This is a genomic window from Celeribacter litoreus, from assembly GCF_020165855.1.
In the GTDB taxonomy this organism is placed as follows: Bacteria; Pseudomonadota; Alphaproteobacteria; order Rhodobacterales; family Rhodobacteraceae; genus Celeribacter; species Celeribacter litoreus.
The window spans coordinates 282,433-391,763 of the sequence record NZ_JAIUFY010000008.1; the positions used below are offsets into that span (position 1 = coordinate 282,433).

Consider the following 109,331-nt stretch of genomic DNA (forward strand, 5'->3'; position numbering starts at 1 on the left):
AGCCACGTCTGAGGCCCCTGGTCCGTATCCAACGGCTCAGGGGGATTTCCGCGCGGACGTCTGTGTCGTTGGGGGCGGATACGCGGGGCTTTCGTCCGCTCTGCATCTGGCGCGTCAGGGCCTCGATGTTGTGCTGCTTGAGGCCTCTCGCATTGGATCGGGTGCGTCGGGCCGAAATGGCGGTCAGGTCTCGACTGGACAACGGCTCGAACAAGCCGAGCTTGAACTGCTTGTTGGCAAGGACAAGGCGCGGCTCCTCTGGGATATGGGGTGCGAGGCGGTCGACCTCGTCAAAGCCCTCATTGCAGAGAGCGGCGATCCCTGCGACTGGACGGATGGCGTCATTCACGCGGACCATCGCACGCGGTTCTCCAAACATACGCAGGCACATGTGGAGCATATGCATATCCACTACTGCTATGACAAAATCCGCTACCTCGACCGCAAGGAAATCCGCGAAGAAGTCGGCTCTGAGGATTATGTCTCCGGCTCTCTCGATATGGGGTCAGGTCACCTGCATCCTCTGCGCTATGCCTTTGCATTGGCACGTCTGGCTGAGGCCGCTGGTGTCCGGATTTTCGAAACGTCCCGCGCAGAGACGATCAGCTTTGGCGATGCGAAGACGAAGCCGGTTGCGACGACGGACAGCGCCAAGATCACGGCCGATCATCTCGTCCTCGCGATGAACGGCTATCACAATAACATCGACCAAAAGATCGCGCGGCATGTCATGCCGATCAATAACTTCATCGCGGTGACGGAGCCCCTGCCCCAAGACCTCGCGGATCGCCTGATCCGGAACCGCTACGCCGTGGCCGACAGCCGATTTGTGATCAATTACTTCCGTCTTTCCTCTGACAACCGGATGATTTTCGGCGGCGGAGAAAGCTACGGTTACAAATTCCCCGCCGATCTGGAGGCCAAGGTTCGCGGTCCGATGGCGGGTGTGTTTCCGGAGCTGAAGAACACCCAAATAGACTACGCGTGGGGCGGAACCCTCGGGATCACCATGTCCCGCCTGCCCCATTTCACGCGGCTCAGCCCGACGGCGCTCTCAGTCTCCGGTTTCTCCGGCCAAGGCGTCGCGCTGGCCACCATGGCCGGTCAGATCGCGGCGGAGACGATTGCAGGTCAGGCCGGGTGGTTTGATCTGATGGCAGACATTCCCGCGCAATCCTTCCCAGGCGGCACGGCCCTGCGCACCCCGCTCCTTGCGGCGGCCATGACTTGGTACGCGCTGCGCGACAAATTTTAAAGATAATGAGGCAAAGATGACCGAGCTGAAGACAGATCGCTTTTACATTGATGGCGCTTGGTTGCCGTCCAAAGGCGGAACCTTTGCCGACGTAATCAACCCTGCGACTGAAGAGGTGTTTGCAGAGGTCGCGATGGGAACCGCTGCGGACGTGGATGCCGCGGTCGCCGCGGCGAAAGCGGCTTTTCCGGCCTTCTCCCGCACGACGAAGGCTGAACGTCTCGAATTGTTGGCCTCCATTCGTGAGGTTTATCAACGCCGCTACGACGAAATGTCGGCGCTGATCACAGAGGAAATGGGCGCTCCGATTTCGCTCTCTGATCGCGCGCAGGCGGCCGTCGGCATCGGGCATCTGGACGGTGTGGTCAAAGCGCTCGAAGAGTTCGAGTTCGAGCACCGTAATACCCCGGGTGATCTCATCGTCCACGAGGCGATTGGCGTCTGTGGCTTTATCACACCGTGGAACTGGCCGATCAACCAGATCGCGCTCAAGGTGATCCCAGCACTCGCCGCAGGATGCACGATGGTGCTGAAACCCTCCGAACTCACACCGATGAGCGCCCTCCTCTACGCTGAAATCCTCGAAGAAGCCGGCGTTCCGAAAGGTGTGTTTAACCTCGTAAATGGCGACGGTCCGACCGTCGGTGCCGCAATTTCCGCGCATCCGGACGTCGCGATGGTGTCTTTCACCGGCTCGACCCGTGCAGGTGTCGAAATCTCGAAAGCCGCCGCGCCGACCGTCAAGCGTGTGACGCTCGAACTCGGGGGCAAATCCCCGAACATTCTTCTCGATGATTGCGACTTTGAGGAAGCCGTCAAACGCGGCGTGCGTCATTGCTTCCAGAACACGGGTCAGAGCTGCAACGCGCCGACCCGTATGCTCATTCCCGAAAGCCGTTATGAGACCGCGATGGATATCGCTCGCGAAGTCGCGGAAGAGACAAAGGTTGGTCTCCCGTCCCAATCGGGAAACCATATCGGGCCGCTCGTCTCCCAAATGCAATATGACCGTGTTCAGTCGCACATTCAGGCAGGGATTGAAGACGGCGCGCATGTCGTGGCGGGTGGTCTCGGACGTCCGGAAGGGTTCAACCGTGGCTACTTCTGCCGCCCGACTGTGTTCGGCGATGTGACGAATGACATGCGGATCGCGCAGGAAGAGGTCTTTGGCCCCGTTCTCGTGATGATTTCGTATGAGGACGATGAGCACGCGGTCGAGATCGCGAATGACACGCCCTACGGTCTTGCGGCCTACATTCAGACCGCGGACGAGGAACGCGGGCTCAAAATTGCGCGTGAAATTCGTGCGGGTATGGTTCACCTGAATGGCTCAGACATTTCCTACGGCTCCCCGTTCGGCGGCTATAAGCTCTCTGGAAACGGGCGCGAAGGTGGCGTCTACGGGATCGAAGATTTCTGCGAAATCAAAGCGATATCTGTCTAAGTTCTACAGATCGACCGCACCTTCGGCGACGATGGTGCGGATGTTCTCCATCCCCTGCATGATGTCCCGACGCATCGCATCGGCGACGGCCTGTGCATCGCCCTCTTTCAACGCATCGATGGCAACGCGGTGTTCGTCTGGCAGGTTCTGGGCACCAAACCGCGTGCACATCACGCGCAGCGCAGGACCGGTGCGGAGCCAGAGCGTGTCGACGATCGGGCCGAGCACTTCGGACCGTGCGGGCGCATAAATGGCCATGTGAAAGCGGTGGTTATGGATCATGTAGCCGCGCGGGTCGCGGCGCTCCATTGCGAGGTCGATCTGGTTGTCGATTTCCTCAAGCTCCGGAATGGCCTCCACTGGCGTCTTCTCCGCGCCCTTGCGCGCAAGTTCGGGTTCGAGCGCGAGCCGCGCAAACAAGAGTTCATCCACTTCCTCAAGTGTCAAACGCGGAACCGTCACACGGCGGTTGCCGTGAAAAATAAGTGCACCTTCCGACGTCAAACGGCGAATGGCTTCCCGCACCGGCGTCATCCCCGCCCCGAGACGTTCCGTAAGCCCCTGAATTGTCACAGGTTCCCCTGGCAACAGATCTCCGGAGAGGATCAAGTCCCGAATGCCGAGATAGGTCTGAAGGTGGGCCGGAACTTTTGCGGGTTCCTTTGTCAGGACGGTCATGTGCGTGCTCTTGTCGTAATTTGCTCAAATTAATTGAGCACACCGCCGAACAGCGAGCAAGCGGAAGCCGTCGCATATGACACTTTCATAAAAAAGAATCGGCGCCTCGCGGGCGCCGATCTGTGTCTCATCATGTGGCGAGGTCAGCCGAGTGCGTAGCCTGCGCCACGCACCGTCCGGACTGGATCATTTCCGCCAAACTGGCAAAGCGCCTTGCGCAGACGACCGATGTGCACGTCCACAGTGCGGGTGTCGACATAGATATCACGGCCCCAGACGCGGTCCAAAAGCTGTTCACGGGACCAGACACGGCCTGGCTTTTCCATGAACGTGGACAGGAGGCGGAATTCAGTCGGCCCGAGCTTCAGAGACGCATCTGCACGCGTCACACGGTGGGTCTCGGAGTCGAGACGGATATCCTCGTACTCAAGCACCTGCCCAGTTGCCGCCGGACGGACGCGGCGCAGCTGGGTGCGGACGCGCGCCATCAGTTCGATCACGGAATACGGTTTGACGACATAGTCATCGGCACCGGTCTCCAGACCACGCACGCGATCCACCTCTTCCGAACGGGCGGAGAGCATGATGATCGGGATTTCGCGGGTATCAGGACGCGTTTTCAGGCGACGGCAGATCTCGATACCCGAAACGCCCGGAAGCATCCAGTCGAGCACAATGATATCGGGCTGGTCTTCATCCACGAACAGCAATGCATCGTCACCGTTCTCGGCTTTGCTGACAGCAAATCCCTCGGCTTCGAGGTTATAGGCCAGCACTTCGCGTTGTGCGGGTTCGTCCTCGACCACGAGGACACGAGGTTGTGCAGCCGACATTAGAGGATCTCCGCACCAAGATCATTTTGCGAGGTCATGTCACCCTTCGGGCGGGCGTCCTCGGGCATTTGACCGGTCGTCAGGTAGATCACCTGTTCCGCAATAGAGGTCGCATGGTCGCCCATACGCTCAATGTTCTTCGCGATGAAATGCAGGTGCATACAGGTCGTGATGTTGCGCGGGTCTTCCATCATATAGGTCAGGAATTCGCGGAACAGCGCGTTATACATTTGGTCGACATCAAGGTCGCGATGACGGACTTCGTTCGCCATATCAACGTCACGCTGGATATAGGCGTCGAGTGCGAGTTTCAGCATTTCCTCGACTTCGCGGGCCATGCGACGGATGGAGGCAGAGGTGCCTTCAATCTGATGCAGGTTCACGAGAACGCCGGTACGCTTCGCGAGGTTCTTCGCGTAGTCGCCGCAGCGCTCGAGGTTGCTCGAAATTTTCATCACGGTGAGCACGGTGCGCAAATCAGATGCGGCCGGAGCGCGCAGCGCGATGAGACGCGCGGCTTCCTCGTTCACTTCTTCTTCGAGCTTGTCGATGACCTTGTCCGCTGCGCGGACCTTTTCGGCGAGTTCGACGTCACGCTCTTCGAGCGCCATGGCTGCGTCGGTGATGTTGGCTTCGACGAGACCGCCCATCTTCATAATGAGCGCCTGAATGGCCTCAAGATCGCGGTCAAATGCGGAAGCGATATGTTTGTGATCTGTCGTCATAATTCTTGTCCCTTAGCCGATCCGACCGGTGATGTAGCTCTCGGTGCGCTCGTCTTTCGGATTGGTGAAAATCTGCTCGGTGTCACCATATTCAACGAGGTTCCCGAGGTGGAAAAATGCGGTTTTCTGGCTCACACGTGCGGCCTGCTGCATGGAGTGAGTGACGATGACGACGGAGAAGTTCTCGCGCAGTTCATCAATCAGCTCCTCGACTTGCAGTGTCGCAATCGGGTCGAGTGCCGAACACGGTTCATCCATCAGGAGGACTTCCGGCTCGGTCGCAATGGCGCGGGCGATGCACAGACGCTGTTGCTGACCACCGGAAAGGCCCGTTCCAGGCGAATGAAGGCGATCTTTCACCTCATTCCAGATTGCGCCGCGGCGGAGGGATTTCTCAACGATATCATCGAGATCGGCTTTGTTCTTTGCAAGACCGTGGATGCGCGGGCCGTAGGCGATGTTGTCGTAGATCGACTTCGGGAACGGGTTCGGCTTCTGGAACACCATGCCCACCTTGGCGCGCAGTTGAACGGGGTCGACGCGCTTGTCGTAAATGTCTTCGCCGTCGAGCGCGATTTCACCCGTCACGCGGCAGATGTCGATTGTGTCGTTCATCCGGTTCAGACAGCGGAGGAACGTGGATTTACCACAACCGGACGGACCGATGAAGGCGGTCACGGTTTTATCACGGATGTCGACATTCACGTCTTTGATCGCATGGGTGTCGCCGTAGTGGACCTGAACGCCCTTTGCCGAGATTTTGATGTCGTTCATGTCAACGTCTCTTCTAGTAAGTCGCATATCATTCATGGGGAAACCTCGTTACCAGCGGCGCTCAAAGCGGCGGCGCAGGATGACGGCAATAATGTTCATGGTCAAAAGGAAGACCAAAAGGATGATGATCCCGCCCCAGGCACGTTCATAGTAGGCCGGATCGGCGCGCTTTGCCCACTCATAAATCTGTGCAGGCATGGCGGAGTTCGGGTCGAGGAAGCCGCCGAAGAAGCCATCAGGCATGTCGGTGGCGATATAGCCCACCATCCCGATCAGCAGCAGCGGTGCGGTTTCACCGAGTGCCTGCGCCAGACCGATGATGGTCCCGGTCAGAATGCCGGGCATGGCGAGCGGCAGCACGTGGTGGAAGACCGATTGCATCTTGGACGCGCCAATCCCGAGGGCGGCGTCGCGGATGGACGGCGGAACGGCCTTGAGCGACGCGCGGGTCGAGATGATGATGGTCGGCAGGGTCATCAGCGTGAGCACTAGGCCACCCACAATCGGTGCGGATTGCGGCAGGTGGGCGAACTGGATGAACACGGCGAGGCCGAGAATACCGAAGACGATGGACGGCACAGCGGCGAGGTTCGAGATGTTCACCTCGATGAGGTCGGTCCATTTGTTCTGCGGCGCGAATTCTTCGAGATAGATCGACGCGGCCACACCGATGGGAAGCGCGAGGAACAACACGACGAGCATCATGAAGAAGGAGCCCACCATGGAGACGCCCATGCCAGCCTGTTCCGGACGGCTCTCGGAGGCGTCGGCACCGGTGATGAAGGCCCAGTTGAAGCTCTTCTTGATAACACCTGCGTCACGAAGTTCGTCTACGAGATCGAGGTGCGCTGCATCCGTGTTCTTATCGCGGGCAACACTTTCACGGGTCACGCGGCCTTTGAGGTAGCCGTCCACATCAGCAGAGGCGAGGATGCGGAAGGTCACGGTCTGACCGATCAGATCAGGGTTCGCGATCACATCGTCACGCAGTTGCGCCGCGGCGGAGGCAGACAGAAGCGCCTTCATGTCTTTCGCTTTGGCAAGCGGCGTCTCGATCCCCTGCTCCGTCACGCTATCGAAAATCGCCTGCTGGATCAGCGGGTTGTATCCGAATGTGGAGACCTTCTTAATATCTTCGATGTCGCGGTTCCCGTTTTTGTCGAGCTTCGCTTCGTCGAGATAGACCGGCACGTTGATAAACGTCTGTTGGAACGCGCCAAGGCCGCTCGACAGGATCGAGGTCAGCAGGATGACAAGAAACAGCAGGCCTGTTGCGATGGCGGCGAGGCCAAACATGCGAAAGCGTTTCTCGGCAGCGTTGCGTTTCTTCGTGCGCTCGTCTTGAGCGAACAGAGAGCCGGACGGGGTGTTCATGCTTGTCTCGGTCATTAGTCGTACTGCTCCCGATATTTACGCACGATGAAGAGGGCAAAGATGTTGATCGCGAGGGTGATGACGAAGAGCGACATGCCGAGTGCGAATGCTACGAGGGCTTCCGGAGAGGCAAAGTCACTGTCGCCGGTCAACTGGCTCACGATCTTGGCCGTAACCGTTGTCATGGCCTCGAACGGGTTGAGGGAAAGTTTGGCCGCGGCCCCTGCCCCCATCACCACGATCATCGTTTCACCGATGGCGCGCGAGGCGGCGAGAAGGACAGCGCCGACGATCCCCGGCAATGCGGCGGGCAGGACGACCTGTTTGATCGTTTCCGACTTGGTCGCGCCGAGGCCGTAAGAGCCGTCACGAAGCGCCTGCGGCACCGCGTTGATGATGTCGTCAGACAGCGAGGACACGAACGGAATGAGCATGATACCCATAGCGATACCGGCGGTGAGAACCGCGCGTTGCCCTTGCATCCAGCCGAGACCGGAGTCGTCGCCGAAGACGCTCAAAAGGAGCGGACCAACGGTCAACAGAGCGAAGAGACCGTAAACGATGGTCGGAATACCGGCAAGCACCTCAAGAAGCGGCTTCGCAAAGGCGCGTGTCTTCGGGCCTGCGTATTCCGAGAGGTAGATTGCGGCAAAGAGACCGACCGGCACCGCCACGAGGAGCGCGACGAGCGAGATGTAGAGCGTGCCCCAAAGGAGCGGCAGGATCCCGAGGCTCGAAGAGCCACCACGACCGGAGAAGCTCGGGGCCCATTCCAGCAGAGTGAAGAAGTCGAGCGCGGGATAGAGCCGGAAGAATTCAATCGTGTTGAAGATCAGCGAAAGGATGATCCCGATGGTCGTCAGAACAGCGACAGACGCCCCCGCGATGAGGATTGCGAGCACACCCTTTTCAACAGAGTTACGCGCGCGGAATTCGGTGTGGCTCTCTTTCATCGCCCAAAAGAAGCCCGCAAGTGCAATCAAAATCACGGCCCCTGCACGGAGCCAGTTTCCTGCGCCATTCATAACACGGTAGCGCTGTGCGGCTTCCAGAACGGGTTGAGTGATATCATTGGTGACAATCTGCCCGGCGTCTTTAAGAATCTGGGTCACGTCCGCAGAGCCGGTGGTCAATACGCGCGCAGCCTCTTTGTCCATGACACCGGCCGCAACGGCATTGTCGAGACCGTCTGCGGTCCGACGCACTTCGGCCATCACGAGGCCACGGCTCGATCCCTCGCCGATTTCGCTCTCGGGGATCATGCCGGAGACGCTTTTGTTGATGATGGTCGGTTGAATGATCAAAATCAGAACGAGAAGCAGAAATGCTGGCGCAAGGACCTTCAGCACGACGTTGTAACCATAATAGCTTGGCAACGAGTGCAGGAGACGTGCGTCTCCGTTTGCTGTCTTAAGTGCGGACGCGCGCCCAGCCACATAGCCGAACGCTGCCAATCCGAGCACGATCAAGACCAACCAAAGTAAAGGCATGATGCCCCCGATTTCATGAGACTGATGGAAAAGGTTCTAAAAGAAAGCGGGGCGGCGGAATATGCCGCCCCGTGAATTGTCACGTCGCGATGGACTTACTGCATGGTTTCTTCAGCAGCAACAGCAGCTTGGGTCGCAGCCAGTTCCGGATCGGAAACGAGGCCGTACTCAGCAAGCGGGCCGTCCGGACCAGCAATCTCGTCGGCGATGAAGAACTCAGCGTATTCTTTGAGACCCGGGATCACGCCGATGTGGGCTTTCTTCACGTAGAAGAACAGCGGGCGGGACACAGGGTATTCACCGGTGGAGATGGTCTCGGTGGACGGTTCAACGCCGGACATGGTCGCAACTTTGAGTTTGTCGGTGTTGTTCTCGTAGAATGCGAGGCCGAACACGCCGATGCCGTTTGCGTTGGCGTCGATGGATGCGAGGGTCTCGGTGTAGTCACCGTCGATGTCCACTGCGCGACCGTCGGTGGCCACTGCGAGACATGCGTCTTCAGCGTCGTCTTCGGACATGCCAGCAGCCATCATGGCTTCGAAAGCGCCGGTTGCTTCACAGCCAGCAGCGATCACTTTTTCTTCGAAAACTTCACGGGTGCCGTGTTTGGTGCCCGGGATGAAAGCGAGGATGTCTTCAGCCGGCAGGTCAGCGTTGAAGTCAGCCCACTGGGTGTACGGGTTGTCAACGAGAGCGCCGTCTACAACAACTTTCGGTGCGAGAGCGTTGAACAGGTCGGACGGGGTGAAGGCGTTGTATGCCGGGCCGTCGAGCTGGGATGCGAACACGATCCCATCGTAGCCGATGCGGACTTCGATGATGTCGGTCACGCCGTTTTCGGCACAAGCAGCGATCTCTTTGTCGCGGATTTTGCGGGATGCGTTTGCAACGTCGGTGTGCTCTTCGCCAACACCTTGGCAGAAACGCTTCAGACCAGCAGAGGAACCGCCGGATTCAACAACCGGGGTCGGGAAATCAAAGTTTTCACCGAATGCTTCAGCAACGATGGAGGCGTAGGGCAGAACAGTGGAAGAACCGGCAACCTGAACTTGGTCACGGGCAGCGGCAGCAGTAGCCGACACAGCGGCAATCGCGATCGCGGATGCGGTCAGTTTCACAAAGGACATCAATTTAGCTCCTGGTAGTCTCTCGTTTAGTTGAGGGTTGTTAGCACCCTTCGAGCGGCGGTTTAGAAGTCTGTGACGATGCTTTTGTGTAAGATTTGTAACAGGTTTATGACAGTGGGGGAATTTAAAATTAAGCCATTGTTTTTATGATGTATATTTTGCCTATCTTTTCGAAAAATTGCCTGAAAAACATTTCAGGACATAATTCGGGAGCCCGAAATATTAACAATTGTAACAACGATTCCCGAAGGGGGCCGAGTCAGGCCTTACTCGTAAGGCAAAATAACAGAGAAACAGCTCCCCTGCCCCGGATGGCTTTCAATCCGCAGACGACCGCGGTGGCGGTTCAGGATATGCTTCACAATCGCGAGGCCCAGACCAGTTCCGCCCATTTCGCGCGAGCGGTGGTTGTCGACGCGGTAGAAACGCTCTGTCAGGCGCGGAATGTGGCGGGTTGGAATGCCCTCGCCTTGATCCGAGATATCGACACGGACGGCCTCGGACCGCATTGTCGGCTCATCCGTGTGGCTGGTCAGGCAAATGTGAACCTCTTTGTCACGACCGCCGTATTTGATGGCGTTCTCGATCAGGTTTGTGAAAACCTGCGTCAGCTGGTCCTGACTGCCCGGAACGATCTCGCTTTCAGAGAGACCTTCCAGAATCAGTGTGACGTTCTGCTTTTCAGCAAATGCCTGAAGGCTTGCAGTTACGGAACGAAGCAACGCGCAGATATCGACCTTCTCAGTCGGTCGAACACGCCTCTCGGCCTCGACACGGCTCAGGGACAAAAGATCGCCAACAATGCGATTCATCCGCTTGGCCTCTTTGTCCATGATCTCTAGGAACCGCTTGCGCGCCACAGGATCGGCGGCGGCCGGTCCGAGCAGAGTCTCGATAAAACCGAGCACTGCCGTCAACGGTGTGCGCAGTTCGTGGCTCACGTTCGCCACGAAATCGCGGCGCATCTGGCCGGCGTCGTGGAGATCGGTCTTGTCTTCAAAAGCAACGGTCACGCAGGCATAGTCACCGACGATCACAGGATTGAGGGCGACTTCATACACCTGATCCCGCTGATTTTGCGTAATCCGATAGACGGCTTTCGCAGGTTCAGAAAGACGCAGAACGTTTTCGATTGCATCCAAGAGCATCGGCTGACGCAGCACGGTGATATAGTGTCGGCCGACCATCGTCTGATTGAACAACTCGCGCGCGCCGATGTTCCCAGCGACGATACGTTCATCGCGCCCGATGATGACCACCGGGAAGGGCATCGCCTCCGCCATCGCAGCGACCATCGCGTCGCCGGGGACCGTTTGTTCAAGAAGTCGGACCATAAATCACTCGTTAGTGGACCCTATAGACCCGATGTAACCGCCGTGTGACAAGGGAATTGTAACTGCACCCCAAGGTTGAATTACCTACCGCCGCCACAATCAAGGCAGCTAACGACAGATTCTTTTCCAAAAAAGTTAAAATTCTGTGTTCGTATCGCTAGCGTAAACATTGAGTTTCCGAAAAATTCGTTGAGTTGTGAATCGTTATTAATTTTCAATGTTTCTCAACCATTTGAGGGAAATCGGACTGAAGAGGCTCAGAATGAGTGGCGCGAGAAGCAATACGTTTCGAGAAATGATGGCGCATCTTTCCGAAGTTGCCCCGGGCAAAACGCATACCGTTTTGATGGTCGGAAAATCTCCGCAAATGCATGATCTTGAACGTCATCTCGGCATGTGCGCGGGCGTCTTGTCGATCCGCTACGGAGATTTTTCGCGAGATTTGATTGAACGGCTCAAACCGGACAGCATTCTCTGTCCCGCCATCGGTGAAGACTTCGACTGTATCGAGATTGCGGATTTTCTTGCATCCACCTGTTTTCAGGGAACCCTTCGGGTGTTTTGCGGAACAGAGTTGCACCACGGGGTGATCCGCAGAGACCTCTGCAGCCGCTATCCGAACCACGACTTCGACATCCTGACTTTCGCAACGAAACCGCGGGCCCTGACCAGATTGCACTGACGCGGTGCATTTCAGCCGATTTTTTTCAACCCGTCGCGGAACCGCTGCGCGTTCTGTTGGTAATGCAGCGCTGAGGACTTGAGCCCTGCGATCTGCTCTTCGGTGAGTGTCCGTACCACTTTACCGGGCGCGCCCATGACGAGAGATCCGTCGGGGATCTCCTTGTTCTCTGTAATCAGCGCATTCGCGCCGATCAGACAGTTTTTACCGATCTTTGCGCCGTTCAGCACGGTCGCGCCCATGCCGATCAGGGAATTGTCACCAATCGTGCAACCGTGAAGCATGGCCTTGTGCCCGATGGTGCACCCCTTCCCGATGGTGAGCGGATAGCCCATATCCGTATGGAGGACGGAGTTTTCCTGAATATTCGTGCCTTCGCCGACGAAAATGACCTCGTTGTCGCCGCGCAGTGTGGCGCCAAACCAGATGTTCGTATGTTCTTCGAGCACGACTTTGCCGATTACATTCGCGTCCGGCGCGACCCAATAGTCTCCGTTCAGCGGGAGCACAGGCGCATGAGAGTCCAAGCTGTAAAGTGTCATCCTTCCTCCTCCTCGAATTCCGTCTGAAGTCCGCGCACAAACGGCATGAGGCCCGGTTGTTGCGCGCGACGCAGACGTTCCGCTTCGATGATAGTTTGCAGATGCGCAAACGTCTGGTCCAGATCATCATTAACAAGCACGTAATCATAGCCACCCCAGTGGCTGATTTCGTCCCAGCTTTGCTGCATCCGCTTCGCGATGACCTCCGGCTGATCCTGACCGCGTTCGACCAAACGGCGACGCAGTTCGCGGATCGACGGCGGCAGAATGAAGATCGAGAGAACGTGGTCGCTCAGGACGGAATTCGAAATCTGCTGCGCACCCTGCCAGTCCACGTCGAAGAGAACGTCCCGCCCGCTCTCGATGGCCTCACGCACCGGACCAGCGGGCGAACCATAATAATTGCCAAACACCTGCGCATGTTCGAGCATCTCGCCCTCGTCCACCATCTCGCGGAACGCGGGCGTATCGACGAAGTGATACTCGACCCCGTTCGTTTCCCCGGGACGCGGATCGCGGGTCGTAGCGGAGACAGAAAAACGCAAAGTTTCGTCCCATGCCATAAGCTTGCGCGCCAAGGTCGATTTCCCCGCTCCGGACGGCGACGACAAGATGATGAGCAGGCCGCGACGGGAAGTGGACTGGCTTTTTGCCTGTGACATTATGGGCTCCTTCTCGATCACGTTGGCCGTCGCAATCTATATCCGCCTCCCCGCACGTTGGAAAGCGCTGCGTGCTTGCCGTTGCCACCAACATCAAAGCGCAAAATATCAGAGGGATATAAAGACCGCTGCGCCCACTCCGTAAATGTCATGAAAAACAGAATTTCGGCGCTTTAATTGCTCAGTTTTCCCACGATTTGGCCAGATTTCTGGTTAATAAATCCTTAAGAGTTCCCGAACAAATCTTCAGAAGTTCCCGCGTCACGTTAACCATTTGTTAGGTTTTGTCCCACTATGCGGCACGTTCATGTCATACTAACCTCATCGCAACGCGCGCAAATCGCGTTGCATTTGACATGCGGGTCACCGGGTCGAATATCCGGGCAGTCACACCAGAACGGTCTATCCCGCCTTCGCACGCTCCGCCTCGCCAGAGGCGTGACAGCCAGACGACAGGTGATGAGATGACAAAAGTCGAGTTTAGCAACGGAAATGTTGTGCCGTTTTTGCAGCGGCGGACCGAGACGCATTTTGCTGCGCTCAAGACAGTTGAGGGTTATTGGAATGGTCTGCGCCAAGGACGGTCGATCCCGCTTCGTTCCGACATCGATCCGCGCGGCATTCAGGACGCGCTCGAGTATGCCTTTATCCTCGAACGCATCGCACCGGGTGTGGCGCGGTTCCGACTGGCCGGAATGCATCTGACGGACCTCATGGGAATGGAAGTGCGCGGCATGCCGTTGACCGCGATGTTTGTGCCAGAAGCGCGCGCTACTGTTTCAACTGCGCTTGAGGCGGTCTTTGATACGCCGGAATGTACCACCCTCACACTAGAGGCCGAGCGCGGCATTGGGCGTGGTGAGATGAGCGGCGCGCTCCTTCTTTGTCCCCTCAAATCCGATCTGGGCGACGTCAATCGCGTCCTTGGCGCGCTCCAAACGAACGGTCCGATTGGACGCCAGCCGCGTCGGTTCAAGATCGGAGGTGCTCAGATGAATTCGGAGACACGTGCAGAACGCGGCCAAGAATTCGCAGAAGCGAAGCGCAAGTATGAAGGCAAAATTTCCAAGGCACCGCGTCCGCGCGGCGGGACGGAAAAGCCGAGGTTACGTTTGGTAAAATCCGACATGTAAGAGGAGTGACCGGGGGGAACCTCTCTTCTGTCGCGACCAAACGAAAAAAGCCGGGCCCCAGAGCCCGGCTTTTTGCATTCGTGGATCGGCGCAGTTTACGCAGTCGCCGCGATAGTCTCCGGCGTCTGGCCCTTCTGGAGTTCCTCAGCGACGAGGAATGCAAGCTCCAGAGACTGGGACGCGTTCAGGCGCGGGTCACAGGCGGTGTGGTAGCGATCGGCGAGGTTCTCGTCCGTCACAGCACGCAGACCACCGGTGCACTCGGTCACGTCCTGACCGGTCATCTCGAAGTGAACGCCGCCCGGAACCGTGCCCTGCTCGCGATGAACCGCAAAGAATTCCTGAACTTCGCCAAGAACTTGCTCGAACGGACGGGTTTTGTAACCGCTGTCAGATTTGATCGTGTTGCCGTGCATCGGGTCACAGGACCAGACAACGTTTGCACCCTCGGCTTTCACGGTCTCAACGAGGCGCGGCAGGTGGTCGCCCACTTTACCTGCGCCGAAGCGTGCGATGAGCGTCAGACGGCCAGCTTCGTTCTCAGGGTTCAGTTTGCCCATGAGAACTTTGAGGTCTTCTGCGGTCGTGGTCGGGCCACATTTGAGACCGATCGGGTTTTCAACGCCGCGGCAGAATTCGACATGTGCGCCGTCCGGCTGACGGGTGCGGTCGCCGATCCAGATCATGTGACCGGAGCCTGCAATCGTCGCACCAGAAGTGCTGTCCACACGGGTCAGGGCCTCTTCATATTCAAGCAGCAGAGCTTCATGCGAGGTGTAGAAATCAACTGTCTGAAGATCAGGGTTGTTCTCACCGGTCATGCCAGCCGCTTTCATGAAGTCGAGCGCATCTTGGATGCGGTTCGCCATGTCGCGGTATTTCTCTGCCTCATCGGACTCGGTGAAGCCGAGGGTCCAGGAGTGCACGCGGTGAATATCTGCGAAACCACCTTTGGAGAAGGCGCGCAGAAGGTTCAGGGATGCCGCCGCCTGCGTGTAGGCATGCAGCATGCGCTGCGGATCAGGGATGCGAGCCTCTGGAGTGAAGTCGAAACCATTGATGATGTCACCACGGTAAGACGGCAGTTCCACACCATTCGAGGTCTCGGTCGGCGCAGAGCGCGGCTTGGCGAACTGGCCGGCCATACGACCGACTTTGATCACCGGCACTTTCGCACCAAAAGTGAGAACCATAGCCATCTGAAGCATGACTTTGAACGTGTCACGGATGTTGTTGCCGGTGAACTCGGCAAAGCTCTCTGCGCAGTCGCCGCCCTGAAGAAGGAAGGCCTCGCCACGGGACGCTTTGGCCAAGGAGCGCTTGAGTTTACGCGCCTCACCCGCAAAAACGAGCGGCGGATATTTGGCGAGCTGAGCCTCTACAGCATTCAGCGCGGCCTCGTCCGTATAGTCGGGCATTTGCACACGCGGTTTGTTGCGCCATGCGGTTTTCACCCAATCCGTCATCGTTCTTACTCCAAAACGTTGTCTATTCTCCTCCCTCCGTCCGCGCACTGTTAGCGCACACGAAAGTCTGACGACTTATAAGCAGGAGAAGCCGATGAGAAAACCCAAAAGAGACTCGCAAAGGTGCAGAAATGACGGGCAAATGCCTATTTCCTGCGCTCGGGACTGATGCCGTTACGGACGCGGCGTGATGCTGTACGCTGCGCCCTCCATGACCGAGAGGAACCAGATCGAGCCATCGGGAGCGATTTCGATGTCCCGAACGCGTCCAGTTTCCGGCCATGACCACGTTGTCTGTTCCCATGTCTGCGGGTCCATCACGGCGATGTAGTCGAATTTGAGAGAGCCAATCAGATGCGCGCCAGCGAGTTCTGGAAACAGATCGCCACTATATACAGCGTACCCGGAGGGTGCGATTGAGGGGGTCCACTGATGCACGGGCGGAGCTGTCCCCTCAAGGAGCGGTGGAGCAAATCGTCCCCCGCCATAATTCTCCCCGTAGGTGGTGAGCGGCCAACCGTAATTTTCGCCTTTGATCACGCGGTTGATTTCATCTCCGCCTTGCGGCCCGTGTTCATTCACCCAAAGGCGTCCGGACAGATCGAGCGCCGCACCCTGAGGATTGCGGTGCCCGAAGGACCAGATTTGCGGCAGCGCATTTGCTTGATCGACGAAAGGATTGTCCGCCGGGATCGTCCCGTCGCGGTTGATACGGAGGACCGTCCCATTCGCGCGCGACAGATCCTGCGCTGACTCGCGGTCTCCACGTTCTCCGACCGTCAGATAGAGGGTTCCGTCCGCGGCCTCGACGATGCGCGATCCGAAGTGCTGCCCGCGACGTGATTCCTCACTCATCACAAAAAGATCCCGAAACCCCTCGATCCGTCCGTCAATGAGACGCCCGACGCCAAGCGCGGTTCCTGCCCCGCCGCGCATCGGTTTAGCATAACTCAGGAATATCTCTCGACTCTCCTCGAAATCGCGCGGAACCATGATGTCGAGCAATCCGCCCTGCCCGTTCTCCCAAACGCGCGGGACCCCGCGCAACTCAATCCGCTTTCCATCCCTGAGATGCAAAAGCCGACCATCAATTTCCGAGATCAACACACCACCATCCGGCAGAAACGCGATAGACCAGGGTTCATCAAGGCCCGAAACCATCTCTGTGACGTCGACAGACTTGCCCCCGGCCATGCGCTCCACAGCTAGTGCCGCAGCAGGAAAAGATAGGGCAAACACTGGCACCGTCAGAAGCACGTTTCGGATCAGCTGAAATGTCATCGGAACCCTTCCGTCAATATGTCCTGTAGAAAGGACGTAGACCGAAATACCTGCGCATCCATCTCAGAAAGCTGACCTTGGCGAGAATACGCCCGAGTCGGCGCACTCTGCCCAGACTCGTAGAGAAACGGGCCATTTCTCCGACAGCGCGTAATTTCCGGTCAAAAGACCTGAATTTACCCTTCAGAATTTGAGCAAATGCCCTAAATGCGCCCAAAGAACGCGGCGGCATCTCTTTCCAATTGGTCAAAGCGCGTCTAGGCTCCGCCATATAAATTTTTCAAAATCAGGGAGAATTCCATATGAAAAAGCTGCTTCTGGCGACGACTGCGGCCACGATGTTGACCGGCGCCGCATCAGCCGAAGAAATCAAGATCGGTGTGATGCTTGGCTTCACCGGTCCGGCTGAATCCTTGGCGCCCGATATGTTCGGCGGCGCAAAGGCAGCCATCGCAGAAGCATCTGACAGCGGGATGTTCCTCGACGGTACCACGATTGCTGTGGTCCAGGGTGACTCCTCCTGTGTGGATGCGGCTGTTTCGACCGCTGTTGCCGACCGTTTCGTGACGGCTGATGGCGTCTCCGGCATTATCGGTGCGCTGTGCTCTGGTGCGACCATTGCGGCACTTCAGAACGTCGCAATCCCGAACGGCATGGTGATGATTTCCCCGTCCGCGACCTCTCCTGCGCTGACCTCCATCGAAGACAACGGCCTGTTCTTCCGCGCTTCCCCGTCCGACGCCCGTCAGGGTCAGGTGATGGCAGAATCGCTCATGGAAAAAGGCGTGACCTCTGTTGCCGTGACCTACACCAACAACGACTACGGCAAGGGTCTCGCTGACGCGTTTGAAGCCTCCTATACCGAAATGGGCGGCATCGTGACGATCAACGCCTCCCACGAAGATGGCAAAGCCGACTACTCCGCTGAAGTCGGTGCACTGGCTGCTGCTGGTGGCGATCTTCTCGTGGTTGTTGGCTATCTGGACCAAGGTGGCCCGGGCATCATCCGTGCCGCTCTCGACACCGGTGCATTCGACATGTTCCACCTGCCGGACGCGATGATCGGCCAGTCCATCGAAGATCGCTTTGGCGACGAAATCGAAGGCTCCACCGGTCAGGTTCCGGGCTCTGATAGCGAAGGCGGCGACATGCTCGTCCCGATCGGCGAAGCGAACGGCTATGATGCAACCGCGCCTTATGCACCGGAATCCTATGACGCAGGTGCTCTGATGGTTCTCGCTATGCAGGCTGCTGGTTCCACCGATCCGCAGGTCTACAAAGACAAAGTCTTCGACGTGGCCAACGCTCCGGGCGAAATGATCTACCCGGGTGAGATTGCCAAAGCCCTCGAAATCCTCGCTGCTGGCGGCGAAATCGACTATGTCGGCGGTTCCGCTGTTGAGCTGATCGAGCCGGGCGAAGCCGCTGGCTCCTACCGTGAAATCGTCGTCGAAGGCGGCAAGATCACCACGGTTGGCTATCGCTAATCTTTAGCATCTCGTGCAGCCCGATTCCTCACGGAGTCGGGCTGTATCTATACAAAAACCGAAGTGCGACAGCCCGATTGATGGCCAAGTCGCATCATCAACAGCGGGATATTCAACATGATCGAAGTGCGTGATTTGCACATGCATTTCGGCGGGTTTCGTGCGGTGGATGGCGCCTCGCTCACACTTGAGCAAGGGTCTATCACAGGGCTCATTGGGCCCAATGGCGCGGGGAAAACGTCGCTTTTCAACTGTATCGCGGGGGTACTCACTCCGACGTCCGGACAGGTGCTGTTCAACGGGGAAGAGATCACAGGTCTCAAACCGCATGAACTGTTCCATAAGGGCATTTTGCGCACCTTCCAGATCGCGCATGAGTTCGGCTCCATGACCTGTCGCGAAAACCTGATGATGGTGCCTGCGGGGCAAACCGGCGAGACCCTCTGGAACACATGGTTCGGGCGCAAACGGATCGCGGACGAAGAGCGGGCACTTCGGGCCAAAGTGGACGAAGTTCTTGAATTCCTGACAATTTCCCATATCGCGGACCTGAAAGCCGGTGAGATTTCCGGCGGTCAGAAAAAGCTCCTCGAGCTTGGCCGCACCATGATGGTCGATGCAAAAATGGTCTTCCTCGACGAGGTCGGCGCAGGCGTGAACCGCACCCTGCTCTACACCATCGGCGACGCGATCAAGCGTCTCAACGTCGAGCGCGGCTACACCTTCTGCATGATCGAACACGACATGGATTTCATCAAACAGCTCTGCGATCCGGTGATCGTCATGGCACAGGGCAAGGTCATGGCGACCGGCTCTGCCGAAGACATCATGCAAAACGAAGCGGTGATCGAGGCCTACCTCGGCACCGGCGTCAAAAACAAGAAAACGGAGGAGGCAGAATGAGTTTCCTTCACGCCAATGAAATGCGCGGGGGCTATGGCTCTGGCGCGGATATTCTTCACGGCTGCACGCTCACCGTCCAGAAGGGTGAGATCGCTGTGATTGTCGGCCCGAACGGCGCGGGCAAATCCACTGCGATGAAAGCGGTCTTCGGGATGCTGAACCTACGCGAGGGCCATGTGCATCTCGACGGGGAGGACATCACAGGCCTCACGCCGCAGGAACGCGTTTACAAGGGCATGGGGTTCGTCCCCCAGACCCACAACATTTTCCCGACCATGACGGTGCGCGAGAATTTGGAGATGGGTGCGTTCATCCGTAACGATGATATCGAGCCCACAATTCAGCAGGTCTACGAACTCTTCCCGGCGGTCTATGAAAAGCGCAACCAGAACGCCGGCGAGCTTTCGGGTGGTCAGCGCCAACAGGTCGCCGTGGGCCGTGCGCTCATGACCCAGCCGAAGCTTTTGATGCTCGACGAGCCGACCGCTGGTGTGTCGCCCATCGTGATGGATGAGCTGTTCGACCGGATTATTGAAGTTGCCAAGACGGGCATCTCGATCCTCATGGTGGAACAGAACGCCCGCCAAGCTCTTGAAATCGCGGACAAAGGCTATGTCCTCGTGCAGGGCGCCAATGCTTACACCGACACTGGGGCCAACCTTTTGGCAGACCCCGAAGTCCGTCGCACATTCTTGGGGGGCTGAAATTATGGACCTTCTCAACGCCCTCGTGGCGTTTGCTAACTTCGTTGTGGTTCCCGCGACCGCCTATGGCGCGCAGCTTGCACTTGGGGCGCTTGGTGTGACGCTGATTTATGGCGTGCTCCGGTTCTCCAACTTTGCCCATGGTGAGACCATGTCCTTCGGGGCGATGGTCGTTGTGCTGGTGACCACACTCTTCCAAAGCTGGGGGATTAGCCTCGGGCCGCTCCCGACTGCACTGCTCGCCCTGCCCTTCGGGATTTTGGCGACGGCGATCCTGCTTCTGACCACCGACAAAGTGGTCTACAAGTTCTATCGCCGCGTCAAAGCCGCGCCTGTGATGCTCGTGATTGTGTCGACCGGCGTCATGTTCGTGATGAACGGAGCTGTTCGGATGATCATCGGCACGGATGACAGACGGTTCGCGGATGGCGAACGTTTCCTGATCTCCGCGCGTGATTTCAAAACGATGACGGGTCTCTCCGAGGGCCTCGCCATCCGGACAACTCAGGTGATCACCGTTGTGGTTGCCATGATCACGGTGGCCGCGCTGTTCTGGTTCCTGAACAAAACACGCACCGGCAAATCGATGCGCGCCTATTCGGACAACGAAGATCTCGCGCTACTCTCCGGGATCAATCCGGAGCGTGTGGTCAAGATCACTTGGCTCCTCGTGGCTGCGCTCGCGACGATTGCCGGAGCCCTCTATGGTCTCGACAAGAGCTATAAGCCGCTTATCTTCCAACAACTTCTACTTCCGGTCTTTGCTGCCGCCATTGTGGGCGGGATCGGCAATCCGCTGGGCGCCATTGCAGGTGGCTTTGTCATCGCCTTCTCCGAGGTGACGCTCACCTATGCGTTCAAGAAGGTTGTGACCTATCTCGGACCTGACAGTTGGGCGCCCGACGGGTTGGTTCAGCTGCTGTCCACAGACTACAAATTCGCCGTGTCCTTCGCGATCCTGATCATCGTGCTGCTCTTTAAGCCGACCGGCCTGTTCAAGGGGCAATCCATATGACCCAGTCACGTGCACCTCTTTATTTCCTCATCATGGCCCTGCTTATTCTGGCCGTTGGCGTTTTCCAGTCGTGGAACTCCGCGCTGTCGATCCTGAACATGGGGCTCATCTCCGCGATCATGGCGCTCGGCGTGAACCTTCAGTGGGGCTATGCCGGTCTGTTCAATGTCGGTGTCATGGGCTTTGTCGCGCTTGGCGGTTTGGCAGTCGTGCTCACATCCATGAGCCCGGTATCTGCCGCGTGGTCGGCAGGTGGCGTGCGGATGATCATCTCGCTCGCTGTCGGTATCGCCACCATCGTCATTGCGATCATGGCCTATCCGCGCCTGCCGAAGGGCCGCATCCGTGGCTTTGGCCTCGCCGCGATCCTGCTCGTGGGCCTTTGGGCATTCCGGAGCCTCTTTGATCCCGCTGTTGCAGCCATCGAAGCCATTGATCCAGCGGTCACCGGCTATCTCGGCGGTTTGGGTCTCCCAGTCATCTTGGCGTGGCCAGTCGGCGCTCTGCTCGCAGCGGGAGCCGCGTGGCTCGTGGCGAAAACGGCACTGGGTCTGCGCTCCGATTATCTCGCTATTGCGACCCTCGGGATTGCAGAGATCATCATCGCCGTTCTTAAAAACGAAGACTGGCTGTCCCGCGGCGTGAAAAACGTCAACGGCCTGCCCCGTCCTGTGCCTTACGAGATCGACCTGCAAGGCGCGGAGTGGTTCGTCAGTCTCTGCGCGAAGTTCGGCTTTGATCCGGTGAGCAGCTCCACCATCTTTGTGAAACTGCTCTACGCGGGGTTCTTCCTCGCCGTGATCATCATCATCGTGACCGCGATGGAGCTTGCCCTCAAAAGCCCGTGGGGCCGTATGATGCGCGCCATTCGTGACAACGAAGTCGCAGCCGAAGCCATGGGCAAGGACGTCACAGGTCGCCACCTGCAAATCTTCGTTCTCGGGGCCGCGATCATCGGCTTTGCGGGGGCCATGATGACCACTCTGGATGGTCAACTTACCCCGACGGCCTACCAACCGCTGCGCTACACTTTCCTCGTTTGGGTCATGGTGATCGTTGGCGGATCGGGCAACAACTGGGGCGCTGTCCTCGGCGGTATGCTCATCTGGTTCCTCTGGATCGAGGTGGAGCCCATCGGCGGGTTTATCGTCAATTCGCTCACCGCTGGTCTCGAAGATGGCTCCCCGATCAAGTCGGGTCTCCTCGATCGCTTGGCCTATATGCGGTATCTGACGATGGGGATCATCCTTCTGGTGGTATTGCGGTTCTCTCCGCGCGGGCTTTTGCCTGAAAAATAATCCGCCGCGATCAATCGCACTTTTGCTCAGGGGCTTTGCCGATTTTTCTTTCGGCAGAGCCCTTTTCATATCGTAGGCTCACTCGGCAAACCAATAAGAACACGAGACGAGAGGGTGTGGCAGTGAGACTACTGACAGGGATTTGTGCTGCTGGAAATTCGACACGGATGGGCTTTGACAAACTCACCACGTCGCCGTCGCTTCATTCTCCCGACACACTCATGACGCGCGTCGTTGCGGCGGTGCCCAGAACCGATTTTGTCGTCGCCCTACCGCCCGAGGATCATCGCTATTACGCCGCACGAAAATCGCTCCTGCGCCCCTACGACAGAAGTATTTGCGTGGCTGATCCGGATCAGGGAATCGCGGAAACCCTCAAACTTTTGGCGCAAACGGCATTGGCGGAAGAGTACGACGGTCTGATCATTCTCATGGCCGATTTGCCCTTTCTCACACGTTCCCATGTCGAGAGCGTGATAAAAATATTCGAGGCCTTCGACGGCGAACGTGTCGTGCGAGCGACCTGTACGGATGGAGATTTCGGGTATCCCGTCATCCTGCCAGCAAAAGTGCTGCCGGAGTTCGAGGCCCTCACGGGGGAACAGCGTGTAGGTGTTGTGTTGGCCAACCATTCCGTCAAACGTGTAAACATTGGCTCGAAAGCTGCCTGCATGCACGTGAATACACCGGAAGACTGGCGCAAAATCTGAGCGCGCCAAAGCAGGGCTGATCTATTTGGAATGGTACCCGTGGCCGGACTCGAACCGGCAAGGCCGCAAAGCCGGGGGATTTTGAATCCCCTGTGTCTACCAATTCCACCACACGGGCAGAGCGCCAAAAGCGGCGCAGTAAGAGGCGTTTAACGAAGCGCGCGAGCGGCGTCCAGAGGGATCGTGATCGGGGACAGAGATTTTTACGCCCCTTCACGCACACGTGGTTGCGTTCTGATCACATCCTTAGCGCCACGATGACAAAATTGCGAAATGAGCGGCGCGACGTTCCCTTCGGCTTGACCCTTCTGATCAGATGCTGCCTAAAGAGGAAAACGAGCAGGGGACGGTAAATGCGCCGACTTTACAACTGGACACTGTCGCTCGCGGAGAGCCCGCACGCGCTTTGGGCCTTGGCGATTGTCGCCTTCATCGAAAGTTCCGTTTTCCCCATTCCGCCGGACATCCTGATGATCCCTCTGATCGTCGCGCGTCCGCGTGAGGCCTTCAAAATCGCAGGGATTGCGACGGTTGCGTCCGTTCTCGGCGGGATGCTCGGCTATTGGATCGGCTACGGCGCGTTTGAAACGATCGGTCGTCCAGTCCTCGAGTTCTACGGCAAAGATGCCTACTTCGACGAATTCGCGGTCAAATATAACGAATACGGTGCCTGGGCCGTGCTGATCGCGGGGATTACACCGTTCCCGTATAAGGTCATTACAATCCTCTCGGGAACAACGGGCCTCTCCCTGCCCGTCTTCATCCTCTCGTCGATCACCGCCCGTGCGTTCCGGTTCTTCATCGTGGCGGCGCTCCTGTGGAAATTCGGCGATCCGATCCGTGAATTTATCGAGCGGCGCTTGGGACTTGTCTTCACTGTTCTGCTCGTGCTTCTCTTTGGTGGCTTCTACGCCGTGAAATATCTGTGATCCTATGAAATCTAAATCTGACTTCGCTCCGCTTCAGCCTGCCCTCGCCGCGACCTTCGGCTCAGCTGCAATTCTCGGAGGTGCGTTCATCTTTCAATCGCTCGGCTACGCGCCCTGCCCGATGTGTATATGGCAGCGTTGGCCCCACGCGATTGCGATTGTGATTGGGTTGCTCTTCTTCGCGACCCGTATCCGGAGCCTGACGCTCCTCGGTGTCTTGGTGATGCTGGTCTCTGCGGGTCTCGGTGGGTTTCACGCTGGGGTCGAACAGGGCTTCTGGCCGGGACCAAGCTCCTGTACAGGCGGCGTTGATGCACTTGCGGGCTTTAGCGGCGCGGGCCTTCTCCCGTCTGCCGGTGAAGCCGAGGCCATCGTCATGTGCGATGAAATCGTATGGGACACTTGGGGTCTCGGGATCACTATGGCTGCGTGGAATTGCGTCTTTTCCCTGATTTTTGCCGCACTTTGGTTCGTCGGTTGGAAGAAGGCTTGAGTTTCCGGAAAAGTGAGCCCATCTTTTCTCTATGAGAGAGAAAAAGGTCATCGAATTCCCGACAGCCCGCCGCGCCCGTCCGCGTGTTGGCGGTCGTCTGGCTGATGCGCGCGCGGATGCTCTTCGCGCTCGCTTTAAAAAAGTGTCGGATGCCTCCCGCACTGGCGACGCCAGCACGCCGCTCAAAAAGCTGCTGAAGCGCTTCTGAGGGCGACCACCTTTACACTTAGTGCAGTGTGAACTCCCCCACGCAGTTCCGCCATTCGCCGGGTGCGATCAGTTTCCGGTGTGTGAAACGAACATGATGGAGCGGGCCTTCAATGTTTTCGTGCCAGAATTCGATGAACTTGAAGAGTTTTGGATAGTCTGGCGCGAGATCGAAAAGCTGCCATGAAAATGTGTTCAGGACGCTCTGATAATCCGGCATTCGGTAGGTAAATTCCGCCAATGTGAGCCCGTAACCCGAAAGCATCATTTCGGTCTCACTCAAGTCCTTTTCGTGCATGTATTGGTCTCCTGCTTGGGGCCTTTTCGGCCTCTCGATTTCCTCCCTAATAAAAATGGTGCCGGAATTCAGAAATATGTCAATTAAAACAATATATTGTCACTCTCCCGCAGTGGCTGCTGCCGATGCGGTGACATACGACTGTCATGGACCATTGCACCCCATATCCGGTATGGGATAGACTAACGAACAACCAGATAGGGATCGCGTGCGGCTTTCACACGCCTTCCTAAAACAGCACAGAATAACTACAGGCGGACAACGTGAGCGATACACCCGAAACCCCTGAAAATACTCCGGAAAATGGCGACGAAACTCCGCGCGAGGTAATGGCGTGGGATGGTCCGAAAATCTCCATTACGCAGGAGATGAAGACGGCCTATCTCGACTACGCGATGAGCGTGATCGTGTCGCGCGCCATTCCCGATCTGCGGGACGGTCTGAAACCAGTTCACCGGCGCATTCTTTTTGCGATGAACGAGGCGGGCAACACCCACGATAAAGCCTATCGCAAGTCCGCCCGCGCGGTCGGAGACACCATGGGTAAATATCACCCGCACGGTGACTCGGCGATCTATGACGCCCTCGTCCGGATGGCGCAGCCGTTCTCCATGTCCCTGCCTCTGCTCGACGGTCAAGGCAACTTCGGCTCCATGGACGGCGACGCGGCAGCGGCTATGCGTTATACCGAAGTTCGCATGGACAAACCGGCGGCCTACCTGCTTGCCGATATCGACAAAGACACGGTCGATTTCGAACTGAACTACGACGGTAAAGACAAAGAGCCGACGGTTCTTCCGGCGCGTTTCCCGAACATGCTCGTAAACGGGGCAGGTGGTATCGCGGTCGGTATGGCCACGAACATCCCGCCGCATAACCTTGGCGAAGTTGTGGATGCGACCCTCGCCCTCATCGAGAATCCGGATATTTCGTCCGAGCGCCTGATGGAGATTGTCCCTGCCCCCGACTTCCCGACGGGCGGTATGATCCTCGGCCGGTCCGGTGCGCGCAAAGCCTACCTCGAAGGGCGCGGCTCCGTTGTGATCCGCTCCAAGACCCGCGTCGAGGAAATCCGCAAAGACCGCTACGCCATCGTCATCGACGAGATCCCGTATCAGGTGAACAAAGCCACCATGATCGAAAAGATCGCGGAGATGGTGCGCGACAAGCGGATTGAAGGCATCGCCCACGTTCAGGATGAATCCGACCGCAATGGTGTGCGCGTGGTGATCGAACTCAAGCGTGACGCGACCCCAGAGGTCGTTCTCAACCAACTGTTCCGTTTCACTCCGATGCAGACGTCCTTCGGCTGCAACATGCTCGCGCTCAATGGTGGCCGTCCGGAGCAACTGACCCTGCGCCAGTTCCTTGAACACTTCATCACCTTCCGTGAAGAAGTTGTGGCCCGCCGCACCGCGTTCGAACTGCGCAAAGCTCGTGACCGCGCCCATATCCTCTGTGGTCTGGCTGTGGCTGTATCGAACGTGGATGAGGTCGTCGCGACGATCCGCTCCTCCGCCGATGCGCCGGAAGCGCGTCACAAGCTCATGACCCGCCGCTGGCCTGCGCATGAGATTGCAGATTACATTCGCCTGATCGACGATCCGCTTCACAAGATGAACGACGACGGGACCTACAACCTTTCCGAGGTTCAGGCCCGCGCGATCCTTGATCTACGTCTCCAGCGCCTCACCCAGATTGGTGTGAAGGAAGTCACGGACGAGTTGGTCGAATTGGCCGCGAAGATCAAAGACTACCTTGCGATCCTCGCCTCGCGCGAACGGATCATGGAGATCATCTCAAACGAACTCAGCGAGGTCAAAGATCTCTTCGCCGTTCCCCGTCGCACCGAAATTGCCGATTGGTCCGGCGATATGGACGATGAAGACCTGATCGAGAAAGAGGACATGGTTGTGACCGTGACCTCCTCCGGTTGGGCCAAGCGCACCCCGCTTGCCGATTACCGCGCCCAAAAACGCGGCGGCAAGGGGCTGTCTGGTATGGCGACGAAAGACGAAGACGTGATCACCACGCTTTTTGTCGCGAACACCCACACGCAGCTTCTCGTCTTCACCGATGACGGGATGGCCTACAAACTCAAGACCTGGCGTCTGCCGCTTGGCGGTCGGACGGCGAAGGGCAAGCCTCTGCTGCAAATCCTGCCGATCCCGCAGGGCGTCTCCATTGCGGCGATCCTGCCGGTGGACCGTGACGAAAAAGACTGGGACGATCTGCAGATCGTCTTCGCGACCTCGAAAGGCTCTGTGCGTCGGAACCGTCTCTCGGATTTCACCAACGTGAAATCGAACGGCAAAATTGCGATGAAATTCGAAGGCGATGACGAAGGCACCCGTCTGATCAATGCCAGAATTTGCGATGAAAATGATGATGTTATGCTCGTAACTTCAAGTGGCCGCGCGATCCGTTTCCCGGTTCCTGATGTGCGTGTGTTCAACTCGCGCAGCTCGACCGGTGTGCGCGGCATCAAGCTCGTGAACGAGGGTGACGAAGTCGTCTCTATGTCGGTGATCAAGCACTTTGAGGCCGAAAGCTATGAGCGCCAAGCCTACCTCAAAATGCGTCGCCAACAAGTCGGCGCGGATGAGGCCGAGGGGACGGATGATGACGAAGATGTCGCAGAAGGCTCGATCTCCATGGAGCGGTTCGAAGCGATGAAAGCCGCCGAAGAGTTGCTCGTCACCATCACCAAAGGTGGTATCGGCAAACTGTCCTCCTCGCACGATTACCCAGTGCGCGGTCGTGGTGGTCAGGGCGTCACAGCCATGGAGAAAACCATGCGCGGCGGTCCGATTGTGGCCTGCTTCCCGGTTGGCACCGAGGACCAGATCATGCTCGCGACCTCCAAAGGCCAGTCCATCCGCTGTCCGGTGGATGGCATCTCCTTCCGCTCCCGCGGCGCGGGTGGTGTGAAAGTGTTCAACACTGGCAAGGGTGAAGAAGTCGTCTCGGTCGCCTGGATCGCGGAAAGCGAAGAAGACGAAAACGAAGCCTGACACCGAACACATCTGAACTCTCAGATGACGTAAGGGCACCCCCGGCACATTCAACATGTGTCGGGGGTTTTCATTTAAAGTTTACCTTAAGTCATTGATCATAAAAACAAAGACACGCAGGCATTCAGAGGATTCTGGAGGCTCCGCAAGTGTGCATCCTTGTAAAAATTTCCCCCTAATCGAACTGACATAAATTTTTTAAGAGCGAACCACTCAGTAAAATATTGACCATAGGGTAAAACATGTTCCTACGTACATCCGCCATTTCCATTGCGTTTCTCGCAACCGCAGGCGTCGCATTTGCCGACGGGCTCTCCTACAGCTCCGTCGAAGTGACGCATATGGATATTGAGGGCACAACAGTCGATAATATCACAGGCTCTTTTGACTACCTCACGGGCGCACTCTCGTTCACTGGTACGGCAGACGTGTCAGACTTTGGTGGCACCGACGTCCACAATCTGTCCTTCTCGGCCGGTTACGAATTCATGCCGAATATGACCATCTACGCTGCACTCGGGACGAGCGACGACGGACGCGATAGCGGCAGCGATTATGGCATCGGCGCGGAATACAAAACCGCGACCTACGGTGCAGCCATCGACTATCACGACTACGATGCTTTTGATTACGAAGTTCTGACTGTTGCAGGTTATTATGAATTCGGAAACTCGGTGGTCTTTGGCTCCTATCGCGATATCGAAGGCACCTCCATCTACAATGTCGGGTATACCTTTGACGCGCCGACATGGGACGTTGATCTCGAATCCACTTGGTACGACGAATTTGATGCGGGCCTGACCTCGATCGCCACATCTTACGCATTGACGGATGCGATCCGCCTCCAGACCTCCATGACAACGCTTAACGACGACTTCTTTAATGTCGGCGTCGCAACGCTCGGCGGGGAATACCGGTTCAATGACGCGCTGAGCCTCGAAGCAGACTACTCCGAGAGCTACGGCGACAACCGTCAAGCCCAAATCTTCACTCTGGCGTTCAAATGGGAAAATGGTGCGGATCGTGCACGTGTTCTCGACAAGGTTGCGGACTTCTCCTCTAACAGCGATCCCTACTACGATCTGTTCACAGAACTCAGCGCGGGTGGTGTCCGCTTGGGTGGCGGTGGCGCACGCTAAGCGCTGCGCCCGCACTCTCTCAAATATCAGGCAAAAACAGGAACGGTCCCACTTTCGTGGGGCCGTTTTGGATTCGACCGGCGGTCCCTGTGTTGCGCGAAGTGAAGGTTTCTTTTCAATGCCCCTTTTCCGCAACAGAAGTTCGGTTTACATGCCCCACATGACTGACAAAACACTTCATATCGTGGGCGGCGGCATGGCCGGGTCCGAGGCCGCCTGGCAGGCCGCTAATCTTGGCATCAACGTCGTGCTGCACGAAATGCGGCCCGCGGTGGAAACCTTTGCGCACCAAACCGGCAATTTCGGGGAAATGGTGTGCTCGAACTCCTTCCGCTCGGACGACGATGAACAGAATGCCGTCGGGCTGCTGCATTGGGAAATGCGGGCGGCGAACGGCCTGATCATGGCCTCTGCGGATGAGCATAAACTGCCGGCTGGCGGCGCGCTTGCGGTAGACCGTGAGGCCTTTGCCGAACACATCACCGCGAAACTGAAGTCGCATCCGAATGTATCCGTCGAATACGGTGAAATCACCGACCTGCCGGATGACGGTATGTGGATCTTCGCGACGGGCCCGCTGACCTCCCCCAAACTGGGCGAAGCGATTGCGAAAGAGACCGGCACGGACCGTCTCGCTTTCTTCGATGCCATCGCGCCAATTGTCTATGCGGAGAGCATCGACATGGACGTCGCGTGGCTCCAGTCCCGTTATGATAAGGGCGAGACTGAGGAAGAACAAAAGGCCTATCTCAACTGCCCAATGACGAAGGATCAGTATGAGGCCTTCATCGACGCACTTCTCGCAGCCGACAAAACCGAGTTCCACGAGGGTGAAACCGCGGGTTACTTCGATGGCTGCCTCCCGATTGAGGTGATGGCCGAACGCGGGCGCGAGACTCTGCGCCACGGTCCGATGAAGCCCATCGGCCTGACGAACGCGCACAAGCCCGAGGAAAAGGCCTATGCAGTCGTGCAGCTCCGCCGCGATAACGCGCTCGGCACGCTCTACAACATCGTTGGGTTCCAGACGAAGATGAAATACGGCGCCCAGACCGAGGTCTTCAAAATGATCCCGGGCCTTGAGAACGCCTCTTTCGCGCGTCTGGGTGGCATTCATCGGAACACTTTCCTGAATTCTCCGACCCTGCTCGACGACCAAATGCGCCTCAAATCACGTCCGAACATCCGGTTCGCGGGTCAGGTGACGGGCGTCGAGGGCTATGTGGAAAGCTCCGCGATGGGTCTTCTGGCCGGCCGCCTGGCCGCGGCAGAACTCTTGGGCGTCGAGATGGGCCCGCCTCCGGGCACGACCGCCATGGGCGCGTTGATCCATCACATCACCGGCGGCGCAGAGGCAAAGACCTTCCAACCTATGAACGTGAACTTCGGTCTGTTCCCGCCGCTCGACGGAATGCGCGGTGGCCGCAAGGGGCGCAAAGAGCGCTACAAAGGATACACGGACCGCGCGAAAGAAGAATTTACTCAGTGGCTTGAGGCGCAAAGCTAATGCGCTACGCCACCCGTTTTGCACCTAGCCCCACGGGGCCGCTGCATCTCGGGCATGCGTTCTCCGCGCTCACGGCCGCGCGCCGAGCGGAGGCACATGGGGGCACATTTCTCCTCCGGATTGAGGACGGCGATATCTCACGCTGCCGTCCCGAATGGGAGGCGCTGATCTATGCGGACCTGCGCTGGCTCGGGCTGTCATGGCCGGAACCGGTCCTGCATGTCACCGCCCGCGAAGCGATCTACGCGAGTGCGCTGTCCCGCCTCGATGAGCTTGGCCTGATCTATCCCTGCTCCTGCACGCGGCGCGATGTGATGAACGCGCTCTCCGCCCCGCAAGAAGGCGCGCCAATGGGACCGGATGGCGTCATCTATCCGGGCACCTGTCGAGTGCGGTCCATGGCGACCTTTGTCGAGGGAGAGGCGATACGGCTGAACATGGCCAAGGCCGTCGCCTACCTCGGCGATGTCTCGAAGTTCTCATGGGAAGAAACCGGCCCATTCGAGACCGGCACACAGCGCCTCGATGCGGCTCGACTCGTGGAGGGTGTCGGCGACATCGTTCTCGCCCGCAAAGACATCGGAACCGCCGCCTATCACCTTTCTGTGGTGCTGGACGATGCCGCGCAGGGGATCACAGAGGCCGTGCGCGGTGTCGATCTCATGGAGGCAACGCAAATTCATCGGCTCTTGCAAGCGCTCCTCGACCTGCCCGAAATCGCCTACCATCACCACGATCTCATCCGCGACGAAAACGACAAACGTCTCGCGAAACGCACAGACGCAAAGGCGATCCGCAAGTTCCGTGAAGAGGGTTATAGCCCTGAAGACGTTCGAAAAATGATCGGCCTCTAGTCCGAGCTCATTCCATCGGCGCGGAGAGTTCGACCACCTCACCCTCACGCACGGCGCGGTAGAAACAGGACCGGCGGTTGGTGTGGCACGCGGGACCCGTCTGATCAACCGTCACCAGAATGCAATCGCTGTCGCAGTCATAGCGGAAATCCACGAGCGCCTGAACGTGGCCAGAGGTCTCTCCCTTGATCCAGAACGCCTGACGCGAGCGCGACCAGTAGGTCACTTTGCCTGTCTCAAGCGTCTTTTCCACGGCCTCGCGGTTCATCCACGCCATCATGAGGACTTCCCCCGACACATGATCCTGTGCAATTGCGGGGATCAGGCCCTTGTCGTCATATTTCAGTGAAGCGGGGTCGAAAGCCATTGGGGGTCCTTTCCAATCATGCGTGCGTGACCTATCTATGGACACTGATCCCGAAAGGCAAACCATGACGCAATCCGCAACCGATCTCGCCAAACTCTACTCCGGCACATTGCTGTCTCTGGCGGCGGACATTCCGCTCACCGGTCGGTTGGAGAATCCCCAGGCTACGGTGCGCGAACGTGCGCCGCTCTGTGGGTCTACCGTGACGGTCGATCTGGACATGGAGGACGGCAAAGTCAGCCGTTTCGCGCAGGATGTAAAAGCCTGTGCCTTGGGTCAGGCCTCAGCCTCTGTGCTCGGTCGTCACGTCCTCGGGCGGACACCTGACGAACTCAACCGCGCGAAAGAGGAACTCACGGCATTTCTCAAAGAAGACGGCCCTGCCCCATCCGCGCCGTTTGATGAGCTTGAGGCGCTCTTGCCCGCGCGGGAGTTCAAGAACCGGCATGCCTCGATCCTCTTGGCGCTGACGGCGACCTGCCGCGCGATCGAGTCTCTCGAATAAACCAAAAAAGAAACCGCTGCGCTCAGTTAAGAGACACAGCGGCAGTATGATCTGAAGGTCGCAGACAGGCGCATTGAGGCGTGCGCCTGATAGGGATAGGTTGGGTCAGCTCTGCGGGCGGGATCAGATCCGAGGCAAAATCAAATGCTTACGCGGTCACACAAGACCCGGAAGCGACAGACCGCCAACCAGAATGACCAAGAGCGCGACAGCGCCGATCATGTCCTCGACGAGAGTGGCTTGGGACCGGGCAACAACGGATTTCAAATCATTGATCATGGTAGTCTCGCTTTCTCTCAATCGTGGTTAACGTCTTGTTGCTAATTTGTTCTCATATCCCCCGATTCCTGTAAAGAACTTTTTGAGAACATTTGTGAACATTTTGGATCAGATGAGAACGAAACGGGATTAACCGACTGAAATCAAACGAATTGCTTCGTCTTTCCCCATGAGCCAAAGAAGAACACGCACGGCCCGCCCGCGTTCCGTTTCGAGCTTTGGATCGTCGTGAAGCACTTTACGGGCATCACTCTGAGCGAGTGCCATGAGCGCCGATTGCCGCTCCAGATCGGCGACACGGAAACGAGGCAGGCCCGACTGCGCAGTTCCCAACACGTCACCTGCCCCCCGCATAGCGAGGTCTTCTTCAGCGATCCGGAACCCGTCTTCTGTCTCGCGCAGGATTTCGAGACGACGACGACCTGTTTCTGTAAGCGGCGGCTTGTAGAGCAACAAACATGTTGAAGCCGCCGCACCGCGCCCAACCCGTCCGCGCAACTGGTGCAGCTGCGCGAGGCCGAAGTGTTCCGCCCGTTCAATCACCATGATGGAGGCATTGGGCACATCCACGCCGACCTCGATCACCGTCGTCGCCACCAGCACGGACAGTTCTCCGGAGGAAAACGCCGCCATCGTGCGGTCCTTTTCCTCGGCGGGCATCTGGCCGTGGACCAATCCGACTTCTCCTTCCCCAAGCGCCGCGCGCAACGTCTTGAACCGCTCCTCTGCGGCAATCATATCAACGACTTCGCTTTCTTCGACGAGTGGACAGACCCAGTAGGCCTGACGCCCCTCGGAAATCGGACCACGCAAATGATTGACCACTTCATCAAGCCGGTCGGTTGACGACAGCGCGGTCTTGATCGGCGTCCGCCCTGGCGGCTTTTCATCGAGGATGGACACATCCATATCGCCATATTGCGCAAGCGACAAAGACCGCGGAATTGGTGTGGCGGTCATCACGAGCACATCCACCGCAGCGCCTTTTTTCGAGAGGCCAAGACGCTGATGCACACCGAACCGGTGCTGCTCATCAATGATGGCCAGGCGCAGATCATGGAACACCACCTCGTCTTGGAAGAGCGCGTGTGTGCCGACGAGGATGTGAATGTCGCCACGCGCAAGCGCCGCAAGTTTGTCGGCCCGCACACGCCCCTTGTCGCGCCCCGTCAGGATTTCCAAAACAACACCGGCCTGCGCCGCAAGCTCTTGTAATCCCTTGTAATGTTGACGGGCGAGGATTTCGGTCGGCGCCATCATCGCACCCTGCCCGCCGGCCTCAACGGCCACAAGCAACGCCATCAGAGCGACGAGCGTCTTGCCCGCACCAACATCCCCCATCAACAGCCGGTTCATGCGCTTCGGCTCGGCCATATCGGCGGCTATCTCATCTATAGCGCGCGCCTGTGCGCCCGTCGGACGATACGGCAGCGCGGACAGAACCTTGGACTGCAACCGTCCGTTCCCATGGTTCTCATAGCCCTTACCCCGCCGGACCTGCGACCGCGCGAGCGCGAGGGTGATTTGATGGGCGAACAACTCGTCATAGGCCAAACGCTGCCGCGCAACACTCGTGGCCGAGACTTCATTCGCGGACAGGGGATGGTGCGACTGCGAAAGCGCGACGGAGAAATCAGGCCACCCCTCTCGCGCCTTGAGCGCGGGATCGACCCATTCCTCCATCTCGGGAACGCGGGTCAATGCGCCCTCGGCAGCCTTCGCCATGACTTTCTGCGTCACGCCCGCCGTCAGCGGATAGACCGGCTCAAAACCCGGTAAATCCTCAGCATTTTCAGGAGGTAGGATGTGATCCGGATGCGGCATTTGGTACTGTCCGTCATACATCTCGATCTTGCCGGACACGAGGCGCTGCTCCCCGACGGGCAACTGATCCTCGATCCAGCGCGGCGCCCCACGGAAGAACACGATCTGGAACGCAATCTGGCGATCTTCGACGTAGACGCGATACGGGAGGCCCTTTCGCGCGGGCGGTTGATGCCGGAGCACCGTCACGGACACCGTCGCGATTTCCCCCGGCCCTAAGCCCTGAAGGGTATCCCTGCGCCGCCGATCCACGACCGAATGCGGGAGCGTGAACAACAAATCGCGCGGCTTTTCGACATGGAGCGCCCCGAGCGCCTTTGCCGTTTTCGGCCCAACACCCGCAAGCGTCTCCAGCCCTGAAAAGAGCGGAAAGAGGATATCGGGGCGCCCTGTGCTCATGCGTCGCCGATCAATTCGAGCCAGCCGTCTTCATCAAGCAGCTCAATCCCAAGATCGCGCGCCTTTTTCTCTTTCGACCCAGCCCCCGGACCGGCGACGACAAGGTCGGTTTTGGCGGACACGGACCCGGACACCTTCGCCCCGAGGCTCTCTGCACGGGCCTTCGCCTCCGCACGGGTCATCTTTTCGAGCGTGCCGGTAAAGACCACTGTTTTGCCGGACACAGGGCTGTCACTCTTCGGCTTTTCGGCCTCCAGCGGGCTGAGCTGCGCGACCAAACGATCAATCGAGGCGCGCTCCGCCTCTTGATGGAAGGTCGTCACAACGGACGCGGCCATCACATCCCCCACACCGTCGATGGACAGCAGGTCTTCCCATGCGGCGCCAATGCCGATTTCTGCGGTTTTCATGGCGGCTTCGAAAGCCTCCCATGTGCCGTAATGGGTCGCGAGGAGGCCCGCCGACGTATCCCCGACGTGGCGGATGCCGAGGCCGAAGATCAGCTTTGCGAGCGGGATCGCGCGGCGTTCGTCGATGGCATCGAACAGCTTGTTCGCGGATTTCTCGCCCCAGCCCTCGCGGTTCTTCAGTTGGGCCATGTTTCCGGGGCCGTATTTCTCTTTGAGTTCAAAGATATCGGCGGGTTCCTTCACCCAACCGTCTTTGTAGAATTGCTCGACCTGTTTAGCGCCGAGACCCTCAATATCAAAGGCCCCGCGGGACACGAAATGTTTGAGTTTCTCGACCGCCTGCGCCGGACAAATGAGACCGCCCGTACAGCGCCGAACCGCGTCACCCTCTTCCCGAATGGCGGCTGATCCGCACTCCGGACAGGTGGTCGGAAATGTGTATGGCACACTGTCGGACTTTCGTCGGGCAAGATCGACATCGGCGACCTTCGGGATCACGTCGCCGGCGCGGTAAACCTGCACCCAATCGCCGACGCGGATATCTTTTCCGTCGCGGATCGTTTCGCCTTTGGAGTCGAGACCGGTGATGTAGTCCTCATTGTGGAGCGTCGCGTTGGAGACGACAACGCCGCCGACCGTCACGGGCGTCAGACGCGCGACGGGAGAGAGCGCACCCGTGCGGCCAACCTGAATGTCGATCGCCTCAAGCTGTGTCCACGCAAGTTCGGCGGGGAATTTGTGGGCAATGGCCCAACGTGGGGTCGTCGAGCGGAAGCCGAGGCGGCGCTGGAGTTCGAGGTTATCGACCTTGTAAACCACGCCGTCGATGTCATAGCCGAGCCTTGCGCGCTGTTCTTCGATCCGGTGGTAGTGCGCGATGATCTCCGCGATCTCTGTGTGCCGCTCGGTCAGCGGGTTGGTCGTGAACCCGAGGTCTGCAAGGCGTTTGATTGCGCCGAGTTGGGTGTCCGCGAGCGGTTCCGAAATCTCACCCCACGCATAGGCGAAGAATTTGAGCGGGCGGGAACGTGTGATCTCGGGGTCGAGTTGGCGTAGAGAGCCAGCCGCCGCATTGCGCGGGTTGGCGAAAGTCTTGCCGCCGCGTTCTTCCTGACGGGCGTTGAGGGCGGCGAAGTCGGCGTGGGACATGTAAACCTCACCGCGCACTTCGAGCACCTCGGGCGCGCCGGTGATCTCATGCGGGATGTCGTTGATGGTGCGGGCGTTGGCAGTGACGTTTTCGCCAACTTCGCCATCCCCGCGCGTCGCTGCGGAAATGAGAACGCCGTTTTCGTAACGCAAAGAGAGCGACAACCCGTCGATCTTTGGCTCTGCGGTGTAGGCAATCTCCCCGGGCGCACCGAGGTATTTGCGAACGGAGGCGTCGAACTCAGCCACGTCCTCATCATCAAATGCGTTGGCGAGCGACATCATCCGGACGGCATGGGTGATCTTGCCGAATCCTTCGGCGGGGGCTGCGCCAACCTGCTCAGTCGGACTGTCTTCGCGCTTTAGCTCTGGGAAACGGGCCTCAATCTCGGCGTTCCGACGTTTGAGCGCGTCGTATTCCGCATCCGAAATCACAGGGGCATCTTCCGTGTGATATGCAGTGTTCGCCTGCGCCAACAGACCGGCGAGCCGCGCAAGCTCTGCGCGGGCTTCGGTTTCGCTCAGGTCTGCAACCACCTTGTTCTCGGACATGAAAATACCTCCCGGCGCCGTCTTCTCCTTGGTTTAGGAGAGGGGCACGGGGAGGTCCAGTAAGATTCCACGAAGGCGCAACACTGCCTCAACTCGATAACGGAAAAGGAGAGAGCCCTTACGCACCAACGGCGAATTTGGTTTCAACCGGTTCCGGATCACGCAGGACGTAACCACGCCCCCAAACCGTTTCGATGTAATTGGCACCATCTGTGGCGGTGGCGAGCTTTTTCCGGAGTTTGCAGATGAAGACATCGATGATTTTGAGTTCCGGCTCATCCATGCCGCCGTAGAGATGGTTGAGGAACATTTCTTTCGTGAGCGTCGTGCCTTTGCGAAGGGAAAGAAGTTCGAGCATCTGGTATTCCTTGCCGGTCAGATGCACGGGTTTGTCGCCCGCCGAGACCGTTTTGGCGTCGAGGTTCACGGCGATCTCACCGGTTTGGATGATCGACTGCGAATGGCCTTTGGAACGGCGAATAATCGCATGAATGCGCGCGACGAGTTCTTCGCGATGGAAGGGTTTCGTCAGGTAATCGTCTGCCCCGAATCCGAAGCCTTTGATTTTGTTCTCTGTATCGTCCGCCCCAGACAGGATCAGGATCGGCGTTTCCACCCGAGCAAGACGGATTTGGCGCAGCACTTCATGGCCATTCATGTCCGGCAGGCCGAGATCGAGCAGGATCAGGTCATAATCATAGAGCTTTGCAAGATCGATGCCTTCTTCGCCGAGATCCGTCGTGTAGACGTTCAAATTGGCATGGGACAGCATCAACTCGATACTTTTCGATGTGGTTGGATCGTCCTCGACCAGCAAAATCCGCATAACCCTATGTCTCCGTTTTTTTAGTCCATGTGCCTCGTGGGAACGCGACCGCCGGTTCTTGGTGCGTTCGCGCAATTCGAAGATGGTCAAAATTAGTTAACTACACGTTACCGGTTTAGTAATTTTCGAATTACAACTCAAGGTTGTCTATATTTTTGCACAGCAGTGGCGCGCAATGCGGCTTCACCGTGCTGAAAAATTGCGCTTTTCCACGACTCGAGCTCCTCTTCGGAAAGGCCATAGGTCTGGAGCGCCTCACTTTGCGAAATCAGGCCGAACACGACCCCTTTCACAACAGCCGCCTTGCGCGACGCGACCCAGCGGCGCGTGTCGGCTGGCGGTAGATCAGCACGCGTCATCATCGATCCATCAGGAAGCGTCACTGCGCGCGGACCGTCAACTTTTTTCAAATACATGGTTCACCCCGTTCCTTTCTGAGCATCACTTTCGCGCAAACGCCTTAATGCAGAATGAAACGCCCCCTTGAGAGTGCTTAGGATTTACCTATATTGCGGCATATTCCTGAAAGGTTCTGTAAATGCATGACGGCGCTACACCGCTGAACTCTCTTGGTTTCGCCAAGGCCCCCTCTGAAACCCGAGTCGTGGTTGCGATGTCGGGCGGCGTGGATTCGTCGGTTGTGGCCGCGCAACTGGCTGAGGAAGGCTACGATGTGGTTGGTGTCACCTTGCAGCTTTACGACCACGGTGCGGCACTCGCCAAAAAAGGGGCGTGCTGTGCGGGGCGTGACATTCACGATGCCCGCCGCGTGGCCGAGGAGATGGGGTTCCCGCATTACGTGCTCGACTATGAGAACGTATTCAAGGACGCGGTGATTGACGAATTTGCCGACAGCTATCTCGCCGGTGCCACGCCTGTGCCCTGCATTCGCTGCAACGAGCGGGTGAAGTTCAAAGACCTCCTCAACACCGCAAAGGACCTCGACGCCGACTGTATGGCGACGGGGCATTACATCCAGCGCGTGATGGGCGTGAACGGGCCGGAGCTTCATTCCGCCGAGGATGCGAACCGTGATCAGAGCTATTTCCTGTTCTCGACCACTCCTGAACAGTTGGATTACCTACGCTTCCCGCTCGGGCATCTGCCGTCCAAGGACGCGACCCGTGCGCTTGCCGCGAAATACGGGCTGTCTGTGGCAGACAAACCGGACAGTCAGGACATCTGTTTCGTACCGAATGGCAACTATGCGCAGGTGATTGAAAAACTGCGCCCAGGTGCCGCTGAACCCGGCGAGATTGTCGATCACGAGGGCAATGTGCGTGGCACCCATAACGGCGTCATTCACTACACCATCGGTCAGCGTCGCGGGCTCGGGATCGGCGGTCTGTCCGAGCCGCTTTATGTCGTGAAACTCGACGTGGACAACAGGCGTGTGGTTGTCGGACCGAAAGAGATGCTCGCCACGCGGAAAATTCCTGTGCGGGAGATCAACTGGCTCGGCGATGAACCGTTTACGTCCCGCGACGAATGGGTGCTCGACGTCAAGGTGCGCTCCACCCGTCCACCGCGTGAGGCGATCATCCGACCGATTTCCGACACTGAGGCCGAGGTCGAATTGATCGTTGCCGAAGAAGGTGTCTCGCCAGGTCAGGCCTGCGTGTTCTATGATCCCAACAGCCCGCGGATTTACGGCGGCGGTTGGATCTGGAAAGGCGAATGAGATGAAACGGCTGGCTCTCGTGTTGATGTTCCCCACTGCGGCGCTGGCTGATCCCTCTCTCGAATGTTCGCTCGACCTCGGGTCTCAAGTGGAAATCGCCGGTTGCGTTGGCGAGGCAGAGGACAAAGCGACCCGCGCGATGGAACTCATGCTCGGGTTCGCGCGCGCCTCTGCGCAAGACCTAGACACGCAGACCGGCCGCGACGTTGCCCTGCCTGCTCTCGAAGCCTCTCAATCCGCGTGGGAAGCCTATCGCGACGCGCAGTGCGATTATGTCGGGGCGGGATTTGGCGGTGGCTCTGGCACGGGGATCGCGATCCGGTCGTGCAAGGTCGAACTGACCCGCGCGCGCACCGCTGAGATTGAAACCCAATTACGCTGACACTGCGCGCTGAAGAGATCTTTCTCGCTTAGACCTTCAGACCTTCAAGAATGGCTTTGGCCGCACGAAGGCCGGGAGCTTCCTCTCCACGCCCCAAACGCTCCATCGTGAGAGCAAGTGCTTCACGTTGGTCCTCTCCCGTATTCAGAACATGCGACAGGCTCGCGGCGATCTTTTGGGCGATGCACTCCGGTCCGAGGAATTCCGGCACCACGCGGGTTTCAGACACAAGGTTCACGAGCGTCACCGTGTCGATCAGCAGCTTGCGCTTGACGATTTGCTCGGTGAGCCAGTTCATACGGTAGGCAACAACCATCGGCGTGTCATTGGCGGCAAGCTCAAGCGACACAGTGCCCGAAGCCGCGAGCGCGATGTCGGCGGCCTTGAATGCGGCACGTTTCGCAGCACGGTCCGTTCCGTCAATCAGGATCGGGGTCACGGGCCAATTTGCGACGGCCTCACGGACCAACTCATCGCGACCGTGTGCGACGGGCACGACGTAGCGCGCATCTTTGTGGCTATGGGCAAACTGTTCGAGCGCCTGACCGAAAATCGGCGCGAGGCGGTTGATTTCGCCCTTGCGTGAGCCGGGAAGGACGAGCACCAGAGGTGAGTCACCGATGGTGTGGGCTGCCCTGAACTCTGCAACCTCCGCATCCGTTGCAATCTCGTCCGTCACGACGGGATGACCAACGAAATCACAGCGCAGGCCGTGGGCCTCGAAATACGGAGGCTCGAACGGAAAGAGCGCGAGGACCTGATCGACGCGCTTCGCCATCTTCTCGGCTCGCTCGGGCCGCCATGCCCAGACGGTCGGGGCGACGTAGTGGCAGATGCGGATATCGCTCTCGGCCTTCACAAGATCGGCCACACGCAGGCAAAAGTCTGGGCTGTCAATGGTCAGCACCACATCCGGTTTCCACGCGAGGATCGCATCCGCAACCTCTCGGATGCGGCGTTTGAGGTGGAAATACTTCGGGAGGATTTCCGCGATCCCCATGAGGCTCAACTCGGACATGGCAAACTGGCTCGTGAGGCCCTGCTCTTCCATGAACGGCCCGCCGACGCCGCGAAACTCTACGTCTGTAAGGGATTTGAGCCCCGCCATCGCCGCGCCGCCGAGTTTGTCGCCGGAGGCCTCGCCCGCGATGACAAACACCTTGAGCACGGTCATTGAGCCAACAGGAACAGGCCCGCCTCCTCGACTTTCACCTTCACCTCATCACGGTCAAGGACAATGACCTCACCCGGCGGGATCACCAGACCGCCGACGCCCGCCTTGATCACCGCGTCAATGGTGCCCAAACCAATCGTCGGCACGTCAATGCGCATGTCCTGCCCCGCCTTTGGGCTCTTGACGAAGACACCTTTTGCGCGGCGAAGACGCTCAGGCGTTTCCGCGACGAAGCGGAGCATCGCATCCGTGCCCTGAAGCGTCTCGATCCCGAGGATCATGCCGCCCGCGCATACCGCCCCTTGACCTACATCGAGGGGCGAGAGCGCTGTGAGGATTTTAGAAGCGCGCGCCGCGTCCTCGAGATCTTCCTTTGTGACCTTGCGGCCCCAATGCGTGCCCGGGGCGAGGACGAGACCCGGATGGATTTCGGTCGCACTGCGCACAAGGAATCCTTGGGATTCGAAAAGCGCGATGACCTCACGCAAAATCCCGTCGTCGCCCTTCTTCATCGACAACGCGAGTTTGAGCGCGTGGCGGTCGAGGCGCATGGGGTTGATTTTCGGACGCGACACGGCACCAGCAAAGACAACGGCGCCCACATCGCGCGCCTTCATGTCTTTGAAGAGGCGGCCGAGCTTTTCGAACCGCGCCTTGAGATGCTCAACACCGGCCGGAACCGGCGCATCATCGAAAGTCACATAAAGCGGGTCCGGCAGGGCCTCGGCCATGAGCTGCGGGAGCGCGCCGCTCCCGGCTATGATTGCAGTGCGCGTCATTTCGGGGTCAGGAACCCGCGATCGCTGTCGCCCATGACGAACTCAATCATGCGAGCGACATAGGCACTATCGAAATCATCGGAGAGACGCTGTGCGCGGTCTTTAAACGACCCCTCACCCTGTTTGAGCATCTGGAACGCCGCGCGCAATTGGTTGATGTCGTCGCGATCAACGCCTTTGCGTTTGAGGCCCACGAGATTGAGACCGTCGAGCTCACCGCGCGGCCCCTGCACGAGCGCGTGAGGCAGCACATCTGCGGTCACCATCGAGAGCGCGCCAACAATGGCGCCCTGCCCGATCCGCACCCATTGGTGGATGCCGGACAGACCGCCGATGATGACGTCGTCTTCGATGTGACAGTGGCCCGCCACAGCAACGGAGTTCACGAGGATCACACGATCCCCGATCTGTGCATCGTGTGCGACGTGACAGGAGGACATGAAGAGCCCGTCATCACCAATACGGGTGACGCCGCCACCGCCCTCTGTGCCGGTGTTCATGGTCACATATTCACGGATGCGGTTGCGCTTGCCGATCACGAGGCGGGTATCCTCGCCGCGGAACTTGAGGTCCTGCGGGATCTCCCCGATGGAGGCGAATTGATAGACAACCGTGCCCTCACCGATCTCGGTGCGACCGGTGACGACCACATGCGATTTCAGCGTGACGTTTTCCGCCAGTGTCACATTCGGCCCGACGAGGCAAAATGGCCCGATCTCGCAGCCGGCTCCGATCACGGCCCCGTCTTCGATCACGCTGGAGGCATGAATTTTTGCGCTCGGATGAATGCTCATGGCGAATGCTCCGCGTCGTCGTTTCAGTCTTTCGGCAGGTCCATCATGGCGGTGAACTCTGCTTGGCAAGCCAGTTCCCCATCGACCTCTGCACGGCCTTCGAATTTCCAGACCTTACCACCGCCACGCTTCACGGTGACATGCATTTTCAGTTGATCGCCCGGTACAACTTTGCGGCGGAACTTCACGCCATCAAGGGCCATGAAATAGACACCGAATTTCTTATCCGCGAGACCTTTATCCACGCCAACCATGACGGCGGCAGTTTGGGCCATCGCCTCAACAATGGTCACGCCCGGCATCACAGGTTCGCCCGGAAAGTGGCCCTGAAAATGCGGTTCGTTGAAGGTCACGTTCTTGATGCCGGTGCAGGTTTCGCCGCCCTGAATATCAACCACGCGATCTACGAGAAGAAACGGATAGCGGTGCGGCAGAATGCGCTGGATCAGGTCAATGTCGGCGGTGGTCGGTGTCTCGGTCATCTCATGTCCCCTTTTATATTTTTATCGTTCGCCCCGAAGACGGGACAGCCGGCGTTTGAGGTTTCGATTTCCACCCGACCGGCGCAAGGATCACACATGCCTCCCCTCGGCCTGATGCGATGCCCGTCGTCTCTCCTACCAACCACTAGACTGTGTGACAAGCACTCCGCGCATCTAGCGCTCTGGTGAGGAGTTACGGAGAGGTCCCGGCGCGCTCACCACGTTCATTCAACGCGTTAATCACGGGCATGGTGATGTCCACGGCACTGCTCGCAAGATAGACCTGCTGCCGCTCGAAAATCATCGCGGCCCCACGCTCGCGCGCAATCTCTGTGAGCACGGAATTCATCGTTACTTCGATGTCCTGAATCCCGTCCTCATACTGCGTTTGAATGTCCTGTGCTTTGCGGTCCTGCTCGGCACGCACTTCGGTCACTTTCGTGTCGAAACTCGTGGCACGCGCCCGAAATGCTTCATCCGACAGGCTTTCGCGCAAAAGCGAGATTTCGCGCTCCTCAGCTTCGAGCTCAGCATAAATTCGTGCATTTTCTTCCAGAAGCGCCGCGCGGGACGCCTCAATCTCTGCCAGAAGTGATTTCGCGGCATCACTCTCGCTCAAAACCCGATCACGGTCGAATACGTAAACTGGCCAGACGATATTGCTTCTTTCCGAAGCGCTTTCACTGGACTGCGGCGCAACATCAACCTCTTGTGCAAGAGCGGCACCCGGGAGCACAAGAATAGCAAAGACGAGTGCCGCAGTCAGGTGCAGCACTCCCAATAACGTTTTCGCTCTGCGCATCAGAAACTCGTCGAGATCGTCAAATCAAACTTCTGCTCTTGGTCGTAAACTTCTTTGTCGAGCGCTTTGGTGAAGTTGAAACGCAGCGGACCAACCGGCGTCTCCCAGAAAAGCGTGGCACCGATCACGGACCGCCAGTTCTGATCCGCAGATCCGGCGATGATCCCAGTCGTGTCATCAAGCCCCCAGACAGACCCGTAGTCAAAGAAGACACCGCCATTGATGCCGTACTCTTCAGGCAAACCGAGCGGGAACTTGGCCTCGAGACGCGCAACCGCAAATTTGTTGCCGCCAAGTGCGATATCCGTCGCAGAATCACGCGGGCCAATGCCGCCCGGATCAAAACCCCGCATCATCGAAGTGTTGTTGAAGAAACGCTCGGTCACACGTGTTCCGTTGTCACCTTCGAGGAACCCGCCCTCGAGTGTTGCCGTCAGCGTCACCTCTTCGTTGAAGAGTTTGGTCTCACCGGTGATCTCTGCGGTCGTCAGAACATAGTCCGCATCGCCGCCGAGAAGGCCCGCAAACTGCTGGCCGAATTTCAGGAGGTAGCCTGCGTTCGGGTTAAGACCCGTCCGACGGGTATCGTAGCTGTAGGAATAGCCGAGAGAATGCGTGGTCACTCGACCTTCATCAATGTCTGCCTGGATCTGGGTCGGATAGACATTGTCGTCCCCGCCGCCGAGCGCACCGTCAGGTCCATAGGTATAGTCCGTATCCGCAAGAACATCGGTCAGTTCCATGCGATAGCTGGCTGTCAGGGCGCCGTTTTTCGAAACAGGGAATGTGAGCCGCGGCGTCAGATAAGCGCTCCGAGTATCATGGTAGGAGTAGCTCATCTGCGTGTTGCCGATCCCGACACCGATCCCAAAGCCAACATCGCGGCCGAGGAACGCCGGTTCGGCAAAATTGAACGAAAGGCTACCATCCTCAACATCTGTGGTCAGACGGAAAGACAGAGACTGGCCACGCCCGAGGAAATTCCGCTCGGAAAAGCTCGCCACAAGGTTTGCCCCTTCCGACACAGAATAGTTTCCGCCGAAGGTAAAGGACCCCGTTGGTTGCTCAACGACGTTCGCGTCGATCACAATACGGTCGCTTGCAGATCCCTGACGCGTATTCACATCCACATCAGAGAAGAACCCGAGCGCACGAATACGATCCGCAGCCGCACGGATTTCGCGCGGATTGAACGGGTCGCCTTCAACGGTTTTGAATTTCTGACGGACCACACGATCAAGTGTCGTCTGGTTGCCCTCAATATCAATCCGCTCGACGAAGATGCGCGGGCCACGGGTGAGAACGAATTCGATGTCGAGCGTCAAGTCGCGGTCATTGCGGGTGACGCGTGGCTCAACGCGCAGGAAGTCGATGCCTTTTTGCTCAGCGAGAGCTTCCATCCGTTCAATCGTGTTGTCGACTGCAAGCGGAGAATATGTCTGACCTTCACGGATTTTGTTCACCGCGAGGAACTCTGCGTCGTCCGCATCTGCAATTTCAGATGAAACGGTGATCTCACCGAATTCATACTTCTGCCCTTCACGGACATTGAACGTCAGAAAATACGCGCCACGGTCGCGCGAAAACTCTGCGGCGACGTTCAGCACCTGAAAATCGACATACCCCCGAGAGGTGTAAAAATCAGTCAGGACGCGTTTATCAAACTCGATGCGGTCCTCTGCGTAGGTGTCCTGACCGACGATGAAGCGGAACAAACCTGCCTGCTTCGTTTCCAGAACGCGGCGCAGACGCGAGTCGCTATAGGAACGGTTACCGACAAAGCTCAACCGTTCGACTTCGACGCCTTTGCCTTCGGTCACTTCGAAGACCACATCAACGCGGTTGTCCGGACGGCGAATGATTTTGGGCGTGACAGTTGCGATCAACTGCCCCTTCACCTCATAGGCCTCGGTGATGGCCGCAGCGTCTGCCTCAACGGTGGACGGGCTGTAAACGCGCCGGACTTTCGTCACGAGAAGCGGCGTGAGCGCCTCATCGGACACGCGGCGATTGCCCTCGATGGAAATCGCGGAAACTACCGGGAATTCAACGACCTTGATCGTGAGCGTGTTGCCACGCGGGATGAACTCGACCGTCTCGAAGAGACCTGACCCAAGAACATTCTGGTATGCGTCATTCAAAGCGGCGGCTGAGACGGTCTCACCGCGCGTCAGGCCTGCATAGGACAGAACGGTGTCGGCGGAGACTCGCTCTGTGCCCTCAATGACGACAGACGTGAAACGGTAATCCTGAGCATAGGCCGGGGCGGTAAACGCCGTATATGAAACCGAGGTGGTGGCGAAGGCGGCAAAGGACAAAACAAATGCGCGCGCCGTTTTTCGGGTGGTCGCACGCAGGGATCGCTGATCGAATGAGGACATGGCAGCCTTCTCGAGTTTCTCACAAGTTTATTGCTGAGTAACGGCTCTCTGGCCCCTTGTCAAAAACCATCGGCGCCGTGCTCGCGCGACATGGGAGCACAGCATAGGGGTGCATGCAACGCGCGTTAGCGCAACATGTGGAGATTTCAGGCATTTAGTCTGTGAAAGCGGCAAGATACGGCTCAACCGTCCGAATGCGAAAGGCACCTGTGCGCCTCAACCCGTCCTCAGAGGAAGAGCTGTCCGAAGAAGGATCCTGCCACCAGCGCCACACAGATCGTGAGCGCGTATAGAAGCCGGTCCCAGTTCAGATCGGCGAGTTGCGAAAGGCTGCGGTAGCCAGCGCGAATTGCAGTCATCGATGCCTCCTCGGGCTCGCCCGCGCGACACAAGTGCGCGGAATGGGTCAATCCTCACGGTTGACTTCTGGTTAGAGCCCTATCGCGACAATATGGCAGGATTTGGACATATCCAGATATCCTGCGCATCCGAACACAAAACCGTGAGCGAGCGTGTCAGCCGCGCAACACCTCTAAGTTGCGCTCCCAGTCGCCAACCTCGCAGGGCTTATTTGCAGAAAAGATCCGATCCAAGGCCCATGATCATAAAAGTCAGAACAACAGCGAGCCCAATGGTCATCATGATGCCCACGGCCCGATCCGGAAGCGGTTTACCGCGCACCGCCTCAAAGGCATAGAACACGAGGTGCCCACCGTCGAGCACGGGAATCGGGAACAGGTTAATCAGGCCAATCGCAGTGGATAGCATTGCAATGGTCCAGACAAAGCTCGTCGCACCATCAGACGCGGACGAAGACACAACCTCTGCAATGCCGACGGGACCGGACAGGTTGCACGCAGAAATCGCGCCCGTAATCATGTGCCACAGACCGGACAAAGACATCGATATCACGCTCCATACGCCCGTTAGACCGGAAACAATCGCCTCACCCAAACCGACAGGCTCAGTCCCGACGGAAAAGACCAGTCCACCGTTGATCCCAATGAGCCAACGGGTCTCGAAACCGCCCTCTTCCGACGGAAGGTCACGCCGGCGCGGTTCCAGCGTCGTCTCAAAGGTCTCGCCCCCCGCCTCTGTCTCACGCCAGATCGTGAGTGTCATCGCAGCGCCATCGTGGCTCCCGACATACTCCTGCAAATCCCAGAAGGTCGGAACCACTTCCCCATCCAGATGGGTAATCACATCTCCGCTCTCGAGTCCCGCATCACGCGCTGCGGACTTGGGCGAGACACCGGCGGCAATGACCGGATACGGATAGGGACCATCGACAGTTACCTCCGCACCGTTACGCTCCACGGTGTAGGAAACCATCATCTTGCGCGTCAGATCTTCTTTGATGAAATCAATGAGTTCTGTGGGCTCCGGAATCTCCTGCCCGTCAATGGCAAGGATCACATCGCCGCTCTGGAGTTCATTCACGAAAGGAGTCGGCGTGATCTCTTCGACGATCACAGTGTCTCCGACACGGCCGGCAAAGAGCATAAATGCTGCAAAGATCAGGAACGAAAAGATGAAGTTGAAGATGGGACCAGCGGCCACAGTCGCCGTACGCGCCCAAAGCGGGGCGCCGGGCATGGTGTGGCGGGCTTCTTCTTCGCTCAGACCCTCGACCGCGTGGGCGTCCGGCGCAGAAGCCGCGTTTGCGTCCCCCGCAAATTTCACATAGCCGCCCAGAGGCAGTGCCGCGATTTGCCAGACAGTGCCGCGTTTATCCGTGCGTTGCCAAAGCGGTTTGCCAAAACCGATGGAGAACACCTCGGCTCTGATCCCGGACCAGCGACCAACGATGTAGTGGCCGTATTCATGAACCGTCACGATGATCGACAGGGCAATGATAAACGACACAAGCGTATAGGCCGTGCCCCCCACTCCGCTCACAAGCGTGCTCAGATCCATGAAATCAAACCTCTTTTAATTCGAGTGACCCGCGAAAACACGGTCCCGAGCCTCTTTATCCGCTTCGAGCACCATATCCAAGGTCATGGACCGACCCGCGAGGCTCACAGAGTCTGACATTTCGGTCAGAACACGCTCGACGTGGCGGGCCATATCGAGAAATCCGATCTTGTTCGCGATGAAGAGATCGAGTGCCGCCTCTTTCGCGGCGTTGAACACCGCGCCAGAAAGGCCGCCCGTGGCCATAACTTCCTGCGCGAGACGCAGTGCAGGGAAACGGACTTGGTCCGGCGCCTCAAACCGAAGCGTGCCGACTTTTGCGAGATCGAGGCGCGCAACCGGCAGGTCGCGACGTTCGGGCCAGTGCAGCGCATAGCCGATGGCGTGACGCATATCGGGGGCACCGAGGTGGGCCATGAGGGCACCATCTTTGAAGCCCACGAGCGCATGAACGTAAGACCCGGGGTGGACGAGCACCTCGATCTGATCCGGCGTGAACCCGAAGTATTCTTTTGTTTCAATTAGTTCTAGCGCCTTATTGAACATGGAAGCGCTGTCAATCGTGATGCGCTGCCCCATATCCCAACTTGGATGCTGGCTCGCTTGCTCGAGCGTCGCGCCTTCGAGTTGCTCAAGAGACCAATCGCGGAACGGACCGCCGGAGGCGGTGATGATTACGCGCTCGACCTCGGATTTGTCCTCACCGACGAGGCCTTGGAACACGGCAGAGTGCTCGGAATCGACCGGAAGGATACGTGCCCCATGGCTCTGCGCAGACCCGAGCAAAAGTGGGCCGGCAGTCACGAGGCTCTCTTTGTTGGCGAGTGCCAGCGTCGTGCCGTGGCGCAAAGCGTGGAGACCGGGGGCAAGCCCCGCCGCGCCGACGATGGCGGACATGATCCAATCTGCTTCGCGGTCTGCAGCCTCCAAAAGCGCGTGCGGGCCAGCCGCCGCGTGGACACCACTGCCCGCGAGTGCCGCTCTAAGATCAGAAAGGCGGTTCTCGTAGGCCGTCACAGCCACGTCCGCGCCGAACTCGATCGCGTCCTTCGCAAGCTGATCAATGTTCCCGCCGCCCGTCAGCGCAACGATGTCATAGGATTCTTTGTCCCGCCGGATGAGGTCCAGTGTGGATTGGCCGATGGAGCCCGTCGCCCCGAAGATGGAAATACGTCGCATAGCCGCCTTAGCCGAAACTTATTGCGAGAAAGAAATAGAGTGCCCCGATGGCCAGAAGCGCGTCGAACCGGTCGAGAACGCCGCCGTGTCCGGGGATGATGTGAGAGCTGTCCTTGACCCCCATTCGACGCTTGAGCGCACTTTCAAGCATGTCGCCCATCTGAGAGGCGAAGGCCAACAGCACGGAGCCGATCACGAAGGGAAGGAAAGGCAAGAAATCTTCGGGCATCCACTGGTGGCACAGCGCCGCGAGCGCGCCCACGCCAACCCAGCCACCGACAATGCCTGCCCATGTTTTTTTGGGCGAAACCTTCGGCCAGAACTTGGGGCCGCCGATCGCTTTGCCGACGAGGTATCCGAGACTGTCAGAGGTGATCACGAGTGCGATGGCATAGAGCAGCACCGCACGCCCACCGTGATAGGACAGTTCGAGCAACCCGAGCGCCCCGAAGATCACAATCATCGTATAGAGCAACAGCCAGAGCCAGTCTTTGACCGTCATCCCAAAGGCTCTGAGCTTGAGCCGGAGCATATTCGACAGTTCCCAAAGGCCAATCAGCGCAGCGAGTAGAACGAGACCTCGAAACGCCGCGTGTCCCTGAAGAATAGCCCCCAGTCCGAGCGCGATCATCACAATCGCGGACAGGATACGGGGCATCAGGTCGCGCCATTTGCTCCGCTTCTGCGCAATCTCGACTTCTGGGAGCCGCGAGGTCACGCCTTTACTCCACCGAAACGCCGTTCGCGCCCTGCGAAACGGCTCACACAAGACCGGAACACGTCGGACGTGAAATCGGGCCAGAGCGTATCAATGAATTCGTATTCCGAATAGGCGGACTGCCACAGCAGGAAGTTTGAAATCCGCGCCTCACCGGACGTCCGGATCACAAGATCAGGATCCGGCAGAACGCGTGTATCGAGATATCCCGTCAGGGTCGTTTCATCGACGGACGTCGGATCAAGCTTGCCGGAGGCCACATCACAGGCCATTTCCTTGACCGCTCGGGCCACTTCGTCACGGCCACCGTAGTTGATCGCAATCGTCAGGTGCACCTTTTCATTGTGCTCCGTCCTCCGCTCGAGATCATCCATCATCGCCTGGAGTTTGCCATCGAGGCGCACGCGGTCCCCGATGAAACGGACGCGCACGCCTTCTTTCACGAGGCCCTTCATCTCCGCGCTGATGTAGCGCCGGAACAAAGACATGAGGCCGGAGACCTCGGATTGTGTGCGCTTCCAGTTCTCGGTCGAGAAAGCGAAAATCGTGAGGTATTTCACTCCGACATCCGGACAGGCACGGACGATTTCCTTGACACGTTTCGCACCGGCATGATGCCCGAAAAGACGCGGCTTACCCTGCGCCTGCGCCCATCGACCGTTGCCATCCATAATGATGGCAACGTGTTTCGGGCAATTCGGAATCGGAGCCTCAACTGTCGGATGCCGGTCGCTCATCTTTGGCCTTTTCGTCACTCTCATGATTGGCGACGGAAAAGAGTTTTCCGAGGCCGGTCTCAATCAGACCTGCATGATCTCTTCCTGCTTATGCGCGAGAAGTGCATCAATATCCTTAATATGTTTGTCGGTCAGGTCCTGAACTTCGGATTCCCAGAACTTCTGATCATCGTCGGACATCCCGTCCTTGTGCTTTTTGATCTGCTGCATGCCGTCCTGACGCACGTTGCGCACGGCAACACGGGCGTGCTCGGCGTATTGGCCTGCGACTTTGGTCAGCTCGCGACGACGCTCTTCGTTGAGCTCCGGAATCGGCAGCATGATGATCGTGCCATTCAGCTGCGGGTTGATTCCGAGACCGGATTCACGGATCGCTTTCTCGACTTTGTTGACGAGCGCTTTATCCCACACGTTGATCGTGACCATACGCGGCTCCGGCACGTTCACGGTGCCAACCTGGTTGATCGGCGTCATCGCGCCGTAGGCATCGACCATAATCGGCTCAAGCATGGAGCCCGACGCGCGGCCTGTCCGCAGCGAGGCAAATTCGGTGCGCAAATTGCCAATCGCGCCATCCATACGTTTTTTGAGGTCGTCAGTATCGAGTTCGAACTCTTCGGACATGGGTATTTCCCCTTCTTTCACTCGCATTCGATGTTGCTGTGTCAGTGCACGGCTCAGGAAGCTGGTCTGATCGTTGCTGCTTTCAATAAGGCACGGGCAGAGGCTTGTATAGCCCTTGCCCGCAGACCGTAATCGGCTCTCTCAGATCTCGCCCCCGAGCATGCCTGTCAGTTGACCAAGGTGTAGGTGCCCTCGCCCGCGAGGATGGAGCGGAACCCGCCCTCTGCGTCGAGCGGGAACACAATCAGCGGCAGGTTGTTGTCGCGTGCCAGCGCAATGGCGGAGGCGTCCATCACTTTGAGATTCTTGCGCAGGACTTCATCGTAGGACACATGATCATAGCGCTTCGCGTCCGGGTTGGTTTTCGGGTCCTTGTCGTAGACGCCGTCCACCCCGTTTTTCCCCATAAAGATCGCCTCACAGGCCATCTCGTTCGCACGGAGCGTCGCAGCAGTGTCGGTGGTGAAATACGGGTTGCCGGTGCCTGCGGCGAAAATACAAATCCGCTTTTTCTCAAGGTGACGCACAGCACGGCGGCGGATGTAGGGTTCGGCGACCTCGTTCATCGTGATCGCGGAGATCACACGGGTGTGGATACCGAGGCCCTCAAGCGCCGCCTGCATCCCTAGCGCGTTCATAACAGTCGCGAGCATTCCCATATAGTCGGCCGTCGTGCGCTCCATCCCCTGAGCAGAGCCCTGAAGCCCGCGGAAAATGTTGCCGCCACCGATGACCATACAAATCTCGACACCGAGATCATGGACGGTTTTGACCTCACGCGCGATGCGTTCGACGGTCGGCGGATGCAGGCCAAAGCCCTGATCCCCCATGAGCGCCTCACCTGAGATTTTCAAAAGCACACGTTTATATTTCGTGGCAGGATGATCCTGTCCCGGCTGGCTGCTCGCGTCAGTCATGAGGTGTCCCCGATCTGAATGGTGTTTTGAGGCAAAATGATCGAATTTTGCGTCAGGTTCAATGCAAGGAATTTGGATTTTTTCCCCTTTACCCCTCTGGACAACTGCGCTTGTGCGTGCCACCCGCGAAAGTATGGCTCTTCCGCATGACATATCCGCCGAGTTGCCCGTGTTGATTGCGGGTCCGACTGCCTCGGGAAAATCCGCGCTCGCGCTCGAGATCGCGGAGACACAGGGCGGTGTGATTGTGAATGCGGATGCACTGCAGGTCTTTGAAAATTGGCGTGTTTTGACCGCGCGCCCCTCTGAGGAAGACGATGCACGCGCGCCGCATCGCCTTTACGGGCATGTCGCCGGAGACGCGTTTTATTCCGTCGGTCACTGGCTTCGCGATGTCACGCAGTTTCTCTCCGGCGGCGCACGTCCGATCATTGTCGGCGGCACGGGGCTTTATTTCACGGCGCTGACCGAAGGCCTCGTGGAGATCCCCGAAACACCGAGTGAAATCCGTGCTGAGGCGGACGCGCGGCGCGAGGTGGACGGCGATCATGCGGGCCTCTTGGCCGAACTCGACGCCGAAGACCCGCAAACGGCGGGCAAAATCGATCGCCTGAACCCCATGCGCGTCCAGCGGGCGTGGGAAGTGCTGCGCGCCACAGGTCGCGGTCTCGCTGCATGGCAAGCCGATACCCCGCCCCCGCTTCTGCCCCTCAAGGACTGTCAGCCTTATGTGATGGATGCGGACAAAGAGTGGCTCAACGAACGCATCGCGCGGCGATTCGGGTTAATGCTTGAACAGGGTGCATTGGAAGAGGCAGAGGCCAATTTGCCGACATGGGACCCGAAAGCGCCCTCCTCCAAGGCGATTGGCGCCCCCGAATTGATCGCGTATCTGCGGGGAGACCTCACGCTTGAGGCCGCCCAAGAGGCCGCAACCATCGCAACACGGCAATATGCGAAGCGCCAACGCACATGGTTTAGAGCGCGAATGAAGGCCTACCACAAGATATCGCTGCCCTAAGCAGGGATCGCGGACACATTACAAATACAACATACCTCATTGAAAAGACGATATTTTCTTTGACAGATTGCCGCTCATGGTTACGGTTTTGACGAAGTTGGACAAACCGAACAAGAACGAGTGCGATGAGCGACACGCCTTTCCGTCAAATATTCAAAACCATGCCCCTGGGCGAAATGACTGATACAGCGCCTCAGGCCAAAACACCTGTAAAGGCGCGGGCCAAAGCTCCGAAACCCTCCTCACAAGCATCCCGGCCAAAGGCAAAGATCACCGAGATCCCGCAGCAGGCGGATTACCGTGTTCTGCCGCTCGGTCGTGGCACGGGCGCGCTTTCTCCGGCGATGAAATGGCGGACCGAAGCGATGCGCAGCCACCGCAGCCCGTCTTTCCTCTGGTTCACCCGTGGGCAAGGACGGATCACCGTCTCCGGTGTGACGCGTGGATTCGGGCCGCATAACCTCATCTACCTTCCGACCCGCACCATGTATGGCTTTGAACCGGTCGGACAGGTCATGGGGTATCGGGTCCACCTGCCCGACGATCCGGCGCTCTACCTACCCGAAGAACCGCTCCACATGCGGTTCCGCGAGGTGATCCAGCAAAACGAGATCACAGGCCTGATCGAAACCCTTCAAAAAGAGATTGAAAGCGACCGTCCGGGACGTGAGCGCGCGATGGCGCTTCATGGTGGGATGATTTCTCTGTGGCTAGAGCGACAAATCTCGATCATGCCGGAGTATGACCTGACTCCCGACGCCTCGCGCCGGATTGCGGCGGCGTTTACGTCGCTCGTCGAAAGCGAACTGGATGCGTCGCTGGGCGTGTCGCATTTCGCGCATCAGCTTGGCGTCACGCCGACGCACTTGTCGCGGGCGTGTAATATCGCCTGCGGGCGGTCGGCCTCAGCGATCCTCGCAGACCGCCTGCACTATGAAGCGCGTCGGATGTTGGCGGAGACGGATTTACCGATCAAGGACGTGGCCGAAAAGCTAGGATTTCAGTCTGCGGCCTATTTCTCGCGCGCGTTTCACAAGCACACAGGCCTCTCACCGCGAGAGTTTCGTCAATCTGCGTGATCTTATGATCCGTAGATGACTTCGACGTAATTCATCGTCTCTTTGTACGGAGGCACACCGTTGTATTTTTCAACGGCGAGCGGTCCGGCGTTATAGGCCGCGAGCGCGAGCCGCCAGTTGCCGAATTTGTTGTACATCATCCGCAAATACCGCGCCCCGCCTTCGAGGTTCTGGTGCGGATCGTTCGGGTTGACCTGCAAGAGGCGCGCTGTATCGGGCATCAGTTGCGCCAAGCCATAGGCCCCCGCATGCGACCGCGCTGTCGGGTTCCAGCCGCTCTCCTGCTGCACGAGGCGCAGGAAGAGATCAGTCGGCACACCGTGTTTACGCGCCATGGCTTCCGCGACGGGCAGGTATTCGCCCTTGTAAGCGCCGTTATACGCGGGGCTGATCCCGTCCGCTCCAAACCGCTCCGGCTTGAGCGCGTAGGCATTGGAGTATTGATCCGCCGCGCGTCCGTCGAGCACATCGAGCTGGGATGCAAAGAGATCAACGCGGTTTCGCGAGGAAAACAAATCTTCGGCGACCGTCGCAGTGCCCAACAGGGCCAGACCCGCTGCCAAAATCCCGAGATGCACAAATTTCCGGTATCCGGAACCGATGGGGGCCGTGTGACGCGAAAAACAACTCATTGTAGGAAGCCACTCGATTGTTACGCGCGCACTTTAGCCCGCTTGGTCAAACATTCCAAGTCTCTGCGCCGGATCAGCGGAGTTTTGCCTTGCGACCCCTGCCCGATGAGTGGTGTAAGGAGGATCAACAGGGAATCTCGATGGAGTAGAACGTATGGCCGGTTCGGTGAACAAAGTCATCCTCGTGGGCAATCTGGGCGCGGACCCCGAAGTGCGCACGTTCCAGAACGGCGGCAAAGTGTGCAACCTGCGCATTGCAACCTCTGAGAACTGGAAAGACCGCAACACAGGCGAACGCCGCGAGCGCACCCAGTGGCACACGGTCGCAATCTTTTCCGAGCCGCTCGCCCGCACCGCAGAGCAATATCTACGCAAGGGCTCGAAAGTGTACATTGAGGGTCAACTTGAGACCCGCAAATGGCAGGACCAACAGGGCAATGACCGCTACTCGACCGAGGTCGTTCTCCGTCCCTACACCTCGACCATGGTGATGCTCGACGGCCGTGGCGAAGGCGGCGGTGGTGGCAGCTACGGTGGTGGCAGCGGTGGCGGTTATGGCGGTGGCTATGACCAAGGCCCGTCCGGCGGCTACGATCAGGGTGGCGGCGGCTACGGCGGCGGTTCGCGCCCGGCCCTCGACGACGACGAAATCCCGTTCTGAGATCGAACAACAGATGACAGGAAAGCCCCCGATTTTCGGGGGTTTTTCTTTGTTCACTGACGTGATCCGGCGCTCAACCTGTCCCAAAGAACAACGCCTAACCCTCCGTTTTCCCGCCGAAATGTGCTATACTCTCAATTAGCGCGTCGCCGCTGGGGAGAGGGGGCGCGGATGAACATATGGATGGGGGGGGGGAGCCATGGACAGAATTCTTGTCGCCAGTGATCTTTCGAGCCGCTCGGATAGAGCCGTGGAGCGGGCAGTTCAGCTTGCGGAACGGCACGGGGCAAAGATCATCCTGATGCACGTGATAGACGACGATTTGCCTGCGGCGATGGTCACACGCACAAGGGCGACGGCGGAGGAAATTCTGGCAGATATCCGTACGTCGGAACGGATGCCAGAGAACACCGAAGTCGTCGTTGAAACCGGTGATCCGGTGACAGCCGTTGTCGATCTGGCGGAGGCCGCGCAGGTCGATCTGGTGATCATGGGCACACACCGCCCGCGACCGTTCTGGGACATATTCTCTGGCACATCGGTGGAGCGGGTCGTGCGCGCCCTTCATCGTCCGGTTCTGGTTGTTGTCGCACCCGTCGCCGCGCCCTATCGCGAAATGATCTGCGGGATTGACCTGTCGCCCTCCTGCCTCGCGGCTGCGCGTGTCGCGCGCGCGGTCGCGCCGGAGGCAAATCTGCGGACAATCCACGCCGTTCATATCCCGTATCGCGGCATGTTGGCGCGCGACGCCACGGCAAAACAGCTCGCGCCATTTGTTCATGACGCCCAACTCCGTCTCGATGAGTGGTGGAAATCCGCCGCGGTGCCCGAAGGCCTCGCCAAACCAACAGTGACGGCGGCGAGCGTGCAGGATCTCTTTGAGGAGACCCGACGAACACACGAGGGGGATCTTTACGTTCTCGGCGCGCATGGCCGTTCGCCGCTGTCGCCCACCTTGCTCGGCAGCTTTACCGAAGAGCAGATCAGGACGCCCAAAACAGACCTCCTGATCGTGCGCGGATAGGCTTAGCCGTCCAATCCGTCCTGAATGACCTTGAGGACCGCCTCGCGCGGCACATCTGCGGTCACGAAGGCCTCACCGATCCCGCGTGCGAGGATAAAGCGGAGTTGGCCGTCGACGACTTTTTTGTCCTGCGACATCATATCGACGAGCGTCTCGGCGGATGGAAGATTACCCGGAATATCCGTGAGATCGCACTTCATCCCCATCGCCTTGAGATGCGCACGAACACGACTTGGCGCCTCTTGGGAGCACAGGCCCAGACGGGACGACAGTTCAAACGCAAGCGCGCAGCCAATGGCAACGCCCTCACCATGGAGGAGGCGATCGCCATATCCGGTCGCGGATTCGAGGACGTGGCAGAAGGTATGACCGAGGTTTAGAAGCGCGCGATCCCCCTGCTCCGTCTCGTCTCGCTCGACAATGTCGGCTTTCATCTGGACAGACCACCGCACGGCCTCTGTCCGGAGTTCCATGTCACCTGCGGCGAGTGCGGGGCCGTTCACTTCGAGCCATTCAAAGAAGCTCTCGTCGCCCAAGAGGCCGTATTTCTGCACCTCGCCATACCCCGCGAGGAAATCGCGTTGGGTCAGCGTGCCAAGAATGGAAATATCGGCGAGCACGAGCGACGGCTGGTGGAACGCACCGATGAGGTTCTTCCCCTGAGGCGCGTTGATGCCTGTCTTACCGCCCACAGAGCTATCGACCTGCGCGAGGAGTGTCGTCGGGATCTGCACGAACCGGACCCCGCGGCGCAAAACGGCGGCGGCAAATCCGGCGAGATCACCGATCACCCCACCGCCAAATGCGACAACGATGTCCTTGCGCTCGCATTTCTCCTCGAGGAGCCATTCGACGGCACGGGTGAATTGCGGCCAGGCCTTCGTCGTCTCACCTGCCGGAAGCGCGAGGGACACCATATCAATACCGTCGGCGGCCAAACCTGCCTCGAGCGCATTAAGGTGAAGCGCGGCAACGGTTTCGTCCGTCAGAACGAACACCTTTTTCTTTTTCCCCAAGAGCGGCGCGATATGAGCACCCGCCTCCGCAACAAGACCTGCCCCGATGCGCACATCATAGGCGCGGTCCCCCAAAGGCACATGCACGGTCGTATAGCTCATGGTCACTCCTTCAGAATTCCGCCGTGGTCCCGTAGGGCCGCGATGACCTTATCAGCCATTCCGTCAACGGACAGTCCGGGCTCAGCCTGAACAGTCACACCGGCCTGCGCGTAAAACGGAGTACGTGCCTCGGCCAGTTCCTTGAGCGTTTCATAGGGGTTGGCGGTATGCAGCAACGGTCGGGTTGTCTTGTGTTTCACACGGTTCCAGAGAATTTCGATGTCGGCCTGAAGCCAGACAGCAATCCCCTTTTCCGCAATCATGTCACGATTGGTGCCGGAGAGGAACGCGCCACCTCCAGTGGACAACACCGCGCGCTCATCTTCGAGCAAGCGTCCGATGACCTCGGTTTCCCGACGACGGAAGAATGCTTCACCGTCCCGCTCGAAAATTTCGGCAATGGTGCGATCCGCTGCTTGTTCGATCTCGTGATCGGAGTCGAGAAATGGCACGCCGAGTTTCGCCGCGAGAGCCTTGCCCACAGCGGTTTTCCCTGCGCCCATCATCCCCACAAGGGCTATTGTCTTATTCAGGCCTTTCGCCATTGTCCTCTTCGCGGATCCGTCCATGCAAATCCGTTCCCCCGTCCGTCTTCGCGCCGCACACTGACGCGACACGCGCGGCAAATTCCTGCCGACGAAAATTTGACCCCTTCAATGGCGTGATCTCTCGGAAAATGCCATATATAAATTGCAGAAATGATGAAAACCGTTCTCATTGAAGGAACGGAGAAATAGACAAAGACCCGCCCAAAGCGTGACTTAAGGGCGTGAATGGAGGCAGTTTACCGTGCGAAAGTTCCTTTTCCGGCTCATCGCCATTCTTATTCTTCTCGGAATCATCGGCTTTATCGGCTTTGCCTACGTCGGCGATCTGTCGCCGGATCGCGCCGAGGAACGTGTGCCCGTGACGATCGAAGTGAAATGAGCCAACGCCGTCCGTCCCCGCGCCTGTTCCTGCGCGCGCTCCTCTTGTCCACGGCCTGCCTCTATGGCGCGGGCCTTACGGCGGCGAGCGCGCAGAGCACCGACGAGAGACCGCTGTCGGCAATTGACTGGCTCTCCGATACGCTCGACACCCCGCGCGAGGACCCGAACCTTGGGACCGAGAGCGACATCGCAACGAGTGCGCTGCCCGAGGATGTGACGGTCTCTCCGCTTGAGGCACCCGGACCGGATGCGACGGGGCTTTTGCCCTCTTCTGTGACAGGCTTTCCACGCGCACTCTGGGGCGCCTCGACCGCGACCGATCTCGCGCGGCGGATCACAATGATCTCCACACGCACGGATCTGTTGCCGGCCTCGCGGCGTCTGCTAAACACATTGATCCTCGCCGAACTTGATCCGCCGCTACAATCCGACCGCGATGGGCGCCTGTTTCTGGCTCGTATCGACGCTTTGCTTGCGCAAGGGTTGCTCGACGAGGCGGATTCTATGCTGAACCTCGCGGGCTCGACATCGCCGGAAATTTTCCGGCGGTCTTTCGATACCAAATTGCTCTTGGGGACCGAGAACGAGGCCTGTCGCACGCTCAACACCACCCCCGGTCTGTCTCCGACTTTGTCCGCCCGCATCTTCTGCCTCGCACGGGCGGGAAAATGGGAGGCCGCTGCCCTCACCCTCGAAAGCGGCGAAGCCCTCGGCCTCATCCGTCAGGATCAAGGCGATCTGATCGCACGCTTTCTCGATCCCGAACTGTTCGAGGGCGAGCCATCGCTCAGAATTCCAGAACACCCGACGCCGCTCACCTTCCGCCTCATGGAGGCCATCGGGGAACCGCTCCCGACAAACGGCCTCCCGCTTGCCTTCGCACAGAGCGATCTGCGGGCAACCTCCGGCTGGAAAGCGCGGGCGACTGCCGCGGAGCGTCTTGCGCGCGTCGGCGCACTTTCACCAAACCGCTGGCTCGGGATTTGGTCCGAACATCTTCCCGCCGCCTCCGGTGGCATTTGGGACAGGATCGATGCGCTTCAAAGTTTTGAGACGGCGCTCAACTCCGGAGATACTGCGCAGCTTTCCGAAGAACTGCCAAAGGTCTGGGACGCCATGAGCGCGGCAGGGCTACAAACCGTCTTCGCCGAGGCCTTCGCGAAATCGCTCGCAACACAGTCCCTTGATGAAGCCGCCTCAGAGATCGCCTTTGAAATTGCGCTCCTGTCCCCCGACTATGAACGAATTGCGCTCTCCTGGCCGCACCCGCTCACCCGTGATCAGACCTTCCTGCACGGTATCGCGACAGGCAACATTCCGACGCAGCGCCCGTCAACTGATGTCGCGCGCGCCATCGCGCAGGGATTTATCGAAGAGGGCATCCCGGTGAGGCTCTCGACCCTCGTGTCTGAGCGTCGCCTTGGTGAGGCAATTCTGCGTGCCATTGAACTGCTCGAAGGCGGGGCTGCCGGTGATCTTGACGAACTCTCAGACGCGATCCAATTCTTCCGCGCCATCGGACTTGAGGCCACGGCACGGCGGGCGTCTCTCGAACTGTTGCTTTTGGAGCGTCGTGGATGAGATCACATGACCGCTGGATATCGGCCTTTTCAGAAGCCCAGATGGCGGAACGCGGGGCGTCTGAGAACACACTGCTGTCTTATGGGCGCGACCTCATCGACTTCTCGGATTGGCTGATCCGTCGAAGCGGTCATTTCGAAACCGTAGAACGTGCGCAGATTGAGGACTATCTCGTCTTTTGCGAGGCGCAGGGCCTCGCGCAATCGACCCGTGCGCGACGGCTCTCGTCGATCAAACAACTCTTCCGGTTCGCCTATGAGGAAGGCTGGCGTGAACACAACCCGACGCTTCAAATCCGTGGTCCTGGCCGGTCCAAACGTCTCCCCAAATCGCTCTCGGAAGAGGAAGTGATGCGCCTGTTGGACGCGGCGCAAAAGGTTGGTCGCACCCAATCCGATCGCCTGCGCAACACTTGCCTGATGGAAGTGCTCTATGCGACGGGGATGCGGGTGAGCGAGCTTGTCTCCCTGCCCGTTTCTGCCGCGCGGGGTGATCCGCGTATGTTGCTCGTCAAAGGCAAGGGCGACAAGGAACGCATGGTGCCCCTGTCTGAGCCGGCCCGCGCGGCGCTCGCCACATGGCTTACGGAGCGAGATGAGGCCGAAGACCTCGCGAAGCGTGAAAAAGGGATCAAGCCGTCGCCCTATCTCTTTCCGTCGCGCGGGAAATCCGGCCATTTCACCCGCGTAGGCTTCTACCAGCTCATCAAGGACATTTCGGTCAAAGCGGGCGTCAGTCCGGAGAAGGTCACGCCACATACACTTCGCCACGCTTTTGCGACGCATCTCTTGGCACACGGCGCCGATCTCAGAGCGATTCAGACGCTGCTTGGCCATGCCGATCTCTCGACGACCGAGATCTACACCCACGTCCTTGACGAGCGGCTCAAAGAGCTTGTTCTAAAACATCACCCTCTCGCCGAAAAATAACAGCTCCAACAACGTCGTGACGTTCGAAAGCGCGGGTTCGGCCCTTGCGCAGTGACACACGCGACCCCATAACCATGTCCATGACAGAGACCACGTTAGACGCCGCCTTCTGGATCACCGCCGCTGCCATTGCCGGCCTGCTGATCATGTCCGCATTCTTCTCGGGCTCCGAGACCGCTTTGACGGCGGCCTCGCGCGGGAAACTGCGCGCGAAAGCTGATAAAGGTGAAGTTGGCGCCGAACGTGCGCTAAAAGTGACCGAGGACAGTGAACGCCTCATCGGCTCCGTTCTGCTCGGCAACAACCTCGTGAACATCCTCGCGACGTCCCTCGCCACCGCGTTGTTTACGAAACTCTTCGGACAGAATGGCGTAGCGCTCGCCACCATGATCATGACCCTGCTCGTTCTGATCTTTGCTGAGGTACTCCCGAAAACCTACGCCATCACCAACCCCGAAAGCGCCGCTTCCCACGTGGCGCGGCCGATCAGCATCGTTGTGACGGTCTTTGCGCCTGTCGTGAGCTTTGTGCGCTTTCTGGTCCGCGGGATGCTGAGCCTCTTCGGCGTTCAGACCGACCCCGAGGCAGACGTGCTCGCCGTCAAGGACGAGATCGCGGGGGCCATTGCTCTGGGCCACGTTGAGGGCGTTGTGCAAAAGGAAGACCGCGACCGCATTCTCGGCGCGCTCGATCTGGGTGAACGCACTGTCGAAGAGATCATGCTCCACCGCAGCCAGATCGAAATGATCGACGTGAGCCTGCCGCCCGCAGAAATTCTGAACCGCTCTCTCAAAAGCCCCTACACGCGCATCCCGCTCTATCGGGATGAGCAGGAAAACATCGTCGGTGTTCTCCACTCCAAAGACCTCCTGCGCGGGATGCATGCAGACCGAGTGGCCCACGAAACCGAGAACCCTGCAACGCTCGTGGATTTCAGCGATTTCGATGTGATGAAAGTCGCGATGAAGCCCTACTTCGTGCCGGAGACCACCACGCTCGACGATCAGATGCGGCAGTTCCTGAAACGCCACACCCACTTCGCGCTGGTCGTGGACGAATACGGCGCGCTTCAGGGTCTCATCACGCTCGAAGACATTCTCGAAGAGATCGTCGGCGAGATCACCGATGAGTTCGACCGTTCAGAAGACGCGCCGAAACAGAGTGAAGACACCGGGGATTGGGAGGTCGATGGCGGCATGACCATCCGCGACTTCAACCGCTGGACCGAATGCCAGTTGCCGGATGAGGAAGCAAATACCATCGCGGGTCTCGTGATCCATGAGGCGCAGATGATCCCGAACGAGGGGCAGGTGTTCTCTTTCCACGGCTACCGTTTCGAAGTCGTCGAACGCAAAGACAACCGCGTCACGAAACTCAAAATCCGCCCACGTCGCGACGTCTGAGCGGGGTGGACCGGATGCTTTCCTATCAACACGGCTTTCACGCGGGCAATCTCGCAGACGTTCAGAAACACGCTCTGATGGCGGTGACGCTCGATTACATGACGCGCAAGGACAAGCCGCTCAGTTATATCGAGACCCATGCAGGCCGTGGCCTCTATGATCTCTCGGGAGTTCAGGCGGAAAAGACGGGCGAGGCGCGTGAGGGCATTCTCAAGGTCGCGGACTGGTTTGGGGCGGACCACCCCTACACCAAAGCGCGCGAACGGATTGCGGAGGAGTTCGGAGAGACGATCTACCCCGGGTCTCCGGCGCTCGCGCAGGCATTGTTCCGTGACATGGACACAATCCACCTCGCAGAACTGCACCCGGGTGAGAACGAGAAACTACAGGACGCGTTGCCGTTCGCTCATGTCGTCAAAGAGGACGGCTTTGCCTTCGCGCAGAGCATCTGCCCGCCGACCCCGCGACGAGGCGTGCTGCTCATCGATCCGCCCTATGAGATCAAATCCGACTACGCAACGATCCCGACGTTTATCTCCAAGCTCCACCGCAAATGGAACGTCGGCGTTATCGCCCTCTGGTATCCGATCCTCACGACGGGCGCGCATGTCCAAATGACCCGCGCGCTTGAGGCCGCGAATTTTCCGGGCTTTCTCAAACATGAGGTGCGTTTCCCGCCCGCGCGTGAGGGTCACGGGATGATCGGGTCGGGCATGATCTTTGTGAACGCGCCTTATGGCCTCACGGATGAGGTCACGCGTCTCACGGGTCTCTTCCGGTCGCTCTGACGTCAGCGGGCCTTAAACATACCGCCGAGGATCCCGCGCACGATCTTTTTGCCCGTCGTGCCAGTGAGTTCCTTCATCACCATTTTCGACAGCTCCGTGCCGAAACTCTTGTCCGAGGACTTTGATCGCGCCGAGGACCGAGTATAGCTGCGTGTCTCATAGCGCCGTGCCTTGTTGAACTCTCTTGCCTTCGCGTCTTCTTCTGCGGCCTCCGCTTCTTCTGCCGCCTTGGACGCGGCCTCGGCGCGGGCCTGAAGCATCTCGAATGCACTCTGCCGATCAATCACAGCTTCATATTTCCCGGCGATGGGCGAGCCTTTGATCTGGTCCGCCCGTTCCGCATCAGTGATGGGCCCAAGCTGTGACGACGGCGGACGGATCAAGGTGCGCTCCGCAATCCCCGGTGCGCCCTTCTCGATGAGGAACGACGTCACGGCCTCCCCCGTCCCGACCTCTTTGATCGCCGTCTCAATGTCGAACCTCGGATTGACGCGATAGGTCTGGGCAGCAAGGCGCAGCGCCTTTTGATCCCGCGCTGTGAAGGCACGAAGCGCGTGTTGGACGCGGTTGCCAAGCTGTCCGAGAATATCCTCCGGCACATCGTCGGGGTTTTGCGTGACGAAATAGACGCCCACACCTTTGGAGCGGATGAGCCGCGCGACCTGCTCCACCTTATCGACCAAGGCCTTCGGCGCATCGTCAAACAAGAGATGCGCCTCATCAAAGAAGAACACGAGTTTGGGTTTGTCCGGATTCCCGACCTCGGGAAGTTCTTCGAACAGTTCGGACAAAAGCCAGAGGAGGAACGTCGCGTAGAGTTTCGGCGACGCCATGAGCTTGTCGGAAGCGAGAATGGAAATCCGCCCTCGCCCGTCCGGATCGGTCCTAATAATGTCCGAGAGCTCCAGCGCAGGCTCTCCGAAGAGCCGATCTCCGCCCTGATTTTCAAGGACGAGCAATGCCCGCTGGATCGCGCCGACAGACGATTTCGAGACGTTGCCATAGCGGAGTGAAAGCTCGTCCGCATTCTCCCCGACCCACACGAGTAGAGATTGCAGGTCTTTCAGATCGAGAAGCGGCAGGCCCTGTTCATCCGACATGCGGAAGGCGATGTTGAGCACGCCCTCCTGTGCCTCTGTGAGTTGCAAGAGTTGCGCGAGCAAAAGCGGCCCCATCTCCGCGACAGTCGTGCGGATCGGATGCCCCTGCTCGCCGTAAAGGTCCCAGAAGGTGACGGGAAAGGCTTCATACAGATAACTGTCCGCGAACCCGATCGTGGTCGCGCGTTTGGTGAAGGCGTCATGCAGTTTGGCCTCCGCTGATCCAGCTTTTGCTAGTCCAGACAGATCGCCCTTCACGTCAGAGAGAAACACAGGGACACCTGCGGCAGCAAACCCCTCGGCGAGAATCTGGAGCGTGACGGTTTTGCCCGTGCCGGTTGCGCCCGCGATCAACCCGTGCCGGTTGCCATATTCAAGCAAAAGATACTGAGGCGTTGCATAGCCTTCTCCACCGCCACCGACAAAAACACGATCCATCTTTTCACTCATCGCACCACCTCACGACTGTCTAAACGCACGCATCCCAAAAGCACAAATTCGTGGCTTTTCAAAACCGTATGCCACCACAATACAATGTTAACGGTATCCTGCCATACTAAAGACCTCTGGGACGAAACCTCTATCGTCCCGAGTGTTTTCCTCCCTGTCAGACTTGCCGCGCCCTCCAGAGGCGCGGCTTTCTTGGCAGAGGTTCCCACCCATTATGACGCTAAATTCCGCACAAAAATGGGGATCATCACGACCTGTGATCGCCCCTATATTTTTCCGTTGACCTCTTCAAATTCCTGTCATACCGTCACGGCATAAAGTCCGGCTAAGTCCGGCAGGGAGAAAACAAAACGCCCTGACAGGCAGCTCGATCACCGGATCGGCGTTCTGTACAGGAGCACCTGATCAGATCATGATCTGCAAAAGCCTCGGGTCTCCGAGGCTTTTTGCATCTCGCCTCTTGGACGCAGGTCCAGAACGCATTCTTTAGGAGAGGTAAGCGCTTCTCCGCCGAAAGTGCCATATCCCGCTCAAGTCACATCCCATCACAAAAATATTGCTCTGTGCCCCCTGACAGATCATCGTCTGCGTGATAGAGAACATCTCGGAATTGAACAAAAAATGGACCGATGATGACTTCTGTCTCTCACAAGTTTTCGACCTTCGTCTCTGCCGCTTTGATCGCTCTGGGCACCGCTGCGCCCGTCGTCGCACAGGACGAAGAGCTTTCGACCGGCGTTCCAGTTGAAGCCAACGAGAATGTGGGGCGCACTTACCTGCTTGAGACACAGGGCGACTGGGAAATCCACTGCATCAAAGCACCGGAAGGTCAGCCCGACCCCTGCAGCATGTACCAGCTCCTCAAAGACGCCAGTGGCGCAGAGATCGCTGAGGTAACTCTGTTCCATCTCGGTCAGGAAAATGCCGAAGCTGCGATGACGATCATCACGCCGCTTGAAACAAACCTGACGAAGATGTTGAGCTTCTATGTAGATGAGGAAAACGGTCGCCGTTATCCGTTCCAGTTCTGCACACAGGGCGGCTGTTTCGTGCGCGCGGCTCTTCCGGCAGAAGAGATTGATCTGCTCAAGAAGGGCAACAATGGTCAGATTTCGATTTCTCAGGTATCCTCGCAAAACCCTGTGAACCTGACGATGTCGCTCACTGGTTTTACCGCTGGTTACACCCGGGTTACCGCGCTGAATGAAGCCGCGAAAAATGGTCAAGGCCCGGACACGGTCACTCAATAAATCGGACATCACGTCCGTGAAACAAAGAACGCCACGCAACCCTGCGTGGCGTTTTTCGTTTCTCCGAAGAGGCAGGTCTGTTTAGGACGCTTTCTTGAGCGCCATCACCGCATTCAGACCGCCAAAAGCAAAGGCGTTCGACAAGACGATATCCACATTCGCGTCGCGCGCTTCATTCGGAACGACGTCAAGTGCACATTCCGGATCCGGCTCTTCGTAGTTGATCGTCGGTGCAATCACCCCGTCGCGGAGCGCCATGATACAGGCCAAGAGCTCGACCGCGCCGGTGCCGCCGATCAGGTGACCATGCATCGACTTGGTAGACGAGATCATGATGTTATCCGCGTGCCGTCCGAGCGCATCCGCCACCGCCGCACATTCGGTTTTGTCATTGGCCGCCGTGCCCGTGCCGTGGGCGTTGATATAACCGACCTGCTCCGGATTGACGCGCGCATCTGTGAGCGCGCCGGAAATGGCGCGTGCGGCGCCCTGTTTCGACGGCATCACGATGTCGGAGGCGTCAGATGTCATCGCAAAACCAATGACCTCAGCCAGAATTTCCGCCCCACGGGCCTTGGCGTGGTCGTAATCTTCAAACACGAAGACCGCCGCTCCCTCGCCCTGCACCATGCCGTTGCGGTTGAGGCTAAACGGGCGACAGGCGTCTTTTGACATGACGCGCAGCCCTTCCCAGGCTTTCACGCCACCGAAGCACAGCATCGACTCGGAGCCGCCCGTCACCATGGCCGTCGCCATGCCGGAGCGGATCATGTTGAACGCTTGACCCATCGCATGGTTGGAACTCGCACACGCGGTTGCAACGGTGAAGGACGGGCCTTTCAGGTTGTATTCCATGCTGACGTGCGAACAGGCCGCGTTGTTCATCAGTTTGGGCACAACGAAGGGGTGAACGCGGTTTTTGCCTTCTTCGTAGACCACACGGTAGTTTTCGTCCTGTGTGGACAGACCACCGCCGGAGGTGCCGAGGATCACACCGGAGCGCAGCGCCAGTTCGCCTACGAACTCAAGACCTGACTGAGAAATCGCCTGTTCCGCTGCAACGAGCGTGAATTGCGTAAACCGGTCATAAAGCGCCATCTGCTGGCGATTAAAGCGACCTTCCGCGTCCCACTCATGAATTTGACCACCAATCTTGATCGAAAGCCGGTCGACATCGCGGAAATTCAGCTCGCCGATCCCGCACTTGCCTTCGGCCATAGCCGAAAGCGTCGACTTCACATCGAGACCGAGTGCATTGACGGTCCCGGCTCCGGTGATCACGACACGTTTCATGATTTCTGGTCGGCAATCAGGTTTTCGACGGCTTTGACGATCGCGGCGACAGAGGAAATATCGAAATCGGACTGTTCAGGTTCGTTCGCATTGAACGGGACCGAAATGTCAAAGGTCTCTTCAATGGCAAAAATGCTTTCCACGAGACCGAGGCTGTCGATGCCAAGATCGTCAAGCGACTGGTCCATCGACACGTCCGCCGGATCAAGCACCGCTTGTTCTGCGATGATCTCAATGATTTGCGTCTTCACGTCTTGCGACATGTAATCCCCTCCGGTTCAGGCTTGGGGCCTGATTTAGTCTGTATTTGCGGCCTAGGAAACAGGTTTTTGTAACGGCCGTATGTCAGTGACGTGACGGTCTTCATCCGTCGCCTTTAAGTTTTGCCATAAACCGCGGCAGGCGTCGAAGGGCTTTGTACATTTCGACGTGCGTTTGCATCGCAACTGCGGGATATCCCATCATTGCTTTGCCCTTCGCGACATTGGACAGAACACCCGTGCCCGCACCGATAATGGCGCCCGAGCCGATGGTGAGATTGTCTGCGGCCCCGGCCTGTCCGCCCATAACACAATAGTCGCCGATGACGGTAGATCCCGCGACGCCAACCTGACCACATAGCAGACAATGACGCCCGACGATCACGTTGTGTCCAATATGCACCTGATTATCGAGTTTTGTGCCATCCCCGATCCGTGTCGGGCGGATGGTGCCCTGATCAATCGTGACATTCGCGCCGAGTTCAACATCGTCGCCGATCACAACAGCCCCGATAGATGCGATACGCATCCACGCCTGCCCTTCGGCGGCTACATCGGCCCCGAGGCTCTCGCGCGCTTCTTCGACATGGCTTTTCTCTGCAGTGACAAAGGAGAAGCCGTCGGAGCCAACGACACCGCCAGGCTGGGCAATCAGTCGATTCCCGATCACGACGCGCGCACCGATTTTAACGCCTGCATGAATGAGCGCGTCATCCCCGATCTGCGCCTGCGCACCGATAGAGACATGAGGCGCGATCTGGGCGTTTGCGCCGATCTTCACGTCCTTGCCAATCACAACGAACGGGCCGATTGCAGCCCCTGCCCCGATCTCTGCGCTCGGATCGACCACAGCGGCCGGATGGATGCCGGGTTCAAGTCCCAGGCCCGCCGCGAAGGCCGCCGTGACACCCGCCATCGCGAGACGCCCGCGCTTCACAAGAATTGCTGCCTCAAGCCCGAGGTCCGCCCAATCAGCCCCGTCCCAAAGCACAGCCACCTTCGCCTGACCTTTTGCAATATTCGGGGCAAAACGCGGGTCCATCGCGAGCGCTAGGTCTGTCTCGCCTGCATCCTGCGGTTCCGCAGCGCCCGCGACGACGAGCGTCCCGTCCCCTTCAAATGGCGCGTTCAAAGTTGCAGCAAGCTCAGCAATGGTGATCGACATCGGTGTCTCCAAATTCGTTGCCTAGAGACATAAGCACTTTGTTCCCCTTTGAAAAGGAAAGGGCGCCCACTCGGGACGCCCTCCTCTATTTCTCATGTGCTGGGTCTGTGTCAGCCGCCGACAGTGCCGACTTGCACGCCCTGTTGCTGAAGCGCGGACCAGATTTTCGCATCGCGCCCGTAAACGTCGCGACGATACTCCATCCCGCCTTTCGGCAGCGTCACTGCGGTGCGGTAGACAAGGTGCACCGGCACCTGCTTTTCAAGGGGCACAACAGTCTCAACACGCGTCTTAAGCTTGGACTGGAAGAGGCCGACAGGATCATTGGTTTGCTTGGCAAGAAGCGCATATGCGAAATCAAACGGGTCCTGCAGGCGGATACACCCGTGGCTATAGGCGCGCACCTCGCGACCGAACAGGGATTTGGCCGGCGTATCATGCAGATAGATGTTGTACTTGTTCGGGAACATGAATTTCACGAGCCCGAGCGCGTTGCTGTTCGACGGCGGCTGCTTGAGATTGAACGGGAAGGACGACGCAGAATAGGTCGTGAAATCAATGTTTTCACGGCTCACGGTCCGACCGCGCGCGTCCACGAGACGAAGATGCCCCGCCGCACTCGGGTTCTTCTGCATCATCGGCAGGTATTCTTTCACAGCGATCGACCGCGGCACGTTCCACGTCGGGTTGATCACCATGTGCTCCATAACATCGGAAAACTCCGGGCTCCGGCGGTCATGCGCATTCATGCCGACAACAGAGCGGGTTTCAAACGTCACACGTCCGTTGTCGATAATCTTTGCAGAGAAGTCGGTCAGGTTGACCCAGATATGACGGTCCCCACGCGGCATGTTGATCCAACGCTCACGCTCCAGCGCCACAAGGATGGAAGCCATGCGGTCTTCAGGGCTGACGTTCAGCTCGGAAATCGTGGACTGCCCAGCGACACCATCAGAGGTCAAACCATGCTGCATCTGAAAGAGTTGCACGGCTTTTTGCATGTTTGCATCATAAGTCGAGGTCGCCGACCGTGACAAATACCCCATCGCAATGAGACGGTTGCGCAGCGCAATCACGCCATTGCCGCTCTGACCCGGCTCATATTTACCAGTGGGCACAGTCGCGCCCCAACCGCCCTTTGCGATCACTTTCTCAAGCTTCACTTTCTCCTTCAGGAGACGGGCATATTCCGGAGACGTCGGCTCCAGACTGCGCAAATAGGACTGCGGCGAAGATTTCGTGAAATTGGTCAGCGTCTGGAGGCTATCCCGATACGGCACCTGACGCACGAGACCGCTATCGATCTTTGACGGGATCAGCTGACCAGTCTGAACATCGCGCGCATAATCGAGAAAGAGCGAGGCCATCGCCACTTCGGCACGGCCAAGATCTCGATCCGACTTGATCGCACGCAGGTTCGCCTCGAGCAGAGAGGTATCATAAGGCGCAAGCCCCTTTTCCGGCGCATCGAGAACCGCACGCAACAAAGCCTGTCGACGGGCTTTTGCACGGGCACTGTTGTCCGCGAAGATCGGCTGATAGCCGTTCGCGCGGTAAAACTCGGAAAGAACTTTCGAAGAGGATGCGGCCTCTGCAATCGACTGCATCAAGGCACTGACCTGCTGCGCCGCAACAGGCTTTGGTGCAAGCGTCAGTGCACTTGTCCCGAGGGCAGCGCCGAGCATGAGCGCCTTTACCGACAAACGCGTGCCGCCCGCCAAAGATGACGGAGACAACAAAGCCAGAAACCGCGAAACCGGGGTGGAAATCATGACAATCCTCGAAAGTGCGTGAACGTATCAGACGAGAGTAGGTCGTTTCGCGAATTTTGTCAGGGGGAAGAAATCCACATGTGTGACATGTGTTGCGAAGACAACATCACCGCAAAAGTCGACTGACTCGAATTTTTCCCCCTTACCTGCAAAACCATCCACAGCCCCCGTGATGGCGCAAACGGCAAGAGATGCGCGAAATGTTGCACAGGAATTGGCCGCAACATTCTTGAGCGTCAAATTCGCGCCATGGTAGAAAAATGCCCAATTCTAGGGATTTGGTAGGGTTAACCTGACCAGATTGCGCAAAAAACTGCCGATTTTCTCATCAGTAGCCTTCTGCGACCAACAGGGCTCTTGGACGTAGAATCAACATATGTCATAAAACAGGCATCGCATCTGAGGGGATGCGACAGGGAATGGTTCGCAAGCACATGAACTAGGTTCCATACGGTTTTTCGGTTGGCGTTCAGTCAGAACACTCCGAAAAAACGCCAAATTTGGGTTCAAGCATCACACAGATGTGATGTTTCGGGGACAAAGAAACGGCGACTGACCGGGGCCTGGGTTCGGAACAGTAAGACGGCATCAAGGAATGCGCCACGTCACGACCTGATTTCGATCATGGAGCGGGCGACAAGACAGGTTAAGAATGCCGCAGGAAGCGGCGCAAAACAAAGCCGCACGAGGCGGGAACAGGTAAGCGACGGGACGCTTTGAGAAAATGACCAAAGACGCATTGAGCGCCATCACGCGCCGTGGACTACTCCGCGGTTTTGCAGCCACAGCGATCAGCGCAGCACCAGTCTATGCAAACGCCGCAGGGTTCCTGCGTGGTTCCGGCGACGTTCGCCGCATTCGCATGTATTCGGGACGCACGGGTGAGAGCCTTGACACCATCTATTGGGTCGAAGGCAAATACATCCCCGAAGCCCTGAAAGAAGTCACTTACTTCATGCGCGACTGGCGCAATTCCAAGATGAAATCGATCGACGCACGTACCGTCGATATCATGGCCGCTTCGCACCGCCTGATGGATGTGGATGAGCCCTATATGCTTCTCTCCGGCTACCGCTCTCCGGAAACCAATGCGATGCTGCGCTCCCGGTCTTCGGGTGTCGCGAAGAACTCTCTCCACATGCAGGGCCAGGCCGCAGACCTGCGCCTTAAATCCCGTTCTGTGAGCCAGATGGCACAAGCCGCACAATCCTGTTCCGCAGGTGGCGTCGGACGCTACTTCGGCTCCAACTTTGTGCACATGGATTGCGGCCCGGTTCGCACTTGGCGCGGATAATCGGCGCCTCCCCAGATTTAGACAAAGAGCAGTCGCAAAAGCCGCCCAACGAGGCGGTTTTTGTTTGTCTGTCGCGCGTTTGGCGTTGACCTGCGTTCCCGGGCTTTACCGTCGCGTGGACTGGGTGTTAGCACTTGAAACAACACCCGCATCTCATTTCAGAGGACCCGCATATGAAACGTGCTATCGCACTTGGCTGTCTCGCCCTCACTTTGGCCGCTTGCAGCGAGCCGATTACACCCGCCGGAGAAGTTGTGATCACTGAAGGCGATATCATCAACGGCCAACGCTTTCGAATGATCAAGCCTCTGACGCTTATCGTTTCGGGTCCGCAAGGGGGAATGACGCCGCCGACCGAAGAACAGGCAAAAGATCGGCTGCGCCAAGAGGCAAAGTTCTACGATGCAGGTGCGGTGACGCGCGTGATGATCAGCGTCCCCTATCTCTGTGCAGAGGCCACCTATTGCCGCCGCGCGGAAGGGCTATCCGTCGACTTTCCGGACGGGCCTGTTGGACAGTGAAGATCCAATACATTCGAAAAAAAAGAACGCGCAGACGAACCTCTGCGCGTTTTTCTGTTTGAATGTCAGACAGATTTAGCCGAGCAGGCTCGGGATCCCGTAGCGCTCTTCCATAAAGGACCGGCGACGTGGCGCACCCCATTTGAGAGTGCGCAGGAACTCCATCTGCTCTTCACTCTCGATCCAGACCGGATTGCGGCGCTTTGTCAGACTGATGGCGTCCTCGTTCGAGGCCCCTTTGTAAATGAGCATGCAGGCCAAAAGCGTCCCTGTCCGCCCCTTCCCTGCCCGACAATGGAACGCAGTCGGCATCCCCTCTTTCAACAGCCCGTCCACCTGTTCGCACAGCGCGCGCGCTTCATCTGCGCTCGGGGCACATTGGTCAGGGATCGGGAGATAGATGCTCTTGAGGCCATGCCCTTCGATGGCTTCGGTTAGCGGCTCTTTTTCTTCGGTGAGGGTCACGAGAACCTTGATTCCAACGCGGGACAACGCCTCAAGATCCAAAGCTGGATCCTGAAGCAAACCAGGTTGCGGACAACCGGCGAGCAGACCTTGCTCCAGCCACTCAAAATCGCGCGGGCCATAATAAGAGGACAGGAAGGACGGACGTGCATAGTTTCGAAACACGGAAAAATCCTCAAAAAATCTTTTCAGTTCAGTTCCATCGCAAGGCGCAGGTCCAGATCCCACAAGAACGGCTCGATCCCGAGATCCGCCAAACTGCTCTTCTGGTTCACAGCCTCACCGGCTTTGTCCGGCGCAACACCCAGACACACTAACAAAGCTCCCAACAAGCGCGGGGCGAACTCACTCATTCGTCGATTTCTCAGAAGGACCGTGTGTTTCTTCGCGATCTCATCTGCGATGTCTTTTGCGATCGTAATGATCGACTCGTCATCCAACGGTGCGTCAGCCATGAGGGTCGCGGTTCCGGATGTGCGCTTCAGACAACGGTCTGTCAGCTCATATTCCGTGTCCGCTTGCCAGAGGCAACATACGCACTCACTCTCATCGGCATACCAGAATTTATTCGGAATAATCCACCCGCAATTCCCAGGGGGAAGGATATTCTCGCCAATACCGTCCGGAAGGCCACGAAGGCTCGGATCAAGTGCATGAATTTCAGCATCTTCACGCGCGATGATGAGGCCGTTCGTTTTACGGAAATGCTCAATCTCCGGACCTGAGTCGCCGGACAAGAAAGCGGCCGCATTGCAATGCGCGAGAACACGCCCTGCCCCAAGAAGGATAACGCCGGACCAAGAAGATGAAATCAGGTTCATCTGATGGGTTGCCATCAGGACCAGACGTTCTTTTGCCAGCTCCAGAAGAACGGCCATCATCTCGCTGCACTCGTCGTCCCAGAGACCTGCGGTCGGCTCATCGACGCAAAGCACCTGTCCCGGAACCTGAATGTAATCTTTGAGAAGCGACAGTCGGAAATTCGCAAGATCGCGAGAACTTTCCGCATCGTTTGCAGCCTCGCGCGGTCGCTGTGCGAACAGGGCAACACGATTTTCGGCACCAAGCGGCGCACCTTTGCAATCCGCTTTCAAAAAATCTGCTGTGAGGTTGTAATGCTCGAGATGCCCCGCAAGAAAGCGGAACAATGTGGACTTTCCACTGCCCATCGGACCAATGAATCCGACAAGACCGCGTTCCGGCAGATTGAGCGAAACATCCGACAGGATTGTCCGGTCCACGGTGTAGACGTTCAATCCAGAGAGTTCGATTCCAGAAACAGACATCAGTCCTTCAACACATCCATCAAAAAGCGACCGATGTGCGCCGGTCTGAATTCACTTCGTTCATCTTTTTGCCCACCGATCGACAGGCCGAGAGAATCCTCGCTCGGATCAACAGGGTTCCAGACCCCAATGATATGCCCGCCCATCTTCTTATGGAGATGTTGGAGCAAAGCCATCTGTGGGTCGTCAGAATCGAGTGGTTCAGTCACGTCACTCGGTTCTTCGTTAGGCGCAGCCGCCGCCGATGAGATCGGAACCACCTGATCCTGTGTGAGCACCAGAGGTTCAGAGTCAGACTTCGTCCCAAGAACGGCGTCAACGGAAAACCCGTCTTCGCTGCCAATATCATCCTCGTAATCCTCGAACTCCTGCTTCAGGTCGCTGGAATGATTGAGAAAGTCGAGAATCTGGCCTCGCAACTTTGCTGCAAAACCGGGTTTATCCTTGTTTGAAGTCAAAACAGTCTTCTCTTCTGAAGGCATCGTTTCATCGGCATCATCATACCGAAGCCCGACCACGCGTTGACCTGCTGCAATGATGCCCAGCCGACCGTTGGTCCCCACCACCCAGATTACCTGAGGGAGAACGGATCTTCCAACGGATTGCATAAGCACTTTGAGCTTTTCTTCCGCAGGGAGAGTCCCGTCTATGTGATGACGCACCGTGGCCCCGAGAGAGGACCCAAGCACATCAGGAACAGCGACCAGCGTAGTCATCTTAACCCATCATAGGACGTTTCGGCGGGCATCAAGGACGCCCGCCGAAAATTTTCATTCAGAAACTCAGAGAGCGTCTGCGAGCGGTGCAACGGCCATACGGGACTTTGCGAGAACCATGCCAACGTTCGCGCTCTTGTTGCAGACGAAGCAAATTGCGTGCTCAGGGTATTTTTTGGAACGCATGAACACGTGCAGGAGGTTCTCGGAGAACACGAGGAATTCCTGGAAGTAGTAGTGCTTGTCAGCCGGGTTGCCGCGAGACTTGTTGAAGGAGTTCTCGATGTGGCGCACGGTCGGGCCGTCAAAGAGGTCTGCGGTAGCTGCTGCAACCATGTCGAGCACTTCTTGCGGGTGGGAGTCGAGCGTCTTCACAGCGAGAAGCATCCCGGAGGACATGTCAACATAACCACCTGCGAGGCAGTCAGGGATGGATTTCATAGCTTCCTGAAGAGCTTTATCAAGCGACATTTGCGTTCCTTTACGTATTTTGTCAGTTTTTATGGGGTTTTGTGGGGAAGATACGAGAAACAGAACCGATCTCGTAATTCTAAGGCGAGGATGACGGCAATCATGTCGTCGGCCTCACGGTTGGACAAAAGGCGTTGCGCCTTTTTAAAGCTACGCGCCAATGGCAAGTATATGGCCGTATGTGATGGAATGACAGAGATAATTCCATCTAGGCGCGCTTTGATCTCGGTGTGAAGTGTTCCCGCAGGAACATGTTTCACATCGGCATAAAGTTCCTGAATGACGCGGAATTCCTCGGCCCAGGCGTGGGCGATGGCGGGCGCGTCTTTGAGGATATAGGGTTTATGTGCGGCAGGTGCCGGTCGTGCCACTTCGGGAGCGGCCTGCACCGGTGCGGGCGCTGGCTCAGTCTCAGGTGCCGGAACAACTTGAGCAATCGGGGCAGACGGAACGGCCTGAATTGTTGGGGCCGGCTCATACCCCTCCCGAATCTCGACAATCCGCTTCTGGACGAGATCGAACAGTTTCGCACCGCCCGCGGTCTCCCAGACATCGTCATCCGACGCGCCTTTGATAACGCGCGCGCTCGTGTCGACGAGCACAAGCTGCTTGAAGAATTCAGAAGACAAATCCCCCACCCGCGCAACAACGCGCGAGCGAGCGGCTTCATCGAGATAGTCTGCCCGATTGATCACCAAGATCGATTTGTCGAGGATGTCGCGGCGGATCCCTTCGATGATGTGGATTTCGCTGAGGCACCACGCGCGCTGCGCCATCGTGCACCAGATAATAAAATCGGCCTCATCAATTGCAGCGGCCGCCTGATCCGTCAGCGTGCCGTTTTCACTCACCGAAACTTCGGTCAGCACGACATCCGAAAAATCTGCAGTCGGAGCGACAGTCGACACTTCGTCCGTCTCACGCATTTGCGTAACCCGGATCGGCATCGCCGAAACCTTTTCCCAATCAGATCCGCCACGGACCGACAGCGACGTCGTCCCCTGCAATTGATCTGTATCGAGCAACTCTACATGCAGCGGCGGAACATTCGACGGCTCCAGCGTGCTTTCGAGAAGATTCCGGCGAAGGAGCAGATTCACAAGCGCGGATTTACCGGAATTGAACTCCCCGACAACCGCCACACGGACGGGATTTCTCTCGTCCATTGTAAATTCACGCTTAAGAACACTTACCATTAGTCAACTGTCCACAACATCAAAAGACTCAGGTCTCTCTCGACCTGATTGTAGTCACGCTTTCCTGCTTAAGGCGAGCCACTGTTTTACCCGAAAGTGTTTCCGGGAACTGACGGGCCAAAGTCGATTTCGCTGCTTCGATTTCCTCAGCACATTCAACAAACCACTGCGCACGCGCGTTACGCTCGTCGTAGATCTGTTTTACACGCTCACGCGCATCGCCCTTGTTCAGCTTTTCCAAATCGGTCGCAAGTGCACGACCTTCGGACCCGAGAAGGTTCGATGCCGTATGCAGGATGCTCTGAAGACGCTGCATCCCCTCTGCGTTCCGTTTCGCGATCGCATCAACGGCAGTTGCGCGGAGCTCAGCTTCTGCAGACTTCACCTCGGAGGACACCATACGCTTCAGACGCTCAGCAGCCTCTTCAGCGCTCATGCTCTTCTTCTGCCAGAACTTCCAGCCACGATCGACTTTGAATTCCATCTCGATGAGCAGAGAGCGCGGTTTGAAGCTCGGGAACACCATATCGAAGGGCATATTCCGCAGAAGACCACCAAGCGACATTTCACCCACAAAGGGAGCCACACGTTCGTTCATCTGATCAGCATGGCGCTCCAGCGTCATATCGACGTGCGCGCGACCAAGCTGGTAGGCTTTCGACACTTGCAACTCGACGCGACGGCAGAACGGCTCGATGTTCACAATCCAGGAGCCATCGGCATTGCCGTCGTCAAACGCGTCACGCAGTTCATCTGCCTGCATGTCCACGAATTCGGAGATCGCGACATCGATTGCGGTCTGGATACGGCCATTGACGTTTTCGCCGTTCTTCAGGATTTCGGCATGCGCCTGATCCTGAATTGCCTGCAGTTCGACGAGAGCGCCTTCAATCTGCTCGAGACGCGCACCAATGCGTTTGCGTTCCATATCAGCAATTTGCGGGATGTCGTTCGCGTCAACAAGGTTGCGACCTTCACGCTCTGCACGCTCGTTCAGAATGTTCACCAAGAGCTCGAACGCTGCGTAGATCTCCGTCGCGGCCTTCCGGATCGCGCCGTCGATCGGACCTTCTTCGATCAGGCTGGAGATACAGTTGGCAAGCTCGGGCATGCCGGATGCGCGATAGAGACGCGCGCGCGGAGACAGAGACATGTCCTCGCCACCGGTTGCGGCCATGTAGTTCTTGTAAGACGTCGACTCAAGCGCCTTCGCCACATCCTCATCCGAACCAGTCGCAGCAAGGCGACCCCAGTATGCACTCCCAGTCATCAAGATGATGTTGGACTTCTTCAACTCATCAGACAGTCGTTTCTGCAACGCCGGCAAAAGCTCTTTCTCGACGAGCGACGGATCTTCGAGTTCGTCGATCCGGTTGACGTAAACGATGGTTTTCTTCGTCGTGTGCGTCGCCAGCATTTTCAGGAGCGCAACGTCCGCCGGCCCGAGTGGCTGGTGCACGGAGATCGCAGAGATGAAGACATCCGCTTCTTTGAAGCTGGAGGTCGTCAGAGCGTCGCGAACGAGGAACGGGTCGTTGATGCCGGGCGTATCAGACAGAGTGACGGGAACGCGGAAGGCCTCTGGCGGGAGGAACACGTCTGCCGCTTTCGTGATACCGGAGAAGCGGCCAGCGCTTTTCTCATCCACGTCCACATCGCCATAACCGGCGGAAACGTAGCGTTCGAGAATTTCCGGTGTCACTTCGCTAAAGCGGTGCTTTTTGCCAAGAAGCAGGTGGTAGAGCGACCCGAGACGTTTCTTTGCGCTCTCCTGCATGTCGCGAATTTGCTGTTCGAGAACTTCGGATTTGAAGCCAGGCAACAGCTGCTCTGCGAGCTCACGGCTTTCTTTGTCGCCCTCGATCATCTGTTTCCACTCTTCTTCACTGAAGAGTTCGAATACAGCACCGGCATCCGGTTTGTCCGGATGGCCGAAATGGAGGTTGGTGATGACGGCGGTCCAGGGGTTCACCTCGGTCGGGAGAAAATCACCCAGACCGGAGATCGCGTTGATCAAAGAACTTTTACCCGACTTCACCTGACCAACGACACTCACGGTCGTGCCCGTCTCGCTCAGGAGCTTTACAGCTTTTTCGAGTATCTCGTTGAATTCCGTGATCTCGTTGTTCTTGAGCGCCACGGAATACACGAGAGACGCGAGGTCCCCGATACGGGCTTCCGTATTCTGACCGATGGGTTGGATCTCAAACATTGGTTTTCTAACCTTTATACGGTGGAGCCATGAATTCCCGAGGCTACTCTGTGCGCTCTGTTGCGGCTCAATAAGAAGAAGGGCTGATGTTCAAACGTGCCTTCGATGTTTCGTCTTAATCTTCAATTCGCTCATCCAGCGGCCCTCACCTCAGAGAACTCACCGGTCTCATCATACCCGGACCAATCGGCCCCAATCTGATCGAGAACATGGCGCTTCGCCTGCTCGAGATAAGCTTCAAGCGCACGCTCTGCCTCTTCCATCCCAAAGCTCAGCGCACCGCCACGAAGACCAATGGTCATCTTACGGACGTGCTTGTTTGCCTCGGTTTCGAGGAACTTCTGGAGGCGTTCCGCCTTTTTCTTCTTGCTCAGCCATGGGCGCACGCAAGACGATGGAACAGTCAGCATGATCTCGGTGCCATTGGTCGGAGCACGTTCAAGCGCAGCAACGGGCGGCACTTTTAGATCAAAGGTGCAGGCATTCGCACTGTCGGCGGCTTCGAGGAACACGTCGAGCTCACGCTCGAACTTGCCCGCAACGTTCTTGAGGCTCCGGAAGGCAGCAGCATTGAACCAGCCCGTGAGCGCAGACACCCGCATATAGAAGGGATCAAACGATTTGATGAATTTGATCGGCTCTTTGCGGCTGACTTCATCAGTCATATGCGCATCGACGAGGGCGGTCGCATAGCGCTCGGAATAATCGGCAACCATCTTTGTGAACTCGTCACGGCGCTCTTCCATCTCAACTGTAAAGTCGGCACGCAAGCGCAGGAAAAGATGATTGAAAAACTTGTCGAGCTCATCGAAATCGACCTTCGCACCGGACTCACGGGACTCACGACCATCTTCAAGCGCGGTCAGGATCGCAGTGCAGTCTTTCATCAGGTTCTCGACGAATTTCTCACCCTGACGCTCCACAACATCATCAACGAGCGCCTTAACGAGATCGGCTACCCCGTTGCTCAGATCACCTTGCACCGCGTCGTTGAGAACGGCAGAGAGTTCGGTGTCCTCAGTCTGGGCAGCGGACTCGCAGCCGATGCTGCCGAAGTAAATCGGAAGGGTTTTGTCGAGACCCGCCTCTTCAAGCTGCGACCGAAGCGTCTCTTCGAGCGCGGCGGTATCGACATTCTCGGAACAGTTCACGAACAAGAAGACCATCCGTGACGGAGACCGCAGAATCTTCAGACACGCGATGTCAACCGACGTGAGCAAATCCTGAGCCGTCGTGATGAGAACGCTCGTTTGGGCACTCCGCATCATGGTCACGGAAAGGCGCTCGCCAATCGGGTCATTTGATAGGCCGGGTGTGTCGACGAGCGCGAGGCGCCACGGAACCCAAGGCGCCGAAAGGTAGATATCTGCCTCGACCGGATGGCGGTTTTCGTGCTGAGCCGCACCGCCGAGAACGATCTCGTCGTAGAACGCTTTGTCTTTGCGGCTTTGGTAAACACGCTCGGGACGGACCTCCGAAACGGACTCCGCAACCCAATTGTCTTTAACGTCCTTCATGATCTGTGCGGTCTCGAACCGAAGATCCTCGCGCTGGCTACGACGACCGATCTGGTCTGCACTGCGAGCTAGGCGATCCCAGTCTTTTCCGGAGAAATACTGAACTTTCGCGGGGACATCATCCGCACCGGACCGAATGTTCAAACACACGTTCACGGGGATGGCTGTCGAACTGCCCTCACCCACAGGCAAAAGCCCCGGACGACCGGACATGGCATTCACGAGCGATGTCTTCCCGACACCGGAACGACCGAAGATCGCGATCTTCGGACGGTATTGCTCGATCCGAGTGAGTGTTTCAGCGGCTTTGAGTGAGGAAAAGGCATCAGAAAGTTGCGAGATGTCCGTCAAGACATCACGGATCTCCTCTTGTTGCTCCTTAATAGATCTCATCGCAGCGAATGAGCCGGGGAAAACAACTTGAGGTTGCCCTGCCGTGGAAATGGACGTCAATATTTCCGCTCCAAAGGTTTAGCGGCGCATGGAAACACGTGAACCCGGAACCAACACATTCGCGCCACATAGATTAGTATTTCCTCATCCTAATCATGGCCTGACACAAATGGCAAAAGTAAGGCAACATTACCTTTTATTTATGGTTAACCTGCCACACTTTTGAAGCATTCCCTCCCCTCAGCCCAGCACCTTAACTTGAAAAAAACAATATGTTTCTGCGCCTTAGACGCGCAACATTTGCTCCGGCACGCAGCGCAACGCCGTGTTGCGCAAATAAAGGCATTTCAGAGATGTTTGCGCTAGCGCACAAAATGGACGAAAGAATCGGAGTGGGAACTGTTAAAAAAATACACAGTGAGCTGAAATATGCGCCACGTGTTTATGCTGCGTCCGCATTCCAAATGCAGAGAACAACATAGCGCCGAGCGTGCGCAACCCTAGGGGTTTTGCTGATATCAGGGAGTTTGGAAAATGGCGCACCTTAGAGGATTCGAACCTCTGGCCTCTGCCTTCGGAGGGCAGCGCTCTATCCAGCTGAGCTAAAGGTGCGCATGCGCCTGTCTATAGGCGATGGCTGCGGGGCGTGCAAACTGTTTTCCACGCCCCGCCCAAAGGATGATTATCCGAAAAACTCGCGGCAAAGTTCGAGAGCATCGATCAGGCGGTCAACTTCGTCCGTCGTGTTATACATGGCAAAAGACGCCCGGCAGGTTGCCGTCACCCCGAGGTGCTCCATGAGCGGCATGGCACAATGGCTCCCTGCCCGCACGGCCACGCCCTTTTTGTCGAGAACGGTGGAAATATCGTGGGGGTGCGCGCCTTCCATGGTAAAGGAGAAAATCGCGCCTTTATCCGCGGTGGTCCCCTGAACCGACAGCCAGTTGAGGTTCTGAAGCCGGTCTGCCGCATAGGCCGCAAGCGTCGCCTCATGCGCCGCGATGTTCTCCATCCCGATGTCCATGAGGTAATCGAGCGCAACGCCCATCCCGATCGTTTGAACGATACCCGGCGTGCCGGCCTCGAACTTGAGCGGCGGCTTGGCGTAGGTAATGGCGTCGCGGGTCACAGTGTCGATCATGTCACCACCACCGAGGAACGGACGCATCTCGGCCTGACGTTCCGAACGGATGTAGATCGCGCCGGAGCCGGACGGACCGTAGAGCTTGTGCCCCGTGATCGGATAGAAGTCGCACCCGATGTCCTGAACATCCACCGGACCATGCACCGCACCCTGAGACCCGTCCACAAGCGACGCAATCCCGCGTTCGCGCGCGGCAGCACAGATCGCCTTTACATCGACACGGGTGCCAGTGACGTTCGACATCTGCGTGATCGCTACGAGTTTGGTTTTCGGCCCCATCGCGTCAATCACCGCCTGCGGATCGAGCGATCCGTCAGCGCCACACTCGACCCACTTGAGCACGACACCCTGACGTTCGCGCAGGAAGTGCCACGGCACAATATTGGCGTGGTGTTCGAGCACAGAGAGAACGATCTCGTCACCTGCCGAGAGATGCTCCGCAGCCCAGGCATAGGACACGAGGTTGATCGCCTCCGTGGTGCCGGAGGTGAAAATGATCTCGTCCTCATGGCCTGCATTCAGGAACCGCGCGACCTTGGCCCGCACGCTCTCATACTTGTCGGTCGCAAGGTTAGAAAGGTAGTGCAACCCTCTATGCACGTTAGCATATTCCTGAGAATAGGCCTGCGTGATTGCATCGATCACCACCTGCGGCTTTTGCGCCGAGGCACCGTTATCGAGATAGGTGAGCGGGTTTCCGTTGATCTCGCGCGACAGGATCGGGAAATCGGATCGGATTTTTTGAACGTCGAACATGTCAGCCTTCTTTTCGGGCCACTTCCGAGAGGTTCACCCCCCAGAAAAACATCAATGCAAAGAGCGCCAGAACGCCCACGAGAGAGGTCGCCGCACCCGGGCCGACAAAGCCCGCCGTGAGCCCCCAAAGAAGCCACAGAGGTGCCGCACACAAGAGTCCCCAAAAGAGCGCCATGCGCGCCTCATACCCGCTCGTCGGACGGCCTATGGCCCGCAGGACCAAGCCCGCGACACCGGCGAGGACATAAAAGATCAGCGGCATGATGAAGAGCCACCCGAGCAAGGTCGCCCCCATCAGCATCTGAACCTCCTGCCCCGTCTCGAACGCGACCCGCGACAGACGCGGCCATTGTGCCACGAAAATCAGGCCACAGGCGAGCATGAGGGTCACAAGAGCGCTGCTCTCGTTCTCTGCCCCGAGGCGCCGTCTGAGCACCGCGCGCGGTGCGCGGTAGCTCTGGGCCATATCCAGCACGACACCCATCAGCTGCGGCGGCGCTGGAGCCACCCTTCGAAACGGTGAAGCACATCTTCAACAATCTCGGGGCTTTCGATTTCCTCGATCGCTTCCGCGAGGAACGCGATCACGAGCAGATCAGTCGCTTCCGGCGTCGTGACACCGCGAGACCGCAGGTAGAAGAGCGCCTCTTCGTCGATCGCGCCTACGGTGGAGCCGTGGGAACAGGCCACGTCGTCGGCGTAGATTTCAAGCTCCGGCTTCGCGAGGAACTGGCTGTCGTCATCGAGCAGCAGACCCTGAGAAATTTGGTAGCCGTCCGTTTTCTGAGCGCCCTCTTTCACGAGGATTTTACCCTGAAACACGCCTTTTGCACCGTTGCGCAGCACCTTTTTGAAAACCTGACGGCTTTCGCAGCGCTCTGCATCGTGGGTGATGAACACGGTGTCATCGTGGTGAAAATCACCGTCGCCCATGGCGGCGCCCGCAATATGCGCAACGCTGTCGTCACCGATGATGTCGATAAAGGCCTCGTTGCGGGTCAGAACGCCGTTGGCGGTCATGGTGAAGCTTTTAAAGGTCGCCTCGGAGCCAACAGTCGCAAAAAGATGCGTCACAGCGCGGCGCTCGTGGTCGCGACCTTGGGCGCGCACATGGTGAAACGCAGCACCGTCGGCGACGTCCACTTCCATCACTTTGTTGAAGCGTGCAGCCGCCGGACCGTTTTCGAGAACGGTCACTTCAGCCCCCTCTTCCACGCGGATCACGTGGTGGAGAATAGCCTCGGAGCTGTCGTCCTGGTGGAGATAGATGAGCGAGACAGGGCGCGACACTTTGCCGGTCGCACGCAGCACAATGCCGTCGGTGGCAAATGCGGTGTTGAACGTCGCCATCGGACGTTCCACCGGCACCTGCGCCTTTTTCTCCTGCACGCCATAGGCATCGCGGACCCAATGGATATCGGTCGCGAGCGCGTCAGACAGGCGCATGATCTCGAGATTTTCGCCAGACAGGTCGTCAGATGCATCCGCATCAAACACACCATCGACAAACACAACTTTCAGGCGATCAATGCTGGAGAACAGCGGAGCTTCGTCCGCAGAGAACGTCGCCGCCTTCGGCACCTCTGCGGAGATCAGAGTGTCCGGACGGGTCCAGCGCCAGTATTCATCGCGTGCCGCCGGCAGACCCATGGTCAAAAGACGGCTCAACGCGTCCTCGCGAAGCGACTTTGCCCAGCTCGCGCCGTCCGGCATCTGCACGTCGAGGACACGCGCTTGCGTCGCATCCAGCTTGCGTTGTTTCAGTTCAGACCGTTTCATCAGGCGTTCTCCACCTCGGCGAGGATGTCCGCATAGCCGTTGTTTTCGACTTCGAGTGCGAGGTCGGGACCACCGGTCTTCACGATACGGCCATCATACATGATGTGAACGACGTCCGGTTTGATGTGATCGAGAAGACGTTGGTAGTGGGTGATGACAACAAAGGACCGCTTGCCGTCGCGCAGCGCGTTCACACCTTCGGAGACGAGTTTCATCGCGTCCACGTCGAGGCCGGAGTCGGTTTCGTCGAGGATGCAGAGCTTAGGCTCAAGCATCGCCATCTGAAGGATTTCGTTGCGCTTTTTCTCACCGCCGGAGAAGCCCATGTTCACCGGACGCTTGAGCATGTCGGCGTCGATCTTCAGGCTCTTTGCTTTCGCACGAACGAGTTTGAGGAAGTCGGTTGCGGACAGTTCTTCTTCGTCGCGGGCTTTGCGCTGTGCGTTCACCGCGGTGCGCAGGAAGGTCATGTTCGAGACGCCCGGAATTTCGACCGGATACTGAAACGCGAGGAAGAGGCCTGCTGCGGCACGCTCTTCCGGCTCAAGCTCGAGAATGTTTTCATCGTCGAGGAGCACTTCGCCCTCAGTCACCTCATAGCCATCACGGCCGGAGAGAACGTAGGACGTCGTTGATTTACCAGAGCCGTTCGGGCCCATGATGGCGTGAACTTCGCCGGGGCCAACCTGAAGGTTGACGCCTTTGAGGATTTGCTTGTCCTCTTCTTCAAGTTTGACGTGGAGGTTTTTGATTTCCAACATATTATTGTCCTTTCACGGAAGAGATCCCGCGCGGGATCCGTGTCCCGGCAGGCGCATGTGCGATTTGATTGTAGGTGAAGGAGACGGTCGTTTGTGCCGTCCCTATGGGTGACGTCGCGGTGACAGCCTGTGTCAGTTGCCCGCGATAAGAAGATAGAGCGCAAGCCCCGCGCCGAGCACGAAGACTTTCAGAAGCGCCGACATAAGGCCGCGACGCAATAGCGTCCCAAGCCCCGGCTTTTCGAGATCCGACTGGTCCACCTTGCGCGCAGCTTTTGCGCGGCGCGCGTCGTCCTCGGCAGCTCCGGTGTAGGTTGTCCCGTTGGTGTTTGCCCCGCCGCGTTCGATCCGCTTGATCCGGTCGGCAAACCCCGCCTGCTGAGACGCTTTCATAGATCCCATATTTCTCGCCACCTGACTCGTCGTTGTTGGACGCCGAAACATGCAGGCGCAATGGGGAGAGATCATGGCGGATGGCAGGCATTCTTGCGAACCCGCCATCGAAATACGTCTCAAAACTCAGATGTGATAGGTGTGCCCGCGGAAATACAGCGTGCCGGGTTCCGTTGTCTCCAGAACGTGCTCCACCCATTGTTCCGAGAAGAGCCGCGCGAAGGTGCTTGGCATTTCGTGCACGACATTGTGCATCGTGACGATCGCAATCAATATGCCCGCCACCTGCGCGCCCATACGTTTTACCGCCGACAGCGACACTGCCTCGCGCAGGATGAACGCCACAACAATGGCAAAGAGAATATCGAGCGCCAAATCCATGTCCGTCGAGAGCTGCTCCGCCGTTCCCGCGATCTGGAAACGCAGAAAACGCGCGATAAACGCTGCCAGTGCGCCCATGGCGAAGGCGAGAATATAGGACGCCACCTGCGTCAACCGGAGACGCGGCTCGATCGACGAACCGCTGATCCCGTCCTCGCGATTGCGCTCCATAATCTCCTGGATTCTCTGGTTGCGCGCATAGTTCTTTGTGTGTGCGGGCCCCTTCTTGGCGGGCCCTTTGGTCTGTGCCTGCGAACTGCGATGGAGCCGTTCGTAGAATTCCTGCTTCTGATCCATCATTGCCCCCTGAATGGATGCTCGAATGCTCACAGACTAACGACGAAGCTTTGCGAAAATCAAGCACCCTCACCCGCGCCCCTTTCGGGGAACGGTTCCAAGACCTTGGAAGGGTCAGCTGGATATGAGGACGGGTGGAACTCATGGAAACATTAGCCGCCGTAGGTCACGAGTTTGATCAGAGCGGACAGAACCCACGCTGCAACCGACCCGAGAAAGGCGGTTGCCGCGATCGAGTTCATGAAGAGCCCCTCGCGTTTTCCGCTTTTTGCCCGAACGAGGAGGCCGATGAACAGACCAGCAAAGACACCCAGCGCAACGCCGGTCGTCTGACCAAGGAAGACAGGGAAGAGTTCAAAGGGCATTGTTGTATCCTTGTGCTGTCAGGGCACGGCTCATGAGCGGGCCTTGTTTTTGAGGTTGCGGGCAACATCGTAAATTCGGGCGCCGACACGGTCCGCGAAGACCTTGATCTCGTCATCAGACATTTCGGCGAAGCTCGGACCCATGTTCCGAAAAAACGCGAAAGAGTTGACGGCGACACGTTTGCTCACAGCCTCGATAAATTCGCTGAGCGGGTGCACCGGGTGGCATACTTGGTTCTCGTCGCCGAGTTCGGCGAATATCGCACGGTCAAACCGGTCAGGGTCCGGGCTAAACATCTTGCGGTTGAACCATTCCGGCATCTGTTCGGCAAGACCACCGACAGTGAAATCAGTGTGTGACGCGAGATGCGAGAAACAGAAGGTTTCATCGTTTGTAAAACGATTGAAACCTACAGCGGTGTTCTTTGAATAGGCGCGGCGCGCCTCCAAAAGATAATCAATCGCCTTTCCCGAGAAACGCGTCAGAGCAAAGGTCGCTTTGTAGGGTGTCATTCCCGCCGGAAGGCCTTTGACAAACCGGTTCTCATCGAGTGACTGCTTCCGGAAATCAACGCCAAGCCCGTCTTCGGGGCGTTGCGCGGCTTCCGCAAAGAACGCCGCGACATCGCCGTTGATCAGGACGTCCGGCTCAATGAGCCAATACCGGTCATACTCCGGAAAGGCCAACCGCGCTGCGTAAAGCGCGTAGTCACCACATCGCCATCCGTAGTCACCAACGGGCCGCAGTTTATTCGAGCGCACCCACCGGTCGTTGAAATTCGCCACGCGCACCGGCGGTTGGACGTCCTCCGGACGATTGTGAAACGCCACAACGATGTCATCACCAAACACAGGAGCGAGGGCCGCCACGAGACGGTCCTCTTCAACTCCCCATTTATGGGTGCGTATGGCGATACAATCGGTCACGACGGCTCCTTATGCCAACGACACCGCTGTGCCGGACGCGGCCACCATGAGCATCTGACCGATCACTTCGTAATCGATATCGACGCCCACAACCGCATCAGCGCCCATAGCGGCCGCGCGTTCCCGCATTTCGCGAAGGGCAGTCTCGCGCCCCTCGCCTAGTTTTTGCTCATAGGCCCCGGAGCGCCCACCGATGATGTCGGTGACCTGCGCAAAGATATCGCGCACGATGTTCGCCCCCATAATCGCTTCGCCTGTGACGATGCCGTGGTAGGTCTTAATCGTGTGTCCTTCGATGGACGGTGTCGTCGTCGTGATCATCTTTGCTCCTCCGGATTGCGCCCACGGCCCCGTGGACATTAGCCCACGGACCCCTCAAGCGAGATCGCCACAAGTTGCTGCGCTTCCATGGCGAATTCCATCGGCAGCGCCTGAAGCACTTCCTTGGCAAAGCCGTTGACGATCAGCGCCACGGCCTCTTCTTCGTCCATGCCCCGCTGGCGGCAGTAGAACATTTGCTCATCGTCCACCTTGGACGTGGTGGCCTCGTGCTCAACACGCGAAGAGTTATTGCGCACTTCGATATACGGAACGGTGTGCGCCCCGCATTTGTCGCCGATAAGCAGAGAGTCACACTGCGTGTAGTTGCGCGAGTTCTTCGCCTTCGGGTGCATCGACACCTGACCGCGATAGGTGTTCTGCGCCACACCTGCAGAGATGCCTTTGGAGACGATGCGCGAGCGCGTGTCTTTGCCGAGGTGGATCATCTTCGTGCCGGTGTCGGCCTGCTGATGGTTGTTGGTGATGGCGATGGAGTAGAACTCACCCTGGCTCTCGTTGCCGCGCAGAATGCAGGACGGGTATTTCCACGTCACGGACGATCCGGTCTCCACCTGCGTCCACATCACTTTGGAGCGGTCGCCGCGGCAATCCGCGCGCTTGGTCACAAAGTTGTAGATGCCGCCTTTGCCTTCTTCGTCACCGGGGAACCAGTTCTGAACGGTGGAGTATTTCACCTCGGCGTCTTCCTCGATGATGATCTCGACCACAGCGGCGTGAAGCTGGGCAGTGTCACGTTGCGGCGCGGTACAGCCCTCGAGGTAGGAAACATAAGAGCCCTTGTCCGCGATGATCAGCGTGCGCTCGAACTGACCGGTGTTTTCCGCGTTGATGCGGAAGTAGGTGGACAGTTCCATCGGGCAACGTGTGTTTGGCGGGATGTAGACAAACGACCCGTCAGAGAACACGGCGGAGTTCAGCGTCGCATAGTAGTTGTCCGAGATCGGCACCACAGAAGCGAGGTATTTCTTCACGAGTTCCGGATGCTCTTTGATCGCTTCCGAGATGGAACAGAAGATCACACCGGCTTTCTCAAGCTCTTTCTTGAAGGTCGTGCCAACGGAGACGGAGTCGAACACCGCATCCACAGCAACCTTGCGCTCGGAGTTGTTGCCATCGGCAGCCATTTCTTCCGCACCTTCGACACCGGCGAGGATCATCTGTTCTTTCAGAGAGATGCCGAGTTTTTCGTAGGTGGCGAGCAGCTTGGGATCGACCTCATCGAGAGACTTCGGCTTTTTCTCCATGCTCTTCGGGCGGGCGTAGTAATACTGATCCTGAAAATCGATTTCCGGATAGTCGATCATAGCCCAATCCGGCTCTTCGAGGGTGAGCCAGCGACGGTAGGCCTCAAGACGCCATTCGGTCATCCATTCTGGCTCTTCGTTCTTGGCCGAAATGAGACGCACGATGTCCTCGGAGAGACCTTTCGGCGCATACTCCATCTCGATCTCTGTGTCCCAGCCGTATTTATACTTCCCGGCCAGTGCCTGAACGGCGGCGACGGTTTCTTCCTCGACGCCTTCTTTGACCTGGTCCTTCAGTTGTACGTCATCCACCATGGGATCACTCCTTACCGTGCTATGCGGGGCCATTCGTGGCCCTCTAATGTTTCTTTCTCGCGCGCCAACCGGCGCAATTCTCTATGCCGCGCGCTTTTTCCAGCGCGCATACGCGGAAAGCCATGCTTTGGCAAACCGCTCCAACTCTTCTTTCGTCACATCCGGCCCGATGGAGACACGCAATGCGCTCGTTGCAGCATCCGCATCAAATCCCATCGCAGTGAGAACCGAAGAGGCCTTCACCTTGCCAGACGAACAGGCCGAGCCCGCAGACACCGCGAACCCCGCCAAATCCATTTGCATCACCTGTGTTTCACCGCGCCAACCGGGGGTGATCAGGTTCATTGTGTTAGGCAGCCGTTTGGCGCCCTGCCCGACAAAGATGGGGTCTTCCACCCCGTCTGCCAACATTGCTTCGAGATAATCGCGCTTCTCCGCGACCTCATCCCACAGCCCGTCGGCCAATGCCTTGCTCGCAGCTTCTGCTGCCGCGCCAAATCCGGCGATCCCGATCAGGTTCTCGGTGCCGGACCGGCGCCCCATTTCCTGCCCACCACCGCGAATGCGGGCGGTGACGTCGAGACCCTGCTTGAGCACGAGCGCGCCCACACCTTTCGGCCCGCCAATCTTGTGCGCCGAAATGAGCGCCATATCCGCGCCGAGCCAGTTAAACGCCACGGGGATCTTGCCGAAGCCTTGCGTCGCATCACAAACGGCCAAACCCTCGGGGATCTTCTGAATGATGCCTGTCTCGGAATTTGCAAGCTGAACCGTGCTTTGCGCGGGGTCTGTCACAGTAACCACCCCATCCTTCGCAACCGGCAGATCAACCTCACACCACGCGGACACCGCGTCATGCTCAACGCCTGCGCAATGCAAATTGCGATCGGTCAGAGCCAAAGCAGCGCCCTCTGTGGAGCCAGACGTAAACACAACATCCGCGCCCTGCGCGCCAAAAGCCTCAGCCACCTGCGCTCGCGCGCGTTCCATCAGCCCCTTGGCCGCACGGCCCTCACCATGGACAGACGACGGATTGCCGACCACATCCATGGCCGCAATCATCGCCTCACGCGCCGCCTGCACCAGCGGTGCAGTCGCGTTCCAGTCGAGATATGTGCGGGTCTTGGTCATCAACTCTTCTTCTTGGCTCAAATACTCAAAAGGCGGGCGTCACTCTTCATCCACAACGGCAAAGAGGTTCGGCACCGCAGGACAGGGGCGCAACTCATTGCGCACGACGTCAGAGAGGCGGGTCTGGTGCAGGAACACGTAGACATGCGCTGACAGACCTTCCCACAGGCGGTTGGTCATGCTTTGCGCCCGAGAGCCAGAGACACCGCCAGACGCGCCCGCACCAGTGTGCAGCGCGGAAACTGTTTCATCCACAGCCCCCAAAATGTCGGAGACACGGATTTCAGACGCCGCTTTCGCGAGTTTGTAACCGCCACCTGGCCCGCGCACGGATTCAACCAGCTCCGCACGACGCAGTTTCACAAACAACTGCTCCAGATACGGCAGGGAGATGTCCTGACGTTTTGAAATCTCTGCCAATGACAACAGATTGCCATCCGGCAACAAGGCCAGATCGACAAGCGCCACCATGGCGTAACGTCCTTTCGTCGACAGCTTCATTCCCGTCCCCCTTCTCTGTGCGGGCCACAAACCACATCCATTTCGCCTCTTCCCCGAAAAATGACGTGGTTTCAGACCCAATAAACGACTCAAAACCGATGCAATGCATTGACGCGCACGCGATAGGGCCTTACCTCCGTATCACCCGCGTATACTTTGCTTTCGGTCAATTTAGAATGCTTCTAAATATCCCGAGCAATTCCGTCAAGTATTGAGCGCAAGAATGACGGCAATAAAGCGCAAGAAGAGAAAAAGCCGCCCGGACCCATCCATCTCCAGTATTTATGGAGCGCGCAAACTGGATCGGCGACCGCGAGCGACATGAGGAGAATGGGACAAAGATGCCCGAAGTGATTTTTCCCGGCCCTGAAGGCCGGCTCGAAGGCCGCTATCACCCCCAAGCCCAGAAAGACGCCCCCATCGCGATTATCCTTCATCCGCATCCGCAATTTGGCGGAACGATGAACAACCGCGTCGTCTACAACCTGCACTATGCATTCCACAAAATGGGCTTCACCGTTCTGCGGTTCAACTTCCGTGGCGTGGGCCGTTCGCAGGGCGAATATGATCAGGGAGTGGGTGAACTATCTGATGCAGCATCCGCACTCGACTATCTCCAGTCGATGAACCCGAACGCGAAACATTGCTGGGTCGCGGGCTTTTCCTTCGGCGCATGGATCGGCATGCAGCTCTTGATGCGCCGTCCGGAAATCACCGGATTCATCTCCGTCGCACCGCCTGCGAACATGTACGACTTCTCGTTCCTCGCGCCCTGCCCGTCCTCCGGTCTCATCATCAACGGCACCGCCGACCGCGTCGCACCGCCGAAAGATACCCATGTGCTCGTGAACAAACTCCATGAGCAGAAGGGCATCACCATCACCCACGAGGAAATCGAGGGCGCAGGTCACTTCTTTGAAGATCCGCACATGGATGAGATGATCGGAACCGTCGACAGCTACGTGCGCCGCCGCCTGACCGAGAACACACGCTAAGAGGGCCAATTCCCATGGGGATTATGGAAGAACTCGCCGACCAGTTGGCGAAAGACACGATCGACGCAATCGACATTATCCAAGATGAGCAGCTCATTCAGGATGTCGCGCGTGTGATTGGCGCCTCTTCCGTGACAACCCAGGAAGCCTTCATGACAGCAGCGCGGGTGCGTCTCGCCGAGAAACGCGCCCGTGACTACCTCCAGAAACGGCTTGCCGAGGCCCGAGAGGGCGTCGCGCCATCCGCACCGCCCCCCGGGGCAGAAGACGACATCGAATACTAATGACTGACATTGACGCGACCACCCGACTAGACGCCCAATACGCCTTTCTCATGGAGGCCGACCGGCTCAAAACGGTGGAGCGCGCGAACCAGCTCATGAATCGCAGTCGGTTCGAGAATTCCGCCGAACATAGCTGGCACGCCTGTTTGCTCGCCCTGCTCTGCGCCCCGCTGGCGGGCGACGGTGTCAACCTTGATCTTGCGATCAAAATGCTGATCCTGCACGACATTGTTGAGGTGGACGCGGGCGACCACCCGATCCACATTCTCTACGACACGGACGACATCCGCGCGCGCGAACTGGCAGCTGCTGACCGGATTTACGGCCTCTTGCCAGACGATCTTGAAACTGAGTTCCGCGCGATTTGGGCGGAGTTCGAAGCAATGGAAAGCCCGACGGCACGCTTTGCGAAATCCGTCGATTTCCTCGCCCCCGCGCTCCAAAGCATCGGCGCTCCGCAGCAGATCGACGAAGAGATTGAAATCGTCGGCGGCAACCTCGCTCGTGGACGGGCGGTCAAAGCCAAAGACATTCTGCCGGTGCTGTTCGATTTTACGAAGGCCGCGTTTTATGATGAGCCGACCGATCCGAAGATGGCGCAGCGCTTTGCGTTTTGGTGCGAGGCGGACAAGCTCAAATCCGTCCTCCGTGCCACCCCCATTGCCGACGGATCGCGCCGCGAGAATACGGGTGAGCATTCGTGGCACATCATGCTCTACGCGCTCACTTTGGCCGATCATGCAAGTGAAGGTGTTGATGTAAGTTTGGCGCTCAAGATGCTGCTTTTGCATGATATTGTCGAAGTGGACGCAGGCGACACTCCGATCCACGGCGCGGTCTCAGAGGAAGCTGTGAAAGCACAGGAAGAGGCCGAACTCAAAGCGGCGGAGCGTCTCTTTGGCCTCCTGCCAGGAGATCAGTCCAAGTCCTTTCGCGCGATCTGGGATGAGTTCGAAGCGGCAGAAACACCCACCGCCGTCTATGCGAAATCCATCGACCGCTGTCAGCCCGTCATGCACAACCTTGCGGATGACGGCGGCTCATGGCGGACCTATGACGTGAAGCTGCACCAACTCGACACACGGGTCGGGGCCAAAATCAGCCGCGGCTGCCCGTCGCTCTGGCCCTACATCCGCGCCAAATGTGCGCCGTGGTTTGTGGCGCGTCAGGCGCTCTAACGCGTCGGCGGGATGGAATAGGTCATCGACGCGTGCGCGAGGATCGCATCGCTTTCCGGATTGCGGATCATCACCTGCCCGACCGCGAGGCTGCGCCCAAGTTTGAGCAGAGACGCCTCCCCCAAAAGCGGCACACCAGCCTGCGGCTTTCGCATGAAATCGATATGCGCGTTCGTCGTCACGGCCAACGCCACCGGCCCGATCTTCGCTAGAATGGCGAGATAGATCGCGACATCCGCCAAAAGGAACATCGTCGGCCCGGACACAGTGCCGCCGGGCCGCAAGTGCGCATCGTCTGGATCAAGCCGGAGCGTCACGCTCTGCTCTGTCACCTCATCGACAGACAAAAGCCCCGCAACCTCGCGGAACTCTTCTGCGATGAACCGCTCGAGCGCGGCCTGATCCATGACGTTTTGCATCAGAACCCGTAGATGGAGCCGAACTTCTCTTCGAGATAGTCGAGAAGCGGCACCTCGGTCGGTTCAAATCCACAGGCATGGACGATGGTGTCACGCGGCTCACGCAAGCCGCCGTATTTCTGTACCTTCTCTTTGAGCCATCCGGTCGCGGGTGTTGTGTCCCCTGACTCCAGAGCCGCATCGAGCTTCGGCAGGTCTGCGCGTAGCGCCTGATGCAGACAGCCGGCATAGACGTTGCCCAGCGAGTAGGTCGGGAAGTAGCCGAACAGACCCACCGGCCAATGAACGTCCTGCAGGCAACCATTGGAAATCTTATCGACTTTGCGCCCGAAGTCCGCCTCGAACCGCGCATCCCAGGCTTCGGGAAGATCATCGACCTCTAGGCTGCCCCCAATGATCTGACGTTCGAGGTCAAAGCGCAGGAGGACGTGGAGGTTGTATTGGACCTCGTCAGACTCCGTGCGGATATAGCCCGGCGTCACACGGTTCACAGCGGCAAAGAAGGCCTCAGGCGTGTCGATCCCGAGATCGCCAAAGGTCTCCTGCATCTGGCCGAACAGGTAGGTGGTGAAGGCACGCGAGCGGCCAAGCTGGTTCTCATAGATCCGCGACTGGCTCTCGTGCACGCCCATAGACACGCCCTCGCCCAGTGGCGTCAGGAGGTAGTCGCGGGAGATGTTCTGCTCATAGCAGGCATGCCCGACCTCATGGATCGTCGAATAGATGGAGTTGAACGGGTCTTCGGGGTTGGTGCGTGTGGTGATGCGCACGTCGAGACCGCCACCGGACGAGAACGGGTGCACGGCCTTATCAATGCGCCCATGTGCAAAGTCATAGCCGAACGCGGCGGCGAGACCTTCGGTCAGCGCCATTTGTTTGTCTTCATCAAAGGTGCCTTCGAGGCCCTTCGGCGTGTCGGCCCCGAGGATTTTGTCACGCAGCGCCACGAGACGCGGACGAAGGGCACCGAACATCTGATCGAGTTCCGCACCGGACGAACCCGGCTCGTAATCCTGATGGAGCGCGTCCCAGAGATCGTGATCTGTGCCAGCGGCGAGCGCTGCGGCCTCTTCACGACGCAGACGCACGACCTCTTTGAACGTGGGCGCGAAATGGGCGAAATCATCGCGCGCGCGGGCCTCGGCCCAGACGCCTTGGGCCACCGAGGTCACGCGCGCAATCTCGGCGGCAAGTTTCGCGGGCACTTTGGTGTTGCGGTCATAGGACTGACGGATATGGCGCAGTTTGGCCAAACCGACCTCGCCGAGCACCTTCGTGTCGATCTTTGACAGCCACTCCGCAATCCGCGGATCGGTGCGACGGGCATGCAGGACGGACTCAATGGCGGCGAGTTCCTCACCACGTTGCTCCGCCGCGCCTTTCGGCATGACCGTTTCCTGATCCCAGCCCAAACGACCGGAGATCGCCTTGAGCGCCTCGGTCTCTCGGGTGAAGGCCATCAACTCATCATATGCGGACATGTATCAAAGGCCCTCCCGGACCGACTGGGATGTGGGGTATTGGCTCAGGAAGCGCGCGCGAGAAATCGTCACGAACAGAGCGACGGCACCGATCTGGTGCGCAATCCCGAGGGCGAGCGGCGCACCGTGCACGAGCGTCACAATGCCGAGGATCACCTGCAGGAACAGCATCGCCATCATGAGCGTAAACGCCCCTGCAGTGGCACGGTTCGCCGATTTGCGGCCCTTGAGCCAGACAACGACGCCGTAGATGAACAGCAGATATCCCGCCATGCGGTGCATGAACTGCACGGTCGCCGCATTTTCAAAGAAGTTGCGCCAAATCGGGGCATAGTCCCACGGGTCCGGCGGCAGGAACTGCCCGCCCATGAGCGGCCAATCGGTGTAGCCACGACCAGCGTCGATCCCCGCAACAAGCGCGCCAAGCAGGATTTGCACAAAGGCAAGGTGCAGAAGTCCGGTGGACATGCCGAAGAGTTTCGCATCCCGCGCACGACGCGCCTGCATCAAGACAGCTTCCGAGCGGCCGAGCAGGAAGACATACCACGCGATGAACCCGAGGATGACAAAGGCAAGACCGAGGTGTGTGGCAAGACGGTAGGACGCCACATCGAGACGCGATCCTTCGAGGCCGGAGGACACCATCCACCAGCCGATTGCGCCCTGTAAACCCCCAAGCGCGCCGATAAAGATCAAACGCTTGTGCCAGCCGGTCGGGACCTTTTTCGCAGCCGCAAAGCCGACATAGCCGAGGAACCACACGAGACCGATCACACGACCCAGTTGGCGATGCCCCCATTCCCACCAGTAGATCGACTTGAACTCGGAGAGGGACATGCCCTCGTTCTGCAACTGGTATTCAGGGATTTGCTGATACTTCTCGAATTCTGCGACCCATGTGGCCTCATCGAGCGGCGGAACGGCCCCCGTGACAGGTTTCCACTCCGTGATCGAGAGACCGGAATCCGTGAGGCGTGTCAGACCGCCGACCGCAATCATCAACATGACGAGCGCAAAGATCACCATGAGCCACGCGCGAATGCCGCGCCGTGCGCCGGTGCCCCCCTTTTCGATCAGACCACCTTTCGCGGCTGGTTGGGCCTTTTCGTCGCTTCCGACCTCTTCGAAAATGCTGCGTTTTTGCGCCATGGGGCATCCCTTGATCTTGTTTCGGTGAAACCTAGGCAGGCGCGCGCCGAAGGGCAAGCAGGATCAGGCGGAACTCTGCCCATGACAGAGCGGATATGGAACAGAATGCGCAGCGCCGCGCGTTGAGTGGGTGAACTGAGAGAAAGGAGGATCCTATGAACCCTCTCAAAACCAACATCACCGCCGCCCTCGTGGGCGCTACCGTTCTGGCGGCCCCGCTGGCCACCGCTGCGCAGGCCCAAACGCAAGTTCAGACCCAAGCACGCGCCGATTACATCGTCGGCAGCAGCTACCTCAATGCCCGCTCTGGTCCGGGGACCGAATACCATGTCGTGACCGTTCTCGAACCCGGCACGCCGGTGAATGCTGTCGCGCAGCAAGGCAGCTGGGTGCAAATCGCCTCGCCCGGTGCGGCTCCGATGTGGGTCTATGGCACTTATCTCGCGCCGGTGACCACGCCTGCGGAGGCGAATACGTTGTTGATCGTTCCGCAGGCCAAGCCCGATCCGTCAAAGCCGTCGTTCGAGGGTCAGTATCCCCTCGTGATCCGTCAATAAGGATTACGGAGAGAGCGCACTGCGCTCTCTTTTCGCTTCGAGGGCCCGTTAGCTCCGGTCCTTCCAGCGCTTCATCTGGCGCATCATACCGTGGAAAATCTGCACATCCGCACGGGTGAGCGGCATCCGCGACCATAGGTTCCGGAGGTTCATCTTCATGCCCTCCGCCTTGTGATCAGGGAAGAAGAATCCGGCCTCATCGAGAATTTCTTCATAGTGATCGCCGAGTTTTTCGACCTCGAGGTGCCCTGCCCACTCCGTTTTCGCCATCTCCATGACTTCCGGCTCAACCTCGGTCGTCTGACGGCCCCACTCGTAGGACATGAGGAGTACCGCTTGCGCGAGGTTCAGGGACGCGAACTCCGGATTGACCGGCACGGTGACAATCGCATTCGCCTCAACCACGTCCTCATTCTCAAGACCCGCGCGCTCCGGCCCGAACATGACGCCGACTTTCTTGCCCTCTGCAACGAGCGCACGAGCGTGCTCCATCGCGCGTTCGGGGGTCATGATCGGCTTGGTGATCCCGCGCATCCGCGCCGTCGTTGCAATCACATAGTCACAATCGGCCACCGCATCGCGCACATTGGCAAAAAGCCCCGCCTCATCCAACAGACGCCCCGCGCCCGAGGCCATCGCAACGGCCTTTTGGTTCGGCCAGCCGTCGCGGGGAGCGACGACGCGCATCCGGTCCAGCCCGAAATTCCACATCGCACGCGCAGCCCCACCGATATTCTCCCCCATCTGCGGACGGACGAGGATGATTGCAGGGGTTGGGCCTTTGAGATCGGACATAGAGCGCTCCTTTTCGGTCTTCCGCGCAGATAGCCGCATTTGCACATGCTCGCAAGGCTTCCCCCCGCGCACGGCTTCGGCTATAGCGGGCAAAACTCCACCTGAGGTGCCCCATGTCCGAGCAAAACGAACTGCCGCAGATCTATCTCCTGACACCGACCGCGTTCGAACCGGAAGAGTTTGCCCCGAAACTCGCCGCTGTGCTCGATGCGCATGAGGTGGCCTGTGTGCGTCTCGCTCTGGCGTCCAAAGACGAATACACCCTCGGCAAAGCCGCCGACGCCTGCCGCGAAGTCTGCCACGCCCGCGACGTCGCCATTGTGATCGAGAGCCACGTCTCCCTCGCAGAGCGTCACGGCCTCGACGGTGTGCACCTCACCGATGGCGCCCGCTCTATCCGCAAGGTCCGCAAAGTGCTCGGCGATGACGCGATTGTCGGCTGTTTCTGCGGCGCGTCCAAACATGACGGCATGACCTCAGGAGAGATTGGCGCGGATTACATCGCATTCGGTCCCGTGGGCGACACCGACCTCGGCGACGGCACCAAAGCGGAACGCGATCTGTTCGAGTGGTGGTCGATGATGATCGAAGTGCCGGTTGTCGCAGAAGGCGCGCTGAGCATCGACCTCGTCAAAACCTTCACCCCCGTCACCGACTTCTTCGCCGTGGGCGATGAAATCTGGTCGACCAACGATCCGGTGAAAGCCCTCGGCGATCTGATCGCGGCGATGGGCTAAGGCCTCACGCGTCCTGATAATCGTCCGGAATTTCCGGCAAACCTGACCGTACGGCCGCCTCGCAGCGGGCGGCCATTTCTTTGCGGTCTTTCACGTCTTTGATCGCAATCGGCGCGTGGAAGATGACACGGACGCCGCCTTGGGGTTTGGCTTTGAGAACCTGCAAGAGCGACGGGCCGAATTCCATGTCACCCCACCAGCCGTAGAACCGGACGTCCTCCCCCTCGGGCGAGATGTAGTGGACGGTGACGGGCTGCACCCAGACCTCATCGCGCAATTCCGGCGCGAAGAACGCCGCGAAAAGCGTTGGTTTAAAGGGCAAAACCCGTAGGCTGTCTGAAGAGGTGCCCTCTGGGAAGAACAACAATTTGTGTCCGAGATGAAGCCGCTCTTCGAACATCGCCTTCTGCTGCGCGGCCTCTTTGCGGTCGCGGTTGATAAACACAGTACCGGACGCTTTGGCCATCGTCCCGATGCCGGGCCATTTGGCGACCTCGGCCTTAGACACAAAGAAAATCCGCTGAACCGCGTTCAGGACGAAGATGTCGAGCCAGCTTGAATGGTTCGCCACAACCGCCCCGTGATGAGTCATCGGGCGACCTTCGACGATGAGCTTTAGCCCGAGAAAGCGAAGTGCATTGCGGGAGACAAACCGTGGAAAGACACTCGACCACGGGCGGCGCTTGCCGACCAGAAGCGCCTCAACTGCGCGGGTCAAATACATGAGCACCATGCACACGACGATCATCAAAACGATCGGCACACCACGACGAATTGCCCTCAGCGTCCCACCAGAGGCTGGCTTCGGCTCACTCGGGGGAATGCGGCTCTCCCACAGAGGGCTCATCGACGCCCACCCGTATAGAGCGCGCGCTGGCGCGGTGACACGTTGTCCATATCGAGGATCAAAAGCACATCGACGGTGTTGAACGCGTGATCAACGAACGCGCCCTCTCCGACCGTGCCGCCGAGGCGCAAATAGGCCTTGATCAGCGGCGGAATGGCGAACATCGCGCGTTTGCGGTCAATCGCGTCTTCTGCAACGAGGTCCATTGTCTGGAAATTCGTCTCCAGCGCACGGGCACGGAGCGCTTCCGGCGCCAGATGACGATGATGTAGGTAAGAGAGAGCCTCCGCATGCGGCGCGACATCCGCGCCAAAGAAGGAAGCCGTCCCGAACAGAACATCCACATCGTTTTCAAGCACATAGCGCGCGAGACCGGCCCACATCTCGAACAGAGCCGTGCCGCCACGATACTCTTTGGCGACACAAGACCGCCCGAGTTCGAGGAGCCGACGTCCGGACGCGATCAGGGGCGCCAGATCATATTCGCTCTCGGAATAGAAACGCCCGATCTTCGCAGCTTTTTCGCCGGAGAGGAGACGATACACCCCGACGCATTGCTCAAGTGGATCGACAGAGCGCGTCGGATCAATGAGCATGAGGTGTTCATAGTCATTGTCGAACCGGTCGGCCTCAAGCATAGCCTCGTGATCCACCATCTCGCCATCTGACCCGAGCTCTTCGACGAACACACGATACCGCAGACGCTGCGCGGCGCGCAGGTCATCATCGGTTTCTGCAAATTTCAGCAGGAAATGCGTCTCAAGCACGCTCATCGAAGGCCTTGGATGTCTAATTCTTTCGCGGGTTTTAGGGATTTGTTTACCTTCATGCAACAACTTGGGCGAAACGCGAAAAAGGATTGCACGCTATAGTTGTTCTTTGCAAAGATGGCTGCGACCATAAGATGAAAATCCCAAAGGGAGGCGACGAGACCTCAGTCAAACACAGGAAGAAGCGCGACTCGACGGCTGTCGATGACGATCTTCCCAGCATGTTGAAACATAACGGTAATCTTTCCGTTGATATTCGACTGCACCTGCCCTTGCCCCCAATCGGCCTGCGTCGGGTGACGGACCATCTGTCCGGGTTCAAGCATTGAGTTGAGATCGTCCATGATCTGCCCTTTTCGAAATGTTCTCTGGAGACACCATGCCCCATGACCTGACACGCGACGTTGCCGCCATGATCGGCTCGCGCATTTGCCATGATCTGATCAGCCCCGTGGGCGCAATCTCCAATGGCCTCGAACTTCTCACCATGTCAGGCATCACCGCAGGTCCTGAACTCAGCCTTATCTCCGAAAGCGTAGAGAATGCAAACGCGCGGGTGAAATTCTTCCGGATTGCGTTTGGATCTGCGTCGGAAGGTCAAAAAGTATCCGCTGCGATGATGATGGACATCCTCAAAGGCATCTCCACCACACGTCTCACCTACGACTGGACCACCGAGGGCGACGTTGAGCGAGAAGAAGCCAAACTCGCCTGCCTTCTGATCATGTGTGTGGAGACCGCCCTGCCGCGTGGCGGGGAGATCAAGGTGCAGTACGATCAAGGCCAATGGCAGATCCGCGCGACGGGACCACGGCTTACCCCCGCGCCTGAACTCCTCGCCCGCTTGGGCGCTGTGAGCGGACCGGAGGGGATCAAATCGTCAGAAATCCAATTCATCCTCGCGCCGCTACAGGCTGAGGCCCTCCTGAAACAGATCAAATGCACCTCGCATGATGAGTTCATCGCGCTGACCGCATAAAAAAAGGGGACCCCAAAGCCCCCTTTTCCAATCACTTGGCGACCGATCAGGCCCGCGTCGCGCCGTCAGAGCTCACAAGGTATTTGAAGCTCGTCAATTGCTCTGCACCGACTGGACCGCGCGCGTGCATTTTGCCCGTCGCAATCCCGATCTCCGCGCCCATACCGAATTCGCCACCATCTGCGAACTGGGTGGAGCTGTTGTGCATCAGGATCGCACTGTCGAGATGGGTGAAGAACTTTTGCACGCTGGCATCGTCCTCAGAGATGATGCAGTCCGTGTGGCTCGACGAATAGGTCTGGATGTGCTCAATCGCCTCATCAATATCCGCCACGACTTTGGCCGCGATGATGCTATCGAGGTATTCACGCCCCCAATCCTCGGAGGTCGCAGGTGTCACGCTATCGACGAGCGCCATGACGGCCTCATCGCCGCGCACTTCGATACCCTTCTCACGCAGCGCTGCAATGAGATCACGCCCGAGCGTCTCAGCGATGTCCTTGTGGATCAAAAGGCACTCCGCCGCGCCACAAATCCCCGTCCGGCGGGTTTTGGCGTTCAGAACCACGTTCATGGCCTTTTCAGGGTCTGCAGATGCGTCCACAAACACATGCACGATGCCTTCGAGGTGCGCAAACACCGGCACACGGGCCTCACGCTGCACGAGCCCCACGAGGCCTTTACCACCACGCGGCACGATCACGTCGATGTAGTCGGTCATCTGGAGCATTTCGGACACGGCGGCGCGGTCCCGGGTCGGCACGCGCTGGATCGCATCTTCCGGCAGGCCAGCGGCCTTCAGCCCCTCAACAAGACAGGCGTGGATCGCGCCGGAGCTATGGAAGCTCTCGGAGCCGCCCCGCAGGATCACGGCATTGCCCGCCTTGAGACACAGCGCACCGGCATCCGCGGTCACGTTCGGGCGGGATTCATAGATCACACCAATGACGCCGAGTGGCGTGCGCACACGTTTGATGTGGAGGCCGTTCGGACGGTCCCACTCCGCAATCACGTCACCAACAGGGTCTTTCTGGCCAGCGATGGCCTTGAGACCATCCACCATGCCCTGAATCCGCGTTTCATCGAGCATGAGGCGGTCCATCATGGCGTCCGTGAGGCCCTTGTCACGGCCAAAGGCGAGGTCTTTCTCGTTCGCGGCAATGATTTCCTCGCGGTTCGCCCAGAGCGCGTCTGCGGCGGCCAAAAGCGCGGTCGTTTTCGCCTCCGCAGAGGCCGTTGCCAAAATGCGGGCGGCGGCTTTCGCCTGCTTGCCCAGCGTTTCCATGGTCTGTTTCACATCCATCTCGGTCATGTCACCAAATCGTCCCTGTGAATGAGTGCGGCGCGGCCCGGATAGCCCAGGATCGCCTTGATATCTTCGCTATGTGCGCCCTTGATCGCCTCGGCTTCGTCAGAGGTGTAGCGCGAGAGGCCCAAACCGATGCGTGCGCCGTCTGGTCCCAGAACCAGAACCGGCTCCCCGCGTCCAAAATGGCCGACCACTTCCTCGACACCCACTGGCAAAAGGGATTTCCCTTTTGCGAGCGCCGCGACGGCCCCCGCGTCGATCATGATCTCGCCCTTCGGCTTCATCGCCCCGATCCAGCGTTTGCGCGCGTGATCCGGGTCTTCGGTCGCCGTGAACCAACTCACCCGCGCCCCATGTTCAAGCGCGAGAATGGGCCGCATTTTGGACCCTTCCGTGATCGCCATGGCGCAGCCACCTGCGACAGAGGTCTTCGCAGCCATCACTTTGGTCTTCATCCCGCCTTTGGAGACGCCGGACACCGGATCACCGGCCATATCCTCAATCTCGGGCGTGATGTCGTCGATGACAGGCAAATGTTTTGCCGTCGGATCGACGGACGGGTTCGCGGTGTAAAGTCCGTCGACGTCGGACAGGAGGATCAGACGGTCCGCCCCGATCGTGACGGCAATATTCGCAGCCAAACGGTCGTTATCGCCATAACGGATTTCATCAGTCGCGACGGTGTCGTTCTCATTCACGATGGGCACGACGCCAAGGCGGAGCAAGGCATCCAACGTCGCACGCGAATTGAGATAGCGGCGGCGGTCGGCGCTATCTTCGAGCGTCAGCAAAATCTGCGCGGTCGTGATCTGATGCGGGTCGAGCACCTCTTGGTAGGCGCGCGCGAGGCGGATTTGCCCCACGGAGGCGGCCGCCTGTGATTGTTCGAGCGGCAGCTCACCCGTCGGCAGGCAAAGTATACCGCGCCCGAGCGCAATCGAGCCGGAAGAGACCAAAATCACCTGCGTCCCGCGATTGCGGAGCATGGCGACATCTTCGGCGAGACCGGAGAGCCAATCCGCGCGCAATTGACCGGCCTCGACCAACAGGGCCGAGCCGATCTTGATCACCACACGTTTAGCACCGTCCAGCGTCATCGGGGTCAGGGTTGCCACGGCTCTTCGTCCTCATCACCCTGCTCTTCTTTTTTGATGCGCAGGCGATCCATCGAAATCTCCGCTTTGAGCGCGCGCAGAACGGTATCGACACCTTCACGGGACACACCCGACATAGTGTAAACACGCCCACCAGAAGCGGCCTCAAGCGCTTGACGTTTCTCGTCAATTTCCTCTTCGAGCAAACTGTCGACTTTGTTCAGAACCGTGATCCGAGGCTTGTCGCCGAGGACCTCGTTGTAGTTACTGATCTCGGTGATGATGGTCTCATAGTCGCCAACCACATCCTCCGACGTGCCGTCCACGAGGTGCAGCAGAACCGCGCAGCGCTCCACGTGGCCGAGGAACAGATCGCCCAGACCACGGCCTTCGGACGCGCCTTCGATCAGGCCCGGAATGTCGGCGACAACGAATTCCGCATTATCAATGCCGACCACCCCGAGGTTCGGGTGCAATGTCGTGAAGGGGTAATCCGCGATCTTCGGTCGTGCGTTCGACGTCACCGACAGGAAGGTCGATTTGCCCGCATTCGGCAGCCCCAGAAGGCCTGCATCCGCGATAAGTTTGAGGCGGAGCCAGATCGTCCGGTCCAGACCCGGTTGGCCCGGGTTCGCCTTGCCCGGCGCCTGGTTTGTCGCAGATTTAAACCGCGCGTTGCCCCAGCCACCGTTGCCGCCTTTGGCGAGAACGACGCGGTCACCCACTTCGGTCAGATCGGCGATCACAGTTTCCTCGTCCTCATCAAGGATTTCGGTCCCCGCCGGCACACGCAGGATGATGTCATTGCCATCCTTACCAGTGCGGTTGTTGCCCATGCCACCCTGCCCGTTCTGGGCAAAAAAGTGCTGCTGATAGCGGAAGTCGATGAGCGTGTTGAGGCCCTCGACTGCCTCTGCAATCACAGAGCCGCCGGTCCCGCCGTCGCCACCATTCGGCCCGCCGTATTCGATAAACTTCTCGCGGCGGAAGGAAACACAGCCGTTTCCTCCGGAACCGGAGCGGATGTAAACCTTGGCGAGATCGAGAAATTTCATAGGTTCGTCCTTTGAGGGCTCCGACATGGAGCTTTCGGGCAGATGTAGCCCGCCTGAGCGTTAAACTCAATGCAGGTTGTTTGGTATGAGAAATCACGGATTTCGATGAAACGCCCCGCACTTTGGAGAGCACGGGGCGGAAACGTAATCAGTGCGCCGAAGCAGCGTGTCTTCACAGCTTGCGCAGATAGGTCCAGGTCGGCACGCGCGCACCACGGGCGACGGAATAGGTTTCCGCATCACCGATGTAATCAAAGCCTGCGGCTGTCACGACACGCGCAGAGGCCTGATTGTCTTGGAAAATCTCTGCGAACATCGTGTTAGAGTTGAGCGGGTTTGCCTCGATCAGCGCCTTGAGCGCCGCGCGGGCCAGACCCGTGCCCCAGAAACTCGGCGCGACCCAAAAGGCCACTTCGCTCTGATCGCGATCGAGCGGCTTGAGGGAAATGACACCAAGCACCTCGGACAAACCATGCGCGGAACCGTCCAGAATCCAGACCATTTCCTTCGCGTCCTCTTTCAAAGCGCGACTGATAAAGGCCTCCGTCGCCCCCGGCGGCATCGGATGCGGCAAGGAACGCGAATTGCGCGCGACGCGAATGTCGCTCGCATACATATTGAGAAGACCTGCATCAGAGTGACGCGGCGGGCGCATCACGAACCGCTCGGTTTCGATCACTGCTTGTGCGGGACTGTCTTTTACCGTGTCCATTCTCATTCTTTTCCTCCCAAAAGAGTGGTCCGCGCGGCCACCGACCTCCCAATCGGATTGCGGCCCGCCTCCGTAGTCTAAACGTCAATTGTGACATTTTCTCGGAGACTGCAGGAGCCATATTCGTCCGTGCGGACGCTCATTTGGGCAAATTTTATCAAACAATTCAAGCGCCATATGGGCCAGCGCTCTAAAACGTGAAAAGGGACCGGCGATGGCCGATCCCCCTCAATCTTGTATCCGTCGGGCGGATTATTCGGCTGCTTCAGCGACCGGAAGCACGTCTACGAAGGTGCGCTTCTTCAGGCCTTTGCGGAAAGCAACTTTGCCGTCCGTGGTGGCGAAGATGGTGTGGTCTTTACCAAGACCAACGCCTTCGCCCGGCCAGAATTTGGTGCCGCGCTGACGCACGATGATGTTGCCAGCAATTGCTTCCTGACCACCGTAGAGTTTCACGCCGAGACGACGACCTGCGGAGTCGCGACCGTTACGGGATGAGCCGCCTGCTTTTTTATGTGCCATGGTGTTCTCTCCTTAACGTAACTTACTGAGCCAGATCTTTGGCTTGTGCAACCCACTCGGCTTTCACTTTGACGGCGTCGAAGGTGTCGACGTCAACAGCTGCGAGCTGAGCAAAGGTGGTGATGCCTGCGTCTGCGAGTTTCTTCGCAGCAGCCGGACCCACACCGGTGATGGCGGTCAGATCGTCTGCGCCTGCAGCGGCCGGAGCGGCAGCAGCAGCGGCTTTCGGTGCAGCAGCCGGAGCAGCAGCAACGGAACCGGCACCAACAGCAGCTTTGACACCAGTTGCATCAGCGCCAGACTCGAGAATGTCGGTGATGCGGAGCAGCGTGAGCTGCTGACGGTGACCTTTTTTACGCTGCGAAGAGTGCTTACGACGACGCTTGACGTAGTGGATGAGTTTCTCACCCTTGATCTGGTCGATGACTTCGGCTTGCACCGCAGCGCCTTCCACAACGGGGGCGCCGATGGTGGAACCAACCATCAGAATCTCGTTGAACTGGATTTTTTCACCAGCATCTGCAGCAAGCTTTTCCACGCGAAGAACGTCGCCGCTCTGCACTTTGTATTGCTTACCGCCAGTTTTCAGAACCGCAAACATGCAGTCTTCCTTTCGATATACCCGCGTTCTGTGGCCCCGGACCTGCCCCCACAGGGGATTCTCCGGCGTTGAGATGCCTCGAACGGCGCGCCCCTCTCGGGACGAGATTTTCATGTAACATATCGATTTGTCAGGACTTTTAAAAAGCGATCAGACAAAAAGACATCACCCGGTCGCACCAGTTAGGCCCGCCGGGTGGCGGCTATATCCGGAATTACGCCTCTAAAGTCAAGTGTTTCTTAGAGCTTATCCCGGCTACCTGAGTGTCAAAGGTCTTCGCCGTCAAACTGTTGCAGGACCTTCGCAGTCCCTGCCCCGAGCCCGCGCGAGATATGCTCATAAACCGCATCGAAGGCCGCAAACAAGGCCGTATTGAGCTCTTGGCCAGCCTCGGTCCGCGAAAACTCGACATAGTTTTCGAATTCTTCATCAGACAACTGCGAATACGCGACCGTCGAGAACCCGTAGACCCATTCGGCAACATCCGCACGCACTTCCGGCTCGGACGCCCAGATCTCGCGCAGGATATCGTCGTCGCTCATATTCTCATCCAAGGTGAAGCCTGCGGACCACAGCCCCTGATAATAGGCGATATCGCTGTTCATCGCGCCCACGACATTCATATCCACGAGATCGTTGACCGTCACATAGTCCTCAATCAGCGTCGCACGCTTGGTCTCAGGATCAATCGACGCCCATGCATCGCCCGCCGCCATCTGCGCGTCTTCGGAAGAGAGCGTCTTGCGTGTTTCAAGCTCTAGATGCGCGATCCGGTTTCCGAGATCACTCTCATAGAAAGACAGCATCTTTTCAACGTCGCATCCCTTGAGCGCGGCTGCCATCTCATCCGCAAACGCACGGGTCATGACATCTGTATCATAGAGACGCGTCAGCATCACCTCCCACGCCTGTTTCGGAACGCCGTAGCCCGCTGCGACAAAATCGTCAGCCATAGACTGACCTTCATCAGCCAGAACATGAACAACTTCATCGAAGAGGATCACATCCATCAAAGCGTCGATCTGAACCTGCGTCGGCCCCGTGACATCAGCAAACGCCCCGCTCGCACCTAGAAAAAGCCCTGCGCCCACACAGAGACCATAGCTTTGCTGTGGCAAGCGCTTCATTTCGGTGATCAGCCTGTCATATCCCATTGCTTATGTCCTTCGTTTGCTTCTCAGAGTGGTGCAACCTGATGTCGAGCTAAACAAAGAGAATTCGATAGCTCAAGTCACAACCTGAAAAAGCAGGCGCTACGCGACTTTCCGCCACCCCAAATTCTTTCGCTGCGAAAAGAATGCACAACGAGCGGCAGTTAGGGGTTGCACAGTAGGCAGACCAAAGATAAATCACCGCCTCACAGACCCTTCGCGGAGAGGTGCCGGAGTGGTCGAACGGGGCGGTCTCGAAAACCGTTGTCCCTTCACGGGGACCCAGGGTTCGAATCCCTGTCTCTCCGCCATTATCTCCCTGATATTAAAGAATTATATTCGACTGGCGCACGAGCAGCGCTATCTTCACATATCACGTCGCGGCCTCAAAAGGTGTCATACTATGACACTTTTTGAGCCGCTGAGTTTACCAACTATGCCGCCTTTTCCTTCTCTTCACGTTGCTGGGGATTGCATATGGCGGCAACGCCGCATGATGTTGCGATAAAAAAGGCCCCGCAAAATTGCGGGGCCTTCCTGTATTCCTGTAGTCAGTTGCAACGCAATTCATCGGAAGCCGTTGTTGCCATCGGATTTGACCTTTGCCTGTTGTGCTTGGGTCAGATACCTCAGGTAATACCGCTCGGTTGTCAGCACCGAGCCGTGGCCAATGTATTGTTGGACACGATAGATAGACCAGCCCTCTCTGAGACGCTCAATCGCGAACTTATGCCTCAGATCATGCAACCGTGCTCCAAACCCGGTTTCTTGCCCGTACTCCCAGAACAAATTTGACGGGTCTCTGTAGTAACCATGGTCCGTCTTGTTCGAAAACACATAAGGAGAGCTATTTGAACGACGGATTTTGAGCAAGATGTCGATTACAGCTTGCCGCAATTCAATTGCCCTTACTTTTCCGCCTTTCGTGTGGTGCAACGTCACTTCCACGTGTCCTTCGATCGGATTTTCCAACCCGACAATATCCGACCATTGCAACATCGCCATTTCCGTCACGCGTCCACCAGTCGCCTCCAAAAAGCCCGGAAAATGAGTCAACGTGCCGGGAGCCCTTGCCGCCAAGCGCACAATCGCCTCCTTCTTTGGCAGGATAATGTCAGGCAACACCTCTTTCATCCCCTGCCTTTCGAATGCGCGCACAGGATTTTTTTCAATCCAGCCGTCATTCTTGATCGCGGTCATCCGGTTCGCAAATGCCGTCAGATCACGATTGATCGTTGCAACCGTGCCTCCACAATCCCTCCTTCGAGACACAAATTCAGACACGACCGCTGTCGTGTTCTCAGATGCCATAAGCTCATCGAGGTCACGCCCTTCATCATCGCAATACTCGTCGAGGACCGCTGCGATCTCGCGCAGACTTGTACGATAACGTTTACGCGTCGTCTCCGACCAAGACCGGGAAGCGTCATCAAGCCGGTTATAGAACTTGAAAAAGCCTTCTTCGAAACTCCAGTTATCCTCACCTGCCTGAGCCAGCCCTTTGAGTTCCGCTATGCGTTTCTGAGCCTCCCCATTTGAACGGGTCCACCCCTATGTTTAGGAAATGGAGGACCAGCTATGGCAAACAAGCGACCGAA

The 109,331-nt window shown here is 58.1% G+C and carries 112 protein-coding genes and 3 tRNA genes (1 of these 115 running past the window's edge); 39 read left to right on the forward strand and 76 right to left on the reverse strand.

What is annotated here, in order from left to right:
* Both LA304_RS09895 and LA304_RS09900 read left to right on the forward strand, forming a co-directional pair.
* A protein-coding gene (locus LA304_RS09895; RefSeq protein ID WP_224502974.1) for an NAD(P)/FAD-dependent oxidoreductase crosses the window boundary here: on the forward strand, window positions 1-1,255 show its 3' portion. It extends 56 nt beyond the left edge of the window; 1,255 of the gene's 1,311 nt are visible here — the last part of the coding sequence; its start codon lies off the left edge, out of view; its stop codon occupies window positions 1,253-1,255.
* A 16-nt stretch (window positions 1,256-1,271) separates the two neighbouring features.
* Window positions 1,272-2,699 carry an aldehyde dehydrogenase family protein gene (locus LA304_RS09900; RefSeq protein ID WP_224502975.1) on the forward strand — a complete coding sequence of 476 codons (1,428 nt, stop codon included), beginning with the start codon at window positions 1,272-1,274 and terminating at the stop codon, window positions 2,697-2,699.
* A 3-nt stretch (window positions 2,700-2,702) separates the two neighbouring features.
* Here the strand turns inward: LA304_RS09900 and LA304_RS09905 are convergent, their stop codons facing one another.
* The 8 genes from LA304_RS09905 to LA304_RS09940 form a co-directional block, all read right to left on the reverse strand.
* The gene (locus LA304_RS09905) at window positions 2,703-3,377 is read right to left on the reverse strand and encodes a GntR family transcriptional regulator (RefSeq protein ID WP_224502976.1); all 675 of its coding nucleotides are present in this window, start codon (window positions 3,375-3,377) and stop codon (window positions 2,703-2,705) included.
* A 143-nt stretch (window positions 3,378-3,520) separates the two neighbouring features.
* Window positions 3,521-4,210, reverse strand: coding sequence for a phosphate regulon transcriptional regulator PhoB (phoB, locus tag LA304_RS09910; protein ID WP_224502977.1), 690 nt, complete (start codon window positions 4,208-4,210; stop codon window positions 3,521-3,523).
* Window positions 4,210-4,935, reverse strand: coding sequence for a phosphate signaling complex protein PhoU (gene phoU, locus LA304_RS09915; RefSeq protein ID WP_224502978.1), 726 nt, complete (start codon window positions 4,933-4,935; stop codon window positions 4,210-4,212). Before phoU ends, phoB begins: the two co-directional genes overlap by 1 nt.
* A 12-nt stretch (window positions 4,936-4,947) precedes the next feature.
* Window positions 4,948-5,745, reverse strand: coding sequence for a phosphate ABC transporter ATP-binding protein PstB (gene pstB / locus LA304_RS09920; protein ID WP_318010687.1), 798 nt, complete (start codon window positions 5,743-5,745; stop codon window positions 4,948-4,950).
* Between the two features lie 12 nt (window positions 5,746-5,757).
* On the reverse strand, window positions 5,758-7,098 hold the full coding sequence (gene pstA / locus LA304_RS09925) for a phosphate ABC transporter permease PstA (RefSeq protein ID WP_224502979.1): 1,341 nt from the start codon (window positions 7,096-7,098) through the stop codon (window positions 5,758-5,760).
* Window positions 7,098-8,573 (reverse strand): phosphate ABC transporter permease subunit PstC, encoded by a 1,476-nt coding sequence (pstC, locus tag LA304_RS09930; RefSeq protein WP_224502980.1) that lies wholly within the window; start codon window positions 8,571-8,573, stop codon window positions 7,098-7,100. The genes pstA and pstC overlap by 1 nt, the downstream gene beginning before the upstream one ends.
* Window positions 8,574-8,668: 95 nt before the next feature.
* Window positions 8,669-9,700 carry a substrate-binding domain-containing protein gene (locus tag LA304_RS09935; protein ID WP_224502981.1) on the reverse strand — a complete coding sequence of 344 codons (1,032 nt, stop codon included), beginning with the start codon at window positions 9,698-9,700 and terminating at the stop codon, window positions 8,669-8,671.
* 266 nt (window positions 9,701-9,966) lie between these two features.
* Window positions 9,967-11,034 carry a sensor histidine kinase gene (locus LA304_RS09940; RefSeq protein WP_224502982.1) on the reverse strand — a complete coding sequence of 356 codons (1,068 nt, stop codon included), beginning with the start codon at window positions 11,032-11,034 and terminating at the stop codon, window positions 9,967-9,969.
* Between the two features lie 298 nt (window positions 11,035-11,332).
* On the opposite strand from LA304_RS09940, the gene LA304_RS09945 reads away from it, so the two are divergent.
* Window positions 11,333-11,716 carry a hypothetical protein gene (locus tag LA304_RS09945; RefSeq protein ID WP_224502983.1) on the forward strand — a complete coding sequence of 128 codons (384 nt, stop codon included), beginning with the start codon at window positions 11,333-11,335 and terminating at the stop codon, window positions 11,714-11,716.
* Between the two features lie 11 nt (window positions 11,717-11,727).
* Here LA304_RS09945 and LA304_RS09950 read toward each other — a convergent pair whose 3' ends face one another.
* Both LA304_RS09950 and gmk read right to left on the reverse strand, forming a co-directional pair.
* Window positions 11,728-12,258 (reverse strand): gamma carbonic anhydrase family protein, encoded by a 531-nt coding sequence (locus LA304_RS09950; protein WP_224502984.1) that lies wholly within the window; start codon window positions 12,256-12,258, stop codon window positions 11,728-11,730.
* Complete coding sequence (gene gmk / locus LA304_RS09955; protein WP_224502985.1) at window positions 12,255-12,920, reverse strand: guanylate kinase; 666 nt, start codon at window positions 12,918-12,920, stop codon at window positions 12,255-12,257. The genes LA304_RS09950 and gmk overlap by 4 nt, the downstream gene beginning before the upstream one ends.
* Window positions 12,921-13,384: 464 nt before the next feature.
* On the opposite strand from gmk, the gene LA304_RS09960 reads away from it, so the two are divergent.
* Complete coding sequence (locus LA304_RS09960) at window positions 13,385-14,053, forward strand: PAS domain-containing protein (protein ID WP_224502986.1); 669 nt, start codon at window positions 13,385-13,387, stop codon at window positions 14,051-14,053.
* A gap of 95 nt (window positions 14,054-14,148) precedes the next feature.
* Here LA304_RS09960 and LA304_RS09965 read toward each other — a convergent pair whose 3' ends face one another.
* Together LA304_RS09965 and LA304_RS09970 are read right to left on the reverse strand one after the other, a co-directional pair.
* The gene (locus tag LA304_RS09965) at window positions 14,149-15,519 is read right to left on the reverse strand and encodes a class II 3-deoxy-7-phosphoheptulonate synthase (protein WP_224502987.1); all 1,371 of its coding nucleotides are present in this window, start codon (window positions 15,517-15,519) and stop codon (window positions 14,149-14,151) included.
* A gap of 174 nt (window positions 15,520-15,693) precedes the next feature.
* A complete protein-coding gene (locus tag LA304_RS09970; protein WP_224502988.1) occupies window positions 15,694-16,800 on the reverse strand; it encodes a PQQ-dependent sugar dehydrogenase in 1,107 nt (368 codons plus the stop codon).
* A gap of 302 nt (window positions 16,801-17,102) precedes the next feature.
* Here LA304_RS09970 and LA304_RS09975 point away from each other — a divergent pair, with 302 nt between their 5' ends.
* The 6 genes from LA304_RS09975 to LA304_RS10000 all read left to right on the forward strand — a co-directional run bounded on the left by LA304_RS09975 (window position 17,103) and on the right by LA304_RS10000 (window position 22,917).
* Window positions 17,103-18,287, forward strand: coding sequence for an ABC transporter substrate-binding protein (locus LA304_RS09975; protein ID WP_224502989.1), 1,185 nt, complete (start codon window positions 17,103-17,105; stop codon window positions 18,285-18,287).
* Between the two features lie 117 nt (window positions 18,288-18,404).
* Complete coding sequence (locus LA304_RS09980; RefSeq protein ID WP_224502990.1) at window positions 18,405-19,190, forward strand: ABC transporter ATP-binding protein; 786 nt, start codon at window positions 18,405-18,407, stop codon at window positions 19,188-19,190.
* A complete protein-coding gene (locus LA304_RS09985) occupies window positions 19,187-19,894 on the forward strand; it encodes an ABC transporter ATP-binding protein (protein ID WP_224502991.1) in 708 nt (235 codons plus the stop codon). Before LA304_RS09980 ends, LA304_RS09985 begins: the two co-directional genes overlap by 4 nt.
* Before the next feature lie 4 nt (window positions 19,895-19,898).
* Window positions 19,899-20,909, forward strand: a complete 1,011-nt coding sequence (locus LA304_RS09990) for a branched-chain amino acid ABC transporter permease (protein WP_224502992.1) — start codon at window positions 19,899-19,901, stop codon at window positions 20,907-20,909.
* Window positions 20,906-22,207 carry a branched-chain amino acid ABC transporter permease gene (locus tag LA304_RS09995; RefSeq protein WP_224502993.1) on the forward strand — a complete coding sequence of 434 codons (1,302 nt, stop codon included), beginning with the start codon at window positions 20,906-20,908 and terminating at the stop codon, window positions 22,205-22,207. Before LA304_RS09990 ends, LA304_RS09995 begins: the two co-directional genes overlap by 4 nt.
* A gap of 122 nt (window positions 22,208-22,329) precedes the next feature.
* Window positions 22,330-22,917 (forward strand): nucleotidyltransferase family protein, encoded by a 588-nt coding sequence (locus tag LA304_RS10000; RefSeq protein ID WP_224502994.1) that lies wholly within the window; start codon window positions 22,330-22,332, stop codon window positions 22,915-22,917.
* Between the two features lie 31 nt (window positions 22,918-22,948).
* Here LA304_RS10000 and LA304_RS10005 read toward each other — a convergent pair.
* Window positions 22,949-23,035 (reverse strand) — tRNA-Leu (locus tag LA304_RS10005).
* 235 nt (window positions 23,036-23,270) lie between these two features.
* On the opposite strand from LA304_RS10005, the gene LA304_RS10010 reads away from it, so the two are divergent.
* Genes LA304_RS10010 through LA304_RS10020 form a run of 3 tightly spaced genes read left to right on the forward strand, consistent with a single transcriptional unit; the run spans window position 23,271 to window position 24,547 of the window.
* Window positions 23,271-23,846, forward strand: coding sequence for a YqaA family protein (locus LA304_RS10010; protein ID WP_224502995.1), 576 nt, complete (start codon window positions 23,271-23,273; stop codon window positions 23,844-23,846).
* 4 nt (window positions 23,847-23,850) lie between these two features.
* A complete protein-coding gene (locus LA304_RS10015; protein ID WP_224502996.1) occupies window positions 23,851-24,339 on the forward strand; it encodes a disulfide bond formation protein B in 489 nt (162 codons plus the stop codon).
* Window positions 24,340-24,370: 31 nt separating this feature from the next.
* The gene (locus tag LA304_RS10020; RefSeq protein ID WP_224502997.1) at window positions 24,371-24,547 is read left to right on the forward strand and encodes a hypothetical protein; all 177 of its coding nucleotides are present in this window, start codon (window positions 24,371-24,373) and stop codon (window positions 24,545-24,547) included.
* Window positions 24,548-24,565: 18 nt separating this feature from the next.
* Here the strand turns inward: LA304_RS10020 and LA304_RS10025 are convergent, their stop codons facing one another.
* Window positions 24,566-24,844 carry an usg protein gene (locus tag LA304_RS10025; RefSeq protein WP_224502998.1) on the reverse strand — a complete coding sequence of 93 codons (279 nt, stop codon included), beginning with the start codon at window positions 24,842-24,844 and terminating at the stop codon, window positions 24,566-24,568.
* A 263-nt stretch (window positions 24,845-25,107) separates the two neighbouring features.
* Between LA304_RS10025 and gyrA the strand changes: the two genes are divergently transcribed.
* From gyrA to gluQRS, 4 genes are all read left to right on the forward strand, one after another.
* Window positions 25,108-27,858: a DNA gyrase subunit A gene (gene gyrA, locus LA304_RS10030; protein WP_224502999.1), complete on the forward strand. Its 2,751-nt coding sequence runs from the start codon at window positions 25,108-25,110 to the stop codon at window positions 27,856-27,858.
* A gap of 242 nt (window positions 27,859-28,100) precedes the next feature.
* Window positions 28,101-28,997, forward strand: a complete 897-nt coding sequence (locus LA304_RS10035) for a hypothetical protein (RefSeq protein WP_224503000.1) — start codon at window positions 28,101-28,103, stop codon at window positions 28,995-28,997.
* A gap of 160 nt (window positions 28,998-29,157) precedes the next feature.
* Entirely contained in the window at window positions 29,158-30,504 is a 1,347-nt protein-coding gene (gene trmFO / locus LA304_RS10040; protein ID WP_224503001.1) for a methylenetetrahydrofolate--tRNA-(uracil(54)-C(5))-methyltransferase (FADH(2)-oxidizing) TrmFO, read from the forward strand.
* Entirely contained in the window at window positions 30,504-31,358 is an 855-nt protein-coding gene (gene gluQRS / locus LA304_RS10045) for a tRNA glutamyl-Q(34) synthetase GluQRS (protein WP_224503002.1), read from the forward strand. The genes trmFO and gluQRS overlap by 1 nt, the downstream gene beginning before the upstream one ends.
* Window positions 31,359-31,365: 7 nt before the next feature.
* Here gluQRS and hisI read toward each other — a convergent pair whose 3' ends face one another.
* A complete protein-coding gene (gene hisI / locus LA304_RS10050) occupies window positions 31,366-31,725 on the reverse strand; it encodes a phosphoribosyl-AMP cyclohydrolase (RefSeq protein WP_224503003.1) in 360 nt (119 codons plus the stop codon).
* Window positions 31,726-31,789: 64 nt separating this feature from the next.
* On the opposite strand from hisI, the gene LA304_RS10055 reads away from it, so the two are divergent.
* The gene (locus tag LA304_RS10055) at window positions 31,790-32,230 is read left to right on the forward strand and encodes an iron-sulfur cluster assembly scaffold protein (protein WP_224503004.1); all 441 of its coding nucleotides are present in this window, start codon (window positions 31,790-31,792) and stop codon (window positions 32,228-32,230) included.
* A 156-nt stretch (window positions 32,231-32,386) separates the two neighbouring features.
* Here LA304_RS10055 and LA304_RS17845 read toward each other — a convergent pair whose 3' ends face one another.
* The 5 genes from LA304_RS17845 to sciP form a co-directional block, all read right to left on the reverse strand.
* Window positions 32,387-32,509, reverse strand: a complete 123-nt coding sequence (locus tag LA304_RS17845) for a hypothetical protein (RefSeq protein WP_263491357.1) — start codon at window positions 32,507-32,509, stop codon at window positions 32,387-32,389.
* 129 nt (window positions 32,510-32,638) lie between these two features.
* Entirely contained in the window at window positions 32,639-34,732 is a 2,094-nt protein-coding gene (recG, locus tag LA304_RS10060; protein ID WP_224503005.1) for an ATP-dependent DNA helicase RecG, read from the reverse strand.
* The gene (gene ligA, locus LA304_RS10065) at window positions 34,729-36,843 is read right to left on the reverse strand and encodes an NAD-dependent DNA ligase LigA (RefSeq protein WP_224503006.1); all 2,115 of its coding nucleotides are present in this window, start codon (window positions 36,841-36,843) and stop codon (window positions 34,729-34,731) included. The genes recG and ligA overlap by 4 nt, the downstream gene beginning before the upstream one ends.
* Before the next feature lie 118 nt (window positions 36,844-36,961).
* Window positions 36,962-37,669, reverse strand: a complete 708-nt coding sequence (gene ctrA / locus LA304_RS10070; protein ID WP_224503007.1) for a response regulator transcription factor CtrA — start codon at window positions 37,667-37,669, stop codon at window positions 36,962-36,964.
* Window positions 37,670-37,806: 137 nt separating this feature from the next.
* Window positions 37,807-38,085 carry a CtrA inhibitor SciP gene (gene sciP / locus LA304_RS10075; RefSeq protein ID WP_224503008.1) on the reverse strand — a complete coding sequence of 93 codons (279 nt, stop codon included), beginning with the start codon at window positions 38,083-38,085 and terminating at the stop codon, window positions 37,807-37,809.
* Between the two features lie 122 nt (window positions 38,086-38,207).
* On the opposite strand from sciP, the gene mnmA reads away from it, so the two are divergent.
* Entirely contained in the window at window positions 38,208-39,350 is a 1,143-nt protein-coding gene (gene mnmA, locus LA304_RS10080) for a tRNA 2-thiouridine(34) synthase MnmA (protein ID WP_224503009.1), read from the forward strand.
* 1 nt (window position 39,351) lies between these two features.
* Complete coding sequence (locus tag LA304_RS10085) at window positions 39,352-39,732, forward strand: lysozyme inhibitor LprI family protein (protein WP_224503010.1); 381 nt, start codon at window positions 39,352-39,354, stop codon at window positions 39,730-39,732.
* 28 nt (window positions 39,733-39,760) lie between these two features.
* Here LA304_RS10085 and lpxB read toward each other — a convergent pair whose 3' ends face one another.
* The 13 genes from lpxB to pyrH form a co-directional block, all read right to left on the reverse strand.
* Entirely contained in the window at window positions 39,761-40,906 is a 1,146-nt protein-coding gene (lpxB, locus tag LA304_RS10090) for a lipid-A-disaccharide synthase (RefSeq protein ID WP_224503011.1), read from the reverse strand.
* Complete coding sequence (locus LA304_RS10095) at window positions 40,903-41,685, reverse strand: LpxI family protein (protein WP_224503012.1); 783 nt, start codon at window positions 41,683-41,685, stop codon at window positions 40,903-40,905. Before LA304_RS10095 ends, lpxB begins: the two co-directional genes overlap by 4 nt.
* A complete protein-coding gene (lpxA, locus tag LA304_RS10100; protein ID WP_224503013.1) occupies window positions 41,682-42,479 on the reverse strand; it encodes an acyl-ACP--UDP-N-acetylglucosamine O-acyltransferase in 798 nt (265 codons plus the stop codon). The genes LA304_RS10095 and lpxA overlap by 4 nt, the downstream gene beginning before the upstream one ends.
* 23 nt (window positions 42,480-42,502) lie before the next feature.
* Window positions 42,503-42,961: a 3-hydroxyacyl-ACP dehydratase FabZ gene (gene fabZ / locus LA304_RS10105; RefSeq protein WP_224503014.1), complete on the reverse strand. Its 459-nt coding sequence runs from the start codon at window positions 42,959-42,961 to the stop codon at window positions 42,503-42,505.
* 193 nt (window positions 42,962-43,154) lie between these two features.
* Window positions 43,155-43,763 (reverse strand): OmpH family outer membrane protein, encoded by a 609-nt coding sequence (locus LA304_RS10110; RefSeq protein ID WP_224503015.1) that lies wholly within the window; start codon window positions 43,761-43,763, stop codon window positions 43,155-43,157.
* Entirely contained in the window at window positions 43,763-46,144 is a 2,382-nt protein-coding gene (bamA, locus tag LA304_RS10115) for an outer membrane protein assembly factor BamA (RefSeq protein WP_224503016.1), read from the reverse strand. Before bamA ends, LA304_RS10110 begins: the two co-directional genes overlap by 1 nt.
* Window positions 46,145-46,371: 227 nt before the next feature.
* On the reverse strand, window positions 46,372-46,503 hold the full coding sequence (locus LA304_RS17850) for a hypothetical protein (protein WP_263491358.1): 132 nt from the start codon (window positions 46,501-46,503) through the stop codon (window positions 46,372-46,374).
* A 208-nt stretch (window positions 46,504-46,711) separates the two neighbouring features.
* Window positions 46,712-48,061: an RIP metalloprotease RseP gene (gene rseP, locus LA304_RS10120; protein WP_224503017.1), complete on the reverse strand. Its 1,350-nt coding sequence runs from the start codon at window positions 48,059-48,061 to the stop codon at window positions 46,712-46,714.
* Window positions 48,062-48,076: 15 nt separating this feature from the next.
* Window positions 48,077-49,240 carry a 1-deoxy-D-xylulose-5-phosphate reductoisomerase gene (gene dxr / locus LA304_RS10125; protein WP_224503018.1) on the reverse strand — a complete coding sequence of 388 codons (1,164 nt, stop codon included), beginning with the start codon at window positions 49,238-49,240 and terminating at the stop codon, window positions 48,077-48,079.
* Window positions 49,241-49,247: 7 nt separating this feature from the next.
* The gene (locus LA304_RS10130; RefSeq protein WP_224503019.1) at window positions 49,248-49,958 is read right to left on the reverse strand and encodes a phosphatidate cytidylyltransferase; all 711 of its coding nucleotides are present in this window, start codon (window positions 49,956-49,958) and stop codon (window positions 49,248-49,250) included.
* On the reverse strand, window positions 49,955-50,695 hold the full coding sequence (locus LA304_RS10135) for an isoprenyl transferase (RefSeq protein ID WP_224503020.1): 741 nt from the start codon (window positions 50,693-50,695) through the stop codon (window positions 49,955-49,957). Before LA304_RS10135 ends, LA304_RS10130 begins: the two co-directional genes overlap by 4 nt.
* A 63-nt stretch (window positions 50,696-50,758) precedes the next feature.
* Window positions 50,759-51,319 carry a ribosome recycling factor gene (frr, locus tag LA304_RS10140; protein ID WP_224503021.1) on the reverse strand — a complete coding sequence of 187 codons (561 nt, stop codon included), beginning with the start codon at window positions 51,317-51,319 and terminating at the stop codon, window positions 50,759-50,761.
* Window positions 51,320-51,486: 167 nt separating this feature from the next.
* Window positions 51,487-52,236, reverse strand: a complete 750-nt coding sequence (gene pyrH / locus LA304_RS10145) for a UMP kinase (protein ID WP_224503022.1) — start codon at window positions 52,234-52,236, stop codon at window positions 51,487-51,489.
* Window positions 52,237-52,369: 133 nt separating this feature from the next.
* On the opposite strand from pyrH, the gene miaA reads away from it, so the two are divergent.
* On the forward strand, window positions 52,370-53,257 hold the full coding sequence (gene miaA / locus LA304_RS10150; RefSeq protein WP_224503023.1) for a tRNA (adenosine(37)-N6)-dimethylallyltransferase MiaA: 888 nt from the start codon (window positions 52,370-52,372) through the stop codon (window positions 53,255-53,257).
* 176 nt (window positions 53,258-53,433) lie between these two features.
* Complete coding sequence (locus LA304_RS10155; protein WP_224503024.1) at window positions 53,434-54,336, forward strand: helix-turn-helix domain-containing protein; 903 nt, start codon at window positions 53,434-53,436, stop codon at window positions 54,334-54,336.
* 2 nt (window positions 54,337-54,338) lie between these two features.
* On the opposite strand, the gene LA304_RS10160 is transcribed toward LA304_RS10155, so the two are convergent.
* Window positions 54,339-54,968 carry a lytic transglycosylase domain-containing protein gene (locus LA304_RS10160; RefSeq protein WP_224503025.1) on the reverse strand — a complete coding sequence of 210 codons (630 nt, stop codon included), beginning with the start codon at window positions 54,966-54,968 and terminating at the stop codon, window positions 54,339-54,341.
* A 154-nt stretch (window positions 54,969-55,122) separates the two neighbouring features.
* Between LA304_RS10160 and ssb the strand changes: the two genes are divergently transcribed.
* Complete coding sequence (gene ssb / locus LA304_RS10165; RefSeq protein WP_224503026.1) at window positions 55,123-55,629, forward strand: single-stranded DNA-binding protein; 507 nt, start codon at window positions 55,123-55,125, stop codon at window positions 55,627-55,629.
* Window positions 55,630-55,828: 199 nt separating this feature from the next.
* The gene (locus tag LA304_RS10170; RefSeq protein WP_224503027.1) at window positions 55,829-56,653 is read left to right on the forward strand and encodes a universal stress protein; all 825 of its coding nucleotides are present in this window, start codon (window positions 55,829-55,831) and stop codon (window positions 56,651-56,653) included.
* 2 nt (window positions 56,654-56,655) lie between these two features.
* Here the strand turns inward: LA304_RS10170 and aroB are convergent, their stop codons facing one another.
* Together aroB and LA304_RS10180 are read right to left on the reverse strand one after the other, a co-directional pair.
* Window positions 56,656-57,771, reverse strand: a complete 1,116-nt coding sequence (aroB, locus tag LA304_RS10175) for a 3-dehydroquinate synthase (protein WP_224503028.1) — start codon at window positions 57,769-57,771, stop codon at window positions 56,656-56,658.
* A gap of 2 nt (window positions 57,772-57,773) precedes the next feature.
* On the reverse strand, window positions 57,774-58,340 hold the full coding sequence (locus LA304_RS10180) for a shikimate kinase (RefSeq protein ID WP_224503029.1): 567 nt from the start codon (window positions 58,338-58,340) through the stop codon (window positions 57,774-57,776).
* Window positions 58,341-58,560: 220 nt separating this feature from the next.
* On the opposite strand from LA304_RS10180, the gene LA304_RS10185 reads away from it, so the two are divergent.
* The 5 genes from LA304_RS10185 (at window position 58,561) to rlmJ (ending at window position 63,401) form a co-directional block, all read left to right on the forward strand.
* Complete coding sequence (locus LA304_RS10185) at window positions 58,561-58,698, forward strand: hypothetical protein (protein ID WP_224503030.1); 138 nt, start codon at window positions 58,561-58,563, stop codon at window positions 58,696-58,698.
* Window positions 58,695-60,281 (forward strand): hypothetical protein, encoded by a 1,587-nt coding sequence (locus LA304_RS10190; RefSeq protein WP_224503031.1) that lies wholly within the window; start codon window positions 58,695-58,697, stop codon window positions 60,279-60,281. The genes LA304_RS10185 and LA304_RS10190 overlap by 4 nt, the downstream gene beginning before the upstream one ends.
* The gene (locus LA304_RS10195; RefSeq protein ID WP_224503032.1) at window positions 60,278-61,210 is read left to right on the forward strand and encodes a site-specific tyrosine recombinase XerD; all 933 of its coding nucleotides are present in this window, start codon (window positions 60,278-60,280) and stop codon (window positions 61,208-61,210) included. Before LA304_RS10190 ends, LA304_RS10195 begins: the two co-directional genes overlap by 4 nt.
* A gap of 80 nt (window positions 61,211-61,290) precedes the next feature.
* Window positions 61,291-62,613 carry an HlyC/CorC family transporter gene (locus LA304_RS10200; RefSeq protein WP_224503097.1) on the forward strand — a complete coding sequence of 441 codons (1,323 nt, stop codon included), beginning with the start codon at window positions 61,291-61,293 and terminating at the stop codon, window positions 62,611-62,613.
* Between the two features lie 14 nt (window positions 62,614-62,627).
* Window positions 62,628-63,401 carry a 23S rRNA (adenine(2030)-N(6))-methyltransferase RlmJ gene (gene rlmJ, locus LA304_RS10205; RefSeq protein ID WP_224503033.1) on the forward strand — a complete coding sequence of 258 codons (774 nt, stop codon included), beginning with the start codon at window positions 62,628-62,630 and terminating at the stop codon, window positions 63,399-63,401.
* Window positions 63,402-63,403: 2 nt separating this feature from the next.
* On the opposite strand, the gene LA304_RS10210 is transcribed toward rlmJ, so the two are convergent.
* On the reverse strand, window positions 63,404-64,951 hold the full coding sequence (locus tag LA304_RS10210; protein ID WP_224503034.1) for a helicase HerA-like domain-containing protein: 1,548 nt from the start codon (window positions 64,949-64,951) through the stop codon (window positions 63,404-63,406).
* 629 nt (window positions 64,952-65,580) lie between these two features.
* On the opposite strand from LA304_RS10210, the gene LA304_RS10215 reads away from it, so the two are divergent.
* Window positions 65,581-66,201: an invasion associated locus B family protein gene (locus LA304_RS10215; RefSeq protein ID WP_224503035.1), complete on the forward strand. Its 621-nt coding sequence runs from the start codon at window positions 65,581-65,583 to the stop codon at window positions 66,199-66,201.
* 81 nt (window positions 66,202-66,282) lie between these two features.
* Here LA304_RS10215 and LA304_RS10220 read toward each other — a convergent pair whose 3' ends face one another.
* From LA304_RS10220 to LA304_RS10235, 4 genes are all read right to left on the reverse strand, one after another.
* The gene (locus LA304_RS10220) at window positions 66,283-67,494 is read right to left on the reverse strand and encodes a beta-ketoacyl-[acyl-carrier-protein] synthase family protein (protein WP_224503036.1); all 1,212 of its coding nucleotides are present in this window, start codon (window positions 67,492-67,494) and stop codon (window positions 66,283-66,285) included.
* Window positions 67,491-67,757 carry an acyl carrier protein gene (locus LA304_RS10225; RefSeq protein ID WP_224503037.1) on the reverse strand — a complete coding sequence of 89 codons (267 nt, stop codon included), beginning with the start codon at window positions 67,755-67,757 and terminating at the stop codon, window positions 67,491-67,493. The genes LA304_RS10220 and LA304_RS10225 overlap by 4 nt, the downstream gene beginning before the upstream one ends.
* A 100-nt stretch (window positions 67,758-67,857) precedes the next feature.
* Window positions 67,858-68,919, reverse strand: a complete 1,062-nt coding sequence (gene lpxD, locus LA304_RS10230; protein WP_224503038.1) for a UDP-3-O-(3-hydroxymyristoyl)glucosamine N-acyltransferase — start codon at window positions 68,917-68,919, stop codon at window positions 67,858-67,860.
* 110 nt (window positions 68,920-69,029) lie between these two features.
* Entirely contained in the window at window positions 69,030-70,691 is a 1,662-nt protein-coding gene (locus LA304_RS10235) for a L,D-transpeptidase family protein (protein ID WP_318010688.1), read from the reverse strand.
* A 724-nt stretch (window positions 70,692-71,415) separates the two neighbouring features.
* Between LA304_RS10235 and LA304_RS10240 the strand changes: the two genes are divergently transcribed.
* On the forward strand, window positions 71,416-71,985 hold the full coding sequence (locus LA304_RS10240) for a YcbK family protein (RefSeq protein WP_224503039.1): 570 nt from the start codon (window positions 71,416-71,418) through the stop codon (window positions 71,983-71,985).
* A 173-nt stretch (window positions 71,986-72,158) separates the two neighbouring features.
* Window positions 72,159-72,506, forward strand: a complete 348-nt coding sequence (locus LA304_RS10245; RefSeq protein ID WP_224503040.1) for a hypothetical protein — start codon at window positions 72,159-72,161, stop codon at window positions 72,504-72,506.
* A 75-nt stretch (window positions 72,507-72,581) separates the two neighbouring features.
* Here the strand turns inward: LA304_RS10245 and LA304_RS10250 are convergent, their stop codons facing one another.
* The 20 genes from LA304_RS10250 to iscR all read right to left on the reverse strand — a co-directional run bounded on the left by LA304_RS10250 (window position 72,582) and on the right by iscR (window position 91,098).
* Window positions 72,582-73,136, reverse strand: a complete 555-nt coding sequence (locus tag LA304_RS10250) for a protein-tyrosine phosphatase family protein (RefSeq protein WP_224503041.1) — start codon at window positions 73,134-73,136, stop codon at window positions 72,582-72,584.
* Between the two features lie 23 nt (window positions 73,137-73,159).
* Window positions 73,160-74,257 (reverse strand): ATP-binding cassette domain-containing protein, encoded by a 1,098-nt coding sequence (locus LA304_RS10255; RefSeq protein ID WP_224503042.1) that lies wholly within the window; start codon window positions 74,255-74,257, stop codon window positions 73,160-73,162.
* Entirely contained in the window at window positions 74,257-74,973 is a 717-nt protein-coding gene (locus tag LA304_RS10260) for a hypothetical protein (RefSeq protein ID WP_224503043.1), read from the reverse strand. Before LA304_RS10260 ends, LA304_RS10255 begins: the two co-directional genes overlap by 1 nt.
* Window positions 74,974-75,039: 66 nt before the next feature.
* Window positions 75,040-75,444, reverse strand: a complete 405-nt coding sequence (locus LA304_RS10265; RefSeq protein WP_224503044.1) for a hypothetical protein — start codon at window positions 75,442-75,444, stop codon at window positions 75,040-75,042.
* 29 nt (window positions 75,445-75,473) lie between these two features.
* Entirely contained in the window at window positions 75,474-76,610 is a 1,137-nt protein-coding gene (locus LA304_RS10270; RefSeq protein WP_224503045.1) for a dynamin family protein, read from the reverse strand.
* A 58-nt stretch (window positions 76,611-76,668) separates the two neighbouring features.
* Entirely contained in the window at window positions 76,669-78,852 is a 2,184-nt protein-coding gene (locus LA304_RS10275; protein ID WP_224503046.1) for a dynamin family protein, read from the reverse strand.
* Window positions 78,853-78,983: 131 nt separating this feature from the next.
* Window positions 78,984-80,720 carry a dynamin family protein gene (locus LA304_RS10280; RefSeq protein ID WP_224503047.1) on the reverse strand — a complete coding sequence of 579 codons (1,737 nt, stop codon included), beginning with the start codon at window positions 80,718-80,720 and terminating at the stop codon, window positions 78,984-78,986.
* 577 nt (window positions 80,721-81,297) lie between these two features.
* A tRNA-Arg gene (locus LA304_RS10285) sits at window positions 81,298-81,374 on the reverse strand.
* A 70-nt stretch (window positions 81,375-81,444) separates the two neighbouring features.
* Window positions 81,445-82,662 carry a cysteine desulfurase gene (locus LA304_RS10290; protein ID WP_224503048.1) on the reverse strand — a complete coding sequence of 406 codons (1,218 nt, stop codon included), beginning with the start codon at window positions 82,660-82,662 and terminating at the stop codon, window positions 81,445-81,447.
* 1 nt (window position 82,663) lies between these two features.
* Window positions 82,664-83,146, reverse strand: a complete 483-nt coding sequence (locus LA304_RS10295) for a YIP1 family protein (RefSeq protein ID WP_224503049.1) — start codon at window positions 83,144-83,146, stop codon at window positions 82,664-82,666.
* Window positions 83,146-84,441 (reverse strand): Fe-S cluster assembly protein SufD, encoded by a 1,296-nt coding sequence (gene sufD, locus LA304_RS10300; RefSeq protein WP_224503050.1) that lies wholly within the window; start codon window positions 84,439-84,441, stop codon window positions 83,146-83,148. The genes LA304_RS10295 and sufD overlap by 1 nt, the downstream gene beginning before the upstream one ends.
* Complete coding sequence (sufC, locus tag LA304_RS10305; protein WP_224503051.1) at window positions 84,441-85,202, reverse strand: Fe-S cluster assembly ATPase SufC; 762 nt, start codon at window positions 85,200-85,202, stop codon at window positions 84,441-84,443. The genes sufD and sufC overlap by 1 nt, the downstream gene beginning before the upstream one ends.
* A gap of 132 nt (window positions 85,203-85,334) precedes the next feature.
* Window positions 85,335-85,604, reverse strand: a complete 270-nt coding sequence (locus LA304_RS10310; RefSeq protein WP_224503052.1) for a hypothetical protein — start codon at window positions 85,602-85,604, stop codon at window positions 85,335-85,337.
* A 117-nt stretch (window positions 85,605-85,721) separates the two neighbouring features.
* Window positions 85,722-86,273 carry a hypothetical protein gene (locus LA304_RS10315; RefSeq protein WP_224503053.1) on the reverse strand — a complete coding sequence of 184 codons (552 nt, stop codon included), beginning with the start codon at window positions 86,271-86,273 and terminating at the stop codon, window positions 85,722-85,724.
* Window positions 86,274-86,425: 152 nt separating this feature from the next.
* Window positions 86,426-86,638, reverse strand: a complete 213-nt coding sequence (locus LA304_RS10320; protein ID WP_224503054.1) for a hypothetical protein — start codon at window positions 86,636-86,638, stop codon at window positions 86,426-86,428.
* 30 nt (window positions 86,639-86,668) lie between these two features.
* The gene (locus tag LA304_RS10325; protein WP_224503055.1) at window positions 86,669-87,565 is read right to left on the reverse strand and encodes a component of SufBCD complex; all 897 of its coding nucleotides are present in this window, start codon (window positions 87,563-87,565) and stop codon (window positions 86,669-86,671) included.
* Window positions 87,566-87,574: 9 nt separating this feature from the next.
* Complete coding sequence (locus LA304_RS10330) at window positions 87,575-87,886, reverse strand: YbjQ family protein (RefSeq protein ID WP_224503056.1); 312 nt, start codon at window positions 87,884-87,886, stop codon at window positions 87,575-87,577.
* A 38-nt stretch (window positions 87,887-87,924) separates the two neighbouring features.
* Window positions 87,925-89,466 (reverse strand): Fe-S cluster assembly protein SufB, encoded by a 1,542-nt coding sequence (sufB, locus tag LA304_RS10335; protein ID WP_224503057.1) that lies wholly within the window; start codon window positions 89,464-89,466, stop codon window positions 87,925-87,927.
* An 81-nt stretch (window positions 89,467-89,547) separates the two neighbouring features.
* Window positions 89,548-90,597, reverse strand: coding sequence for a cysteine desulfurase family protein (locus LA304_RS10340; RefSeq protein ID WP_224503058.1), 1,050 nt, complete (start codon window positions 90,595-90,597; stop codon window positions 89,548-89,550).
* Between the two features lie 39 nt (window positions 90,598-90,636).
* On the reverse strand, window positions 90,637-91,098 hold the full coding sequence (iscR, locus tag LA304_RS10345) for a Fe-S cluster assembly transcriptional regulator IscR (RefSeq protein WP_224503059.1): 462 nt from the start codon (window positions 91,096-91,098) through the stop codon (window positions 90,637-90,639).
* A 341-nt stretch (window positions 91,099-91,439) separates the two neighbouring features.
* On the opposite strand from iscR, the gene LA304_RS10350 reads away from it, so the two are divergent.
* From LA304_RS10350 to LA304_RS10360, 3 genes are read left to right on the forward strand one after another with little or no spacing between them, the layout of a single operon-like run.
* Entirely contained in the window at window positions 91,440-92,093 is a 654-nt protein-coding gene (locus LA304_RS10350) for an alpha/beta hydrolase (RefSeq protein ID WP_224503060.1), read from the forward strand.
* Between the two features lie 14 nt (window positions 92,094-92,107).
* Window positions 92,108-92,377, forward strand: coding sequence for a hypothetical protein (locus LA304_RS10355; protein WP_224503061.1), 270 nt, complete (start codon window positions 92,108-92,110; stop codon window positions 92,375-92,377).
* Complete coding sequence (locus LA304_RS10360; protein WP_224503062.1) at window positions 92,377-93,555, forward strand: HD domain-containing protein; 1,179 nt, start codon at window positions 92,377-92,379, stop codon at window positions 93,553-93,555. Before LA304_RS10355 ends, LA304_RS10360 begins: the two co-directional genes overlap by 1 nt.
* Here the strand turns inward: LA304_RS10360 and LA304_RS10365 are convergent.
* The 3 genes from LA304_RS10365 to ctaA are packed head-to-tail and all read right to left on the reverse strand — an operon-like array spanning window position 93,552 to window position 96,604.
* Window positions 93,552-93,974 (reverse strand): PaaI family thioesterase, encoded by a 423-nt coding sequence (locus LA304_RS10365; protein ID WP_224503063.1) that lies wholly within the window; start codon window positions 93,972-93,974, stop codon window positions 93,552-93,554. The genes LA304_RS10360 and LA304_RS10365 overlap by 4 nt on opposite strands.
* A complete protein-coding gene (locus LA304_RS10370) occupies window positions 93,974-95,455 on the reverse strand; it encodes a carboxypeptidase M32 (RefSeq protein WP_224503064.1) in 1,482 nt (493 codons plus the stop codon). Before LA304_RS10370 ends, LA304_RS10365 begins: the two co-directional genes overlap by 1 nt.
* Before the next feature lie 3 nt (window positions 95,456-95,458).
* Window positions 95,459-96,604: a heme A synthase gene (gene ctaA / locus LA304_RS10375; protein ID WP_224503065.1), complete on the reverse strand. Its 1,146-nt coding sequence runs from the start codon at window positions 96,602-96,604 to the stop codon at window positions 95,459-95,461.
* A 155-nt stretch (window positions 96,605-96,759) separates the two neighbouring features.
* On the opposite strand from ctaA, the gene LA304_RS10380 reads away from it, so the two are divergent.
* The gene (locus tag LA304_RS10380; RefSeq protein ID WP_224503066.1) at window positions 96,760-97,161 is read left to right on the forward strand and encodes an SH3 domain-containing protein; all 402 of its coding nucleotides are present in this window, start codon (window positions 96,760-96,762) and stop codon (window positions 97,159-97,161) included.
* A 48-nt stretch (window positions 97,162-97,209) separates the two neighbouring features.
* Here LA304_RS10380 and LA304_RS10385 read toward each other — a convergent pair whose 3' ends face one another.
* A complete protein-coding gene (locus LA304_RS10385) occupies window positions 97,210-97,956 on the reverse strand; it encodes an RNA methyltransferase (protein ID WP_224503067.1) in 747 nt (248 codons plus the stop codon).
* 113 nt (window positions 97,957-98,069) lie between these two features.
* Here LA304_RS10385 and LA304_RS10390 point away from each other — a divergent pair, with 113 nt between their 5' ends.
* Window positions 98,070-98,693 (forward strand): thiamine phosphate synthase, encoded by a 624-nt coding sequence (locus tag LA304_RS10390; RefSeq protein ID WP_224503068.1) that lies wholly within the window; start codon window positions 98,070-98,072, stop codon window positions 98,691-98,693.
* 4 nt (window positions 98,694-98,697) lie between these two features.
* Here the strand turns inward: LA304_RS10390 and LA304_RS10395 are convergent, their stop codons facing one another.
* The 3 genes from LA304_RS10395 to LA304_RS10405 form a co-directional block, all read right to left on the reverse strand.
* On the reverse strand, window positions 98,698-99,540 hold the full coding sequence (locus LA304_RS10395; RefSeq protein WP_224503069.1) for a lysophospholipid acyltransferase family protein: 843 nt from the start codon (window positions 99,538-99,540) through the stop codon (window positions 98,698-98,700).
* Window positions 99,537-100,313, reverse strand: a complete 777-nt coding sequence (locus LA304_RS10400; RefSeq protein WP_224503070.1) for a GNAT family N-acetyltransferase — start codon at window positions 100,311-100,313, stop codon at window positions 99,537-99,539. The genes LA304_RS10395 and LA304_RS10400 overlap by 4 nt, the downstream gene beginning before the upstream one ends.
* A gap of 161 nt (window positions 100,314-100,474) precedes the next feature.
* Window positions 100,475-100,654: a DUF3553 domain-containing protein gene (locus LA304_RS10405; protein ID WP_224503071.1), complete on the reverse strand. Its 180-nt coding sequence runs from the start codon at window positions 100,652-100,654 to the stop codon at window positions 100,475-100,477.
* A 35-nt stretch (window positions 100,655-100,689) separates the two neighbouring features.
* On the opposite strand from LA304_RS10405, the gene LA304_RS10410 reads away from it, so the two are divergent.
* Window positions 100,690-101,289 (forward strand): histidine phosphotransferase family protein, encoded by a 600-nt coding sequence (locus LA304_RS10410; RefSeq protein ID WP_224503072.1) that lies wholly within the window; start codon window positions 100,690-100,692, stop codon window positions 101,287-101,289.
* 46 nt (window positions 101,290-101,335) lie between these two features.
* Here the strand turns inward: LA304_RS10410 and LA304_RS10415 are convergent, their stop codons facing one another.
* From LA304_RS10415 to LA304_RS10445, 7 genes are all read right to left on the reverse strand, one after another.
* Window positions 101,336-102,601 carry a glutamate-5-semialdehyde dehydrogenase gene (locus LA304_RS10415; protein ID WP_224503073.1) on the reverse strand — a complete coding sequence of 422 codons (1,266 nt, stop codon included), beginning with the start codon at window positions 102,599-102,601 and terminating at the stop codon, window positions 101,336-101,338.
* Window positions 102,598-103,713 carry a glutamate 5-kinase gene (gene proB, locus LA304_RS10420; protein WP_396022183.1) on the reverse strand — a complete coding sequence of 372 codons (1,116 nt, stop codon included), beginning with the start codon at window positions 103,711-103,713 and terminating at the stop codon, window positions 102,598-102,600. Before proB ends, LA304_RS10415 begins: the two co-directional genes overlap by 4 nt.
* Complete coding sequence (gene obgE, locus LA304_RS10425; protein WP_224503074.1) at window positions 103,701-104,747, reverse strand: GTPase ObgE; 1,047 nt, start codon at window positions 104,745-104,747, stop codon at window positions 103,701-103,703. Before obgE ends, proB begins: the two co-directional genes overlap by 13 nt.
* Window positions 104,748-104,919: 172 nt before the next feature.
* Window positions 104,920-105,465, reverse strand: a complete 546-nt coding sequence (locus LA304_RS10430; protein ID WP_224503075.1) for a GNAT family N-acetyltransferase — start codon at window positions 105,463-105,465, stop codon at window positions 104,920-104,922.
* A 246-nt stretch (window positions 105,466-105,711) separates the two neighbouring features.
* Entirely contained in the window at window positions 105,712-105,981 is a 270-nt protein-coding gene (rpmA, locus tag LA304_RS10435) for a 50S ribosomal protein L27 (protein ID WP_224503076.1), read from the reverse strand.
* 22 nt (window positions 105,982-106,003) lie between these two features.
* Window positions 106,004-106,582, reverse strand: a complete 579-nt coding sequence (locus LA304_RS10440) for a 50S ribosomal protein L21 (RefSeq protein ID WP_224503077.1) — start codon at window positions 106,580-106,582, stop codon at window positions 106,004-106,006.
* A gap of 266 nt (window positions 106,583-106,848) precedes the next feature.
* Window positions 106,849-107,736 (reverse strand): hypothetical protein, encoded by an 888-nt coding sequence (locus LA304_RS10445; RefSeq protein WP_224503078.1) that lies wholly within the window; start codon window positions 107,734-107,736, stop codon window positions 106,849-106,851.
* Between the two features lie 218 nt (window positions 107,737-107,954).
* On the opposite strand from LA304_RS10445, the gene LA304_RS10450 reads away from it, so the two are divergent.
* A tRNA-Ser gene (locus LA304_RS10450) sits at window positions 107,955-108,044 on the forward strand.
* 256 nt (window positions 108,045-108,300) lie between these two features.
* On the opposite strand, the gene LA304_RS10455 is transcribed toward LA304_RS10450, so the two are convergent.
* Window positions 108,301-108,933, reverse strand: a complete 633-nt coding sequence (locus LA304_RS10455; protein WP_224503079.1) for a tyrosine-type recombinase/integrase — start codon at window positions 108,931-108,933, stop codon at window positions 108,301-108,303.
* Between the last annotated feature and the right edge of the window lie 398 nt (window positions 108,934-109,331).

Coding starts and splice junctions, on each gene's coding strand:
- lpxB (WP_224503011.1), bottom strand. CDS start 40,906: ATGACCGTGCTCAAGGTGTTTGTCATCGCGGGCGAGGCCTCCGGCGAC.
- LA304_RS10445 (WP_224503078.1), bottom strand. CDS start 107,736: ATGGGATATGACAGGCTGATCACCGAAATGAAGCGCTTGCCACAGCAA.
- dxr (WP_224503018.1), bottom strand. CDS start 49,240: ATGCGACGTATTTCCATCTTCGGGGCGACGGGCTCCATCGGCCAATCC.
- LA304_RS10020 (WP_224502997.1), top strand. CDS start 24,371: ATGAGAGAGAAAAAGGTCATCGAATTCCCGACAGCCCGCCGCGCCCGT.
- LA304_RS09940 (WP_224502982.1), bottom strand. CDS start 11,034: ATGGTCCGACTTCTTGAACAAACGGTCCCCGGCGACGCGATGGTCGCT.
- LA304_RS10365 (WP_224503063.1), bottom strand. CDS start 93,974: ATGCAAAACGTCATGGATCAGGCCGCGCTCGAGCGGTTCATCGCAGAA.
- ctrA (WP_224503007.1), bottom strand. CDS start 37,669: ATGCGGATTTTGCTGGTCGAGGACGATCCAACCACATCGAAAAGTATC.
- LA304_RS10135 (WP_224503020.1), bottom strand. CDS start 50,695: ATGAGCGACCGGCATCCGACAGTTGAGGCTCCGATTCCGAATTGCCCG.
- LA304_RS10260 (WP_224503043.1), bottom strand. CDS start 74,973: ATGACTACGCTGGTCGCTGTTCCTGATGTGCTTGGGTCCTCTCTCGGG.
- LA304_RS10440 (WP_224503077.1), bottom strand. CDS start 106,582: ATGTTTGCGGTTCTGAAAACTGGCGGTAAGCAATACAAAGTGCAGAGC.
- lpxD (WP_224503038.1), bottom strand. CDS start 68,919: ATGTCGATCACCATTGCTGAGCTTGCTGCAACTTTGAACGCGCCATTT.
- LA304_RS09935 (WP_224502981.1), bottom strand. CDS start 9,700: ATGTCCTTTGTGAAACTGACCGCATCCGCGATCGCGATTGCCGCTGTG.
- LA304_RS10200 (WP_224503097.1), top strand. CDS start 61,291: ATGACAGAGACCACGTTAGACGCCGCCTTCTGGATCACCGCCGCTGCC.
- LA304_RS10315 (WP_224503053.1), bottom strand. CDS start 86,273: ATGGATCAGAAGCAGGAATTCTACGAACGGCTCCATCGCAGTTCGCAG.
- LA304_RS09985 (WP_224502991.1), top strand. CDS start 19,187: ATGAGTTTCCTTCACGCCAATGAAATGCGCGGGGGCTATGGCTCTGGC.
- phoU (WP_224502978.1), bottom strand. CDS start 4,935: ATGACGACAGATCACAAACATATCGCTTCCGCATTTGACCGCGATCTT.
- ssb (WP_224503026.1), top strand. CDS start 55,123: ATGGCCGGTTCGGTGAACAAAGTCATCCTCGTGGGCAATCTGGGCGCG.
- LA304_RS09905 (WP_224502976.1), bottom strand. CDS start 3,377: ATGACCGTCCTGACAAAGGAACCCGCAAAAGTTCCGGCCCACCTTCAG.
- obgE (WP_224503074.1), bottom strand. CDS start 104,747: ATGAAATTTCTCGATCTCGCCAAGGTTTACATCCGCTCCGGTTCCGGA.
- sufB (WP_224503057.1), bottom strand. CDS start 89,466: ATGGTGGATGACGTACAACTGAAGGACCAGGTCAAAGAAGGCGTCGAG.
- LA304_RS10385 (WP_224503067.1), bottom strand. CDS start 97,956: ATGTCCGATCTCAAAGGCCCAACCCCTGCAATCATCCTCGTCCGTCCG.
- LA304_RS09965 (WP_224502987.1), bottom strand. CDS start 15,519: ATGACGGATTGGGTGAAAACCGCATGGCGCAACAAACCGCGTGTGCAA.
- LA304_RS10010 (WP_224502995.1), top strand. CDS start 23,271: ATGCGCCGACTTTACAACTGGACACTGTCGCTCGCGGAGAGCCCGCAC.
- LA304_RS10320 (WP_224503054.1), bottom strand. CDS start 86,638: ATGCCCTTTGAACTCTTCCCTGTCTTCCTTGGTCAGACGACCGGCGTT.
- LA304_RS10310 (WP_224503052.1), bottom strand. CDS start 85,604: ATGGGATCTATGAAAGCGTCTCAGCAGGCGGGGTTTGCCGACCGGATC.
- rlmJ (WP_224503033.1), top strand. CDS start 62,628: ATGCTTTCCTATCAACACGGCTTTCACGCGGGCAATCTCGCAGACGTT.
- LA304_RS10430 (WP_224503075.1), bottom strand. CDS start 105,465: ATGAGAATGGACACGGTAAAAGACAGTCCCGCACAAGCAGTGATCGAA.
- LA304_RS10085 (WP_224503010.1), top strand. CDS start 39,352: ATGAAACGGCTGGCTCTCGTGTTGATGTTCCCCACTGCGGCGCTGGCT.
- lpxA (WP_224503013.1), bottom strand. CDS start 42,479: ATGAGCATTCATCCGAGCGCAAAAATTCATGCCTCCAGCGTGATCGAA.
- LA304_RS10195 (WP_224503032.1), top strand. CDS start 60,278: ATGAGATCACATGACCGCTGGATATCGGCCTTTTCAGAAGCCCAGATG.
- LA304_RS10295 (WP_224503049.1), bottom strand. CDS start 83,146: ATGGGTGTCGTGCTGGATATGGCCCAGAGCTACCGCGCACCGCGCGCG.
- LA304_RS10270 (WP_224503045.1), bottom strand. CDS start 76,610: ATGGACGAGAGAAATCCCGTCCGTGTGGCGGTTGTCGGGGAGTTCAAT.
- LA304_RS10350 (WP_224503060.1), top strand. CDS start 91,440: ATGCCCGAAGTGATTTTTCCCGGCCCTGAAGGCCGGCTCGAAGGCCGC.
- LA304_RS10180 (WP_224503029.1), bottom strand. CDS start 58,340: ATGGACGGATCCGCGAAGAGGACAATGGCGAAAGGCCTGAATAAGACA.
- LA304_RS10160 (WP_224503025.1), bottom strand. CDS start 54,968: ATGAGTTGTTTTTCGCGTCACACGGCCCCCATCGGTTCCGGATACCGG.
- bamA (WP_224503016.1), bottom strand. CDS start 46,144: ATGTCCTCATTCGATCAGCGATCCCTGCGTGCGACCACCCGAAAAACG.
- rpmA (WP_224503076.1), bottom strand. CDS start 105,981: ATGGCACATAAAAAAGCAGGCGGCTCATCCCGTAACGGTCGCGACTCC.
- LA304_RS10410 (WP_224503072.1), top strand. CDS start 100,690: ATGCCCCATGACCTGACACGCGACGTTGCCGCCATGATCGGCTCGCGC.
- LA304_RS10015 (WP_224502996.1), top strand. CDS start 23,851: ATGAAATCTAAATCTGACTTCGCTCCGCTTCAGCCTGCCCTCGCCGCG.
- LA304_RS10405 (WP_224503071.1), bottom strand. CDS start 100,654: ATGGACGATCTCAACTCAATGCTTGAACCCGGACAGATGGTCCGTCAC.
- LA304_RS10255 (WP_224503042.1), bottom strand. CDS start 74,257: ATGTCTGTTTCTGGAATCGAACTCTCTGGATTGAACGTCTACACCGTG.
- LA304_RS09945 (WP_224502983.1), top strand. CDS start 11,333: ATGGCGCATCTTTCCGAAGTTGCCCCGGGCAAAACGCATACCGTTTTG.
- LA304_RS10275 (WP_224503046.1), bottom strand. CDS start 78,852: ATGTTTGAGATCCAACCCATCGGTCAGAATACGGAAGCCCGTATCGGG.
- LA304_RS10215 (WP_224503035.1), top strand. CDS start 65,581: ATGATGACTTCTGTCTCTCACAAGTTTTCGACCTTCGTCTCTGCCGCT.
- recG (WP_224503005.1), bottom strand. CDS start 34,732: ATGAGCACAGGGCGCCCCGATATCCTCTTTCCGCTCTTTTCAGGGCTG.
- LA304_RS10415 (WP_224503073.1), bottom strand. CDS start 102,601: ATGACCGAGATGGATGTGAAACAGACCATGGAAACGCTGGGCAAGCAG.
- sciP (WP_224503008.1), bottom strand. CDS start 38,085: ATGTATTTGAAAAAAGTTGACGGTCCGCGCGCAGTGACGCTTCCTGAT.
- gluQRS (WP_224503002.1), top strand. CDS start 30,504: ATGCGCTACGCCACCCGTTTTGCACCTAGCCCCACGGGGCCGCTGCAT.
- gmk (WP_224502985.1), bottom strand. CDS start 12,920: ATGTCACAGGCAAAAAGCCAGTCCACTTCCCGTCGCGGCCTGCTCATC.
- LA304_RS09980 (WP_224502990.1), top strand. CDS start 18,405: ATGATCGAAGTGCGTGATTTGCACATGCATTTCGGCGGGTTTCGTGCG.
- LA304_RS10340 (WP_224503058.1), bottom strand. CDS start 90,597: ATGACCAAGACCCGCACATATCTCGACTGGAACGCGACTGCACCGCTG.
- LA304_RS10400 (WP_224503070.1), bottom strand. CDS start 100,313: ATGAGCGTGCTTGAGACGCATTTCCTGCTGAAATTTGCAGAAACCGAT.
- LA304_RS09990 (WP_224502992.1), top strand. CDS start 19,899: ATGGACCTTCTCAACGCCCTCGTGGCGTTTGCTAACTTCGTTGTGGTT.
- LA304_RS10245 (WP_224503040.1), top strand. CDS start 72,159: ATGAAACGTGCTATCGCACTTGGCTGTCTCGCCCTCACTTTGGCCGCT.
- hisI (WP_224503003.1), bottom strand. CDS start 31,725: ATGGCTTTCGACCCCGCTTCACTGAAATATGACGACAAGGGCCTGATC.
- LA304_RS10220 (WP_224503036.1), bottom strand. CDS start 67,494: ATGAAACGTGTCGTGATCACCGGAGCCGGGACCGTCAATGCACTCGGT.
- phoB (WP_224502977.1), bottom strand. CDS start 4,210: ATGTCGGCTGCACAACCTCGTGTCCTCGTGGTCGAGGACGAACCCGCA.
- LA304_RS10235 (WP_318010688.1), bottom strand. CDS start 70,691: ATGATTTCCACCCCGGTTTCGCGGTTTCTGGCTTTGTTGTCTCCGTCA.
- LA304_RS10330 (WP_224503056.1), bottom strand. CDS start 87,886: ATGATCACGACGACGACACCGTCCATCGAAGGACACACGATTAAGACC.
- iscR (WP_224503059.1), bottom strand. CDS start 91,098: ATGAAGCTGTCGACGAAAGGACGTTACGCCATGGTGGCGCTTGTCGAT.
- pstB (WP_318010687.1), bottom strand. CDS start 5,745: ATGAATGATATGCGACTTACTAGAAGAGACGTTGACATGAACGACATC.
- pstA (WP_224502979.1), bottom strand. CDS start 7,098: ATGACCGAGACAAGCATGAACACCCCGTCCGGCTCTCTGTTCGCTCAA.
- LA304_RS09960 (WP_224502986.1), top strand. CDS start 13,385: ATGACAAAAGTCGAGTTTAGCAACGGAAATGTTGTGCCGTTTTTGCAG.
- LA304_RS10395 (WP_224503069.1), bottom strand. CDS start 99,540: ATGAGCCCTCTGTGGGAGAGCCGCATTCCCCCGAGTGAGCCGAAGCCA.
- LA304_RS10370 (WP_224503064.1), bottom strand. CDS start 95,455: ATGTCCGCATATGATGAGTTGATGGCCTTCACCCGAGAGACCGAGGCG.
- rseP (WP_224503017.1), bottom strand. CDS start 48,061: ATGGATCTGAGCACGCTTGTGAGCGGAGTGGGGGGCACGGCCTATACG.
- ctaA (WP_224503065.1), bottom strand. CDS start 96,604: ATGGCGCAAAAACGCAGCATTTTCGAAGAGGTCGGAAGCGACGAAAAG.
- LA304_RS10265 (WP_224503044.1), bottom strand. CDS start 75,444: ATGTCGCTTGATAAAGCTCTTCAGGAAGCTATGAAATCCATCCCTGAC.
- sufC (WP_224503051.1), bottom strand. CDS start 85,202: ATGTTGGAAATCAAAAACCTCCACGTCAAACTTGAAGAAGAGGACAAG.
- LA304_RS09950 (WP_224502984.1), bottom strand. CDS start 12,258: ATGACACTTTACAGCTTGGACTCTCATGCGCCTGTGCTCCCGCTGAAC.
- LA304_RS10210 (WP_224503034.1), bottom strand. CDS start 64,951: ATGAGTGAAAAGATGGATCGTGTTTTTGTCGGTGGCGGTGGAGAAGGC.
- LA304_RS17850 (WP_263491358.1), bottom strand. CDS start 46,503: ATGACTGCAATTCGCGCTGGCTACCGCAGCCTTTCGCAACTCGCCGAT.
- frr (WP_224503021.1), bottom strand. CDS start 51,319: ATGTCCGAAGAGTTCGAACTCGATACTGACGACCTCAAAAAACGTATG.
- miaA (WP_224503023.1), top strand. CDS start 52,370: ATGGCTCTTCCGCATGACATATCCGCCGAGTTGCCCGTGTTGATTGCG.
- ligA (WP_224503006.1), bottom strand. CDS start 36,843: ATGTCCGAGAACAAGGTGGTTGCAGACCTGAGCGAAACCGAAGCCCGC.
- LA304_RS10035 (WP_224503000.1), top strand. CDS start 28,101: ATGTTCCTACGTACATCCGCCATTTCCATTGCGTTTCTCGCAACCGCA.
- LA304_RS10355 (WP_224503061.1), top strand. CDS start 92,108: ATGGGGATTATGGAAGAACTCGCCGACCAGTTGGCGAAAGACACGATC.
- LA304_RS10225 (WP_224503037.1), bottom strand. CDS start 67,757: ATGTCGCAAGACGTGAAGACGCAAATCATTGAGATCATCGCAGAACAA.
- LA304_RS10025 (WP_224502998.1), bottom strand. CDS start 24,844: ATGCACGAAAAGGACTTGAGTGAGACCGAAATGATGCTTTCGGGTTAC.
- LA304_RS10095 (WP_224503012.1), bottom strand. CDS start 41,685: ATGACGCGCACTGCAATCATAGCCGGGAGCGGCGCGCTCCCGCAGCTC.
- pyrH (WP_224503022.1), bottom strand. CDS start 52,236: ATGACTGACGCGAGCAGCCAGCCGGGACAGGATCATCCTGCCACGAAA.
- mnmA (WP_224503009.1), top strand. CDS start 38,208: ATGCATGACGGCGCTACACCGCTGAACTCTCTTGGTTTCGCCAAGGCC.
- LA304_RS10455 (WP_224503079.1), bottom strand. CDS start 108,933: ATGACCGCGATCAAGAATGACGGCTGGATTGAAAAAAATCCTGTGCGC.
- LA304_RS10380 (WP_224503066.1), top strand. CDS start 96,760: ATGAACCCTCTCAAAACCAACATCACCGCCGCCCTCGTGGGCGCTACC.
- LA304_RS17845 (WP_263491357.1), bottom strand. CDS start 32,509: ATGATCAATGATTTGAAATCCGTTGTTGCCCGGTCCCAAGCCACTCTC.
- LA304_RS10110 (WP_224503015.1), bottom strand. CDS start 43,763: ATGCGCAGAGCGAAAACGTTATTGGGAGTGCTGCACCTGACTGCGGCA.
- LA304_RS09975 (WP_224502989.1), top strand. CDS start 17,103: ATGAAAAAGCTGCTTCTGGCGACGACTGCGGCCACGATGTTGACCGGC.
- aroB (WP_224503028.1), bottom strand. CDS start 57,771: ATGAGCTATACGACCGTGCATGTGCCTTTGGGGGACCGCGCCTATGAT.
- pstC (WP_224502980.1), bottom strand. CDS start 8,573: ATGCCTTTACTTTGGTTGGTCTTGATCGTGCTCGGATTGGCAGCGTTC.
- LA304_RS10390 (WP_224503068.1), top strand. CDS start 98,070: ATGTCCGAGCAAAACGAACTGCCGCAGATCTATCTCCTGACACCGACC.
- LA304_RS10055 (WP_224503004.1), top strand. CDS start 31,790: ATGACGCAATCCGCAACCGATCTCGCCAAACTCTACTCCGGCACATTG.
- LA304_RS10170 (WP_224503027.1), top strand. CDS start 55,829: ATGGACAGAATTCTTGTCGCCAGTGATCTTTCGAGCCGCTCGGATAGA.
- trmFO (WP_224503001.1), top strand. CDS start 29,158: ATGACTGACAAAACACTTCATATCGTGGGCGGCGGCATGGCCGGGTCC.
- LA304_RS09970 (WP_224502988.1), bottom strand. CDS start 16,800: ATGACATTTCAGCTGATCCGAAACGTGCTTCTGACGGTGCCAGTGTTT.
- LA304_RS09900 (WP_224502975.1), top strand. CDS start 1,272: ATGACCGAGCTGAAGACAGATCGCTTTTACATTGATGGCGCTTGGTTG.
- fabZ (WP_224503014.1), bottom strand. CDS start 42,961: ATGACCGAGACACCGACCACCGCCGACATTGACCTGATCCAGCGCATT.
- LA304_RS09995 (WP_224502993.1), top strand. CDS start 20,906: ATGACCCAGTCACGTGCACCTCTTTATTTCCTCATCATGGCCCTGCTT.
- LA304_RS10360 (WP_224503062.1), top strand. CDS start 92,377: ATGACTGACATTGACGCGACCACCCGACTAGACGCCCAATACGCCTTT.
- LA304_RS10290 (WP_224503048.1), bottom strand. CDS start 82,662: ATGTTCGACGTTCAAAAAATCCGATCCGATTTCCCGATCCTGTCGCGC.
- LA304_RS10240 (WP_224503039.1), top strand. CDS start 71,416: ATGACCAAAGACGCATTGAGCGCCATCACGCGCCGTGGACTACTCCGC.
- LA304_RS10190 (WP_224503031.1), top strand. CDS start 58,695: ATGAGCCAACGCCGTCCGTCCCCGCGCCTGTTCCTGCGCGCGCTCCTC.
- LA304_RS10155 (WP_224503024.1), top strand. CDS start 53,434: ATGACTGATACAGCGCCTCAGGCCAAAACACCTGTAAAGGCGCGGGCC.
- sufD (WP_224503050.1), bottom strand. CDS start 84,441: ATGAAACGGTCTGAACTGAAACAACGCAAGCTGGATGCGACGCAAGCG.